The organism is Streptomyces sp. NBC_00989 (genome assembly GCF_045162655.1).
Classification (GTDB): domain Bacteria; phylum Actinomycetota; class Actinomycetes; order Streptomycetales; family Streptomycetaceae; genus Streptomyces.
In genome coordinates, this window is sequence record NZ_CP108728.1 from 11,589,322 (window position 1) to 11,703,944 (window position 114,623).

The 114,623-nt window shown below is 69.1% G+C and carries 98 protein-coding genes and 14 pseudogenes (1 of these 112 running past the window's edge); 44 read left to right on the top strand and 68 right to left on the bottom strand.

Annotated elements, in window-relative coordinates; all coding sequences use genetic code 11:
- The 4 genes and pseudogenes from OG714_RS52485 to OG714_RS52500 form a co-directional block, all read right to left on the bottom strand.
- A pseudogene (locus OG714_RS52485) lies at positions 1–157 on the bottom strand (IS630 family transposase) (it extends 965 nt beyond the left edge of the window).
- Between the two features lie 179 nt (positions 158–336).
- A complete protein-coding gene (locus tag OG714_RS52490; protein ID WP_406131545.1) occupies positions 337–957 on the bottom strand; it encodes a TetR-like C-terminal domain-containing protein in 621 nt (206 codons plus the stop codon).
- Positions 950–1,786, bottom strand: coding sequence for an alpha/beta fold hydrolase (locus OG714_RS52495; protein WP_406131546.1), 837 nt, complete (start codon positions 1,784–1,786; stop codon positions 950–952). The genes OG714_RS52490 and OG714_RS52495 overlap by 8 nt, the downstream gene beginning before the upstream one ends.
- Positions 1,787–2,030: 244 nt before the next feature.
- The gene (locus tag OG714_RS52500) at positions 2,031–2,618 is read right to left on the bottom strand and encodes an NADPH-dependent FMN reductase (RefSeq protein ID WP_406131547.1); all 588 of its coding nucleotides are present in this window, start codon (positions 2,616–2,618) and stop codon (positions 2,031–2,033) included.
- An 88-nt stretch (positions 2,619–2,706) separates the two neighbouring features.
- Here OG714_RS52500 and OG714_RS52505 point away from each other — a divergent pair, with 88 nt between their 5' ends.
- A complete protein-coding gene (locus OG714_RS52505; protein ID WP_406131548.1) occupies positions 2,707–3,195 on the top strand; it encodes a MarR family winged helix-turn-helix transcriptional regulator in 489 nt (162 codons plus the stop codon).
- Between the two features lie 520 nt (positions 3,196–3,715).
- On the opposite strand, the gene OG714_RS52510 is transcribed toward OG714_RS52505, so the two are convergent.
- The 5 genes and pseudogenes from OG714_RS52510 to OG714_RS52530 all read right to left on the bottom strand — a co-directional run bounded on the left by OG714_RS52510 (position 3,716) and on the right by OG714_RS52530 (position 10,482).
- The gene (locus tag OG714_RS52510) at positions 3,716–5,932 is read right to left on the bottom strand and encodes a 1,4-beta-glucanase (protein WP_406131549.1); all 2,217 of its coding nucleotides are present in this window, start codon (positions 5,930–5,932) and stop codon (positions 3,716–3,718) included.
- Between the two features lie 253 nt (positions 5,933–6,185).
- On the bottom strand, positions 6,186–7,316 hold the full coding sequence (locus OG714_RS52515; RefSeq protein ID WP_406131550.1) for a GH12 family glycosyl hydrolase domain-containing protein: 1,131 nt from the start codon (positions 7,314–7,316) through the stop codon (positions 6,186–6,188).
- A gap of 229 nt (positions 7,317–7,545) precedes the next feature.
- Complete coding sequence (locus OG714_RS52520; protein ID WP_406131551.1) at positions 7,546–8,568, bottom strand: LacI family DNA-binding transcriptional regulator; 1,023 nt, start codon at positions 8,566–8,568, stop codon at positions 7,546–7,548.
- Positions 8,569–8,902: 334 nt separating this feature from the next.
- Positions 8,903–9,124: pseudogene (locus tag OG714_RS52525) on the bottom strand (glycoside hydrolase family 48 protein); the annotation flags it as partial.
- A gap of 35 nt (positions 9,125–9,159) precedes the next feature.
- Positions 9,160–10,482 carry an RNA-guided endonuclease InsQ/TnpB family protein gene (locus OG714_RS52530; RefSeq protein ID WP_406131552.1) on the bottom strand — a complete coding sequence of 441 codons (1,323 nt, stop codon included), beginning with the start codon at positions 10,480–10,482 and terminating at the stop codon, positions 9,160–9,162.
- A 23-nt stretch (positions 10,483–10,505) separates the two neighbouring features.
- Between OG714_RS52530 and tnpA the strand changes: the two genes are divergently transcribed.
- Complete coding sequence (tnpA, locus tag OG714_RS52535; RefSeq protein WP_406131553.1) at positions 10,506–10,940, top strand: IS200/IS605 family transposase; 435 nt, start codon at positions 10,506–10,508, stop codon at positions 10,938–10,940.
- 102 nt (positions 10,941–11,042) lie between these two features.
- On the opposite strand, the pseudogene OG714_RS52540 reads toward tnpA, so the two are convergent.
- Positions 11,043–11,603: pseudogene (locus tag OG714_RS52540) on the bottom strand (cellulose-binding domain-containing protein); the annotation flags it as partial.
- Positions 11,604–12,399: 796 nt separating this feature from the next.
- Here OG714_RS52540 and OG714_RS52545 point away from each other — a divergent pair.
- On the top strand, positions 12,400–14,124 hold the full coding sequence (locus OG714_RS52545) for a glycoside hydrolase family 6 protein (RefSeq protein WP_406131554.1): 1,725 nt from the start codon (positions 12,400–12,402) through the stop codon (positions 14,122–14,124).
- A gap of 279 nt (positions 14,125–14,403) precedes the next feature.
- Here OG714_RS52545 and OG714_RS52550 read toward each other — a convergent pair whose 3' ends face one another.
- The 7 genes from OG714_RS52550 to OG714_RS52580 all read right to left on the bottom strand — a co-directional run bounded on the left by OG714_RS52550 (position 14,404) and on the right by OG714_RS52580 (position 21,047).
- Positions 14,404–14,727 carry a hypothetical protein gene (locus OG714_RS52550; protein WP_406131555.1) on the bottom strand — a complete coding sequence of 108 codons (324 nt, stop codon included), beginning with the start codon at positions 14,725–14,727 and terminating at the stop codon, positions 14,404–14,406.
- Between the two features lie 28 nt (positions 14,728–14,755).
- Entirely contained in the window at positions 14,756–15,727 is a 972-nt protein-coding gene (locus OG714_RS52555; protein WP_406131556.1) for a fumarylacetoacetate hydrolase family protein, read from the bottom strand.
- Between the two features lie 114 nt (positions 15,728–15,841).
- Positions 15,842–16,780, bottom strand: coding sequence for a VOC family protein (locus tag OG714_RS52560; protein ID WP_406131557.1), 939 nt, complete (start codon positions 16,778–16,780; stop codon positions 15,842–15,844).
- 11 nt (positions 16,781–16,791) lie between these two features.
- Positions 16,792–17,799 carry an amidohydrolase family protein gene (locus OG714_RS52565; protein WP_406131558.1) on the bottom strand — a complete coding sequence of 336 codons (1,008 nt, stop codon included), beginning with the start codon at positions 17,797–17,799 and terminating at the stop codon, positions 16,792–16,794.
- Positions 17,796–18,959 (bottom strand): FAD-dependent oxidoreductase, encoded by a 1,164-nt coding sequence (locus tag OG714_RS52570; RefSeq protein ID WP_406131559.1) that lies wholly within the window; start codon positions 18,957–18,959, stop codon positions 17,796–17,798. Before OG714_RS52570 ends, OG714_RS52565 begins: the two co-directional genes overlap by 4 nt.
- A 145-nt stretch (positions 18,960–19,104) precedes the next feature.
- Positions 19,105–20,088, bottom strand: coding sequence for a cyclase family protein (locus tag OG714_RS52575; protein WP_406131560.1), 984 nt, complete (start codon positions 20,086–20,088; stop codon positions 19,105–19,107).
- Complete coding sequence (locus tag OG714_RS52580) at positions 20,067–21,047, bottom strand: fumarylacetoacetate hydrolase family protein (protein ID WP_406131561.1); 981 nt, start codon at positions 21,045–21,047, stop codon at positions 20,067–20,069. Before OG714_RS52580 ends, OG714_RS52575 begins: the two co-directional genes overlap by 22 nt.
- Positions 21,048–21,168: 121 nt before the next feature.
- Here OG714_RS52580 and OG714_RS52585 point away from each other — a divergent pair, with 121 nt between their 5' ends.
- Positions 21,169–22,104: a LysR family transcriptional regulator gene (locus OG714_RS52585; protein ID WP_406131562.1), complete on the top strand. Its 936-nt coding sequence runs from the start codon at positions 21,169–21,171 to the stop codon at positions 22,102–22,104.
- A 45-nt stretch (positions 22,105–22,149) separates the two neighbouring features.
- Here the strand turns inward: OG714_RS52585 and OG714_RS52590 are convergent, their stop codons facing one another.
- Together OG714_RS52590 and OG714_RS52595 are read right to left on the bottom strand one after the other, a co-directional pair.
- Positions 22,150–23,421 carry an MFS transporter gene (locus tag OG714_RS52590; RefSeq protein WP_406131563.1) on the bottom strand — a complete coding sequence of 424 codons (1,272 nt, stop codon included), beginning with the start codon at positions 23,419–23,421 and terminating at the stop codon, positions 22,150–22,152.
- Positions 23,422–23,864: 443 nt separating this feature from the next.
- The gene (locus tag OG714_RS52595; protein ID WP_406131564.1) at positions 23,865–24,485 is read right to left on the bottom strand and encodes a MarR family winged helix-turn-helix transcriptional regulator; all 621 of its coding nucleotides are present in this window, start codon (positions 24,483–24,485) and stop codon (positions 23,865–23,867) included.
- A gap of 23 nt (positions 24,486–24,508) precedes the next feature.
- Here OG714_RS52595 and OG714_RS52600 point away from each other — a divergent pair.
- From OG714_RS52600 to OG714_RS52610, 3 genes and pseudogenes are all read left to right on the top strand, one after another.
- A pseudogene (locus tag OG714_RS52600) lies at positions 24,509–24,673 on the top strand (NADPH-dependent FMN reductase); the annotation flags it as partial.
- 27 nt (positions 24,674–24,700) lie between these two features.
- Entirely contained in the window at positions 24,701–24,880 is a 180-nt protein-coding gene (locus OG714_RS52605) for a hypothetical protein (protein ID WP_406131565.1), read from the top strand.
- 41 nt (positions 24,881–24,921) lie between these two features.
- Positions 24,922–25,134: pseudogene (locus tag OG714_RS52610) on the top strand (transposase); the annotation flags it as partial.
- 16 nt (positions 25,135–25,150) lie between these two features.
- Here OG714_RS52610 and OG714_RS52615 read toward each other — a convergent pair.
- The 12 genes from OG714_RS52615 to OG714_RS52670 form a co-directional block, all read right to left on the bottom strand.
- Positions 25,151–25,873 carry a FadR/GntR family transcriptional regulator gene (locus tag OG714_RS52615; RefSeq protein ID WP_406131566.1) on the bottom strand — a complete coding sequence of 241 codons (723 nt, stop codon included), beginning with the start codon at positions 25,871–25,873 and terminating at the stop codon, positions 25,151–25,153.
- A complete protein-coding gene (locus tag OG714_RS52620; protein WP_406131567.1) occupies positions 25,864–26,892 on the bottom strand; it encodes an aldo/keto reductase in 1,029 nt (342 codons plus the stop codon). Before OG714_RS52620 ends, OG714_RS52615 begins: the two co-directional genes overlap by 10 nt.
- Before the next feature lie 53 nt (positions 26,893–26,945).
- Positions 26,946–28,010, bottom strand: a complete 1,065-nt coding sequence (locus tag OG714_RS52625) for a sugar kinase (protein WP_406131568.1) — start codon at positions 28,008–28,010, stop codon at positions 26,946–26,948.
- Complete coding sequence (locus OG714_RS52630; protein ID WP_406131569.1) at positions 28,007–28,642, bottom strand: bifunctional 4-hydroxy-2-oxoglutarate aldolase/2-dehydro-3-deoxy-phosphogluconate aldolase; 636 nt, start codon at positions 28,640–28,642, stop codon at positions 28,007–28,009. The genes OG714_RS52625 and OG714_RS52630 overlap by 4 nt, the downstream gene beginning before the upstream one ends.
- Complete coding sequence (locus tag OG714_RS52635) at positions 28,639–29,400, bottom strand: SDR family NAD(P)-dependent oxidoreductase (RefSeq protein ID WP_406131570.1); 762 nt, start codon at positions 29,398–29,400, stop codon at positions 28,639–28,641. The genes OG714_RS52630 and OG714_RS52635 overlap by 4 nt, the downstream gene beginning before the upstream one ends.
- Complete coding sequence (locus OG714_RS52640; protein WP_406131571.1) at positions 29,397–30,443, bottom strand: zinc-binding dehydrogenase; 1,047 nt, start codon at positions 30,441–30,443, stop codon at positions 29,397–29,399. The genes OG714_RS52635 and OG714_RS52640 overlap by 4 nt, the downstream gene beginning before the upstream one ends.
- Positions 30,440–30,877 (bottom strand): RbsD/FucU domain-containing protein, encoded by a 438-nt coding sequence (locus OG714_RS52645; protein WP_406131572.1) that lies wholly within the window; start codon positions 30,875–30,877, stop codon positions 30,440–30,442. Before OG714_RS52645 ends, OG714_RS52640 begins: the two co-directional genes overlap by 4 nt.
- Complete coding sequence (locus tag OG714_RS52650; protein ID WP_406131573.1) at positions 30,868–31,785, bottom strand: amidohydrolase family protein; 918 nt, start codon at positions 31,783–31,785, stop codon at positions 30,868–30,870. The genes OG714_RS52645 and OG714_RS52650 overlap by 10 nt, the downstream gene beginning before the upstream one ends.
- A complete protein-coding gene (locus OG714_RS52655; RefSeq protein ID WP_406131574.1) occupies positions 31,778–33,112 on the bottom strand; it encodes an L-fuconate dehydratase in 1,335 nt (444 codons plus the stop codon). Before OG714_RS52655 ends, OG714_RS52650 begins: the two co-directional genes overlap by 8 nt.
- 111 nt (positions 33,113–33,223) lie before the next feature.
- On the bottom strand, positions 33,224–34,267 hold the full coding sequence (locus OG714_RS52660) for an ABC transporter permease (RefSeq protein ID WP_406131575.1): 1,044 nt from the start codon (positions 34,265–34,267) through the stop codon (positions 33,224–33,226).
- Complete coding sequence (locus tag OG714_RS52665; RefSeq protein ID WP_406131576.1) at positions 34,260–35,822, bottom strand: sugar ABC transporter ATP-binding protein; 1,563 nt, start codon at positions 35,820–35,822, stop codon at positions 34,260–34,262. Before OG714_RS52665 ends, OG714_RS52660 begins: the two co-directional genes overlap by 8 nt.
- Positions 35,823–35,867: 45 nt before the next feature.
- A complete protein-coding gene (locus OG714_RS52670; RefSeq protein WP_406131577.1) occupies positions 35,868–36,929 on the bottom strand; it encodes a sugar ABC transporter substrate-binding protein in 1,062 nt (353 codons plus the stop codon).
- A gap of 579 nt (positions 36,930–37,508) precedes the next feature.
- Between OG714_RS52670 and OG714_RS52675 the strand changes: the two genes are divergently transcribed.
- Entirely contained in the window at positions 37,509–39,446 is a 1,938-nt protein-coding gene (locus OG714_RS52675) for an alpha-L-fucosidase (protein WP_406131578.1), read from the top strand.
- A 35-nt stretch (positions 39,447–39,481) separates the two neighbouring features.
- Here OG714_RS52675 and OG714_RS52680 read toward each other — a convergent pair whose 3' ends face one another.
- The gene (locus OG714_RS52680) at positions 39,482–40,036 is read right to left on the bottom strand and encodes a winged helix-turn-helix transcriptional regulator (protein WP_406131579.1); all 555 of its coding nucleotides are present in this window, start codon (positions 40,034–40,036) and stop codon (positions 39,482–39,484) included.
- A gap of 112 nt (positions 40,037–40,148) precedes the next feature.
- Between OG714_RS52680 and OG714_RS52685 the strand changes: the two genes are divergently transcribed.
- From OG714_RS52685 to OG714_RS52700, 4 genes and pseudogenes are all read left to right on the top strand, one after another.
- The gene (locus OG714_RS52685) at positions 40,149–41,771 is read left to right on the top strand and encodes a phytoene desaturase family protein (RefSeq protein WP_406131580.1); all 1,623 of its coding nucleotides are present in this window, start codon (positions 40,149–40,151) and stop codon (positions 41,769–41,771) included.
- Positions 41,768–41,923 carry an EthD family reductase gene (locus OG714_RS52690; RefSeq protein WP_406131581.1) on the top strand — a complete coding sequence of 52 codons (156 nt, stop codon included), beginning with the start codon at positions 41,768–41,770 and terminating at the stop codon, positions 41,921–41,923. The genes OG714_RS52685 and OG714_RS52690 overlap by 4 nt, the downstream gene beginning before the upstream one ends.
- 724 nt (positions 41,924–42,647) lie before the next feature.
- Positions 42,648–43,610 carry an expansin EXLX1 family cellulose-binding protein gene (locus OG714_RS52695; protein ID WP_406131582.1) on the top strand — a complete coding sequence of 321 codons (963 nt, stop codon included), beginning with the start codon at positions 42,648–42,650 and terminating at the stop codon, positions 43,608–43,610.
- A gap of 400 nt (positions 43,611–44,010) precedes the next feature.
- Positions 44,011–44,409: pseudogene (locus OG714_RS52700) on the top strand (transposase); the annotation flags it as partial.
- A gap of 154 nt (positions 44,410–44,563) precedes the next feature.
- On the opposite strand, the pseudogene OG714_RS52705 reads toward OG714_RS52700, so the two are convergent.
- Positions 44,564–44,800, bottom strand: a pseudogene (locus OG714_RS52705) (DNA helicase); the annotation flags it as partial.
- Positions 44,801–45,216: 416 nt separating this feature from the next.
- Here OG714_RS52705 and OG714_RS52710 point away from each other — a divergent pair.
- The 3 genes from OG714_RS52710 to OG714_RS52720 all read left to right on the top strand — a co-directional run bounded on the left by OG714_RS52710 (position 45,217) and on the right by OG714_RS52720 (position 47,758).
- On the top strand, positions 45,217–45,693 hold the full coding sequence (locus tag OG714_RS52710) for a hypothetical protein (protein ID WP_406131583.1): 477 nt from the start codon (positions 45,217–45,219) through the stop codon (positions 45,691–45,693).
- A gap of 460 nt (positions 45,694–46,153) precedes the next feature.
- Entirely contained in the window at positions 46,154–47,155 is a 1,002-nt protein-coding gene (locus tag OG714_RS52715) for an ArsR/SmtB family transcription factor (protein ID WP_406131584.1), read from the top strand.
- Positions 47,156–47,356: 201 nt separating this feature from the next.
- On the top strand, positions 47,357–47,758 hold the full coding sequence (locus tag OG714_RS52720) for a hypothetical protein (protein ID WP_406131585.1): 402 nt from the start codon (positions 47,357–47,359) through the stop codon (positions 47,756–47,758).
- Positions 47,759–48,379: 621 nt separating this feature from the next.
- Here OG714_RS52720 and OG714_RS52725 read toward each other — a convergent pair.
- Positions 48,380–49,424 (bottom strand): annotated as a pseudogene (locus OG714_RS52725) (LacI family DNA-binding transcriptional regulator).
- 107 nt (positions 49,425–49,531) lie between these two features.
- On the opposite strand from OG714_RS52725, the pseudogene OG714_RS52730 reads away from it, so the two are divergent.
- From OG714_RS52730 to OG714_RS52755, 6 genes and pseudogenes are all read left to right on the top strand, one after another.
- Positions 49,532–50,383: pseudogene (locus OG714_RS52730) on the top strand (RNA-guided endonuclease InsQ/TnpB family protein); the annotation flags it as partial.
- Between the two features lie 246 nt (positions 50,384–50,629).
- Positions 50,630–51,718 (top strand): IS110 family transposase, encoded by a 1,089-nt coding sequence (locus tag OG714_RS52735; RefSeq protein WP_329557339.1) that lies wholly within the window; start codon positions 50,630–50,632, stop codon positions 51,716–51,718.
- A 24-nt stretch (positions 51,719–51,742) separates the two neighbouring features.
- A pseudogene (locus OG714_RS52740) lies at positions 51,743–52,135 on the top strand (RNA-guided endonuclease TnpB family protein); the annotation flags it as partial.
- Between the two features lie 636 nt (positions 52,136–52,771).
- A complete protein-coding gene (locus OG714_RS52745; protein ID WP_406131586.1) occupies positions 52,772–54,280 on the top strand; it encodes an FAD-dependent oxidoreductase in 1,509 nt (502 codons plus the stop codon).
- A gap of 15 nt (positions 54,281–54,295) precedes the next feature.
- Positions 54,296–55,423, top strand: a complete 1,128-nt coding sequence (locus OG714_RS52750) for a hypothetical protein (protein ID WP_406131587.1) — start codon at positions 54,296–54,298, stop codon at positions 55,421–55,423.
- A 4-nt stretch (positions 55,424–55,427) separates the two neighbouring features.
- Positions 55,428–56,051: a TetR/AcrR family transcriptional regulator gene (locus OG714_RS52755; RefSeq protein ID WP_406131588.1), complete on the top strand. Its 624-nt coding sequence runs from the start codon at positions 55,428–55,430 to the stop codon at positions 56,049–56,051.
- Positions 56,052–56,130: 79 nt separating this feature from the next.
- Here OG714_RS52755 and OG714_RS52760 read toward each other — a convergent pair whose 3' ends face one another.
- The 6 genes and pseudogenes from OG714_RS52760 to OG714_RS52785 all read right to left on the bottom strand — a co-directional run.
- The gene (locus tag OG714_RS52760) at positions 56,131–57,093 is read right to left on the bottom strand and encodes a transposase family protein (protein WP_406131589.1); all 963 of its coding nucleotides are present in this window, start codon (positions 57,091–57,093) and stop codon (positions 56,131–56,133) included.
- 37 nt (positions 57,094–57,130) lie between these two features.
- Complete coding sequence (locus OG714_RS52765; protein WP_405969370.1) at positions 57,131–57,592, bottom strand: hypothetical protein; 462 nt, start codon at positions 57,590–57,592, stop codon at positions 57,131–57,133.
- Complete coding sequence (locus OG714_RS52770; RefSeq protein ID WP_406131590.1) at positions 57,589–58,023, bottom strand: MarR family winged helix-turn-helix transcriptional regulator; 435 nt, start codon at positions 58,021–58,023, stop codon at positions 57,589–57,591. Before OG714_RS52770 ends, OG714_RS52765 begins: the two co-directional genes overlap by 4 nt.
- A gap of 24 nt (positions 58,024–58,047) precedes the next feature.
- Positions 58,048–58,719, bottom strand: a complete 672-nt coding sequence (locus tag OG714_RS52775) for a DJ-1/PfpI family protein (RefSeq protein ID WP_406131591.1) — start codon at positions 58,717–58,719, stop codon at positions 58,048–58,050.
- 387 nt (positions 58,720–59,106) lie between these two features.
- Complete coding sequence (locus tag OG714_RS52780) at positions 59,107–61,122, bottom strand: discoidin domain-containing protein (protein WP_406132238.1); 2,016 nt, start codon at positions 61,120–61,122, stop codon at positions 59,107–59,109.
- A 228-nt stretch (positions 61,123–61,350) separates the two neighbouring features.
- Positions 61,351–61,968 (bottom strand): annotated as a pseudogene (locus OG714_RS52785) (aminotransferase); the annotation flags it as partial.
- A 396-nt stretch (positions 61,969–62,364) separates the two neighbouring features.
- Here OG714_RS52785 and OG714_RS52790 point away from each other — a divergent pair.
- A complete protein-coding gene (locus OG714_RS52790) occupies positions 62,365–62,496 on the top strand; it encodes a hypothetical protein (protein WP_267953761.1) in 132 nt (43 codons plus the stop codon).
- A 141-nt stretch (positions 62,497–62,637) separates the two neighbouring features.
- Here the strand turns inward: OG714_RS52790 and OG714_RS52795 are convergent, their stop codons facing one another.
- Together OG714_RS52795 and OG714_RS52800 are read right to left on the bottom strand one after the other, a co-directional pair.
- Positions 62,638–63,003: a hypothetical protein gene (locus tag OG714_RS52795; RefSeq protein ID WP_200680278.1), complete on the bottom strand. Its 366-nt coding sequence runs from the start codon at positions 63,001–63,003 to the stop codon at positions 62,638–62,640.
- On the bottom strand, positions 63,000–63,263 hold the full coding sequence (locus tag OG714_RS52800) for a hypothetical protein (protein ID WP_234476624.1): 264 nt from the start codon (positions 63,261–63,263) through the stop codon (positions 63,000–63,002). Before OG714_RS52800 ends, OG714_RS52795 begins: the two co-directional genes overlap by 4 nt.
- Before the next feature lie 1,185 nt (positions 63,264–64,448).
- Here OG714_RS52800 and OG714_RS52805 point away from each other — a divergent pair.
- Entirely contained in the window at positions 64,449–65,021 is a 573-nt protein-coding gene (locus OG714_RS52805) for a YbhB/YbcL family Raf kinase inhibitor-like protein (protein ID WP_406131592.1), read from the top strand.
- A 198-nt stretch (positions 65,022–65,219) separates the two neighbouring features.
- Positions 65,220–66,122, top strand: a complete 903-nt coding sequence (locus OG714_RS52810) for a hypothetical protein (RefSeq protein ID WP_406131593.1) — start codon at positions 65,220–65,222, stop codon at positions 66,120–66,122.
- A gap of 1,105 nt (positions 66,123–67,227) precedes the next feature.
- Here OG714_RS52810 and OG714_RS52815 read toward each other — a convergent pair.
- A complete protein-coding gene (locus tag OG714_RS52815; RefSeq protein WP_406131594.1) occupies positions 67,228–67,563 on the bottom strand; it encodes a WhiB family transcriptional regulator in 336 nt (111 codons plus the stop codon).
- Positions 67,564–67,678: 115 nt separating this feature from the next.
- Between OG714_RS52815 and OG714_RS52820 the strand changes: the two are divergent.
- The 3 genes and pseudogenes from OG714_RS52820 to OG714_RS52830 form a co-directional block, all read left to right on the top strand.
- Positions 67,679–67,894 (top strand): annotated as a pseudogene (locus OG714_RS52820) (transcriptional regulator); the annotation flags it as partial.
- 93 nt (positions 67,895–67,987) lie between these two features.
- Positions 67,988–68,161, top strand: a complete 174-nt coding sequence (locus OG714_RS52825; RefSeq protein ID WP_406131595.1) for a hypothetical protein — start codon at positions 67,988–67,990, stop codon at positions 68,159–68,161.
- Positions 68,158–68,537: pseudogene (locus tag OG714_RS52830) on the top strand (DUF6415 family natural product biosynthesis protein). Before OG714_RS52825 ends, OG714_RS52830 begins: the two are co-directional and overlap by 4 nt.
- A 168-nt stretch (positions 68,538–68,705) precedes the next feature.
- Here the strand turns inward: OG714_RS52830 and OG714_RS52835 are convergent.
- Positions 68,706–69,299: a TetR family transcriptional regulator gene (locus OG714_RS52835; RefSeq protein WP_406131596.1), complete on the bottom strand. Its 594-nt coding sequence runs from the start codon at positions 69,297–69,299 to the stop codon at positions 68,706–68,708.
- Positions 69,300–69,460: 161 nt separating this feature from the next.
- On the opposite strand from OG714_RS52835, the gene OG714_RS52840 reads away from it, so the two are divergent.
- Together OG714_RS52840 and OG714_RS52845 are read left to right on the top strand one after the other, a co-directional pair.
- Positions 69,461–70,342 carry an SDR family oxidoreductase gene (locus tag OG714_RS52840; protein WP_406131597.1) on the top strand — a complete coding sequence of 294 codons (882 nt, stop codon included), beginning with the start codon at positions 69,461–69,463 and terminating at the stop codon, positions 70,340–70,342.
- 297 nt (positions 70,343–70,639) lie between these two features.
- Positions 70,640–71,422: an IS5 family transposase gene (locus OG714_RS52845; RefSeq protein WP_406131598.1), complete on the top strand. Its 783-nt coding sequence runs from the start codon at positions 70,640–70,642 to the stop codon at positions 71,420–71,422.
- Here OG714_RS52845 and OG714_RS52850 read toward each other — a convergent pair.
- The 6 genes from OG714_RS52850 to OG714_RS52875 all read right to left on the bottom strand — a co-directional run bounded on the left by OG714_RS52850 (position 71,388) and on the right by OG714_RS52875 (position 76,896).
- Complete coding sequence (locus OG714_RS52850) at positions 71,388–71,954, bottom strand: hypothetical protein (RefSeq protein WP_406131599.1); 567 nt, start codon at positions 71,952–71,954, stop codon at positions 71,388–71,390. The two genes, OG714_RS52845 and OG714_RS52850, sit on opposite strands and share 35 nt — an antisense overlap.
- A gap of 278 nt (positions 71,955–72,232) precedes the next feature.
- On the bottom strand, positions 72,233–72,781 hold the full coding sequence (locus OG714_RS52855) for a helicase associated domain-containing protein (RefSeq protein WP_406131600.1): 549 nt from the start codon (positions 72,779–72,781) through the stop codon (positions 72,233–72,235).
- A gap of 259 nt (positions 72,782–73,040) precedes the next feature.
- Positions 73,041–74,018, bottom strand: coding sequence for a hypothetical protein (locus tag OG714_RS52860; RefSeq protein WP_406131601.1), 978 nt, complete (start codon positions 74,016–74,018; stop codon positions 73,041–73,043).
- Entirely contained in the window at positions 74,015–74,200 is a 186-nt protein-coding gene (locus OG714_RS52865; protein ID WP_406131602.1) for a hypothetical protein, read from the bottom strand. Before OG714_RS52865 ends, OG714_RS52860 begins: the two co-directional genes overlap by 4 nt.
- A gap of 108 nt (positions 74,201–74,308) precedes the next feature.
- Positions 74,309–76,453, bottom strand: a complete 2,145-nt coding sequence (locus tag OG714_RS52870; RefSeq protein ID WP_406131603.1) for a P-loop NTPase fold protein — start codon at positions 76,451–76,453, stop codon at positions 74,309–74,311.
- Positions 76,454–76,599: 146 nt separating this feature from the next.
- Positions 76,600–76,896, bottom strand: coding sequence for a DUF664 domain-containing protein (locus tag OG714_RS52875; protein ID WP_406131604.1), 297 nt, complete (start codon positions 76,894–76,896; stop codon positions 76,600–76,602).
- A gap of 43 nt (positions 76,897–76,939) precedes the next feature.
- Here OG714_RS52875 and OG714_RS52880 point away from each other — a divergent pair, with 43 nt between their 5' ends.
- The gene (locus OG714_RS52880; protein ID WP_406131605.1) at positions 76,940–77,296 is read left to right on the top strand and encodes a hypothetical protein; all 357 of its coding nucleotides are present in this window, start codon (positions 76,940–76,942) and stop codon (positions 77,294–77,296) included.
- 122 nt (positions 77,297–77,418) lie between these two features.
- Here the strand turns inward: OG714_RS52880 and OG714_RS52885 are convergent, their stop codons facing one another.
- The 5 genes from OG714_RS52885 to OG714_RS52905 all read right to left on the bottom strand — a co-directional run bounded on the left by OG714_RS52885 (position 77,419) and on the right by OG714_RS52905 (position 83,571).
- Complete coding sequence (locus tag OG714_RS52885; RefSeq protein WP_406131606.1) at positions 77,419–78,897, bottom strand: aldehyde dehydrogenase family protein; 1,479 nt, start codon at positions 78,895–78,897, stop codon at positions 77,419–77,421.
- 44 nt (positions 78,898–78,941) lie between these two features.
- Positions 78,942–80,468, bottom strand: coding sequence for a carotenoid oxygenase family protein (locus OG714_RS52890; RefSeq protein ID WP_406131607.1), 1,527 nt, complete (start codon positions 80,466–80,468; stop codon positions 78,942–78,944).
- A 338-nt stretch (positions 80,469–80,806) separates the two neighbouring features.
- Positions 80,807–82,132, bottom strand: coding sequence for a PucR family transcriptional regulator (locus tag OG714_RS52895; RefSeq protein ID WP_406131608.1), 1,326 nt, complete (start codon positions 82,130–82,132; stop codon positions 80,807–80,809).
- Positions 82,133–82,181: 49 nt separating this feature from the next.
- Positions 82,182–82,787: a hypothetical protein gene (locus tag OG714_RS52900; protein ID WP_406131609.1), complete on the bottom strand. Its 606-nt coding sequence runs from the start codon at positions 82,785–82,787 to the stop codon at positions 82,182–82,184.
- 25 nt (positions 82,788–82,812) lie between these two features.
- Positions 82,813–83,571, bottom strand: coding sequence for an SDR family NAD(P)-dependent oxidoreductase (locus tag OG714_RS52905; protein WP_406131610.1), 759 nt, complete (start codon positions 83,569–83,571; stop codon positions 82,813–82,815).
- 138 nt (positions 83,572–83,709) lie between these two features.
- On the opposite strand from OG714_RS52905, the gene OG714_RS52910 reads away from it, so the two are divergent.
- Genes OG714_RS52910 through OG714_RS52950 form a run of 9 tightly spaced genes read left to right on the top strand, consistent with a single transcriptional unit; the run spans position 83,710 to position 93,204 of the window.
- Positions 83,710–85,338, top strand: coding sequence for an ATP-binding cassette domain-containing protein (locus OG714_RS52910; protein WP_406131611.1), 1,629 nt, complete (start codon positions 83,710–83,712; stop codon positions 85,336–85,338).
- Positions 85,335–86,534, top strand: coding sequence for an ABC transporter substrate-binding protein (locus tag OG714_RS52915; RefSeq protein WP_406131612.1), 1,200 nt, complete (start codon positions 85,335–85,337; stop codon positions 86,532–86,534). Before OG714_RS52910 ends, OG714_RS52915 begins: the two co-directional genes overlap by 4 nt.
- Before the next feature lie 34 nt (positions 86,535–86,568).
- Complete coding sequence (locus tag OG714_RS52920) at positions 86,569–87,432, top strand: branched-chain amino acid ABC transporter permease (RefSeq protein WP_406131614.1); 864 nt, start codon at positions 86,569–86,571, stop codon at positions 87,430–87,432.
- Positions 87,429–88,442: a branched-chain amino acid ABC transporter permease gene (locus tag OG714_RS52925; RefSeq protein WP_406131615.1), complete on the top strand. Its 1,014-nt coding sequence runs from the start codon at positions 87,429–87,431 to the stop codon at positions 88,440–88,442. The genes OG714_RS52920 and OG714_RS52925 overlap by 4 nt, the downstream gene beginning before the upstream one ends.
- The gene (locus OG714_RS52930; RefSeq protein WP_406131616.1) at positions 88,439–89,239 is read left to right on the top strand and encodes an SDR family NAD(P)-dependent oxidoreductase; all 801 of its coding nucleotides are present in this window, start codon (positions 88,439–88,441) and stop codon (positions 89,237–89,239) included. The genes OG714_RS52925 and OG714_RS52930 overlap by 4 nt, the downstream gene beginning before the upstream one ends.
- Positions 89,240–89,276: 37 nt before the next feature.
- The gene (locus OG714_RS52935; RefSeq protein ID WP_406131618.1) at positions 89,277–89,768 is read left to right on the top strand and encodes a VOC family protein; all 492 of its coding nucleotides are present in this window, start codon (positions 89,277–89,279) and stop codon (positions 89,766–89,768) included.
- Between the two features lie 39 nt (positions 89,769–89,807).
- Complete coding sequence (locus tag OG714_RS52940; RefSeq protein WP_406131619.1) at positions 89,808–91,523, top strand: FAD-dependent monooxygenase; 1,716 nt, start codon at positions 89,808–89,810, stop codon at positions 91,521–91,523.
- Entirely contained in the window at positions 91,520–92,362 is an 843-nt protein-coding gene (locus OG714_RS52945; RefSeq protein WP_406131620.1) for a fumarylacetoacetate hydrolase family protein, read from the top strand. Before OG714_RS52940 ends, OG714_RS52945 begins: the two co-directional genes overlap by 4 nt.
- 53 nt (positions 92,363–92,415) lie before the next feature.
- Positions 92,416–93,204, top strand: coding sequence for an IclR family transcriptional regulator (locus tag OG714_RS52950; RefSeq protein ID WP_406131621.1), 789 nt, complete (start codon positions 92,416–92,418; stop codon positions 93,202–93,204).
- 99 nt (positions 93,205–93,303) lie between these two features.
- Here OG714_RS52950 and OG714_RS52955 read toward each other — a convergent pair whose 3' ends face one another.
- The 5 genes from OG714_RS52955 to OG714_RS52975 form a co-directional block, all read right to left on the bottom strand.
- The gene (locus OG714_RS52955) at positions 93,304–94,485 is read right to left on the bottom strand and encodes an FAD-dependent monooxygenase (protein ID WP_406131622.1); all 1,182 of its coding nucleotides are present in this window, start codon (positions 94,483–94,485) and stop codon (positions 93,304–93,306) included.
- A gap of 25 nt (positions 94,486–94,510) precedes the next feature.
- Positions 94,511–95,416, bottom strand: a complete 906-nt coding sequence (locus OG714_RS52960) for a fumarylacetoacetate hydrolase family protein (RefSeq protein ID WP_406131623.1) — start codon at positions 95,414–95,416, stop codon at positions 94,511–94,513.
- Between the two features lie 22 nt (positions 95,417–95,438).
- Positions 95,439–96,536 carry a cupin domain-containing protein gene (locus OG714_RS52965; RefSeq protein WP_406131624.1) on the bottom strand — a complete coding sequence of 366 codons (1,098 nt, stop codon included), beginning with the start codon at positions 96,534–96,536 and terminating at the stop codon, positions 95,439–95,441.
- Positions 96,537–96,635: 99 nt separating this feature from the next.
- Positions 96,636–97,529 (bottom strand): MarR family winged helix-turn-helix transcriptional regulator, encoded by an 894-nt coding sequence (locus tag OG714_RS52970; RefSeq protein ID WP_406131626.1) that lies wholly within the window; start codon positions 97,527–97,529, stop codon positions 96,636–96,638.
- A gap of 1,117 nt (positions 97,530–98,646) precedes the next feature.
- Complete coding sequence (locus OG714_RS52975; RefSeq protein WP_406131628.1) at positions 98,647–99,657, bottom strand: hypothetical protein; 1,011 nt, start codon at positions 99,655–99,657, stop codon at positions 98,647–98,649.
- Between the two features lie 58 nt (positions 99,658–99,715).
- On the opposite strand from OG714_RS52975, the gene OG714_RS52980 reads away from it, so the two are divergent.
- Positions 99,716–100,996: an IS701 family transposase gene (locus OG714_RS52980; protein WP_406117848.1), complete on the top strand. Its 1,281-nt coding sequence runs from the start codon at positions 99,716–99,718 to the stop codon at positions 100,994–100,996.
- Between the two features lie 79 nt (positions 100,997–101,075).
- On the opposite strand, the gene OG714_RS52985 is transcribed toward OG714_RS52980, so the two are convergent.
- The 4 genes from OG714_RS52985 to OG714_RS53000 are packed head-to-tail and all read right to left on the bottom strand — an operon-like array spanning position 101,076 to position 106,378.
- Positions 101,076–102,026, bottom strand: coding sequence for a TniQ family protein (locus tag OG714_RS52985; protein ID WP_406131629.1), 951 nt, complete (start codon positions 102,024–102,026; stop codon positions 101,076–101,078).
- A 3-nt stretch (positions 102,027–102,029) separates the two neighbouring features.
- Complete coding sequence (locus OG714_RS52990; protein ID WP_406131631.1) at positions 102,030–103,313, bottom strand: AAA family ATPase; 1,284 nt, start codon at positions 103,311–103,313, stop codon at positions 102,030–102,032.
- On the bottom strand, positions 103,310–105,496 hold the full coding sequence (locus tag OG714_RS52995; RefSeq protein ID WP_406131632.1) for a transposase: 2,187 nt from the start codon (positions 105,494–105,496) through the stop codon (positions 103,310–103,312). Before OG714_RS52995 ends, OG714_RS52990 begins: the two co-directional genes overlap by 4 nt.
- A gap of 60 nt (positions 105,497–105,556) precedes the next feature.
- On the bottom strand, positions 105,557–106,378 hold the full coding sequence (locus OG714_RS53000) for a TnsA-like heteromeric transposase endonuclease subunit (protein WP_406131633.1): 822 nt from the start codon (positions 106,376–106,378) through the stop codon (positions 105,557–105,559).
- 268 nt (positions 106,379–106,646) lie between these two features.
- Here OG714_RS53000 and OG714_RS53005 point away from each other — a divergent pair.
- The 3 genes and pseudogenes from OG714_RS53005 to OG714_RS53015 form a co-directional block, all read left to right on the top strand.
- Positions 106,647–107,066: pseudogene (locus tag OG714_RS53005) on the top strand (PHP domain-containing protein); the annotation flags it as partial.
- Positions 107,067–107,202: 136 nt separating this feature from the next.
- Positions 107,203–107,766: a hypothetical protein gene (locus tag OG714_RS53010; protein ID WP_406132255.1), complete on the top strand. Its 564-nt coding sequence runs from the start codon at positions 107,203–107,205 to the stop codon at positions 107,764–107,766.
- Between the two features lie 195 nt (positions 107,767–107,961).
- Complete coding sequence (locus OG714_RS53015) at positions 107,962–108,315, top strand: hypothetical protein (RefSeq protein ID WP_406131634.1); 354 nt, start codon at positions 107,962–107,964, stop codon at positions 108,313–108,315.
- 90 nt (positions 108,316–108,405) lie between these two features.
- On the opposite strand, the gene OG714_RS53020 is transcribed toward OG714_RS53015, so the two are convergent.
- Positions 108,406–109,002 (bottom strand): nucleotidyltransferase family protein, encoded by a 597-nt coding sequence (locus tag OG714_RS53020; RefSeq protein WP_406131635.1) that lies wholly within the window; start codon positions 109,000–109,002, stop codon positions 108,406–108,408.
- A 780-nt stretch (positions 109,003–109,782) separates the two neighbouring features.
- Entirely contained in the window at positions 109,783–110,697 is a 915-nt protein-coding gene (locus OG714_RS53025) for an aminoglycoside phosphotransferase family protein (protein WP_406131637.1), read from the bottom strand.
- 339 nt (positions 110,698–111,036) lie between these two features.
- Here OG714_RS53025 and OG714_RS53030 point away from each other — a divergent pair, with 339 nt between their 5' ends.
- On the top strand, positions 111,037–111,792 hold the full coding sequence (locus tag OG714_RS53030) for a DUF5131 family protein (protein ID WP_406131638.1): 756 nt from the start codon (positions 111,037–111,039) through the stop codon (positions 111,790–111,792).
- Here the strand turns inward: OG714_RS53030 and OG714_RS53035 are convergent.
- Together OG714_RS53035 and OG714_RS53040 are read right to left on the bottom strand one after the other, a co-directional pair.
- Complete coding sequence (locus tag OG714_RS53035) at positions 111,764–112,897, bottom strand: three-Cys-motif partner protein TcmP (protein ID WP_406131639.1); 1,134 nt, start codon at positions 112,895–112,897, stop codon at positions 111,764–111,766. The genes OG714_RS53030 and OG714_RS53035 overlap by 29 nt on opposite strands.
- Positions 112,898–113,180: 283 nt before the next feature.
- On the bottom strand, positions 113,181–114,431 hold the full coding sequence (locus OG714_RS53040) for an IS701 family transposase (RefSeq protein WP_406131640.1): 1,251 nt from the start codon (positions 114,429–114,431) through the stop codon (positions 113,181–113,183).
- Positions 114,432–114,623 lie beyond the last annotated feature (192 nt).

Consider the following 114,623-nt stretch of genomic DNA (forward strand, 5'->3'; position numbering starts at 1 on the left):
GCTGGGCGATCACCGGCACCCGGTTCCCGCCGGCCGAGGCCAGCAGCATCATCGCCCGCCGGTTACGCACCGAACTGGTGCTGCCCCGGCGCACGATCCGCTGCAGCTTCTGCCCCTCCTGATCGGTCAGTCTGCGCACACGGACAGGCTCGGCCACCGCGCCTCCAGCGGTCGGATCGGACGTCATCCCACATCCAACCGCCACGAACACCGACCCGGCGAACCTATTCGGTCACAGCACTAGGCGCGGAAGGGAGGGGCGGGGGTTCGGCGAGCGGGTGGCCCCACCGGTACCCGGCGGGGCCGGGGACTGGCGTGGAGCGCAGTGCGCGGCGGTCAGAGCGTCACGCCCGGCGCGGCCGTGCGGGAGGGGGCGCTGTGGGTGCTGGTGGCCGTGGTCTCCTGCAGGCCGTGGTCGATGAAGTCGATCATCCAGGTGAAGCTGTCGTCGATGTCGGTGGCGAACTGGAACCCGCCGGCTGCTTCCAGGGATGCGTATCCGTGCAGGACGGTGCGGAGCATCCGCAGCGCGTGGATCTGCTGGTCGGGGTCGATGTGGTAGCCGTGGAGCATGGCGGCCCAGGAGTCGACCACCCGGTTGAGGGCGTCGATGAGGGGGTCGTCGGGTCCGGTCGGACGGGCGGCGTTGGCTGCGGCGTATCGGCCGTGGTGGTCCTTGACGAATGTCCGCATCGCCTGTGCGCCGCAGGCCAGGGCCTCGGTGCCGGACCGGCCCTGAATGGCGTCGCGGATGGCGTCGGCGCACTGGTTCATGGCCAGGATGGCGATCCGGTGGGCGAGGTCGGTCTGGCCGGTGACGTGTTTGTACAGCGAGGGGGTTTTGACTCCGAGCCGTTCGGCGACCAGGCCCATGCCGAGCTGGTCGAACCCGATCTCGTCGACCAGGGCGGCGGCGGCTTCGGTGACCGCCGCGGCGGTGAGTCCGGCCCTAGGCACGGCCGGCCGCCTTAGCCAGGAACGGCAGGGCCAGCGCGAGGACCTGGTCGGGGGTCTGGGCGTGCGGGTAGTGGCCGGCGCCGTCGATCACGGCCAGCTCGCCGAGGCCGGCGGGCAGGTCGGCGATGATCTTCGCCCCTTCGGCGCGGGGGTCGGCCCAGTCGGGGTCCAGGCTGCCTTCAATGATCAGGACCGGGCAGGTGACGTGGGCGAGCTGGGCGCCGGCGTCGGTGGGCTTGGACTTGCACATGGCCTGCAGGGCCTTCATCCGGCCGGGCTCACTCAGCGTGGCCTCTATGCGGGCCAGTTCGCTGTTCCAGTCGGCGGGCTTGGCGGGGTAGGCCACGTCGAGGTACTTCTTCCAGTCCGCCAGGCGTCCCCGGACGATGACCTGCGCCATCCGCATGTACCCGGTCCGGAAACGCTTGACCCGGATCAGCCCGCCCAGGTCGACCGGCTGCGCACGGGTGAACGGAGCCAGCTCGATCACTCCGCTGATCACGTCGGGCGCGGTGGCGGCCGCGATGGTCGCGGCGCCGCTGCTGATCGACTGCCCGATGATCACGGCCGGGCCGCCGAGGTGACGCACGACGGCGACCAGATCTCCGGCGATGTCGGTGCGGCTGTAACCGTCCCAGCCGAGGCTGGACTCACCGCACCCGCGGATGTCGACGTTCGCGACCCGGTAGCCGGCGGCCACCAGGCCGGGAACGAGGAAGCGGTAGGAGTGCCGGCTGTCGCCGATACCGTGCGCCAGCACGACCAGGGGACCTTCCCCGGTCACGTCGAAGGCGATGGTGTTCTTGCCGATTCTCAGGTGCTCGGTCATGCCGTCCTCCACCAAAATGGCTAACGTAATTAGCTATAGACTAGTCATGTTAGCCGTGAGGGTCAACGCCACACCCGGCCGCGCTCGATCGGGGGCCGGGCATCGGGAACGAAGGATCCCCGCCGAACGCCTTCGGGCCTGGCTTCCTGGCGGGACTGCTGGTTCCCCTCCTCAGTCGACGTCTCCTATGCGGTGTCCGTCAGCTCGCCGCGTGCGCGTCACGTGATCGGCCACGAATCGGGTCTCAGGCGGCTGTGGTCGTCTGCGTTCTGGCCTGGCGCACCCCGCGCAGCGCGCCGGACCAGGCGGTCACCTGGTCGAGTATGCCGCCCACGGCAGTGTCGAGACCCTCCTGGGGGACGAAGGTGCCGGTGTGGAACGAGGGGTGCGTCGAGATGGTGGGCTGGGCGCGGACCGTGGCCACCTGGAGTTCGGCGAGGACGAGCCGCAGCGCCTCGGCGGCCCGGGCCCCGGCGGCCCAGCCGCCGTAGCTGATGATCCCGGCGGCCTTGTCGTTCCACTCCCGGTAGACGTAGTCCAGGGCGTTCTTCAGGACTCCGGGAAAGGAGTGGTTGTACTCGGGGACGAGGAAGACGTAGCCGTCGAAGCTGTCGATGAGTGCGCCCCAGGCGTGGGTGTGGTCGTGCTGGTACTGCTGGAAGCTCGGGTTGCCCGGCTCGTCGAGGTTGCCGAGGTTGTGGTCGGCGAGGTCGACGAGTTCGTAGTCCGCGCCGCCGTGGGCACGGGCAGACTCCAGTGTCCAGGCGGCGATCTGGTCGCCGCGGCGACCGGGGCGGGTGCTACCGAGGATGAGTGCGATGCGGAGTGGCATGGTCTTCCTTCCGGGAGAGTTGTCACGTCAACTCTAGATTGGAGTGAGTTGACGTGACAACTCTGCTGGTCGCGGTATCCTCGGCGATATGACGGAGACTCGATCGCTGGAACCCGAGGAGTGGGAGTTCTGGGACACCTGGATGCGGGCGCAGCGCCTGCTCACCAGGGAGCTGGAGCGTGGTCTGCAGCGTGACTGCGGTATCTCGAAGGCCGAGTTCAGTGTGCTGGTGACACTCTGGCGAACCACCGGCCGCGAGATGCGTGTCGGCGAGCTCTCCGAGTCGCTCGACTGGGACAAGAGCCGCGTCTCACATCAGCTGACGCGCATGGAAAACCGCGGCTTCGTCAAACGCACCCAGTACGGGGCCGACGGCCGCCGCGCGGGGATCGGGCTGACCGTCGAGGGCCTCCGCGCCGCGCAGAGCGCCGTACTCGTACATGCTGGCAACATCCGCCGCCACTTCCTCGACTCCCTCGCTCCCGAGCAGGCATCGGTCATCCGAGCATGGAGCGAGCAAGCAGTCGACCGCCTCGAGCCGCGCACCAGCGAGACCGCCGACGACGGTGCGTCCTAGATCGTGCCCTGCGCCGCCCTGACAGGCGTTGCCGATGCAGCCCGGGCATTGTCAGACAGGCCCTAGATGTATTGGTCACGAGCGTTGTTGACTCTTGCCAGGCTTGATCGTGGCATAGGCCTCCGTGTGCCGACGCGGACGCCCGCGAACCGGCCGAGGACGAGGTCCCGTAGGACGGGAGGCGAAGACTCTGTGGGCGGACAGACGACACGAACTTCGGAGCGCGTCCGTGCACTCGCGGACCAGGCCCGACGCGGTACTCGACCCGGCGGACACGCACACACCCAAGGGCAGCCGCCCGCAGCAGTGGAGCTCACTCAAGCTGGCTGGCGACGGCCTGCTTCGGGCAGGGGTCCCGTCGGCTGAGAGGCACCGTGGATCGCTTTGCGGCCGGACGTCGTGCGGCCGACGCGGGTCCGGTCCGCCCGGCACCGACTCCGTCCACCGAGCCCCTGCGAGCGGAGCGCTTGCAGGGGCAACAGTCGGCTCATCCGGCTCCGGCCGCGGTGGTGTTCGCGTGTCAGGCCGGTTGGCCGAACTGGATGCCGCGGCCGTTGGTGGCCAGGTACACCTGGCCGTAGACCCGGGGGTCCCCGGTGATGGCCTGACCGATCCAGGCCCACTGGTGCTCGTCGTCGTTGATGCGCAGCCAGGTTTTCGCGGCGTCGTCGGAGCGATAGACGCCGGTGACGCCTCCCACGGTGGCGACCTGGTAGACCGAGAGGAAGGATGCGCCATCGGCCGCCGCGCCGAAGCCGAGAGTGTACGAGGCCTGGCAGCTCGTGATCTTCGTGAAGGATTTGCCGCCGTCGGTGGAGCGAAACAGTCCGTTGCCCTTAGTGCTGAGCCACAGGTCACCGGAGCGTCCCGGTGCCGCGGCCAGCTGGTACCCGCCGTCGCCGGAGGGGAGTCCGGTGGCCCGGGCCGCGAACGTCAGCCCCTTGTCGGTGCTGGCGAGCAGCTTTCCCGTGGCGGTGTCGAACGTGTACAGGACCTTGGGGTCGGTCGGGTCCGCCACCGGTGTGGCGCCGGCGGGGAACGAGGAGATCTCCGACCAGGTGGCGCCGTTGTCCGTGGAGCGCTGGGTCGGGTGCTTCGTGGCGTCCCAGTGGATGAAGGACCACACCAGCACGCTGCCGTCGGCGGTCGTGGCGATCGGCCCCGGTGCCTCCTTGGCGATGGAAGGCTGGGACTTGAAGGGTGTCCAGGTCTGCCCGCCGTCGTTCGAGTAGGCGCCGTTGCCGTTGTCGCCCGTGCCCGTGCGGACCACGTACGACGGCTTGTTCGCGGCCTGTGCGAGGCCCGTCGCCGTGGTGAAGAGGGGGTTGGTCGCCAGGCCGCCGGCCGGAGACGACGTGAGCCGGTCGTGGTACAGCGTCCCGATGTCCCGTGAGCCGCTGAGCAGGTGTGCCTGGCCGGTCGGGGGCGAGATCAGGAAGAGCACCGACGTCTCCTCCAGGCCACGGATCTGCGGGGCCCACTTCTTCAGGTCGCGGGTGCCGTAGAGGGTGGCGCCGGTGCCGTAGACGATGTGCTGGGAGTCGAACGGGTCGATGGCGGCCATCTGGATCCACCAGCCGAACGTCGGCGCGGCCTTGCCCCACTTGAGGTAGGGGGTCTCCGACACGTCGATGGTCGCCGAGTCCTTGAGGGAGGTCCAGGTGCGGCCCCCGTCGGTGGTGCGGAACAGGGTGTCGCCCGACGACCAGCGGTTGTTGGTGGTGACGACGACGGTGCCGCTGCGCTGGGCGTCGACGGCCGCCCCGCTGTATCCGAAGCCGTCAGCGCCGCCGGGCTTCACCGGGGTGACATCGGTCCACGTACCGGTGGTGACGGCCAGTTTGCGCACGCTGCCGTTGGACTGGCCGTTGGGGCCGGGCGCGTTGGCGTACGTCACGTACAGCTCCTTGGCGCGGCTGTCGTACGCGGCTCGCATCGGCATCTTGGCCGCGGGCCCGGATGGCTGCCCGGCGACGGGTACCCACTTGGTGCCGTCGGTGGTGCTGTACAGGGTGGTTGCGGACGAGGTGCCGTCGCCGTCACCCCAGCCTGCGTACAGGGTGCGCTTGGCGGCGACGAGGACGGTGATGCCCTGGCCGGAGGCGTTGGGCTTGGGTGGGAAGCCCGGCGCGGCGGCCCAGGTGGCGCCCCGGTCCGTCGACTTGAGGAGGCCGTCGTGCCGGGTGCCCAGCCACAGGGTGTCACTGTTGCGCGGGTCCACGAGGAGACGCTCGCCCGTGCCCCGGCCGTCCTCGTTGGAACCGAGCTTGACGCTGAGGTTGGTACGGGTCCAGGTCGCCCCGCGGTCGTCGGAGCGCAGGAACGCACCGTTGTCCGCCCACGACTGGGCGTAGGTGCCGAGAGCCAGGTAGAGGCGGTCCGGCTTGGCGGGGTCGATGGCCAGGGACTCGACGCCGAGGAGGTTCTGGTCGTCCTGGCTGAGCCAGTCCAGCAGCGGGATCCAGCGGGCCGCGCTGTCGTCCCAGCGGTAGGCGCCGCCCATGTCGGTACGGGCGTAGGCGAGCCCCCGCGCGGCGGGGTGGAACACCACGCCGGTGACGAATCCGGTGCCGCCGATGAACACGTTGCGCCAGTTGTAGGGCGACGCTGCTGTCGCCGCCCCGACCGCGGAGCCCGCTGCCTGGGCACGGCCCTGGACGGACGGGAGGCCGACCAGCGCGGCGGCCGCCGCGCTCCCGGCAAGAACGGCACGCCGACTCGGATGGGACCCATGCATGACATACCTCGATCTGTGGAGCTGGAGGTGAGGCGTGGTCACGGCGCGGATCAGTGACTGACCGGCAGGCGTGATCACTCCGGGTCATTGTGCATGTCCGTTTTGTCATTGAATGCTTGGTGGCGCCGAAGGGGTTATGCGTGTTCTTCGGCGCCCCTTGGGGGCTCAGTGTGGGAAGGGCTGGGCCCTGCGGCCTCCGGAGTCCGCCGGTCGGCGTGGTGGGATCAGGCGGACCCCGGAGGCTGAAGATGTGTCACGCGATGGTGCAGGTGTTCCCGTTCAGGTTGAAGGCAGAAGGCTTGGCGAAAGTTCCGCCAACGGTGCCCTGGAATCCGAAGGACACCTGGCCTCCGGCCGCCACGTCGCCGTTGTGAGCCGCGTTGCTGGCTGTGACGGCTCCTGACGACGAGGACAGGTTCGCGTTCCAGGCATTGGAGATCTGCTGCCCCGAGGGGAGCGTGAACCCGAGCTTCCAGCCGCTGATGGGGGAGGATCCAGTGTTGGTGATGGTGACGTCGGCGGTGAAGCCGCCAGGCCAGACGTTGGTCGCGTATGCCACCTTGCAGGACGTGGAGCCGCCGGGGTTGCCCGGGCCGCCGGAGGAACCCGTGTTGACGGTGGAGGAGAACGAGGTCACGGCGAGGCCCGCGCCGTTCTGCCAGGGTTCGAACCCGGCCTGAACACTCGTCAGATACCAGTTGTTCTGCGCGAGTCCGCGGGAAATGGCCTGCCGGGCGAAGTCCATGACGTCGAAGGACCAGCTGGTGATTGCCGACGGTGCGACGAACGACAGCACGTCGTTCGAGCCGTTGTTGCCGGACCATACCTGCCAGTCGCGCCCGCCCACGCTGGCGGTGGCGACCGGGGAGCCGATGGGCTGGATGGATCCGACCTTGTTGAACCAGATCATGATCTCGGTCCGGTTCACCCCGTCGGTGCGGGGTGTGGGGTCGAGCCAGATGTCGTACGCGGCGTCGTACACCGCGTCGTTCACGTAGTTGTAGGAGATGCTCGACGGTGCGGTGGAGACGGTGCTGAGCTGCGCGGGGAGGTTGGTTCCGGGTGAGCAGTTGGTGTAGTGGCAGCCGCTGTAGACGGACGGGTACGACTTCGGGGCGCCGTTCGTGGGGACGGATCCGTCGGCCTGGGTGATCCTGAACCCCGAGTCCGTCGCGGTGATGCACTGGGCGGCACTGGTGCCCCAGCGGTTGTTCTGGACCACGTATCGGCCCTGGATGGTCGTCGTGCCGAAGGGCTGGCAGATCGTGGTGTCGGCCTGTGCCACCGGCGCTGTGGTCAGAAGCGCGGCGAGTGAGACGAGCGAGGTGAGCAGAGCGCCGAGCAGGCCACGCGCGCTGCGGGCATGGTGCGTTGAAGGACGCATGCGGATCCTCTTCCGAGGGATGGGGGGTAGTGGGGAAGCGCTCCCGCGACTATGTGAATGGGAGCGCTCCCAAAACTTGGCTCGGCAGGACTGTAGGGACGGTCCAGGTCCATGACAAGACTGTCGGCGTGAACCCGTTGAAGCGATTTCGGACGCGCAGGTCGGACACGGGGGCGAGACGCCGTGCGCCGACCGCCGGTGCGTTCCCCGGCGGATGTGCCGACAGAGGTCAGGTCGAGTCGCGGACCACAAGCTCCGTGCGGAGGATGACGTGACGCCAGGCCACGGCGCCCTCCTCCATCTCCTCCAGGAGCAGCCGGATCATGGCCCCCCCTATCTCCTCGATCGGCTGACGCACCGTCGTCAGCCGTGGTTCGGTCTGCTGGGCCAGCGGAAAGTCGTCGAAGCCGATCACGGCGACGTCCTCGGGTACCCGGCGTCCGGCCGCGCGCAGGGCCTCCAGAGCCCCCGCGGCCGTGGTGTCCGATGCGGCGACGACACCGTCGATGTCCGGATGCCGTTCGAGGAGCTCGGCCATGGCGCGCCGTCCGCTGTCCGTAGTGAAGTCGCTTTCGGCGACAAGGGTCGGCAGGCCCTTCAGGCCCGCGAGTTTCAGGGCCTCTTCGTAGCCGCGCAGCCGGCACTGGGCGGCGTACAGGTCGAGCGGCCCGGTGATGGTGGCGATGACTCTGCGGCCCCGTTTGGCCAGGTGGGAGACAGCGCTGCGGGCGCCGCCGATGTTGTCCGCGTCGACGTAGCTGACGTACTCCTCCCCGGAACGGCGCCCCAGCAGCACAGTCGGCAGCCGGGCCTCGGCGAGCATGTCGGGCAGGGGGTCGCCGGCGTGCACGGACATCAGCAGGACGCCGTCGACCCGGCCGCCGCGCGCGTATTCGAGGAAGCGCTGCCGTTCGGTGTCCGAGCGGACCAGGGTCAGCAGCAGTTGTATTCCGGTGTCTGTCAGCGCGTTTCCGAGCGAACTGACGATCTCGGAGAAGAAGGGCTCCGCGAACTGCCGCCAGTCCGGCTCCGTCATGACCAGGGCGACGGCGTCGGCCCGTCGTCCCGCCAGGGAACGGGCCGCGAGATTGGGAACGTAACCCAGTTCCTCGATGGCTCGCTGTACGGCCCGGCGCGTCGAATCCTTCACGCCCGCCGCGTTGTTGATGACGCGGGAGACCGTGCCCCGTCCCACCCGCGCGTGGGCAGCCACCTCTTCCAGCGTCGGTGCCCCCGGGCGTCGCCTGCCCATGACCACCTCCCCCCAAGAGATCACCGATCTTACCGGCCGGAGGGGGATGAGCACACGAATTCACCAGTGGCATAGTTACAGACGGTCGCCGTGCCCCCATGGATTGGGAGCGCTCCCGTTTCGGGTGGGGAGGTGTGGGCGTTCTCCGTCATAAACGAAACGAGCTGCCAGGCCCTGGTGATCTGCGTTTGCACAGGGGAATGCCGGTCGTTGAGTGAGCGGCTCGAACTGGTCCTGGGATGGCCGGGCGGCTCCCTACGTGGGTGGGGGGCCGCCCGGCCGGGTGACCCCGTCACCTGGCGACGGGGTCCGGTACGCGGAGCGCCGGCGGGGGCTACTCAAGCAACTCCGCGTACGAGCCCATGGCCAGGGCGATGTCCGCCTGGGCCCAGAACCGGTGATAGGTGAAGACGGGCGCGGCGCCGCCCTTGAGATAGGCCTCGACCTTCGACCAGGCCGGGTCGTTCTTGTAGAAGGCCCGGATCGAGGCGAACGTAGAGGACGAGTCGATCGCTTCACCGTTCGGCATCTTGCCGGTCCAGCCGCTCGGCACTTGAAGTTCTCTCCCCCGTGAACGGGGGAGATTCCTACCTACCTTGCGGTGGTGGGTTTGACGCCACGGGTGCGCCTTGCGACTGCCCTTCCGGCAGCCGGGACGAGCGCGTGGCCCGTCCGGTACAGGTGCAAGACGTTCCGGGCCGCGTTGTGGTCGGCGTTGCCTTCCCACCCGCAGTCCGGGTTCCTGCATACGAACGTGGCCTGGTCTTCGCGGCTGCCGGGGGTGATGAACCCGCAGGCGCAGCAGCGCCGGGAGGTGTTCGGGGCCGGGACCTTGTGCAGGGTGCCGCCCTGGCGAGCGGTCTTGTACGCCAGCTGTGTCACGGTGCGGCCCCATGCTTCTTGGCTGATGGAGCGGTTCAGGCCGGACTTCTGGGCGACGTTCTTCCCGGGTTCCTCGGTGGTGCCCCTGGCGGACTTGACCATGTTCGTGATGGTGAGTGCTTCGACCACAACCGTGCCGTACCGGCGGGCGAGGCCGGTGGTGGTCTGGTGCTGCCAGTCAACGGCGCGGCGCGTGGCTCTTGCGCGGAGCTGCTTGATCTGGTCGTAGGTGCAACGCAGCCGCTTCGAGCCGCGCTCGGTGGGTTTGCGGAAGCTCTTGCGGTGCGCGGCCCGCTGTTCCAGGCGGAGGAGCTTGGCTTTCTCGTCGGGGTTCAACCACTTGTCGCGGTCGGCGGTTCCGTCCGGGAGCCGGGGCGCGCGCCCGTGGTCCTGATGGTTGCCGTCGGACAGGGCGAGGGGCAGATTCACCCCGACGTCGATGCCGACCTCGGGGCCGACGTGCGGGGCGGGCCTGGGTTGCAGGCTGTGGATACGGAAAGCGATGTGCCAGCCGAGCGCATCCTTGACGAGCCGTGCCCCGGTGACGCGGTTCTCCTTGTTCGCGGCCTTGCCGACGGGGAGATCCTTCGTCCAGCGGAACCGGACACGGCCGATCCTGGGAATGTTGACCATGCCCCATCGGCGGTGCACCCGCTTGATCTGGAGGTCGCGTCCCTGCGGGATGTCCACGGACATCACCGACCGGATACGGGCCTTGAAGTTGGGTTCCTCGGCCCGGCCCTCCCAGCAGTTTTTCCACGCCTGCAGGTACGTCTTGAGGACCGCCTGCGCAGCCTGCGCGGGAAGGACCCCGTACCAGTCGATCTCTTTACGGGCCTGCCGCAACGTCTGGTCCATGCGGGACAGCGAACGCTGACACTTCGGCGTCATCTGCCACAGGTCGTGGATCTGATTCCACATCGCACGGGCGGCGTGGGCCTGCTCATCCATGAGCAGGACCTGCGCAGGCGTCAGCGCGAGACGGGCACGATGCCCGAACTGCCGCTTCTCCCACACATGTTCGCTGCTCACGTGAGGACCGTATCATTTGGTTCATGTCACCACGATGGAACCCAAATCCCGATGTCAGAACCGGTCGTCATGTTGTCTGCAACCTGCACGTCCACTTGGTTTTCGTCACCAAATACCGACGGAAGGCGTTCACCGATGCCATGCTGACGCGCACCGAAGAGATCATGCGGGAGGTCTGCGCCGACTTCGAGGCCGAGCTGAAGCAGTTCAACGGCGAAGAGGACCACGTGCACCTGCTCGTCCACTACCCGCCCAAGGTCCAGCTTTCCAAGCTGGTCAACTCCCTCAAGGGCGTCAGCTCCCGATACCTCCGCCAGGAGTACGACACCCACGTCCGCCGCTACCTATGGGGCGGACACTTCTGGTCCGGCTCCTACTTCGCCGGATCCTGCGGCGGCGCACCCCTGACCGTCGTCCGCCAGTACATCGAGAACCAGCAGCGGCCCGCGGCCGTCTGAGCCGGGGTCCCAAGGCGCAGTGAACACCGGCGCTCCGCGCCTCCGGGCCAAGGATGCGCTTCACCCCCGCCCTGAAGGACGGAGCACTGCGCAAGATCAGAGGTAGAACTCCACCTTGCCGATTGTCGCGCCGTCCGCGGCCGCCGCCGTCGCCGCGAGCGGCACGGCGTCCCCGCGCGAGTAGACGGCGCCGGCGGCCGGGCTGGTCAGCACGGTGATCGGGGGCTGGTGGGCGCCGGTGCAACTGGTGCCGTTGACCGTGAAGTTCGTCGGAGCGGCGTTGGTTCCGCTGTAGCTGAACTGTGCTCCCGCGGAGACGGCGCCGCCCGGGGGGATGGTGCCGTTGTACGAGGCGTTCTTGACGGTGATGGTCTGACCGGTCTGGGACCAGGTGCCGTTCCACCCGTTCGCGAGCTGCTGGTTGCCCGTGTAGCCGTAGGTCAAAGTCCAGCCGTCGATGGCGGCGGTGCCGCGGTTGGTGAGGGTGAGGTCGGCGGTGAAGCCGGAACCCCAGTCGTTGGTCTTGTAGTCGACGCTGCACTGCACGGTCGCCGCGTTCGCGGTGGTCGTGCCGGTGGCGAGCATCGTCAGGGGGAGGGCGAACGCGGCGGCGACGGCGGTCCAAAGCCGTCGTACGGCTCTTCGTTTGCGTCCGGGATCCATGTGCTGTTCCTCCTTGCGTCACGCGACTCATGGAGAGATGCCAAGGCCTGAATCCAGTGGGAGCGCTCCCATCGTGGGGATGAAGGCGGGCACGGTCAAGATGCTGGGGCGTTCAAAGTTCGAACTGAACCGATGGATCGAAAAGTTTCGCAAGGACCCTATGAAACCTCGTCAGTTGACGCTAACTTCCTCCCCACCAGTGGGAGCGGTTCCATCAGTGACGCGTCCGTAGCGGCGCGCCAAGCTGTAAGGACTCGCTCATGCGACACCCCCCGCATTCGGTACTTTTAGTCAGCGACGCGCTCTCGCGCACTGTTCCACGAGGTGTTCCCGGCCCGGGCAACCACGGCCGCGTGCATTGGGCGTGCGCACTCCGAGGCGGCGCCGTCGACCGATCGGCGAGTGCCCCGCCGTACTTCGCGAGCGCCGCACATTCTCCGCACCGTGCCGGTCACCAAGCCCGGGAACGAAACCCCGAACCGCGTCGACGCTGCCGGTGTCCCGGTGGCCCACCACGAGACGCAGGGCGTGAAGTCCCGCCTCGAACCGTAGGGAACCTCAGTCGGCGGTCGGCACCTTCGCGGACGACTGAGCGCCCCTGCGCCTGACCAGGCGTCCCCTCCCAGTACGACGGAGGCCTCGAAGCGCCGGCAGGACGGCGGTGCCTTCGAGGTGATGCCGGACGTACCAGCTCACCGATCACCGGAACGCCACGCGTGCCCTGGGCAGGGGTTCGCGCGGCCGTTCGCGCGGTCTTCATCCACAAGTCCACCACGAGAGAAGGAAGCACCCGCACATGAGTCACACCAGGACATCGCTGCTCGTCGCCGTGGCGCTGGTCGCCGGGACGACGGGGTCGGCGTTCCTTGTCGGCCAAGCCGGCGCCGCCACCTCGTCCATCCCCTGCACCGTCGACTACAAGGTGCAGAGCCAGTGGGACACCGGCTTCACCGCCGCCGTGACCATCACCAACAACGCGGCCGCCAAGTCGAGTTGGTCGGTGAAGTGGTCGTATGCCGGCAACCAGAAGGTCACGAACGCCTGGAACACGAAGCTCAGCCAGAGCGGTGCCGACGTCACCGCCGCCAATGAGAGCTACAACGGCCCTCTCACGAGCGGGGGTTCGGTCAGCTTCGGGTTCAACGGCTCCTACAGCGGCACCAACAGCGTGCCCGCCACGTTCACGCTCGACGGTGTCGCCTGCAACGTCGACAACGGCGGCGGCACCGGCGGTGGTACCGGGGGCGGTGGAGGTGGCGACACCGGCAGTCGTGCCGACAACCCCTACACAGGCGCCAAGGTGTACGTGAACCCCGAGTGGTCCGCCAAAGCCGCCGCGGAACCGGGCGGCAGCCGCATCGCCGACCAGCCCACCGCCGTCTGGCTGGACCGCATCGCCGCCATCAACGGTGTGGGCGGCGGCATGGGCCTGCGCGCCCACCTCGACGAAGCCCTGAGGCAGAAGGGCTCCGGAGATCTCGTCGTCCAGCTCGTCATCTACGACCTGCCCGGCCGCGACTGCGCCGCCCTCGCCTCCAACGGGGAGCTGGGGCCGAACGACCTCGACAAGTACAAATCCCAGTACATCGACCCCATCGCGTCGATCCTCTCCGAGGCCAAGTACGCGGGCCTGCGGGTCGCCACCGTCATCGAGCCCGACTCGCTGCCCAACCTGGTCACCAACGCCGGCGGCACCCCCACCACCACCGACGCCTGCGTGACCATGAAGTCCAACGGCAACTACGAGAAGGGCGTGGGCTACGCCCTGGACAAGCTGGGTGCCATCCCGAACGTCTACAACTACATCGACGCAGCCCACCACGGCTGGCTCGGCTGGGACAGCAACCTCGATCCCGCGGTGCAGGAGTTTCACAAGGTCGCGACCTCGAACGGCGCGAGCGTGAACGACGTGGCCGGCTTCATCGTCAACACCGCGAACTACAGCCCCACCAAGGAGCCGTACCTCAAGGTCACGGACACGGTGAACGGACAGACCGTACGCCAGTCGAAGTGGGTGGACTGGAACCAGTACGTGGACGAGCAGTCCTTTGCCCAGGCGCTGCGCGACAAGCTAGTCGCGTCCGGATTCGACTCCGGACTCGGCATGCTGATCGACACCTCACGCAACGGCTGGGGCGGCTCCGCCCGGCCCACCGGACCCGGAGCGCAGACCACCGTGGACGGCTACGTCGACAGCAGTCGGATCGACCGGCGGATCCACGCCGGCAACTGGTGCAACCAGAGCGGGGCAGGCATCGGGGAACGGCCGACAGCGGCTCCGGCCGCCGGTATCGACGCCTACGTGTGGGTGAAGCCGCCGGGGGAGTCCGACGGCAACAGTGCCGCCGTCCCCAACGACGAGGGCAAGGGCTTCGACCGGATGTGCGACCCGACGTACGGCGGCAACGCGCGCAACGGCAACAACGCCACGGGCGCGCTGGCGAACTCGCCGCTGGCCGGACACTGGTTCTCCGCCCAGTTCCAGCAGCTGATCCAGAACGCGTACCCGCCGTTGTCGTGACCTGCTGACGCGGTGTGTGACTGCCGGGATCCGTTCCTCGGCCCTACCGAGGAACGGATCCCGGCGGATCCCGCGCGCCACGGTCAGGTGCGCGTCAGGCGTCCACTCCACCAGGCGTCGAGCCGGGTGAGTCTGATGACCGCTGCGGCCGTCTGGTGGATGGTGCGAGTCCTGCTCGGCTCGAACCTGTTCGAGGAGGGCGACTTGGCAGGGGGGAATACCTGTCCTTTCAGGTCCGTCGGGGTCCGGGGGACAGGGGATGGACAGTTGCACCTTGGCTCAGAAGGGCGCTTTTGAGGGTGAGCTGCCGGATGGCCTCCCTGTACAGGACCCGGGTGTGGCGCGGTCCGTCTCGGCGTTGCTGCAGCCGGGGGCCGTGGCCGACTTGACGGCGGTCGACTCCGGCAAGGGCCGGCGCCAGGAGGCTGCGCGGCCGTACGACTTCCCTGGTTCGGCGGCGAGTTCGGCCCACTCTTTGGCGCTTCCGACGTCGAGACGGCGGCAGCCAGGTGCCTCGGTCACGTCGGTGGCGCGCACCCGGGCGTCGTCGCGGGTGAGTATCTCGGCCTCCGTGGCACTGTGCCCGCCGACCGTGCCTGTCACGACGACGACCTTGCCGACAGCCGCTCGGTCATGGTCTCTCCCGGGAGCGACGCCGAGCCGCTGGAACCGGCATGGGATCAACGCCCCTCACGACGGTGTTGGAGACGGACCCGATGCCCTCCACGGTGAGCGTCACGGTGTCGCCAGGCTTGAGCGGCGCCGGGTCCTGCTCGCCACGTACACCCCACAGCTCGGCGAGGCAGCCGCCGTTGCCGCAGGTCCCAGAGCCCAGCACATCACCGGGGCGCACCCAGGTGCCGCGCGAGGCGTAGGCCACCATCTCCTCGAACGTCCAGCTCATGTTGGACAACATGTCCTTGCCGACGGCCTTGCCGTTGATCTCGGCGGTCAGCGCGAGGCGCAGGAAGCCGTCCGCGTCGCGGTACTTCTCCAGCTCGTCGGCGGTGACCAGGTACGGGCCCAGGGTGGTGGCGGTGTCCTTGCCCTTGCAGGGGCCCAGGCCCACCTTCATCTCCGCCGACTGCAGGTCACGGGCGGACCAGTCGTTGAAGACCGTGTAGCCGACGATGTGCTCGCGGGCCTGCTCGGGGGTCAGATCCCGGCCCTCCTTGCCGATCACGGCGGCCACCTCGAGCTCGAAGTCGAGGACGCCCGACCCCGGCGGCACCGGGATGTCGTCGTGCGGGCCATACACCGCGTACGGGTTGGTGAAGTAGAACGTCGGCGCCTCGTACCACCGCTCCGGCACCCCCGCCGCCTCCTCCAGGGAGCGCCGTACGCCCTCGACGTGTTCCTCGAAGGTGACGAAGTCTCGTACGGTGGGGGGCTGGAGCGGCGGCAGCAGCCGCACCTCGGAGACCTGCGGGCCAGCCGCGACGTCGAGCATCGCGGAGCCCGCCTCGAGCAGTTCGGCCAGCCCGCCGCCTGCGGCGAGCAGGCCGGTCAGCGAGCTGATCCCGGGCAGGGGATAGAGCGTGCCGTTCTCTTCGACGACGGCCACCTGGCGTCGGTTGCGGTACTCGTACGCGGCGAAACGCATGGCAGGGTCCTCTCGGGGGGAGGGCGGGAGGAGGCGGAACGGGACCGGGGGCGCGGCGGGGAGGCAGGGCATGCCAGGGCTGCCGCGCCCCCGGCGACCGGGACGCCGTGCCGGTCAGACCGGCGGGGCGACGAAGACGCCGGGGTCGACGTCGTTGAACGACTCCTTGGCGATCAGTTCGTTCATCGGATTGGCCGTGCCCCATTGGTCGGTGACCTCGGGCTGGGAGAAGTCGTAGACGTGGGGGTGCCAGGTGTCCTCGTCCAGGACCTCCAGCTCCGTCGTGTACTCGACCGTGTTGCCGTGCGGGTCGAGGAAGTAGGTGAACGTGTTGTCGCCGGCCATGTGACGGCCGGGGCCCCAGACCTTGCGGACGCCGGCCCGCATCACCCGACCCGAGCCGCGCATGTACTCGTCCAGGCCGCGCATCTCGAAGGAGACGTGGTGCAGGGCGGTGTGCGGGCCCTGCGCGATGGCCATCGAGTGGTGCTGGTTGGAGATCCGCATGAAGTGCATGACCTCGCCCATGTGCGGCGAGTGCAGCGTGTCGGAGAGGCGGAAGCCCAGGTGGCGCTCGTACCACTCCCGCGTCTTGTTCAGATCGGGGGAGTTGAGCACGACGTGCGACAGCTTGACCGGGATCGACTCCTTTTCCTCGATCCTGCGGTGCTGCCGTACCTCCACGTCGGCCAAGACCTCGATGGTGCGCCCGTCGACGTCGAAGAAGCGGAAGCCGTAACCGCCGCCGGGAGTGTCCACCTTGCCCGGCTGGGAGATCAACTGGACACCACCCGCGAGGAGTTCCTCGGCCAGGGTGTCCACGTCGGCCGCGTTCGCGGCCCCGTAGGAGACCAGGTCGAGGCGCTTCTCCTCAGCCTGGCGCAGCCGGATCACATACCGTTCGGGGGAGCCCTCGGCTGCCAGGAAGGAGATGCCGGAGTCCTCTTCGGCATTGGTCAGGCCCCACACGCCAGAGTAGAACTCGAGCTGCTTGTCGTAGTCGGGCACGGCGAGGTCGACGTGCCGCAGATGAGTGAGCAGACGGTTGCTCATGGGGTTCCTCCTCAGAAGAGGTTGAGCAGGGCCGCGGCGTTCGCGCCGCGGACGGAGTGGAAGTCGGCATCGGGCAGGTCCGCCGCGCGCAGTGCACCCAGCGGGTCCTCGGTGCCCATGTCGAAGGGGAAGTCGGAGCCGAGCAGGACCCGTTCCGGGCCGGCCGCCCGGAGCAGCTTCCGCAGGACGTGGGGGTCGTGGACGAGGGAGTCGAAGTACAGCTGCCGCAGATAGCTGCTCGGCTCCCGTGAGCAGCCCTGGGCGTCCGTGCGGGCCCGCCAGGCGTGGTCGGAGCGGCCGATGTGGGTGGGCAGGTAGCCACCGCCGTGCGCCGCGATCAGCTGCAGGCCCGGATGGCGGTCCAGGGCGCCGGAGAAGATCAGGTGGGAGAGCGCGACGGCGTTCTCGGTGGGCTGACCGACGGTGTTGGACAGATACCACTGGTCCAGGCGCTCATCCAGCGTGCAGCCGAAGGGGTGCAGGAAGACCAGGGCGCCGGTCTCCTCCGCCCGGGACCAGAAGGGTTCGTACGCGGGATCCGACAACTCGTGGCCGGGTGCGTGCGAGGAGATCTCCACACCCTTCAGTCCCTGGTCCAGTGCGTGGTCGAGCAACTCGACGGCTAGATCGGGGTGTTGGAGGGGGGTCAGGCCGAGGCCGTGCAGCCGGTCGGGTGCCTTCGCGCAGTGCGCGGCGGTGCCCTCGTTGGCCAAGCGGCAGACCTTCTGGGCCAGCTGAGGCTCGGCCCAGTAGTGGTAGTGCGACGGGGACGGGCTGACCAGCTGGATGTCCACGCCCTGCGCGTCCATGGCCGCCAGCCGCACGGCCACGTCCGTCAGCTTCGGCACCCGTGCGCCGACCATGGGGCCGCTCACGGCCAGGGCCGCCGGGCCGTTGCGCCGGGCGTCGAGGTTACGGGCCTCGGCGAGGCCGGAATGACCGGCCACGGCCTCCTCGACCTCCGGCAGCAGGAGGTGGGCGTGGACGTCGATCGTCGGTATCGACTCGGGCTCGGTCACGGGAGTTCCTTCAGCGCGTTCAGGGTGCGGTAGGTCAGCCCGGGCACGTCCGCGTCCCGCACCCCGTCGAGATGCCACTGGCCCAGTTGGCAGGAGGCGTCGACGACCATGCTGACGCGGGGGAGGCGGCGGTCGTGGTATTCGGTGAAGAGCTCGTCGTCCCAGTCGTTCCGGGCGGTGAGCAGCTCCGCGAGGACCAGGGCGTCCTCCAGGGACATCGCCGCGCCCTGGGCGAAGGTGGGCGGGCAGCAGTGGGCGGCGTCCCCGACGAGCACGACCCGGCCGCGGTGCCAGGGCCCCTCCACCAGGAGACGGTGGAACCAGGTGTAGTTGACCTGGGCCGGGTCCTCGATGTGCTTCACGATCTCGGGCCAGTAGCCGCCGTAGCCCTGGGCGAGTTCGCGCATCTCGTCGGGGAGGGACTCCGGCGGGATCGAGGCGCGCTCACGGTTGGCCTCGACGACGTAGGCGTAGATGGTGTCTTCGCTGGTGGGACAGTAGCCCGCGATGTAAGCGGGCCCGCCGGTCGCCAGGTCCGTGCGCTCCAGTCCTTCGGGGCGGGGGGCGGCGATGCGCCAGATGGCCATTCCGGTGGGCTCCGGTTTGTCTGTGATGCCGATCGCGGTGCGGGTCGCCGAGTTGAGGCCGTCGGCGGCGATGACCAGGTCGTAGTGGCCTTCGGTGCCGTCGCTGAAGAGCACCGAGACGCCGTCGGCGTCCTGCTTCAGGGTCTCGGCGGTGGTGCCGAGGCGCACGGTGGCGCCGGAGGCGCGGACCGCGTCGATGAGGATCTGCTGGAGTCGGGGGCGCTGCATGCCGAGGGTGGCGGGCAGGTCGGGGCCGCCGGTCTGGATGTCGTCGGCGACGAACAGGACGGTGCCGTCCGGGGCGGTCAGGCCCAGTGAGCCGAAGGCGAAGCCGGAAGCGCTCACCTGATCCCACACGCCCAGCTCGCGCAGCACTCTGAGGGCGTTGCCCTGGAGGGTGATGCCAGAGCCGGTGGTGGCGTTCCAGTCGGGCTTGGCCTCGATCAGGTCCACGGCGATACCGGCACGGCGCAGCAGGATGGTGACGGCGTTGCCGGAGGCGCCCCCGCCGATGACGAGGACGGTGCGGGTGCCCCCGGCCGGAGGCTGGGGGAGAGTGCGGGGTTCGGTCATCGTCGGGAATACCTCCCGGTCGGGCCGCACGGCTTCGGGCGGCGGGGGTGCGGCCAGCTCGCTGGGAGTGCGGGCCTGGGTGGGGACGGGGGCGGGCCGGATGAGCCACTCCTGTCAGGGAAGGGTGCATCCGGAGACCGGGCGGCTACTTGACCGCGATGGGGTTGACAGGTGAGCCGACGGCTCCGGTGATGGGGAGGGGAGCTGCGGTGAGCCAGAACTCGTACACGCCGTCCGCCGCGCAGTCCGCGGCGAGGGCGTCGAGGTCCCACATCTCGCCGATCAGCAGGCCCATGTTGGGGATGACGACCTGGTGCAGCGGCTGGAAGGCGTGGAGGAACTCGTTGGGCCGTACCTCGAAGCCCCAGGTATCGGTGGCGATCGCGGCGATCTCGGTGCGGTGCAGCCAGCCGGCAGTGGTGAAGGACAGGCCGGGTGCGGGGCCGCCCGCGTAGTCGCCCCAGCCGTCGCGCCGGGCGCGGGCGAGGTGCCCGGTGCGGACAAGGGCGATGTCGCCGCGTCCGACGCTCACGCCGTGGGCCTCGGCGGTCGCGGTCAGGTGCTCCGCGGTGATCGCGAAGCCGTCCGGCAGCTCCGGTTCACCGTCGTCGTCACCGATGACCCGGGCCACGTCCAGCAGCACCCCGCGTCCGGCGACGTACGGGGCCATGTGCTCGATGCCGGTGACCAGGTCGCCGTCGGAGGTGACGACCTTCTCCGCGGCGCGGCCGTTCCACGCCTTGCCGTGGTCGAAGATGTGCCCGAGCCCGTCCCACTGGGTCGAGCACTGCAGCGGCATCGCGATCACGTCGTCGGCGCCGCCGATGCCGTGGGGGAAGCCCTGGTTGCCCAGCGCCGCGTCCGTCCCCGTGTCCAGCATGGTGTGCACGGGGTTCGTCCGCCGGCGCCAGCCCTTCTGCGGCCCGTTCATGTCGAACCGCTGTGACAGGGAGAAGGTGACCCCCCGGCGGACCAGTGCGGCGCCCTCGCGCCGCTTGGCCTCGTTGAGGAAGTTCAGGGTGCCGAGCACGTCGTCCTCGCCCCAACGCCCCCAGTTGGAGTACGCCTTGGCGGCCTCGGCGATCGCGCTCTCGGGGTCGTGGCGGTTCACAAGGCTTCCCCGACGCATCGGGTGCGCTGGACACCCAGACCAGTGATGGACCCCTCCATGACGTCTCCGTCGCGCAGCAGCCGGCCCCAGTGGATGCCGTTGCCGGCCGGGCTGCCCGTCAGCACCAGGTCGCCGGGCAGGAGTCGGGCGGTCTGGGAGATGTACGACACCAGGCGTGCGACGCCGAACAGCATGTCCTTGGTGGACTCGTCCTGCATGGTTTCGCCGTTCAGCTTCAACGTGACCCGCAGGTCACCAGGGTCCCCGATCGACTCGGCCGGGACGAGCCACGGTCCGAGCGGTGTGAAGCCGGGCGCGTTCTTGCTGCGCAGCCAGTCGGTGCCGATGGCCTTCATGTCCCGGCGGAAGACGGTCGCGCGGTCGGTGAGGTCGTTGGCGATGGTGTACCCGGCGATGTACCCCAGGGCCTCCTCGACGGACACCCGGTAGGCGGGCTCGGCGATGACCGCCGCCAACTCCAGCTCCCAGTCCGGCTGTTCGGCCCAGGCGGGCAGGACGACGTCGTCGTACGGACCCGCGATGGTGGTGGGCAGCCCGATGAACACGTACGGCAGGTCCTCGGCGGCCCGTCGGTCCATGATCGCGGCGATCTCCGCACGCGCCTCCTCGACGGTGCGCGGGTCGTCGGCGGAGCGGTGGGCGACCTCAAGGTCGATCACGTGCTGTCGGTAGTTGGCGCCGGACTGGAAGATCTGGCGGGGCTCCAGCGGGGCGTGCACCCGCAGGTCTGTCAGCGGCCGCCAGTCGAGGGCGTCCTCGTCCGCCAGGACGTGCAGGACCGGGAGGGACTCCTCCCACCGCTCCACCACGGCACGCACCTCGGAGGGCGCCCAGGTCAGGGCTCTGCTCAGGTCGAGCACCCGGCCCTTGGCCAGGAGGCCGGGGAACGGCTCCCCGCCCTCGGCGGAAAACGTGCCGAGCGCGATCGGGCCGACAGGTTGCGCGAGCGTTGCCATCAGATTTCCTCCTGCGGGGTTGCGGTCTACTGTGATCCCGAACGGCTGATCACGGAAATCAATCCTGTGGATTCGCCATATCCACGTCACAGATGGCTCTGACTTCCCCAGGTGGTGCCCGGTGAACCTGTCCCGACTCGACCTCAATCTGGTCCTCGCCCTGCGCGCGCTGCTGGAGGAGCGGAACGTCACCCGGGCCGGCGAGCGCGTCGGACTGAGCCAGCCCGCGATGAGCGCGGCGCTGTCCAGGCTGCGCCGCCATTTCGACGACGAATTGCTCGCCCGTACCGGCAACGCCTATGAGCTGACGCCGCTAGGCGTCGCCCTGCGGGACCGCAGCGCGACAGCATGCGACCTGCTGGAACGAGTTTTCTCCAGCCAGGCGGACTTTGATCCGGCCGCCGAGAGCCGCGAGTTCACCCTGCTCGCCTCCGACTACGGCGCCGCCGTGTTCGGCGCCGCGCTCGCCCGCACCCTGCACCAGGAGGCGCCCGGCATCCGGCTCACCTTCCAGCACCCGGCACCCTCGATTGTGGAGAACGCGGCCACTGTGCTGAGCACCGTGGACGGGCTGATGATGCCGCACGGCATCATCGACGGCTTCCCGGCCGTCGACATCCACCGCGACCGCTGGCTCTGCATGGTTGCCGACGACAACCCCGAGGTCGGCGATGTCCTGACCCTCGATCATCTGTCGCACCTGCCCTGGGCGGTCTACCAGCGCCCCTACGACGCCCCGGCGGCCCGCCAGCTCAGCATGATCGGCATCAGCCCGAGGGTGGAGGTCTCCGTGCAGACCTTCCAGCTCCTGCCCCACATGATCGAGGGCACCCGCCGGGTCACCATGATCCAGGAGCGCCTGGCCCGCAGAGCGGTGCGCTCCGCGGCCGTACGGGTCCTGCCCTGCCCTTTTGAGGCGGTACCCGTGAAGGAGGCGATGTGGTGGCATCCGGTCCACGCCCAGGACGCGGCCCACATCTGGCTGCGCCAGAAGGCGGCGGAGGTGGGCGCGACGCTGACGGCTAACGGCAACGGCGATGCCGGACCGGCTGTGTGAACCGGTCCGGCATCGCCCTCAAGGGGCGCGGCCCTTCAGCGCGCGTCAGGTCGACGGCTCCGGCAGCGGCTGTGTGGCAACGGCCCCCGCCCGCCGCCGGGCCGCCAGCAGCCCGCCCGCGACCAGAACTGTGACGACCGACAGCACGCCCACCGCACCCGCGAGGCTCCCCACCGCCGACTCCCCGGCGAGCAGTATCAGCGGGCACACGAACTCACCGCCGAAGAAGGCCGCCATCCACAGCCCCGTACCGCGGCCGCGGTCCTCGAAGGCCAGACGGGACATGGCACTTGTCAGCAAGGCGGGCAGCAGGATGCCCGCACCCACACAGTTGATCACCGCTCCGATGACCAGCAGCGGCGCGCTGCCCGCGAAGAACATCACCCCGAAGCCGACCGCGCAGACCGCGAGCGCGGTGGGGAGCATCGGTTCGGGGGAGCGCTTGAGGCGGGAAAAGGTGATCGCGCCGCCCATGGTGGCGGCGCTGGCGAGCGCGGTGGCCAGGCCGATCACGCCGGTGTTCTTCACCCCGAGGTCGTCGAGCAGGTACGACATCTCGACCGGGACGGTGTAGAAGACCATCGCGCCGAAGAAGGTGAGGGTGCAGACACCCACCAACTGCCGCCAGGGGAAACGCCGTTGGGCCTTGGATGCCTTGACCGGGGCCTCGTCGGCGGCCGCGCGGTTTCCGGCGTCCGGCAGCGCGGACACCATCAGCGGCGCGAGCACCAGGCTCACGGCGTACACCCAGAACGGCATCCGCCAGCCCGCAGATCCGGCCGCACCGCCGACCACGAAGAAGACGGTGGCCGACGCGGAGGCGCACATGGTCTGCAGGGCGAGGTACTTCACCCGCTGCTGACCGGAGTAGTAGTCGCCGATGAGCGTGGTGCAGCAGGTCATGATCGCGGCCTCAGTGACCCCGACGAGGGCACGGCTTGCGAGGATCGCGCCGAGCGAGTCCAGCCAGAGCGGGGCGGTCCCGAACACGGAGTACAGCAGGGTGGCCACGATGAGCAGGCGCTTGCGTCCCAGCCGGTCCACGATCACCCCGGCGAACGGCGCCAGCACCGCCAGCACGAGCGCCGGAACGGTCAGCGCGAGCGGCACCAGCGCCTTGGCGCCGGGGACGGACGCGAAGTGCTCCTGCATCTTCGGCAGCACCGGGGCGATCAGCACCGCGCCCAGGATCGGCAGACAACTGCCTGCCATCAGCAGGGTCACACGCAGCAGATGGGCCGGACCTGAGACGGTCACCGGTGAAGCGGGAGCGGCGTCTGCCGTGGGAGGGGACGGCGGCAGAACGGAACCGGGCATGTCGACTCCAGGGGACGGTGTACGGGAGTGGGCATGCCTTTCACAGGCGACCGCGGTGCGGGCGCTGGTGGGCACGGCATGCTGCGGACGGCCGCACGTCGGCGGCTGGTCCGGACAGCGGCGTGCGGGGTAGGACGAATATGGGTGGTCCGGTGCTCGATTCGCCATCCTTCAAGCGATCCGAATCCCGTATAGCGGGGCATCCATATGGTGAATGCGCCTACCCGGCGGCATGCCATGGCGGTCCGTCGTCCGGTCGCGGGGGTCCCGCTTTCGGGGGCAGGGCGAACCCCACCAGGAGGCTGCCCCGAGCGTTTCCACTATCAGCGGCGGCTGCACACGATCGAGGGGCGGCCCGGGAAAGGGAGCAGGGACCGACAACCAGCCCACTGCACTCACCCAAACCGCCCCTGAACAGGGAAATCGTCAAAGTGCTGCTGGAGTTACTGGGACGCGCCGTCGCTGGCGGCCTTGCTGCGGTGTGGCTCCAGGCGGTCGACTGCTTGCTCGCTCCATGCTCGGATGACCGATGCCTGCTCGGGAGCGAGGGAGTCGAGGAAGTGGCGGCGGATGTTGCCGCCGTGCACGAGCATCGCACTCTGGGCGGCCCGGCGACCCTCGGTGGTCAGCCCGATCCCCGCGCGGCGACCGTCCGCTCCGTACTGGGTGCGTTTGACGAAGCCGCGGTTTTCCATGCGCGTCAGCTGATGTGAGACGCGGCTCTTGTCCCAGTCGAGCGACTCGGAGAGCTCACCGACACGCATCTCGCGACCGGAAGCCCTCCACAGCGTCACCAGCACACTGAACTCGGCCTTCGAGATACCGCAGTCACGCTGCAGACCACGCTCCAGCTCCCTGGTGAGCAGGCGCTGCGCCCGCATCCAGGTGTCCCAGAACTCCCACTCCTCGGGTTCCAGCGATTGAGTCTCCGTCATATCGCCGCCTGGACACTGGAGTCTGCCCGTGCCCACGGCGGCGCGGACTACGAACTCGTCGACCTCGCCGACCACAACCTCGGCAACCTCGACGAGCCCGGCAACCCGAACCTCCAGCAGTACCAGCACGACCACACGCCTGGGGCGCACTCATCGACAGCTTCGACGGCTACGTCTTCCTCGTCCCCGAGTACAACCACTCCTACCCCGGAGCCCTGAAGAACGCCCTGGACTACGTCTACCGGGAGTGGAACGACAAGGCCGCCGGGATCATCAGCTACGGCGGCTGGGCCGCCGGGGCCCGGGCCGCCGAGGCGCTGCGGCTCGTCCTCGCCGAACTCCAGGTGGCCACGGTCCGCACCCAGCCCACCATCTCGACGCACCCCTCGTTCCACACCGGCACCTTCGTGCCCCAGAAGGGTCTCGACACTGCCGCGGGCGGCATGCTCGACCAGGTGACCGCCTGGTCCGGCGCGCTGCGCGGGGTGCGCCAGGCCAGAACGCAGACGACCACAGCCGCCTGAGACCCGGTTCGTGGCCGATCACGTGACGCGCACGCGGCGAGCTGACGGACGCTGCACGGCAGGCGCTGAAGCCCCTGCTCCCGGCTACCGATGGACCCGGCCGTCCGTGGCGCGACCACCGCCAGGTGATCAACGGCGTGTTGTGGCGGTTACGAACAGGTGTTTCCTGGCGTGACCTGCCGGAACGCCACGGACCGTGGCAGACGGTTTATGAGCGGTTCGCCCCGCCGCGCAGGCGGCTTCATGCGGACGGGTGTGTGATGCCGCGCGTCACTTCTGTGTCGGCGCTGGGAAGGGGAGTGGCCCGCTTGAGCGGAGGTGCTCCTTCAGAGCCTGTTCGGTGTTGCTCACATGCAGTAGCGCGGCGGCCTGGCTGAGGGCGCAGTCGCGGGTGGCGAGGGCCGCGTAGATCGCCTCGTGCTCGGCGAGGGTGCGGCCCGCGGCCTGGTCGTCGACCAGACCGCGCCAGATCCGCGCGCGCAGCGTGCGACCGGAGACGCTCTCCAGGAGGGTGAGCAGGGTCTCGTTGCCGGTCGCGGCGACTACGGCGCGGTGGAAGGCGGCGTCGTGCGAGTTGAGCAGTTCGACGTTGTCGCGGGCTTCGCGCATGGCGTCCAGGTGGCTTTTGACTTCGGCCAGCTGGTCGTCGGAGATCCGGGCGGCGGCCAGCGCGGTGGCGACGGGTTCGAGGAGCCGGCGCACCTCCATGAGGTCCTGCAGGGCGGCCGAGTCGCTCTGCAGGAGCTCCACCGCGCCGCCGAGCCCCTCCAGGAGCAGGCTGGGCTGCAGGCTGGTGACGTAGGTGCCGTCGCCCCGGCGGACCTCCAGGACCCGGGCCACGGCCAGTGCCTTGACCGCCTCACGTGCGAGGTTGCGGGACAGACCCAGTTGGGCCGCCAGGTCGGCTTCTGGGGGGAGTTTCGATCCCGGAGGCAGTGCACCCGTGCGGACGAGCTCACGGATCCGATCGATGGCCTTGTCCGTCAGAGACACTTCGAACTCCTCGCCACGGCGCCCGCGCCGGGCACGTCCGACCTGATCAGTCCTTGGGCACGGAGATCTTCCCAGAGGTCTTCGGGAATGTGCTGCTGGTGGAGTTCCACGTTCCGCCTGACCTGTTCCGAAGTCCTCATGCCGAGAGTGACATTGATGATAGTGGGATGAGTGTGCGGGAAGGCGATCGCCGCCTTGGGCAGGCTCGTCCCGTGTGCCGCGCAGACGTCGGCGATCGCCCGGGCGAGGGAGACCAGAGGCGGCGGGGCATCCTGATAGTCGTACTTCATGCCCTCGGCAGGCCGGTCGCGGGAGAGCAGCCCCGAGTTGAACACGCCCACGGCCACCACACTCTTGCCGAGTTCCTCGGCGGCGGGCAGGACGTCGTCCAGCGCCGACTGGTCGAGGAGCGTGTAGCGCCCGGCGAGCATCACCACGTCGGCGGCGGTCTCGCGCAGGAAGCGGGCGAGCATGGCCGACTGGTTCATGCCGGCGCCGATCGCGCCGATCACTCCTTGGTCGCGCAGTTCCGCCAGGGCGGGCATGGCCTCCTCGGCGGCCTGCTGCCAGTGGTCGTCCGGGTCGTGCAGGTAGACGACGTCGAGGCGGTCGAGGCCCATCCTGTCCAACGTGGCCTCGATGGAGCGCAGCACCCCCTCCCGGCTGAAGTCCCACTGGCGGCGCAGATCGTCCCGTACGACGAAGCCCTGGCTGTCGACGCCCCGTGGATGTTCGTTGGGAACCAGCAGCCGGCCCACCTTGGAGGAGACGACGTACTCGGCACGGGGCCGCTGCCGCAGGGCGGTGCCCAGGCGCAGCTCGGACAGGCCCAGGCCGTAGTGCGGGGCGGTGTCGAAGTAGCGGATGCCGGCTTCCCAGGCGGCTTCGACCGCGGCGGTCGCGTCCTCGACCGGGGTGACCCGGTACAGGTTGCCCAGGACGGAGGCCCCGAAGCCGAGGCCGGTGAGTTCGACAGCGGTGTTCGTTATCTTTCGGCGTCCGGCGGTCCGATGTCTCAACTGTGCTCCTGGCGACTTGGGGGTACGGGTGGCGCGGGCCGCTCGGCGGCAGGTCAGCGTCTGACGGCGGCCGAGCCGTCGGCCATGAGGGCTTCGACCTCGGTGAGTGAGGCCATGGAGACGTCCCCGGGGGTGGTCATGGTGAGCGCGCCGTGCGCGGTGCCGTAGGCGAGGGCCCGCTCCAGGCAGGCGGTCGTCAACCGGCCTGGCCGGTCGTCCCCGGCCAGCAGGCCGTGGATGAGGCCGGCGGCGAAACCGTCGCCGGAGCCGATGCGGTCCAGGACGTGCAGGCCGGGCATCCGGGGCCCGTTGACGAAGCCGGTCCGGGGTGACCAGGCGGCCGACGCCCAGTCGTTGACCCCGGCTGAGGGCACTTCGCGCAGGGTCGTCGCCAGCACCCTTGCCTCGGGCAGCAGGCCCGCCACCTCGGTGAGGGCGTCCGCCACTTCGTCGCCCCCGATGTGTGCCTGTCCCGGATGCGTTCCGGCCAGGCCCAGGGCGCCGACGACGACGTCGGCGTGCCGGGCGAGGCGCAGGTCGGCCTCGCGGGCGGCGTCGGCGCCGCCCCGGCCGGCCCAGAGGCTGGGGCGGTAGTTGGGGTCGTAGGAGACCGTGACGCCGTGGCGGCGGGCCGTCGTCATGGCCTCCTCCGTGACGTCCAGGGTGGTGTCCGAAAGGCCGGCGAAGATGCCGCCTGTGTGGAGCCAGCGCACTCCGGCAGCGAAGACTGTGTCCCAGTCCACGTCACCCTTCTTCAACTGGGACACGGCCGTGTGCGCGCGATCGCTGACGCCGAGTGCGCTGCGGATGCCGTAGCCGCGTTCGACGAAATTCAGGCCGTTGCGGGCGGTGCGGCCGACGCCGTCGCCGGGCACCCAGCGGATCAGCGAGGTGTCGACGCCGCCCTGCAGGATCAGGTCCTCGACCAGCCGGCCCACCGCGTTGTCCGCCAGGGCGGTCACCACGGCCGCACGCCACCCGAAGCAGCGGCGCAGACCGCGTGCGACGTTGTACTCGCCGCCGCCCTCCCAGACCTGGAAGGTGCGGGCGGTGCGGATCCGGCCCTCGCCCGGGTCCAGGCGGAGCATCACCTCGCCGAGCGCCACCACGTCGATCATGGCGTGCTCCTCTCCGCGGCCTCGGCGGTCAGCCGGCGGATTCCCTCGTAGTCGCCCCGTTTCAGGTGCGCGGAGGTGACCATCCAGCTGCCGCCGACGGCGAGGACCGCGGGCTCGGCGAGGTAGCCGGCCATCAGATCGGCGCCGATCCCGCCGGTCGGTACGAACCGTGCCTGTGGGAACGGCGCGGCGAGCGCCCGCAGCGTCGGCAGGCCGCCAAGGGGTTCTGCGGGGAAGAGCTTGACCGTGTCGATGCCGGCCCGCAACGCCGTCATCAGCTCGGTGGCGGTGGCGACACCCGGCACCACTGGAACTCCCAGCTTCCGGCACATCGCGACGACTTCCGCGTCGAAGCCGGGACAGACCACGAAGCGGGCCCCGGCGGCCACGGCCCGTTCCGCCTGCTCGGGCGTGAGGACCGTGCCGGCGCCGACGGTGAGTCCGCCGTGCTTCGCTATCGCCCTGAGGACCTGCTCGGCCTGCGGGGTGCGGAAGGTGACCTCGGCGCAGCGGGCGCCACCCGCGACGAGCGCGTCGGCCAGCGGGCTGGCGGTCGCCGTGGACGCCACGGTCAGCACGGGCATGAGGCGGGCGCCGGCCAGTACGGAGGCCAGGTCGTCGGTGTCGTTCATCGGCCGAGCCATCCGCCGTCGACGGGCAGGACGACGCCGTGGAGGTAGGCGGCGGCGTCGGAGGCGAGGAAGACGGTGGCGCCGGTGAGGTCGTCGGCGGTGCCCCAGCGGCCTGCCGGGATGCGGTTGAGGATCGCGCGGCTGCGGATCGGATCGACCTGCAGCGCTTGCGTGTTGTCGGTGGCGATGTAGCCGGGGGCGATGGCGTTGACGTTGACGCCGTGAGGGGCCCATTCATTGGCCAGTGCCTTGGTCAGTCCGGTGATGCCGTGTTTGGCGGCGGTGTAGCCGGGGACGTTGATGCCGCCCTGGAAGCTGAGCAGCGAGGCCGTGAAGATGACCTTCCCCCGGCCGCGGGCCACCATCGCCGCGCCCACTGCGCGGGTGAGCGCGAACTGTGCGTTGAGGTTGACCTGGAGGACCAACTCCCAGTCCGCGTCGGTGTGTTCGGCCGCCGGGGCGCGGCGGATGGTCCCCGCGTTGTTGACCAGGATGTCCACCGGCCGCTCGCGTCCCGCGAGGTCGGCGCCCAGGGCCCGTACGGCTCCGGGGTCGGCGAAGTCGGTGCGGATCGCCTCGAAGGTACGCCCTGCGGCACGCACGTCCTTCTCCACCGCGCTGCCGGATTCCTCAAGGTTGGCGCTGACGCCGATGATGTCCGCGCCGGCCTCGGCGAGGGCGCGGGCCATGGCCCGGCCGATGCCGCGCCGGGCACCAGTGACGACGGCGAGCTTCCCGGTGAGGTCGAAGGCGTTCATACGGCGGCTCCCTGGGCGTTGTCGGTGGTGCAGTCCACGAGGATCTTCATCACGTCGCCGCCTGCCTCCAGCGCCTGGAAAGCGGCGGGCGCCTCGGTGAGCGGTACGGTCCTGCTGATGAGCCGCTCGGCCGGAATCGTGCCGTCGGCGACGAGGGTCACCGCCTTCTCGAAGTCCGTGCGGTCGTACAACCGGGCCCCGACGAGGGTGAGTTCGCGCCAGAAGAAGCGGTGGAGGCTGATCTCGCGGGGCCGGGGGTGGATGGCCACCAGGCACAGCCGGCCGCGTACGCCCAGCACCTCGACCGCCGTGTCGACGCCGGCGGCGGCGCCGGACACCTCGAAGGCGACGTCCGTGCCCGCGTCTGCGGTCCACTCGCGGACCAGCTCAGCCACGTTGTCGACGGCCGGATCCCAGGCGGTCAGCCCCGACTCCTCGGCGAGCGAGCGCCGGTAGGCGCTCAGTTCGGCGATGCGTACGTCGGCTCCGGCGGCTCGGGCGACCAGCGCGATGAGGATGCCGACGGGGCCGCCGCCGACCACGACGACCTTCTCGCCCTCGGCGACCTCGGCGCGGCCGACGTCGTGCACGGCGACCGCCGTGGGCTCGACCAGCGCGGCCCGGTCCAGGGGAAGGGTGTCGGGCAGCCGGATGAGTGTCGAGGCGGGCACGGTCCAGCGCTGCTGCATCGCGCCGGGGGAGTCGATGCCGATGAAGTCCAGGTGCTGGCAGATGTGCTGATGGCCTTTGAGACAGGCCGGGCAGGTGTCGTCCCAGCGCAGCGGCATCACCGTGACCGCGTCACCGGGCGCCCAGCCGTCCACACCGGGGCCGACGCGGACGATCCGGCCGGACATCTCGTGCCCCAGGACGGCGGGCGTGGATACCCGGGCGTCCATGTCGCCGTGGAAGATGTGCAGATCGGTGCCGCAGATACCGACGTAGGCGGGCGCCAGCTCCACCTCGCCGGGGCCAGGGGCGGAGGTTTCGGCGGGGGCGGTGTCCAGGGTGCGGGCGGATACGTAACGGACGGCGAGTGTCATCGCGGGGTCAGGGTCCCTTCAGCGCGGACACCGATGGTCAGCAGCAGGTTGGCGTACGTGCGGGTGTCGGCGGTGACGATCGCCAGCGCCAGGTCGGGGGAGCGGGCGGCGTCGTAGAACTCGAACCGGCCGAGCGTGTCGACCGGGACCGGCGCCAGTCGGGCGCGGTACTCCGCGATGGCGGGTGGCTCCGGTTCACCCTCGGGCGGCACCATCACCTGGGCCGACTCGACCGGCAGGGCGCTCAGCAGGACGTCGAGCACGGTGGTGACGTCCAGCAGGCCGGGCGCCAGGTTGAGGTGGATGACGTGGGCGCGTTCCCCGGTCGCGGTGCTCGCCGGGTAGTGGCCGTCGGCGAGCAGCACCCGGGCGCCGTGGCCGGCGCCGGCCAGCGCTTCGAGGATCCCCGGGTGCAGCAGACGGGTCAGGAGCATGGTGTTCCCTCCTTCCTTCCAGAGGTTTGCGGTGCAGTGCGGTTCAGGTGGTAGAAGGCGGTCGCGGTGTCGGCGAGGATCGCCGAGGTCTCGGTGGCGGAGCAGCCGGCGAGCAGCTCCTCGACGGTGGCGGCCCACTGGTTCCAGCCGCCCGCGAGGACACAGACCGGCCAGTCGGAACCGAACATCAGCCGGTCGGGTCCGAAGGCGGACAGCAGCACGTCCCACACCGGGCGGATGTCCTTGGTCGTCCACTTCTGCCGGTCGGCCTCCGTGACCAGACCCGAGACCTTGCAGCGCACCTGAGGGTGCGCGGTTAGAGTCCGCAACTGCCTCTCCCAGTTACCCAGTTCACCCCGGGCGATGGGCGGTTTGCCCGCGTGGTCGAGGACGATCGGCAGCGCGGGGAAGCGTTCCGCCAGGTGGACCGCCTGGTCGAACTGCCAGCTGCGGATCAGGACGTCGTACGCCAGTCCGCGCTCGCCCACCGCTTGCAACCCCCTTTCCACGGAAGGCCGTTGCAGCCACGCCGGGTCCGATTCGCTCTGTACGAGGTGGCGCAGGGCACGGAGGTAGGGGCCACCGGGCCCGGCGAGCAGGTTGTCGAGCATGTCCGCGACGGCCGGGGAGGCGAGGTCCACCCAGCCGACGACCGCGCCGATCAGCGGGTCGGCGCCGGCCAGGGCGAGTAGTTCCCGCGTCTCGGACACGGAGGCCACGCACTGGACGACCACCGTGCTCGCCGGCTTCCGTCCGGCGATCGGCCGGGTCGCCGCCGAGCGCAGGTCGGCCGTGCCGAAGGTGCGGCGGATGGGCTCGTGGCCGGGTTCGTCGAGCCAGGGCTGCGGTCGGCGGTCCAGGTCCCACACGTGATGGTGGGCGTCCACCAGGCGCCGGCTGTCAGACACGGGAGGCCCAGACCGGCCCGTCGGGATATGTGTACTCCTTGAGGGACTCGGGGTGCATTTCCGCGCTCAGCCCGGGAAGGGCGGGGGCGAGGTAGTGGCCATCGGTGATGCGCACGGGGTCGACGAAGTGTTCGTGCAGGTGGTCGACGTACTCGATGACGCGGTCCTCGAGCGTGCCGGAGACGGCGATGTAGTCGAACATCGACAGGTGCTGGACCATCTCGCACAGGCCGACCCCGCCGGCGTGCGGGCAGACCGGCACGCCGAACTTCGCGGCGAGCAGCAGGATGGCGATGTTCTCGTTGACGCCGCCGACCCGGGCGGAGTCGATCTGCACGATGTCCACCGCACCGGCCTGGAGGAGCTGCTTGAAGACGACCCGGTTGGCGATGTGCTCGCCGGTGGCGACCTTGATGGAGGCAAGGGCCTTGCGGACGGCCGCGTGGCCGAGGATGTCGTCGGGGGAGGTGGGCTCCTCGATCCAGTACGGGGCGTAGGGGGCCAGTTCGCGCATCCAGTCGATCGCGGGCTGGACGTCCCATCTCTGGTTGGCGTCGACAGCGATGCGGATCCCGTCCCCGACCGCCTCACGGGCGGCGCGCATCCGCCGTACGTCGTCCTCCAGGGACGCGCCGACCTTCAGCTTGATCTGGGTGAAGCCGTCCGCGACGGCCTCGCGGGCCAGACGGGACAGCTTCTCGTCGGAGTAGCCGAGCCAGCCGGGGGTGGTGGTGTAGGCGGGGTAACCGCGCTCCAGGAGGCGGGCGATGCGCTCCTCGCGGCCGGGTTCGGCACGTTGGAGGATCTCCAGGGCCTCTTCGGGGGTGAGGGCGTCGCTGAGCCAGCGGAAGTCGACCTGGGCGACCAGCTCCTCGGGTGGCATCTCGCCGAGGAAGCGCCAGACGGGCTTGCCGGCGCGCTTGGCGGCGAGGTCCCAGGCCGCGTTGACGACCGCGCCGGTGGCCATGTGGATGGCGCCCTTCTCCGGGCCGAGCCAGCGCAGTTGGGGATCGTGGACCAGGGCGCGGGAGAACGCGCCGAGGTCGGCGCAGACCTCTTCGACCGAGAGGCCGACCACGTACGGGGCGAGGGCTGCGATGGCGGCGGCCTGGACGTCGTTGCCGCGGCCGGTGGTGAAGGCCAGGGCGTGGCCCTCCAGGCCGTCGGTGGCGTCGGTGCGCAGGACGACGTAGGCGGCGGAGTAGTCGGGTTCGGGGTTCATCGCGTCCGAGCCGTCCAGGTGCTCGGACGTCGGGAAGCGCACGTCGAGGACGTCCAGGGCGATGATGCGGGCAGATGCCGGTACGGAGGACTCGGTGGAGGACATGGCAACTCCTAGGGGGCAGGGGCGTGGACCCTGCGACGAGAGGGGGCAACGACGGCGGCGGCGGAGGTCGGGGGCCGCACGGTCACGGTGGATCCGGCGGCGGCCGACCGCTCAGTCCTGGATCTTGCCGCCCGTGATGCGCGAGATCATCAGCGCGACCAGGATGATCAGGCCGTTGAGGGCGCCGATCCACTGCGCGGGCACGCCGCCCAGGGTGAGCACGTTCTGGATCATGAAAAGCAGCAGGATGCCGCTGAAGGCCCCGAACATGGTGCCCTTGCCGCCGTTGAGACTGATCCCGCCGATGACGGCGGCGGCCATGACGGTGAAGATGTAGCCGTTGCCCTGTGCGGAGGCGACGGAGGCGAGCCGCCCGGAGAGCAGGAGTCCGGCGAGACCGGCGAGCACACTGCCGGTGACGATGACGATCCACAGCACCCGGTCGGTGCGGATACCGGCCGCCTTCGCGGCGTCGACGTTGCCGCCGATGGCGTACAGGGAGCGGCCGAAGCTGGTCCAGCCGAGGACCACGATGGCGACCGCGAACAGTGCCAGACAGAGCCAGATGGAGGCGGGCATCCCGAACCACTCGGCGGTGCCCAGGTAGAGCATCGACTCCGGCAGCTGGAAGAAGGTCTGGCCGCCGGAGATGCCCGTGAGGACCCCGCGCAGGACGATCAGCATGCCGAGGGTGACGATGAAGCCGTTGAGGCCGAAGCGGATGATCAGGACTGCGTTGATCACACCGACGAGTGCGCCCACGGCGAGCGTGACGGGAATCGCCCAGGCGCCGGGCAGCAGGCCGAGGCCGTGTCCCGCACCGGCCGGCACCACCAGCCAGGCGGCCACCCCGGGCGCCAGGCCCATGGTGGACTCCAGGGAGAGGTCCATCTTCTTGACGATCAGGATCATGGTCTGGGCGAGGACCAGCAGAGCGATCTCGGACATGGTCTGCAGCACGTTGATGAGGTTGTCGGCCTGCAGGAAGACCGGGCTGACGATCTGGCCGACGACCGCGATCACCACGATCGCCGGGACGAGCGCGAGGTCACGCAGCCTGGCCAGCGGCACCCGGCCGCCGAACAGCGCGGTCGGCTTGGTTCCCGGCTCCGCGGCCTCTGAGGCGGGCTTGTCCGCGAGAACGGATTCAGACATTGAGGTCCACTCCTTCCATCGCGGCCACGAGGTCGTGGTCGTGCCAGCCGCGGGCGATCTCTGTCGTCACTCGGCCCTGGAACATCACCAGGACCCGGTCGCACATGCGCAGGTCGTCGAGCTCGTCGGATGCGATGAGCACTCCGGTGCCGGTCTGCGCGGTCTCCTCGACCTTGCCGAGGAGGAACTCCTTGGAGCGCACGTCCACACCCGCGGTCGGGTTGATCAGCACCAGCAGCCGGGGGTCGTTGGCCAGGGCGCGGGCCATGACGACCTTCTGCTGGTTGCCTCCGGACAGGGCGGAGACCGGCAGGTCCGCTGTAGGGGTCTTGATCGCCAGGTTCTCGATCATGTTCTCGGCGAGCCGGTCCCGGGTGCGGCTGCTGAGGAACCCGTTCCTGCCGATCCGGTGGGGCACGGACAGGGTGGCGTTGTCCGCGATCGACATGTCGGGCACGAAGCCCTGGTGGTGCCGGTCCTGCGGTACGAACCCGGCACCGGCGGCGAGCGCCGCGGGCACGCTGCCCGGCCGGGGCCGCTGCCCTGCTATCTCCACCGCGCCACCGTCGGCGGACCGAAGTCCTACGACGGTCTCGGCGACCTCCGTACGACCGCTCACCGTGGCCCCGGCGAGTCCCACGATCTCGCCCGCCCCCACCTGGAAGGTGACATCGCCGTAGGTTCCGCCGCTCAGCCCCTGGACGTTCAGTGCGACCCTGGCAGCGGTGTCCACCGTGCTCGCCCGTTCCCCCTGCCGGTCGGCCGCCGCCTCGCCGGTCATGGCGGCGACGAGTTCGGGGCGGGGGAGTTCGGTCACCGGCGCGGTCAGGATGTGCCGGGCGTCGCGGAACACCGTCACCATGTCGCAGATCTCGTAGATCTCCTGGATGTGGTGACTGATGAACAGGAAGGTCACGCCCTGGCGTTGCAGGTCGCGGATCCTGCCGAAGAGCCGGTTGATGGCGGCCGCGTCGAGCTGTGCGGTGGGTTCGTCCAGGATGATGAACCGGGCGCCGAAGGACAGCGCGCGGGCGATCTCGACGAACTGCCGCTGCTCCACGTCCAGTTCACCGGCAGGGGTCTGCGGATCCACGTCCACCGACCACGTCGACAAGGTCTCCTGCGCACGGCGGCGCACGCCCTGCCAGCTGATCAGCCGGCTGCGCCCGTGGTGGTGCCGGTTGAGGAAGAGGTTCTCCGCGACGGTCAGCGTCGGGATGATCGTCGACTTCTGGTAGACACAGGCGACCCGCTGCCGCCAGGCGTCGCGGTCGGTGAGCCGCGGCGCGGGGGTGCCGCCGAAGGAGACGGTTCCCTCGTCGGGGGCCTGGAGGCCGGTGAGGACGGAGACCAGGGTGGACTTGCCGGCTCCGTTGCGGCCGACGAGCGCGTGGGTCTCGCCGGGTCTGATGGTGATCCGGGCGCCGTTCAGGGCGACTGTCGGACCGAATCGTTTGGTTATGCCCGTCGCCTCGACGACGGGCGGGTCCGCCGGGGCCCGTCCGTCGTCCGCCGGGGCGGGCGCGGGGGTGACTGCTCGCTCCCCGTCGCTCATCTCAACCGCCTTGTGTTCGTGAACCGTTGATCTTCTGACGAACCCTCAGCCGAGGTTGTTGCCCCACAGGGACTTGTCGTCGCTCTTGAGGCTGGGCGCGCCCCCGTAGGTGCCGCCGTCGGCGGTGACCAGCGGGGCGGAGAGCTGGTCCTCCAGGAGGCCGTCGCGGACCTGGATGATGGTGCTGTCGTGGTCGGTCTTGCCGGGCTTGAACGTCTTTCCGTCGATCGCGGCCTTGATGTAGTACAGGGCGTACTTGGCGTACAGGTCGGCGGGCTGGGAGACGGTGGCGTCGATCTTGCCCTCGCCTATGGACTTCAGTTCCTCGGGGATGCCGTCGTTGGACACGACGAACACGTGCTTCTTGTCCGACGGCTCGACCAGCAGGCCCTTCTGCTTGAGGACCTGGAGGGTGCCGGCCAGGGCGAAACTGGACTGCATGTAGACGCCCTTGATGTCCGGATTCGCGGTCAGGTCCGTCTGCAGCTTCTGCGCGGCGACGGCGCCGTCCCAGTTGGTGGCCTCGCCGAACACCTTGATGCCGGGATAGTTCTTCTTGATGCAGTCGTTGAACGCCTCGGTGCGGTCACGGCCGTTGATGGAGTCCAGGCCGCCCTCCAGCATGACGACCTTGCCCTTGCCGCCGAGCTTGGTGCCCAGGTACTGGCACGCCTTCTCGCCGTACGCCCGGTTGTCGGCGCGGACCACCATGAAGACCTTGCCGCTGTCGGGGCGGGTGTCGACGGTGACGACCGGGATCTTCTTCGCCGCCAGCTGCGCCAGCGTCGGCGCGATGGCGGCGGTGTCCTGCGGGGCCATCGCCACGCCCTTGACGCCCTGGCTGATGAACGTCTGCGCGTTGGCGGTCAGTTTGGCGACGTCGTTCTGCGAGTTGGTGGTCTTGAGGGAGACGTCGAACTCCTTGGCGTACTCCGGCGTGTACTTGATGTACGAGTTCCAGAAGTCGGTGTCCGAGCGCGGGTAGTCGACCCCCACCAGCGGGGCACCGTCGGCAGACGTGGAGGCGGAACCTCCGCCGCAGGCGCTGATCAGCAGTAGGGCGGACGTGGCCGAGACGACGCTGCAGAGTGCGGTTCTGAGTCTCATGGCTTCTTTCCTCACGCGGAACGGCTGGACGGGCGGGCAATGTTTCGGGGGTGCGAACGTCAGATGACGTCGCCGATAGACATGGGATGTTTATAGGCGTGAATCCTTCGCCGTGTCCAGATGCTTGCGACAACTCGCCAGAAAAACCAGGTAACGAGTGAAGAACGGTGGCGGACGCGGATTTCTGCCTCGCGATCCATCCCATCTCTGCCCTCGTGGGTGCTCCGTCACGAAAACCCTTGACTCGATCACTGCGGGCTCAGACATGCCATGTCTGAGCCCAAACGAGGCATCTAATAAGGTGCAATCGATGGCAAATAGGCCATGCATCCTGTCTTTCATCCCTGCACGGGTGTTGACATCCACGAGATACATGGCCGAGGTTCATCGTTAACATCCGGAGCCCCCGGCCTGGGGCGCTGTTCGACCCGCTTCCCCGCCCGCCCTCAACCCGTCGTTCGCGGCACCTGGGAGTTCGCCGGCTGCCTGCAGGTGCGAGAACAGGGCGATGCGCATGCGGTCGTCTCTCACCGTGTACAGCCCAGTCAGGGATAGAGCGCACCAACCAGGAGTGAGATCATGTCGTCAGGAAGACTGTCCCGCCGTACGCTTCTGACTGCGGCGGGTGCTGCGGCAGCAGTGACCGCCCTGCCCGTTCTTCCCGCTTTCTCCGGCCTTCTGGCCGAGGCCTCCGCCGCTGACCTGCAGACCAATCTGGCCCATCTGGCCGACCTGCGGTTCGGGATGTTCAACCACTTCAACCTGGGCACGTTCACCAACGAGGAGTGGGCCGCGCCGAACCAGAGCCCCACGCTGTTCGCTCCCACCGCCGTCGACTGCGCGCAGTGGGCGGCTGCGGCCGCCGCCGCGAAGATGAGCTACGGGGTCCTGACGACCAAGCACCACGACGGCTTTGCCCTGTGGCCGAGCGCCTACGGCACGCAGAACGTCGCCAACAGCTCCTACAAGCACGACATCGTGCAGGCGTACGTCACCGCGTTCCGCGCTCAGGGCCTCAGGGTCGGCCTGTACTACTCGATCTGGGACCGCACCTACAACGTGCAGGCCTACAACACGCGGCAGGGAGTCGCCGCCACCGAGGAGATCCAGCCGGGGGACATCACCTTCATCCTCAACCAGATCACCGAGCTGCTGACGAACTACGGCACCATCGACATGTTCATCACCGACGGCTACGCCTGGCAGATGGGCCAGCAGGCCGTCTCCTACCAGCGGATCCGCGAACACGTGAAGTCGCTGCAGCCGAACATCGTCATGATCGACCACGGCGGGCTCTCGCAACCGTGGCTCGGCGACGCGATCTACTTCGAAGAACCGCTCGGTGTCACCTCGCCGGCCGGAAACACCTATGCCTCCATGCAGGGGCAGACGATCAGCAACGGCTGGTTCTGGCATCCGTCCACACCGTCCGAAGGCCTCATGAGCCAGGCGTCGATCCTGTCCCATCTCGCGGACCTGGAACCGAAGTACACCTCGTTCATCCTCAACTGCCCGCCCAACCGCAACGGCGTACTGGACACGAATATCGTCAACCGCCTGGCCGGTGTCGGCGACGCGTGGAGCCCGAACAGCTCCCGGGCCCCGCTGCCGACCCAGCAACTGCGCTGCGAACACCCGGTCAACCCGGTCAATGCCTACGCCACCGACTTCCACACCGGCGAGGGCCCGCTCAACGCCATCGACGGACTCAGCGACAAGTCCTTCGAGACCTGCTGGTCCACCTGGAGTCTGTCGCTGCCGCAGTCGATCACGATCGACCTGGGCGGGGTCTGGAGCAACGTCTCCACCCTGGAATACCTGCCCAAACAGTGGAACCGGTCCAACACCACCGACGGCGACATCACGTCGTACACCATCCTCACCAGCACGGACGGCGTCACCTTCACGCAAGCCGCCACCGGCACCTGGGCCGGCAACGCGACGACCAAGCTGGTGGAGTGGACGAACCGCAACGTCGGTTTCGTGCGCATCCGGGTCGATGCCGCCACCGGCGGCTACGCGAACATCGGCGGCGTCAGGATCGGCGGCCGGTCGGCCAGGCCCGCCCTGGTCTCCAGCGCGTTCCCCGGCGACTCGACCGTCTACAAGCTGGTCAACCGCAACAGCGGAGAGGTGGCCGACGTGTACAACTTCGGCACCGCCAACGGCGCCAACATCCAGCAGTGGCCCTGGCTGGACAACACGGCCCAGAAGTGGACCTTCGCGAGCACCGGCGACGGCTACTTCAAGATCCGCAACGTCAACAGCGGCAAGCTCATGGAGGTCGCAGGGCTCTCCCGCGTCGACGGCGGGAACGTCGGCATATGGGCCGATGCCGACGTTCCCCAGCAGCACTGGGCCCTGACGCCCACCGGTGACGGCTACTACTTCCTCACCAACCGGCTCAGCGGTCTTTCACTCAACGTGGACGGCGCTTCCACCGCCGACGGGGCCAACATCAACCAGTACACGTACACCAATGCCGCTCGGGAGCAGTGGCGGATCGTCAGCGTGTAGCCCGAACTGCCGCAGGCGGCGCAGCGATGCGGATGTCACGGCCCGTCAGCCCGGCCGGGGGCATCCGCTGCGCCGGGCCGGGCGGGCCGGGCTCCGGGGCCGGGCGTCGCGGTGATGTCGCGGACGGCGGCGATTTCGTGGCCGGAGGTGCAGGCGATGACCGAGTGGACCGGTGCCCCGCAGTCGCGATGGATCAGCGTGACCGTGGGCCCGGGCGCATCGACAAGCCAGTGTTCGGCCCAGGCGTTGAGAGCGACCAGGGTGGGAGCGAGGCTGAGTCCTTTGTCGGTGAGCCGGTACTCGTCCCGCTCACGGGCACCGGGCTCGCGGTAGGGACGTTTCTCAAGCACGCCGATGGCCACGAGGTCACGCAGTCGCGTCGATAGAACGGTCCGGCTCAGCTCGCACCGACGCTGGAAGTCCTCGAAACGCCGCGTGCCGTAGAAGGCTTCCTTCAAGATCTTGCCGGCCGCGCGGGGGTTGAGGACCTCCAGGGCGAGGGCGATCGAGTCGGGCTCGATGTCCCAGGAATCGCGGTTCCACGGGGTTGGACCGCCCGGCAGGTCCGGTCCTTCTGATGCGTCAGCCACGTCCCTCTCCCCACGTCGGCGCCTGCCTGCAGGCCCCTCGCACGCCTGCACTTTACACTCACCTTGAGGCTGAGTACGGTTATGCGGACTCAGCCGAGGAGGGGGGGCGCATATGAGCGTCGGACAGAGTTACCACCGGAGCAATGCCGGTACGTCATGGGACGCGATCGTCATCGGGTCCGGGATCGGCGGCCTCACCACCGCTGGCTTCCTCGCCCGGGCCGGACAACGGGTTCTGGTACTGGAGCGGCATTCGACGGCTGGCGGAGCCACCCAGACCTTCCGCCGGGCCGGTTACGAGTGGGACGCCGGATTGCACTACATGGGCGAGGTGCACCGTCCCAACAGCGGGCTGCGCCGGATCTTCGACCACATCACCGGCGGCAAGCTGGAGTGGGCCCCGATGCCCGACGTCTACAACCGGATCGTCGTCGGCGACCGCGAGTACGAGTTCCCGTCGGGCGTCGAACGGTTCAAGGAGCGCATGACCCGGTACTTCCCGGACGATGCCGAGGCGATCAGCCGCTACGTGGACCTGGTCTTCTCTGCCAACCGGACGGCCAGGAACTTCTTCGCGCAGCGCAGTCTGCCGCAGCCGGCCGCCGACGAGCTCTACGAGGCGATGTGCGCACCGTTTCGCGCCTTCTCCGACCGCACGGCGACGGCCGTCGTTTCGGAACTCACCGACAACGAGGAGCTCAAGACCGTCCTGTGCGGTCACTACGGCGACTACTCACTGACCCCGGGGCGCGCCTCGTTCGGTATGCACGCCATGCTCATCCGGCACTACATCGACGGCGCCAACTTCCCGGTCGGCGGATCGGGCCGACTGGCCGAGACCATCAGTGAGGTGATCCGGGACGCGGGCGGAGAGGTCCTCATCGCCGCCGAAGTCGCCTCCGTGCTGCTCGACGACGAGGGACGGGCCGACGGTGTCACGATGGCCGACGGCCGTGTGTTCCGCGCCCCGGTAGTGATCAGCGATGCCGGCGCCCTCAACACCCTCACCCGCCTGCTGCCCGCCGAAGCGAAACGCGACGACGGCCTCGTTCAGGCGTGCCGGGCGATCGGCCCCTCGCTCACCTGGGTCGTCCTCAACATCGGGCTCAAGGAGCCGGCCGACCAGCTCGGCCTGCAGGCGTCCAACATCTGGGCACACCAGGGACCGGGCCCCGACGCCCAGTTCGCCGCCTATGAGGCGGATCCCCTGCACCGTCCGATGCCGGCGTACTTCCTGACCGCTGCCTCGGCCAAGGATCCGCTCTGGAACGACCGCTACCCCGGGCGGAGCACGATCGACATCGCCGGGGTGACGACCTGGTCCCTTTTCGAGCCCTTCGCGGACAGCGCCTGGATGCGTCGCGGACCGGAGTACGAGCAGCTCAAGCAACGGCTGAGCCAGGAACTGCTCGACCAGGTCCTGCGGTTCTATCCCAAGGCGGAAGGCAAGATCGATCACATGGAGCTGGCCACGCCGCTCAGCTTCAATCACTTCCTCGGCCGGACCCACGGTGACTTCATGTCGCTGGCGCACACTCCCGAACGCTTTGCCCAGCGGGGTCTGAGCGCCCACACCACGGTGCCCGGCCTCTTCCTCAGCGGCCAGGACGTCGCCGCGGCCGGCGTCAGCGGCGCGGTGACGGGCGGACTCGTCGCGGCATCCGCCGTGCTCGAACGCGATCCACTCGCCGACCTCTCCGCGAGGAACCTCACGTCCGCAGGAGACAGCGCATGACCGTGAAACTGATGGTGCTGTACACGCAGCCCGTCGACGGCGACGCCTTCGACGAACATTACGTGGGTGTCCACGCACCCCTCGTGGAGGCGGTTCCAGGCCTCGAACGATGGGAGTCCGCACGCGTCGTTCGGAGCCGCCGACGGCGGTGAGCAGACGTTCCATCGAATCGCGGAACTGTATTTCACGGACATGGAGTCCCTGGAAGCCGCGCTCGGTTCCGAGCAGGGACGGGCTACGGGCCGCGACTACCGGCAGATCGCTCCACCTGGCTCCCGGATGTTCATCGCCGCGCTCGACGAGTAACTGCTGCGGTTCTCCGTCGCGGTGAGGGTGGTCCCGGGAGTGGCGTACTCCCGGGATGTGGTATTCCGATGGGGCGGCCCGACCGCGAAGCAAGTGCGGCCCGAGGCTGCGGAGTTGCTCGCTCAGGCATCTCCGTGGCCGGCGCCGGTTTCCCTGTCTCATTGCCCGGGCCCGGCATTGGAATTCAGCTGATGCGTGCGGAAGAGTCCTTGGCGGTGACAGCGCGGGATGCGAGCGGCCGACCGGTCACCAGGAGCGCGTCGACGGCGAGCCGATCCTCTTCCGGAGCCAGGGGCTGCCCGTCATGGCGCAGTCCCACCAGGTTGCCCGCTCACCCGGGCCCACCTGGCAGCGCCAGGCCGCAGAGACAGTGACCCGCGCCCGCAGCAGGCCGTGCTCCCATCTGAGGATCCAAGAGCGGGAGCACGGGAACCACAAAGACCGTGCCTGGCACTTCTGTCCAGTTGCTCATGCGTCCGTACCCGGCCGCCGAAAAGTCGGCGGCAACCTTTTCGCCGCCTGTGACCACTGAGCAGTGCAACACCGACTCGCTCTTTCGAACGGATGGACATGCACGAGACAACACGTCAGGCGGCGCGGCAGCGCAGGCGCAGACGCCGGCTGCTGGTGGGCACCACCACGGGGCTGATCGTCACAGGACTTCTCGTCGGCCTGGTCATGACGATGCAACCAGACCGTAAGGAGGATGCAGGACCAGCCGTGGCCACGGCCGTCGCCAACTCCCAGGGGTCTCTCCCGGCGGCCTCGCCAGGGCGCAAGCCGTCCTCGGCGTCCCCGTCCGCGACTTCATCGAGTTCCGTGACATCGTCGGCCGGTTCGACGACTCCGAAGGCTTCCCCGTCCAGGTCGGCGGCGTCAAAGGTCTCCCCGCGGAAGGCTCCCGTCACGACTTCGCTGGCCGGGCGGATCCGGCCCAAGGTCACCTACCCGGGGGTCGCCACGGTCTACAAGGCCGGGGTCGGGGACGGCGCCTGCTCGTACGGCCCGAGCAGCGACATGATGATCGCGGCGATGAACACCACCGACTACGAGACGTCCAGAGCGTGCGGGGCGTACATACGCGTCCGCGCGGCGAACGGCGCCTCCGTCACGGTCCGGATCACCAACGAATGCCCCCTGCCCTGCGCACCCGGCCAACTCGACCTCAGCGAACAGGCCTTCGCCGAACTGGCCCCTGTCTCGACCGGCCGGCTCGCGATCACCTGGAGCCTGCTGAGCCCCGACACGTCGGGCACGATCTCGATCCGTTACAAGAACGGATCCAGCCCCTACTGGTGCGGCATCCAGGCGATCGGTCACCGCAACCCGCTGGCTCGGCTGGAGGTCCGTACCAGCGGCGGCTGGCGCCAGCTGGCCCGCACCGACTACAACTACTTCCTCTCCCCGGACGGCAGCGGGTGCGGCGGCGCGATCAGGCTCACCGACATCTACGGAGAACAACTGACCATCAACGGGATCGCGGTGCGGCCTGACGTCGTGCAGCCCACGCAGGTCCAGTTCGCCCGACACTGACCCGGCTGCCCTGCCGGCCCCGCGCGAACGGAACGCTCCGGGGCGGCAGTTGGCGGAGACCAGGGCTCATGGCTCGATGTGGAGCGCGCGGGGCGGGGGTCAGAACATGGTGTTGTCGTTGTTGGAAGTGGGTGGGATCACCTGGAGGACGCCCCAGTGTTCGACGATCTTGCCGTCTGCGTCGAAACGGAAGATGTCGATGCCGCGCCCTGTCCGATGCGGTGCAGGCCAGCGGCTGGTGGCACCTCTGGCACAGTTTGCGTTCGGTGCCACGTGTGATGCCCAAGCCCTGTTCTCGGATCCTTGGACGGATGTGCGCGCACGCTGGTGGCGGACCGACATGCAGCGTTCCCAGGACTGCCCTGCTGTCCGGCCACCGTGGACGGCTGGTGGGCAGGCCCAGAACGGCGAGCGCCGCCGCCAGGCCACCCACCCGGCCAAGACCGTTCCGCAATTGCAGGCCGATGCCCCCTGCCAGGTCCTGACCTGGGACATCACCAAACTCCGCGGGCCGGACAAGGGCGACTGGTGCCACCTCTACGTGATCATCGACATCTTCGCCCGCTACATCTGCGGCTTCACCGTCGAGCGGGCCGAATCTGCCGGGCGCGCCGAGGAGTTGATCCGCGAGACCATCGAACGCAACGGGATCGTGCCCGAGACCGTGCACGCCGACCGCGGCACCGCGATGACCGCCAAGAAGGTCTCCCAGCTGCTGATCGACCTCGGCGTGACCGGGTCGCACTCATGCCCGAAGGTCAGCAACGACAACCCCTTCAGCGAGGCGAACTTCAAAACGAGCGCCAAGGAGTGGCTCTCACGGCAGATGCCACCGGGCGCGACGTACCAGGAGACCGCACACCAGCCGTCCTTCGCAGCACAGTTCGACCTGGACACCGCGCGCGCCGCAGCGCCCTCCTTCGACAAATTCTGCCGTGACGTGAAATTCCTCGTCACCGGAGAACGCGAACGACACGACTGACCTCGCCAGACGGGTGGGTGGTGATCCATGAGAGGCCGCCGAGGTCGAGGTGCTGTTGGGCGCGAGTGACGGCGACGTAGGCGAGGCGGGCGTCGGTGTCGTTGACGGGTTCCGGGACGGGGCGTCCCCGGTCGTCGTGCTGGTCGGTGTCTTTGGGCGGTGGGAAGGCGTTGCCGATTTGGGCGGTGGGCCATTCGCGGCCTTTGGCGGTGGCCAGAGCGTCAGGGACGTGCAGCGCAACGGTGCTGAGTTTGTCCGGGTCCCGGCTGCTTCCGGCTCCGGTGATGAACACACGGCAAGTGGCGGGTAATTGGGGCGCCACCGAGGACGGTGGCGCCCCGGGGTTGGGGAGGTCAGCGGCTGGCAGAACCTGCCGGTCGGGGGCTGCTCGCCCACGGGTCGGCCGGGTCGGGGTGGAGTCGGCCGGTGAGGAAGTCGAGTGCGCCCCACAGCCGTTCACCGGCGGACCCGTATTCGAGGGCGTGGCGGGGGTCAGCTGGAGCAGGTCCCGCAGCTGGTTCGCGAAGGCCTCGCCAGCCTTGGGGATGGTACCGGGTAGGCCCAGCCCCGAAGGGCCGGGCGGACACCCTCGTCGCCCTGTGCTGCCAGGGACTTCCCGGCCCGGTGCTGCTTCGGCGGGGCGACCACCGGGTGCTCACCGAGATGGACCCCGAGCGGCTTTCCTGGGATGCCGCACACCCGAGCTGGCCGATCAGCAGGCCGGTGTTCGTCGGCGGTCAGGCCCCGGAGGAAGTCCACTGGAGCCGCGGCGACCTCGCCGGACCGGTCGCAGTCGCTCCTCAGGAGGCCGGTGTGCCGCCGACCCGCCGGGCGGTCTCCTTCCCCAAGCCTGCCAGCGCCCTGCGTATCGGGGACTACCTGCAGACGCACGTGCGGTTCCCGGAGCACGACAGGGGGATCGACGAGGGCTACCAGCGTGTCGAGTGGATCGGCCATCTCATCGGCGAACCGATCGCCGGGCTGCTCGCCGATCCTGCGTGGGGCAACGGCCTCATCACCCTGGTCACCGTCCATGGGCTGAGCGGCATGCTCGTCCTCCCGGAGAAAGAGGTCCTGGTCCTGGTCCAGCCCAACGTCTAACGCGTCCGTGCGGACGGCCGGTACCGCCGCGATCGGGTCGGTTGTGCATCTGCCGACCACAGTCATCAAGGAGGGCCCGGGACCTGTCCTCGATGAGCGGCCTCCTGGCCGACACCGTCTGCAGCCGACCTGGCGGCCCGGCCTCTCTTCGGGTGCTGGCCGAAGAAGCGGTTCCCGTCCTTCACCTCGAACCACGGGGGTACTGATGCGCCCGCCCACAGACCGTTGTTCGAGCCGCGGTCGGGCCCGGTGACGAAGCCGCCGAAGAAGACCAAGCTGTCAGCGGATTATCCGAGTCATGCCGGGGCAGACCCGATCCGTCGTACGAACCGGTCTACGGGCGCGCATGCGCAGTCAGCAAGCGGGCGCTGCCTACGCCTTAATGCCCGATCGGGCGCGGTGAGTTGGGGCATGCTGGGGTGCGCTCACGCGCTCTACTTCGGTGGCAGGGGGCCGGTCGGTGTTACGCATTCACTTCACGACGGAAGACCTCGCCCGGACACGGGTGGCCGCAACGATCGGCGTCGCGGCGGAGGTCTACTACAGCCTGGAGCTGCTGAGAGAGAACCGGGAGCCTCCTCACTTCCGCACGTGGCGGTCAGCGGTCGCGGGCCGGATGGGAGCCGACACGCGCCCCCTGACGTCTCTGGTTCCGGTGCGAGGCCCCGGGCTTGATCTGCTGGCCCTGATGGGCGATGTGCCCTCTCTGGACCACGCCGTTGACAACCTGCTGCACGCCCCGGTGTCCCGGCTGCGACGCGAGTTCGAGGGTCTCGACTTCCACCCCGGACACCTGCCATGGGCCAGACGGGTGTCCGAGGGCGGCCTTGACGCGCGGCGGGAGCTCGCCGAGGCCGTGCGCGCCTGCCATCGGCTGGCCGTGGAGCCCTACTGGCATCGAGGGCGGTCCGAACTGGTCGCGCTGTCCACCCGTTGCGCAAACCTGGTGCTGGAGGGAGGCATCGATCTGTTGCTGCGTTCGATCTGCGCACCACTGGTCCGCTGGCGTCCGCCGGTGCTCGAAGCTCCCTACCCGCGCCGAGTTGATGTACGTCTCCAGGGAAGGGGACTGATCATCACGCCCACGGTCTTCTCGAAGCGCCCGGTGAGCTTTCTGTGGGACCCGCTCGATACCGCCCAGCCACCCCGGCTGACCGTGCCGGCTCTCCGTCGGCCGCTGACCGGTACCGGACCGGCAGAAGCGGACGGCTCCGCCGTGCGGAACCTGGAGTCTCTGCTCGGCCGCACGCGAGCTGCCGCCCTGCAGGTGACAGCAGAAGGCTGCACGACGAGCGAACTGGCCCGCCGCCTCAACGTCACCGCCGCAGCGGCCAGTCAGCACGCGACCGTGCTGCGGAACACGGACCTCATCACCACCAGCCGCCGAGGCGGGTCCGTGCTGCACCTCATCACCCCCCTCGGGCTGGCCCTGCTGCGGACCGGTGCCCTGACGAAACCGTGAGGCCCGAGGACACCGCGGCGTCAGACCGCTGAGCGCAGTGCCGCCCTGCTCGGGTGCCATCGGACACTCGTGCCGAGGTGCGTGAGGCGCCGCGCCTGCCGTCCCAGCCCCCTTTAAGCCGTGACTTAAGAGGTAGGCCGCAGGTGGCCGACCTGCCCAGGATGTGAAGCCGCAACCGGCTCATCCCATTCTGGAGATCGTATGAAGACTCATCTCGCTGCCGCCGTCGGTTCCGTCGTGCTGACCGCGGGCACCTTGCTGGGCGCTCCCGCCGCCGGCGCGCAGACCGCCGCCTACCCGACCACCACTTTCGACGTCACATACGGGGCCAGTTACGCCCGCGGCACCCTGACTTGGTACAACCGGTCGGTCGGGGTCGATGGAACACTCCGTGCCGTGGGCTGCCGAAGGGCGTGGATCGGCACGTACACTGCCTCGGCCAGCGAGCTCGACGCCAGAAGCACCAGTACCCAGTGCGACGCGACATATCCGATCGTGACCACAGTCCCTGCGGATGTGCCTGGTGGGGCCGGGATTGTCGTCGTCTGCGTCGCCGACGCGAACGCCAACCCACTCAAGTGCATGGGGTACAGCCGGCCCTGACCCATCCGTCCGGTCGGAAGGTGACCTGCCACACCAGCCCCGGGGCGGAACAACACGCGACGCCCCGGGAGCCCATCTCGCCACCCACGGGCAGCCAGCGATACCAACCCTCGACGGCCAGGCCCCCAAAGCACAGCACGGAGTTCCGCTTCGCCAAGTCGCGTACTCAAGGCGAGCCGGACGCAGCACCTGCCAGGTGACCGACCGCCACCGGTCCCCTCATGAGCCGATGCACCAGCCGCTACCGCATACGGCAGCGCAGAACTGACGTGGGCACAGGAGCAAAGCCGCTGTCCGTCAATGTGCCCTGGCCAGCCGTGTGACGGCTGGCCAGGGCACGGGCGTACCCGGACCTCTCGGAGGGCAAACTGTGAGTGCACCGGGCACACCAGCACCGCAGACGCCGGCCGGACACGTGAACCGTTATCAGACCACTCCTGGCCAAGCGGGCTCGACACGGGTGATCCGCGGCATTCACACCGAGGCGACACGCGTCAGCTGCGGACGGTCGCGCGCAGTGGGGACAGGCGCTCGGCCGGGGTTTCCCGGTCGAGCGTTCTGCGTGGCCGGCGGTGGAGTTCGTGCGCGACGGTCTGCAGGGGTCTGCCGTAGCCGCCCGGCTCAGCGCGCCGTGCCGTTGACGCGCGTCTGGCGGCCGGTGGGCGCGGCGGTTGTGCTGGAGCGCAGCGAGACCGGGGGTGCCAGCAGGATGTGCTGAGGCGGGGTGTCCGGCGCGGTGATGCGCTCCACCAGCAGGGACACGGCCTTCTCGCCCATCTCCAGGGCCGGTACGTCCGCCGCCGTGAGCGGTGGACGGAAGTCCTCGGCCCAGGTCCTGGCCGCCACTCCGGTGATGGAGAAGTCGTACGGCACTTCCAGGCCGGTGTCCGACAGTGCCCTCTGGATGCCGGGCAGGGCGGCCTCGTTGATGGTGGCGACAGCTGTGAGGTCCGGATGGCTCTGCAGAAGCGCCGTCATGCATTCCTGGCCGGAACGGGCATCGTCCCCACAAGGCACTTCGATGCCGTCGAGGCCGCGTTCCGCCAGGGCCCTCTTGAAGCCCTCCCTGGCCCTGCGGGCGGGGCCGTAACCCGCCGCGATGAGTTCCGGGGAACCGGGTTACCAGAGCAACCCGGCGGTGCCCCAGATCGGCGAGGTGGCGCACGCAGTGCTGGATCAAGCCGGCGTAGTCGACGTCGATCCAGGACATCTGCTGGTCGCCAGCCGTGTGCCCGATGCCGACGAAGGGCAGCCCGGCGTCATGCAGCCGACCGGCACGAGGGTCCTCCAGGCGGATCTCCATGAGAATCACACCGTCCACGCGGCTCTTCGAAACCAACCGCTCGAAGGAACGGTCGTGATCCCCGCCGGAAGGGGACAGCAGCACATCCAGGTCGACCCGGGCGGCGGCGTCGACCACGCTGGTGACGAAGTCCAACTGCATGTGCGTGAGCCGGTTGCCGGCGGGCGGGATGACGAGACCGATCGTCCGGGTCCGCCCCTCCTTGAGGGCCCGCGCGGGCGCATTGGGCCGGTATCCCAACTCGTCGATCATGTCTTGGATACGTCTGCGGGTGCTGGTCGAGACGGGACGTTTGCCGCTCAGCGCGTACGACACCGTGCTCCGTGACACGCCCGCACGCCGGGCGATCTCCCCGATGTTCATCGGGGCTCTCCTTCGTGGATGCCCCCGGCTTCAGCCGGGGGAGGAAACGAAGCTCCTGCGGAGCAGGGCAGGGAAAGTCGGTTCGCCGTCAGGGCGGACCGGGGTCCATCGGCTGCCGGCCGACACCCGCCACTCACACGGGAGCTGATAGAACGTGCGGTAGGGCGCGTCAGGTCAAGCGGGCGTTCAAATACCGCTGTTACCCCACGGACGGGCAGGCGGCGGAGTTGTCGCGCACGTTCGGCTGCGTCCGCCTCGTCTACAACAAGGCGCTGGAAGAGCGCACCCGGGCCTGGTACAGCGAGCAGCGCCGCATCTCCTACGTGCAGTCGTTGGCCGCGCTGACCCAGTGGAAGAAGACCGGGGAGTCCGCGTTCCTGACGGAGGTGTCCTCGGTCCCGCTCCAGCAGGCGCTGCGTCATCTTCAGGCGGCGTTCGGGAACTTCTTCGCCCAGCGGGCGAAGTATCCGCGTTTCAAGTCGAGGAAGAAGTCCCGTTCGTCGGCCGAGTACACCCGCTCGGCCTTCACGTGGCGCGAGGGACAGCTGACGCTGGCGAAGATGGCCGGTCCGCTGGACATCCACTGGTCGCGTCCGCTGCCCGAGGGCAGCGAGCCGACGACGGTGACGGTGTCCCGCGACGCGGCGGGCCGCTGGTTCGTGTCGCTGCTGTGCGAGGACACCATCGCCCCGGGCGCCGCCACCACAGCGGCCGTCGGCCTGGACGCCGGGATCACCTCCCTCGTGACGCTGTCCACCGGGGAAAAAGTCGCCAACCCAAAGCATGAGAAGCGTGACCGCGCGCGGCTGGCCCGAGCGCAGCGGGAGCTGTCGCGCAAGGCGACGGGCTCGGCGAACCGGGAGAAGGCCCGCCGCAAGGTCGCCCGCGTGCATGCGCGGATCGCCGACCGGCGCCGCGACCACCTGCACAAGCTGTCTACTCGACTCGTCCGTGAGAACTGTGAGAATCGGCGGGTGCTGTCCCGGGCTGCGGCTTGACCCGCGTGAGAACGGACCGTGGTGTCCTGGTTTGGATCTGTCGGTCGTTGGTCCGGGGTGGTGCTTGCTGTCACCGGGCCGGCGGGGTGTGTCCCGATAGGGGCCTTGCCGTGAACAGGGCGCCGTCACAGTTTTGACCGCCCCGACCGGTCCGGTGTCGGCCAACCGACACTCCAACAGACCGGGAGCGGATTGACCGTGGCCAGTATGCCCAACCGTGTGCACGCCAGCCAGCGACAGCCCGACGGCGAGGTCGTTCTGGGGGTCGATACCCACAGGGACACACACGTCGCCGCCGTGGTTACTCCTCTCGGCGGAGTCCTGGCCACCGAGGCGTTCCCGGCCACCTCGGTCGGCTATCGCGAACTGCTGGACTGGGCCCGGTCTTTCGGGACACTCACGCGTGCCGGAGTCGAGGGCACGGGCTCCTACGGAGCAGCCCTGACACGCCACCTCCTGGCCCGAGACGTCCAGGTCTTCGACGTCAACCGGCCCGACAGGACGGCCCAGCGGCAGCAGGGCAAGACCGACACCGTCGACGCCCAGGCGGCCGCGCGGGCCGTCATCTCCGGCAGAGCCACTGCCCAGGCCAAGACCGGCAATGGGCCGGTGCAGATCGCGCGCATGTTCAAACTCGCCAAGGACTCCGCCATCAAGGCCCGCACCCAGGCCATCAACCAGCTCAAGGCCGTCCTGGTGTCCGCCGACCCAGCCCTGCGGGAGCAACTGACCCCTCTGACCAACCCGGCGCTGATCCGCACCTGCGCGAACCTGACCTCGGATCCCGGCTACCTCGGCAGGGACGACGTCCTGGACGCCACAGTGGTCACGCTCCAGCTGCTGGCCGAGCGCATCCAGCAACTGACCGCGCAGATCGACGAGCTGAAGCGACGCCTGGCAGGCCTTGTCCAGTCCCACGCTCCGCAACTGCTGGAGCGCGTCGGCGTCGGCCCGGACAGCGCCATCACGCTCCTGATCACCGCCGGTGACAACCCAGAACGCCTGGCCGACGAGGCGTCCTTCGCCGCGCTGTGCGGAGCCAGCCCGGTCGAGCGCTCCTCCGGCAAACAGCAGCGAAGACGCCTCAATCGCGGCGGCGATCGACAGGCCAACGCTGCGCTCTACCGCATCGTGCAGAGCCGCCTGCGCTGGGATCCACGCACCCAGGACTACCTCAAGCGGCGGACCAGCGAGGGAAAGACCCGGCGCGAAGTGATCAGATGCCTCAAGCGTTACGTCGCCCGCGAGATCTTCTCCCTCCTCCCACGTGCCGGGCTCACGCCCGTCCTGGCATGACTGCTTGACAGTCATAGGGGCGTCCAAACGGTCGTGATCGAGGACCTCACCGTCCGCAACCTGCTGAAGAACCACACGCTCGCACGCGCCATCAGTGACGCGTCGTGGACGCAACTCCGGTCCATGCTGGAGTACAAGTGCGCCTGGTACGGGCGCGAACTCGTCGTGATCGACCGCTGGTTCCCCAGCAGCAAGCTGTGCGGGGCCTGCGGCACCCTCGCGGCGATGATGCCGCTGAACGTCCGCGCGTGGACGTGCGCCTGCGGTGCCGTACATGACCGCGACATCAACGCGGACTGCAACATCCTGGCGGCCGGGCTGGCCGTCTCGGCCTGTGGAGCTGGTGTAAGACCTCAAGGGAGTTCTCCTGGCGGGCAGTCGGCGTTGAAGCAGGAACCCCTACAGCGCGAGCCGTAGGAATCCCCCTCCTTCAGAAGGGGGAGGAAGTCAAGCAGAAGGGGGAGGAAGTCAAGCCGTTGACCAGAGAATGCAGGGCGGGCAGGTCGTCTGCGAGGTCGCCCCCGGCGCCCGAAGCGGCCCCGCATCCATCGAACGCGCAGGCTCACACCGCGCCCGGCCGCGCGCGCCGCGCGTGCCAGGCCTGTTTGCGGCAGGCGGGAGAGCAGTACACCGCCGATACCAGGCGGTCGACCCCGACCGTCCACACCGCCCCACACTGCGGACACGAGGCCGTCACGCCGCCCTTCACCGCCTCGGTCCGAGCCCTCGCCCGACGCATGCGCCGCCAGTGCCTCGAACGGCACGCCGCCTCACAGAACAGCGCCGTCGACTTCGCCGACGGCCGTGCAACTTCAGGTTGAAACACGCTCGATGAGAACTGACACCGGTCATGGGCATCGACCGGAAGCGGAGCGGTGGTACTCCCTACACCACTACGTGGGCGTCCCAGCCGGCCGTTGCCCCGGCTGGACCGTGGGAGGTCACTCCGCCGGACCTGACGTCTCGCGGGAAGGGTGTGGAATGTTCAGACCGTACCTGTTACGGTCCCGTCCGCCCATACATTCAGTCATGACGTGTATGAATGGAGGCGGCATGCGGGGAAAGACGGCTGTGGTGCTCGGCGGTAGCGTGGCGGGGCTGTGCGCCGCGGGAGTGCTTGCGAGGCATTTCGACGAGGTGATCGTCCTGGAGCGGGACCGGCTCCCGCCGGACGCTCAGCATCGGCGGGGCGTGCCGCAGAGCAAGCACCCGCACTTCCTCCTCAACTCCGGGCGTCGTGCGATCGGCGAGATCCTTCCTGGGTTCGAGGAGGCGCTGATCGCCGCGGGCGGGATGCGCCTGATGCCGGCGATGGACGCGGCGTACTGCGAGCACGCCGGCTGGGCCCCGCGCAAGGCCGGGTCGATGACGATGGTCTACAGCTCCCGCGTGCTCATCGAGCGGGTCCTGCGCGACAAGGTCCGCGAGCTCCCGGCCATCGAGATCCGCGAGGGCGTGACCGTCACCGGACTTCGTTCCACCGGGGGCGGCACCGAGCGCGGGCGCGTCGAGGGAGTCGAGTACCGCGCGGGCGACGACTCGGGCCACCTGTCCGCCGACCTGGTCGTCGACGCGCTGGGGCGCGGCTCCTCCGTCGCCGACTGGCTGAGCACGGCGGGATGGCCGACGCCGCCGGAGAAGACTCTAGACGCCAAGGTCACCTACACGTCGCGGTGGTACGACCTGCCGCCCGCCGACCTGCGTCCACCGTCGTGGTGGTGGAAGCACCTGGTCATCACCCCGACCCAGGGCACCGGCGACCATCCTGAGGAACACGAGTTCCTCAGCAACTTCTTCCCGATCGAGGGGAACCGCGCCATCGTGTGCATGGGAGCGTGGGGCATCCGGATGCCGCGCGAGGTCGATACCTTCGAGGCCGCGGTGGACCGCGTGCGGGCCAGGTCCTTCGGGCAGGCGACGCGTGCCTGCACTCCGACCTCCGAGGTGCACCTCACTCGTGCGACCGGCAACAAGTGGCGCCGCTTCGACCTGCTCGACCAGCCCCCGCTCGGGTTGGTCTGCGTCGGTGACTCGATCTGCGCGTTCAACCCGTTCTACGCCCAGGGGATGAGCTCGGCGGCCCGCTCCGCGCTCATCCTCGCCGAAATGCTGCACGGGCACGACGTCCTCGACCTCGCCTTCTTCCGTGAATTCCTCGCCCGTCAGAAGAAGTCACTCGACGTGCCCTGGATGCTCGCGATGGCACGTGACCAGGCATACGACTTCGCGACCGGCAGTGAGGTCGTCGCTCCGTGGCGCCGCAAGGTGGCCGCGCGCCTCAGCTGGCCGGTCTTCAACGCCATCAACGCCACGAGCCGCGAGGACGCCTACGTCGAGCGGACGTTCGCCCAGGTCTTCAACCTCGACATGTCACTCAGGGAGATGACCACCGACGTGCGGTTCTGGTTCGGCGTCGCGCGCTACAAGCTGCGTCAGCTGCTCGGACGCACGGTCGTGCCCGGCGGATTCGACGACCAGCAGGATCCGCCCGGCACCGACTTCACCGGCCACACCCGCGCCGGCAGCTCGCCGTACGCCGAGACCGACCTCGTCAATGACTGACCCGAGGGGCAAGGAATGAGCTCTTCATGCGATGCAGCGGCCGAGCGCCTCGCTGGAAAGCTCGGCTTCTCCTGCCACGGGGCCGATCCCATCGTCACCTTCCGCGATCCGTTCGGTCTCGAGAACGGCACCATGCCGTTCCTCGAACTGCTCATCATCGGCGGTGCGGTGTTCGCGCTCGTCCATGCGTGGCGGCGGTGGCGGCGCGACAACGACCCGGTCAACATCTCTCTGTGGTTCGCCTCGCTCGTCTACCTGGCGGTGATCGAGCCGCCGCTCTACTTCCCGGGCTGGTTCGGCCTGGAGGAGCACGTTGGGTTCATTTTCTCCCACAACGTGTTCACCGTGCAGTTCATGTACGACCGGCTGCCGCTCTACATCGTGGCCTTCTATCCGGCGCTGTCGCAGCTCGCCTACGAGGTGGTCCGCGCTCTCGGCGTCTTCGCGCGACGTGGGCTCCTTCTCGGTTCGCTGGCGGTCGCGTTCACCTGCCAGGCGTTCTACGAGATCTTCGATCAGCTCGGACCTCAGCTGAAGTGGTGGGCCTGGAACCCCGGCAACGAGATGATCAACGAGCCGGCGCTCGCCTCGGTCCCGATGAACAGCATGTTCCTGTTCGCCTCCGTGTCCTTCGGCGCGATGACCTACCTCGTCATCCGGCTGGTCGGCGCGAAGGACGGCCGGGGCACGCTCACCGGCCGGCAGACCAGCCTGCGCACCGTGGCCGCCGGCGCCCTGACCCCGTTGGCGATGGCGGTCGCCGGCGTCCCCAGCAACATCTTCCGTGGTGGGGACCACCTTGGGATCCAGCAGGCCATCCTTGGTGCCGAGCTAGCCCTGGTCTGGATCGTCGGCCTCTACCTTCTCGCGGACGCCTGGCGCGCGCGGCGAACAGGTCCGGCTCCGGTGGCATCGCCGCTGTTCGCACAGATCTATCCGGCGCTGTACCTCGGCGTCCACATCGTCCTCTGGCTGCTCGCATTGCCGGCCTACTTCGCAGCGACCAACGGCATCACCGAGCAGGGCACACCGATCGGCAGCCTCTGGTACACCATGCTGTGCACCGTAGCCGCAACTGGGCTCATCGTGGCCGTACTCCGCGCGACCACGTCCCGGCAGACCACAGAGTCTGTGCGATCCTAAGCCCATGGGGCATCACGGCTGGGGAGGCCGGCCTCCCGCATCGGACGCGGAGGCCCGGCAGCGCATCATCGACGCGACCGCCCGCTGCATCGACAGGCACGGCGTCACGAAGACGACCCTGTCCGACGTCGCCGGCGAGCTCGGCGTCACCCGCCAGACCGTCTACCGCCACTTCGGCCGCATCAGCGTCATCATCGGCGAGGTGGCGGCCCAGGGCGCCGAGTCGTTCGTCGACCTGATGATCGCGCACCTGCAAGGGACCACCGACCCGGCCGAAGCCGTGGTCGAAGGCATGGTCTTCTGCGTACGGACCATCCCCACCGAGCCACGCCTGAGCCTTCTGCTGCAACTCGGAGACACCACCGCCTTCGGCCGCGGCGCCACCACCAGGGACACCATCGCCTACGGCGCCAAGATGCTGCAGCGCTTCCCCGTCGACTGGGCCGCCGCAGACATCGATGAGGACGAACTCAACGGCCTCGCCGAGATCATCATGCGACTCCTGACGTCGCTGCTGCAGCACCCCAGCGAGCCATCACAGGACGAAACCCGGCTCCGCACCTTCCTCAACCGCTGGCTGGCCCCGGCGCTGTCCCGGACATCGGCATCCGCGCACCCACGTTCTTGAACACTCACCCGGTGACGTAACGACGTGGGGAGCGATTGAGGCCGGGGAGTGTCGGCCTGGCGGTCCGGCTGGTGGGTGATCAGCAGGAGGTGCGCCGGGCGAGCACCAGTTCAGTGCTCGGCTTGTGACGAGTTGCCCTCCGGGCGGAGCGGTCGGAGACCAGTCCCGCAATCGCGAGGTGGGTCTCGGCGTAGGCCTCGCGGCGGCCTGTGAACCGCTGCAGCGGCCGCCACTGCTTGTGCTCCACGCAGATCCGGGCGGAGGACTGGCAGCGGCGCCGTTCGCGCCAGGCATTGTGCTCGCCGAGCGGCGCGTCGTTCTTTGGCTTCTTCGGCGGCGCGCTGACCTGGCCGGGGAACTCGTTGGCCAGTCCCCGGTAGCCCTCGTCGACCTCAGCCTCCACCGTAGGGTGTTGATGGAACTGCTCGGCCATGCCCTCGGTGCGTACTGCGGTCTGGTCGTGCATCCGGCCCGGCCGCACGACTCCGCTGAACAGGGTGCGACCCTGGCCGTCGCTGAAGGTGGTGGTCTTGATGGTGTTCTGCTTCTTCTTGCCAGAGACGAACGCCTTGCGGCCGGGGCGCCCCGCGCGGGGGCGGCGGACCTGCACCTCGGTGCCGTCGATCCGCAGCTTGACACCCTCAGCGTCAGCGTAGGCGAACAGGTCCTCCAGCGAGCGCAACCGAACTCCGGGACGGTCCGGGACGGCGAAGCCGCGGGCCGCCAGCAGCGGGCGGACCTGGCGGATCGCCCCGGAGACAGTGGAGCGGTCCACCGAGTACAGCTCCGCCAGCGCCGCGTGCGGCAGCCCCAGCCGGAGGTGAACCAGGGTGACCAGCAGCCGGTCGGTGAACACCATGCGCTGCTTGGGACCCGCACCAGCGGCCCGGCGCCGGGCCCCGCCGCGTCGTTCGCGCAGCGCCGACTGCCGGACGGCCTGCCACTTGGCGGCGAGTTCTTCGATCAACTCGCCGAGATGTGCGCGGGAGAGGCCCGTCAGGACAGGATGGGAACAGGCCGCACGGGTCCAGCCAGTCTTCACAACCGGCTGAACCCGTGCGGCCGTTGCCCGGTTACGGTCACCGTTCCTCTTCCTCCCGGGGCTGCCCCCGGCCGGCGTCCTGCCACGGGAAGGGAGCGAGGTCGGGCTCGATCCAGCCTGTCTTCGCCTGCAAGGAGGCCAGCGTCGACGGACGGTAGAAACGGGCTGTCAGGAGTCGCTTGTCGAGCAGGGCGGAGTGGTGGTCGGCGAACGCGGTGAAGTCGTCTTCGCCGTGTTCGGCCGCGTGGTGACCGACCAACTCCACCCAGGCCCGGCTGACGGTCGCGTGGTACTTCTGGGGCGCCCCCGCATAGCGGGCGGTGCGCTGGATGCCGTCGCTGACCAGGCCGACCGCCGCGCGCACACCGACCCGCCGCACGGCCAGCCACGTCAGATGAACATGTTCCCGGTGGCCGAACCGCTCGGTGGTCGCCGTCACTTCGGCCATCAAGGCTTCGAAGTCGGGCGCGTTGGCAGCGTGCGGGGGATGAGCGGTCATGAGGGCACCTCCGTCATGGCTTGCAGGGCAGCGCGCAGGCCTGCAATCGCGTCCGTCGGCAGGCCGTCGAGCGCGCGATGCTCCAGGCCGGTGATGGCCTGTCGGATCGTGGTGGCGGTCAGTTGTCCGGAGGAGGTGAGTTGGATGAGCACCGCGCGGCGGTCTCCCGGGCTGGCGCCACGGGTGATGTGGCCGCGTCGTTCCAGGCGGTCCAGGACGCTGGTCAGCGTGGTGGGGCGGGTGCCCACGGCCGCGCCGAGTTCGGACACAGTCCGGCCTCGGCCGTCGGCCAGGTTGGCCAGTGCGTTGATCTCGGAAGCGGTCAGGTCCAGGTCGACGAGCTCTGCGGCGAGCACTTGCAGGGTGGCGTGGGTGGCCCGCTGCAGAGCAAGCAGGGCCGACCACTCAGATGGAACGGATTCGGACTTCACGATTTCGGACTATACGATTTCGTATTACCTGCCGCAAGCGGGACCGGAGCCGTGTCCGGCCTCAATCGCTCCCCACGTCGTAAGAGGCAGGAACGCCGGGCCAAGACCTGCGCAGAGGCCCTGACGGCGCAGCGGGGGAACCTCGACCGCCGACCACCCGGACACCGTGATCGCCCGGGCTAGCAGAGCCATGTCGATGCCGGCCGACACCCCGGCGCTGGTGACGATGTCGCCGTCGTCCACATACCGCTCCCGCGTCCGTACATCGACCGACGGGTCGATCTTCGCGAGCCTGTTGAGGTAGTCCCGGTGGGTGGTCGCCGGGCGGCCCGCCAGCAGACCGGCGGCGGCGAGCACCAGCGAACCGGTGCACGCGCTCGCCAGCACGGTGCCCTGCGTATGAAGGTGCCGCAGCCACTCCAGGTGCGCCGAATCCTTGACCAGAGCGCGCGTGCCGTTGCCGCCGGGGTGGACGAGGACATTGAACGCCGGCACATCGGTCGCGGCGTGGTCGGCGACGAGCCCCAGCCCCTTCGAAGCGCGCACCACTCCGGCCTCCGGCCCAACGGCCAGTACGTGCAAGGGAGTTGACGCGATGTGGGACGCCCAGAATCCGAGAACCTCCCACCGGCCGACCACGTCGAGTTCCTCGACATCGTCGAACAGCAGCACACCGATGGTCAGAGTGTCGCTCATGCCACCACCCTGGCCCGCACCGCGACGGCCGACCGGGGTTCCCTCGCGGTGGCTTCGGGGCAGCCTCAACACGTCCGGGCTCTTCGGCCACCAGGAGGCGCTGCACCGGGCCGGAGAGGTTCTCGCGGCCTGCACCAGGTGACCGAGGGCCCTCGTGACGGCTCGGCGCCCCGCCACCTTGCCGTCGAAGGGGCTGGCCGGCCGCGGATCGTTGTGGATCTCCGCGGTGGAGATCGCCGGGGTCCGCCGGACCGGCTCGGGGGTGCGGCGCGACCGCTCCGCAAGGCGTGCCAGGAGAGGGCCGTGACGGACCGCCCGTGCGGAGACGGAGCTCGTCGGGGCGGTCGCGCGTGGGGGACGGCGTGCGTGCCTTCCGTCGGCCCCGGCTCAGGCGCTGTGGACCCCGACCTCGTACAGCGAGTACCCCCAGTCTGTTCCGCGATCGAGGCCGTGGACCCGGACGTAGCGGGCCGGAGTCCCGGTGAACCGGGCCGTGTCCAGGCCGCCGTCGCCGCTCGTGGTGGACCAGGCGGTCTGCCAGTTCGTGCCGTCGGTGGAGAGCTCGATGCGATACGACTTCCCGTACGCGCGCTCCCAGTCCAAGGTCACCCGGGAGACCAGGTGGGTGGAGCCCAGGTCGACCTGCCACCACTGGTCGTCGCTCCAGTCGCTGGCCCAGCGGGTGGCGTCGTCGCCGTCGACGGCTCGGCCCGGCTGGTAGCTGGTGAACGGGTTCGACTCGGACGAACTGGCCGTCGACGGCTGCCCCTTGGCAAGGTTCACCGAGGCCTGGTGCTGTTCGGTGGCCCGCCAGGTGTCCAGGTAGGACTCGGCGCCCCGGAACAGGTCGTTCACCACGTCCTGGCCGCCGACCTGCCGGATGTCCTCGATCCAGTCGGGGATCATCCCGGCGTGGGCCGCGCCGTCGGTGTTGATGTCGAAGGTGCGCTCGCCGGAGGTCTGCCTGTCGATGACGGAGCCGCCATCGACGCTCTTGAAGGGGTACGTCACCTTGTTCGCGGCGTCCGCGCCCCGCGGGGCGGGATGGTCGCCGATGCCGTTGAAGTCGGTGCCGTAGCCGTAGCCCACACCGTACTTGTCGCGCAGTGCCTTGGTCCGGGCGGCTTCCGCGACGAAGCCCTCGGAGCCGTGCATGTACTGGGCGACGAAGCCGCCGAGGGCGTAGACCCGTTCGGTCCAGTTCAGATCCATCCAGCTGTGCGAGGAGATCACGCCGGGGTAGGACGCCGACTCCAGGATGTCCAGCGCCTGGCCGACGGCCTTGACACCCATGTGGTCGATCTCCAGCATCATCTTGCGTTTCATCATGCCGCGCACGGCATACTCGCCGAGTTCGGTGAGGCCGCGCTTGTTGCACTGCGCGTTCGAGTCGTACGAGGGGACGTCCACGCCGGCCGGCAGGTCCGACTCCGCCTCGGACGTGGCGCTCCCGATGGGGTTGTCGTGCTGCGGGCCGGTGCACTTCTCGGTCTGCCAGAAGGTGCCGGTGGACAGGAACTGGCCGACGTTGATGGCCGTTCCTAGGCCCCCGGAGTCGAAGCGGACGCCGCACAGCGCGTTGTCGAACTTGTGGCAGAGGAACATGGAGCGGACGCCGAGGGCGTAGAGCTCGTCGAGTCCCTTGTCGATGTCCTGCTTGCTGCACTGCGGGATGTCGAGGATCTGCTTGCAGCCGAAGGGTTCTGAGGTCTCGACCCCGAGGACGACGGCGAGTTTGCCCTCCTCGATGACCTGCCGCGCCTGCGCGCTGTCGGTGACGATCCGGAACCAGCCCTTGCCGGTGCCGCCGTACATCTTGTCGATGTACGCCTGGAGCGCGTAGGTCATCTTCGCCTGCAGCCGGATCGAGGTCATCTCGTCACAACTGCGGTCCTTGAAGGGGTAGATGGAGCAGATCATGCCGTTGGTGACGAGGTCGTTGACGAGCACGCGCTGTCCGCCGCGCCAGGCCCGCTCCACCCAGGCGTAGTAGTCGGCCTGGTGGGTCATCGAGTCGTACGCGGGCCAGTCCTTGAAGGTCGGCCAGCCGACCGGGTCGTGATTGCCGTCGCCCCCGTGGGTGATGTAGTCGAAGATCGCGAGGGTGCCGTCGGGGTAGTGCTCGGGGCAGTCCTTCAGGGCGTCGGCGACACCGTCATCGGAGAAGACCTTGCCGCAGATCAGCCGGCCGCCGAAGGCCTCGTTGCCGAAGAGGTGGTTGTGCGCGTCGACGAACCCCTGTACCTCTCCTGCCGAGTTGGTGCCGGTGAAGGGCTCGCCGGTGACGTTGATCTGAACGTCCGGGGCGGGGCGGGCGGTCGGGATCCACCAGTCGTTGCCGGCCGCCGAACTCGGGGTGGGCCCGAGGGCCATGGCCAGCACCAGGAGCAGCAGCGACAGCATGGTGGCGTGTCTGCGTCTGCGGTACGAGCGTCGAAGCGGCGTCAAGGCCCACATCCCTCGGTCGGCGGGAAGACGCGGTTGACCGACCGTTGAGGTTGTCATGGCCCGCGCAATATCTGGGACGAGGATCGGGCCGCATGCCCGCCGAGTCAAGCGTACGGAACGCCTTGGCTGATCTTTCCGCGGCGGAACTCCCGAACTGCCGTCTCAGCGGCAGGACTCCCGGGCTCAGACACCCAGTACGGGGACGCATTGCTCGGCGAAGTACTCGTAGGCGGCAGGGGTGTTGTAGACGTGGGCGGACACGCGCAGGTGACCGATGCCGTCGAAGGTGGTGAAGGCCGCCTCGACGGCGAGTTCGCGGGCCATCCGGTCGCGCAGCGCGTCGGTGTCTATCCGGGTGCACCCGAGGCCGTCGGGCAGCCGCACCAGGCGTATGCCGGGGACGGGCGTACCGGCGTCGGCTCGGCTGCTCTCACCGGTCAGCCGTTCGAAGGCGGCACCGATGACATGGGCGACATGGTCCGCCAGCCGGTCCATGTAGAGGCGGGCCGCGGTCCAGCCCCAGGTGTGCTCGACGAAGGCGAGGGACGTCGGCGCGGCCAGGTAGGAGGTGGCGTCGAGCGTGCCTTGCTGGTCGAAGCGGTCGGGGTACGGGTCCTGGGCGCCCCAGGAGTCGATCAGCGGGTGGAGCAGGTCCCGCAGGGGCCCGTGGGCGACCAGGGCCGCGGTGCCGCGCGGGGCACAACCCCACTTGTGGAGGTTGCCGGTCCAGAAATCGAGCGTCGCGTCGACGAGCATCGGCACGCCTCGGCGGCGCGCCTCCGCGCCTGACGCTTGGCGGGGGGCTTGTTGGTGCATGAGGAGGCTGTTGGCCTGGTGTGTTGTTGGTTTGTTGAGAGGTGGGGTGGATGGCTTCGGTGGGGAGGCCGGGGTGTGTGAGCTGGGATTGTGTGGTGAGCTTGATCTTTAACCTCGCACGTCACCCGACCTGCTGAGATCCGCTGCTTTCGGGGACACACGACGGCACGTACGTACATGGAATGATCGTTGGCCAGATAAGTCCATCCCAGGACGCACGTGGCGACGGGCAGGGCGAGAAGCAACTCGGCGTGATGAGCCTGAGCCGCACCAAAGAGCACCGTGACCATCGCAGCCAGGGTCACGTAGAGCAGGTTGTCCCGGAAACTTATCCGTGTCTTCTGTTCCTCCTACACTCTGTCGTACTCGGCCATCAACAACTTGCCGATCGTGATGTCGCTGGACGGTGCCATGCTCCTCGGTGCCCTCACCGTGCAGATGCTGCTCGTCCTGGTGGACCATCTGGGCCCCGATGCAGACAGCCCCGGGCACGACGACGTCCCGCAAGCCTGAACCGTTTCGCCCCCCGCGCGGCGGGGGTGAAGGCCCCTTGGCGCGTGACCGATCTTGCGCGGTGCGTCGACCGCAGGAACTCCGGTCCATGACCAGAGGCGTGTTGATGGCCGGGCGACGTTCGTCCACGGCCATGCCCGATCAGCTCGTCCAGGTCTTGATCTGAGCGGCGACCTCACGCACCGGGAGCCCGTCCCGGGCAGCGCGGGCCAAGGGAATCACGGTGTCCAGGCCGGGACTCACCGGGAGGCCGCATGCGGACAGGTAGGCCGCCGTCACCGTGGCTGCGAACAAGAGGTTGCGCACCTCAAGGCTGGGGTTCCTCGACAGTTCACACAGCAAGGCCGCAGCCTTGTGATGGGGCTCGGGATAGACCTCGTGGTCCAGGACCTCCGCCCGATGACGTGCTTCGGCCGCTACCGGCACGCCGTAGTCGACGACCTGGGGATCCCCTGGGATCTGCTGCGCCACTGCCAAGATCCAGGCGAGATCGATGCGGAGATTCACGCGGCGTCCCTCGGCGCGCGCTCGGCCAGCCCTTCGGGAAGGCCGGGGTACCGGTCTTCGCCGGCCTCCGCCTCGAACGCGTCCGCATACTGGGCCAGGAACGTCGCGGCGCCGGCCATGAAGGCGGCCCGCGCCTGATTCACATCGGCCTCGATCAGGTCAGCCACGTACCCCTGCAGGGTCAGACCGCGGCGCTTGGCCCGGTCCTCGGCTGCCGCCTTTACGGCGTCATCCAGTCGGATATTCGTCTGCTTTGCCATACCCACCACCATAGCTAGCAACTGATACCGTCGGCTAGCAGCCGGGCCCCGCAGGTTCTCGCCACCCACACGCGAGCGGAGATCATCAATCGGGCGCCCTGGCAGACCGCCGGACGCTAGGAAAACCGACCACCGGCATGGGTGGCCCGGGAATGATGAATCACCACATCGCACCAGATCGCCAAGGGGACGAATGCCCAGGGCATGGGGGCGGCCATGGCCTGGGGGCGATGGCGGTGAAGGCCGCGGTGGTCACGAACACGGCGGCAACCGCACGCTTGCGCAGACGCATCTGGACTCCTCGATCGACGATCGGCCAGTGGGATTCGGCGGCCGGCACGCTGCTCGGACAGGCCGCCACGGCTGGTTGCCAGTCTCACTGTGCGCGAAGCCCCAAGCCGGGTTCGTCGGAGTAGTCCGGCAGTTCTCCATGCGATCACCGCGAATGGCGGACTGCGTTCCGGACAGGCCCGACAGGGAGCGCACTTTCTCCTGCGTCATCCGTTGCGTCTTCTCCTGCGCACGCCGGATTCCGCAGCCTGTTGTTGCCGCTGGTCAGCTGCCGTGATCGGGGCTTCCGGTTCGGCTGACACCCCCTCTACGCCACCCACGCCCGCCCAAGCCACAGGGAGGAAAGGGAGGTGGCGCGGGAGCGCGGGCGGTGGGCGAGGGGATCGGGGCGCCGGGTTGATGTTCCGCACGGCTCGCGCCGCGCGGTTTCGCCGGCACCCGAGTGCCGGTCGGAAGTCGTCCCGGCGAAGGACATCATCCAGTGGCCCGATCCTCGTGACGTGGCCTATGGGGGTGCTCGATCGAGGATGTAACGAGCAGGTTCTGTACGGCCGCAACGGCCGGGCCCCGGTCCGTTGCGGCGTCAACTGCCACAACTCTGCAATATTTAGGGTGATTTGCCCGTAATCTTTCTGTGCGAACGGCAGGGGCCCCGATGTATAAGGAACGAGTTCCGTCCCCGCGGCGCCCCGGGAAGCACCGCCGCCCCGACCCGTCGGACCTGCGCCGGGCGCACCCGTCGGCGACGACTGGGGCGAACCAACCACGCAGGAATTCGGCGGAGCCGAGGAGATCTGCCGCTTCGCCGTACCCCTGCTCTCCTGCGGACACCCGGCGCCTGTGACGCACCCGAAGACGGCACGGACCCGACAACAGCACCATAAGGAGTAACTCATGGCAGCGATGGGCAAGTTGCTGAAGAACAAGCGAGCAGGGGACGAAGGACTCGCCTGGAACGCGCCGAACCTCGCAGGCGCGAGCACGCTGCAGCTGAGCAGCCCCGACTTCGCGCACGAGGCGACGATCCCGACCCTGCATGCCGGCAAGCGCCTGGGCGGGCAGGACCTCTCACCTGCCCTGGACTGGGACGCGGCACCCCCGGAGACGGCGCAGCTGTTGCTGGTCATCGAGGATCCCGACGCTCCGACGGCCCTTCCGTACAACCACGGCATCGCACTGCTCGACGCGACCCTGACCGGTGTCCCGCAGGGTGGCCTCGACGCAGAGACCCCCGCGGACGGCGTGTGGCTGCTCAGCTCGGGCTCGCGCCGCGGATACCTGGGCCCCGCCCCGATCAAGGGTCACGGCCCGCACCGCTACGTCTTCCAGCTGTTCGCCCTGGGCAAGCCGCTGACCGTCGGCAAGAGCGACACCGTGCCCGCCTCCGCCAGGCCGCGGGCCGTCCTGGCCGCCGCGGGTGACGTGCTCGCACGCGGCCGACTGGACGGCTTCTACGAACGCGTCTGACGGGAGGACAGGTGCGACCCCGGCCGCCGTACTCGCGTACGTCACCGCCGTCCGTTCGAGGAGCCGTCGGCGTCCGGGCCCCCTACCGAGGCATGCATACCTGAAGAAGGCCCCTGGGCCGGTCGCGGCTATGATCCGCATCTTCGAGCGATTGGGGACCTGGTGGGGATATTTCGGCGCGGAGAGCGTCGTGATGGGGTGGACCTGCCGCGCGACGGGGAGTTCGCGTTCCTGTCCGAGGCGGAGGCTGCCCGGTTGCGTACTTTCGTCCGCGAGGCATTCGCGGAGCGCGGCATCGAGGTAACGGTCGAACCGGGACGCGTGACCACTGGCTCGGGTTGGCGCTTCGGCCTCTCCAATCTTGCGGCCCTGTGCCACAACGACAGCCGCGGCCCCCGGTGCTGGCGGGCGCTCGTAGACGAACATGTTGACCGGGTCATCCGGTCGATGGATGGACCTCAGGCTCTCAAGGCCCTGCCGCGCGAACAGCTCCTGGCCCAGCTCTACCCCCGCTTCATTCCCAGCGATCCCGCGCTCCTGAAGGCTTTCGGGTACGGTTCCCAATCGGTCCCGGGACTGCTGGAGGTGCTGGCGCTCGACCTCCCGGAAACCGTCGACATGCTGACCGCGGACTCCCTCCCCAACCTGGGTGACATCACGACCCTTCGGGACCGTGCGTTCCAGAACCTACGAGCCGTCCGCGTCGACAAACACAAGGTGGTCAGGGACAAGGACGGCTCCCACTTCGACGTGCTGATGGGCGGCTCGTACTTCATTGCGAGCCTCGCCCTGGTTCTGGACGAGGTCGTACTCCGCTACACCAAGGACGCACCGGCGCCGGACGGAATCCTGGTCGCGCTGCCGCACCGGCACCAACTCGCCTTCCACGTCGTCCGCGACAGGAACGTGGCCTCCTCGCTGCACGCCATGGCCCGGTTCGCCGCCATGGGCTTCGAGCAGTCACCGGGCGCGCTGAGCCCCTCGGTGTTCTGGTGGCACGAGGGCAGCTTTACCCAGGTCGCCACCCAGGACGACGCCGGCCTGCACATCAAACTCACCCAGGAGGCCATGAACCTGGCAGCGCGTTTCGCGGGCGGGTAGCCAGACCTGGCTCGACATGCAGTCTTGCAGTCACTTCGAGACGCCGCCGGCGGACCACAACGGTTGAGACGACGAACACCATCTGCGCTTGCCTCCGGGTAGAGGCCGAATCGCCGATATCGACTGGGATCGGGGCGCCGGGTTGATGTTCCGCACGGCTCGCGCCGCGCGGCTTCGTCGGCTGCACGCCTCCGCGACCTCAACGCGGCGGGTGCCCGGCGGCCTCCGCTTTTGCCGCTTTGGCCGCCCAGCCGCACGAGCGGTCGGCGACGTCGCGATGCGCGCTGGCACCACTGCCCGCACGCTGATCTCACGGCAGAGATCGGAGGCACCATGTCCCGAGGAATCCCAGCCTGGATCGGCCACCGGCACTACCTCTCGAAGAAAGACGCCAAGCAGGCGTGCCGAGACCTCGTCGCCAAGTACCCCGGCAACGGCCAAGCGGTCGGCCCCGTGAAGGCGCAGGGCTCTCCCCAGTTGGTCGACGGCCCTCACCGTGGCGCAGTTCTTCCTGCCGGGCACGGCCATGTCCGGGCACGGCCATGTACCGAGCGGATGGCAGCTACGTGGACCCGGCCCGACTCCACTTCGTTCACCACGTTCTGGAACAGAGCGCCGAAATCTGTGTCACCGGCACCGGCACCGGCACCGGCACCGGCACCGGATCCGGAACCCTGACCAGCCAGCACGGCTTCACTGCGTACCTGTACCACCTCGCAGCCGGCGGGGGACGCCGGACCGCATGTGCTCGCCGAACCGCGGACACCGCTACGAAATCACCGTTGAGCTGAAGACCCCGGTCAGGCTCACCAGCGAGGAACAGAGTGCCGCGCTGCGCATCGTCGTCGCCGAACTGGAGCGGGATCTGCAGTACCGGGAGCTCGAACGCCTCGGAGCCGACGACAGCGCCGCCATGGCGGTGACCGACCGATTCGGCCTGGCCCGATGGGTGCGCGCCACCATCGCACGCCGCCTGGCCGACGGCATGGACCAAAACACCTTCGCGTACGGGTCGAGGCCCACGCCGAAGGCCCCGGCACCGCCGTCTTCCTCCCGACCTGAGCAGAGACCAACTCCCCGGGACCGGGGAGGCCCTGACCCTCGATCAGCAGGCGTCGTCCAGCACCTGGACCAGCCCGCTCGCCGGGGCAACGGAACGGGTTTGCTGATCGTGCTCCGAGCGGGCGGTCTCCAGCAGGCGCTGCCACGAAGTCACGGTCGGCCGACGGCGCAAAAGTGCCCTTCGATCACGTTCCGTCATCCCGCCCCAGATGCCGTGCTCGATGCGCTCGTCCAGGGCGTAGGCCAGGCATTCGGTGCGCACGGGGCAGCCGGTACACACGGCCTTCGCCCGATTTTGGGCGGCTCCCACGACGAACAGTTCGTCCGGGTCGGCACTCTTGCACAGCCCGCGTTCGCCCCAGTCGGAATCCGTTATCACCTCGGCACCGTCCCCTCCCCGATTCGGCCAGCAGCAACGCCCGGCTACATGCGGCAGTCACGTGACAGTACGTGAGCCCGGTGCTGCGCGTTCAGCAGCGCAAGAGAGCCCAACTCCTTCGAGTGACCAGCGCACCGTGCGGCCGCTGGAAGCGTTCTACCTCCACGACGACGTCCAGGCCGTGGTGGAGACGCTCACCGCAGAGATCAACGTGACGCAGCCACGCGAACTGGCCGACTACGCCAAGGCATTCGCCGGGCTCGCAGAGATGGCCGTGTACGGCGACGCGGCCCGCGACCTCATCCAGGCCGCGATCGACGCCCTGGAGTGAACTTCCGCAATTACCCGCAATTTCGTTGAGGAACCAGCAGCGGCCTCCGTGGCGTCGAACGCCACCGACGCACCAGCAACGGAGGCGGTACCCATGAGCGCACCCACACCCGACGGCCCCGTACCGCAAGGACGCGGACTCCAGCCGCCCGCCTTCGGCCGGCCCACCCCGGCACTGATTGCCCGAGCCGACCGCGGCTACGCACGCTTCCTCGCCCCGGCCGCCCTGAGCGACGGCCACCAGGGCGACGCGGCGAGGCAGCGATGAGCGGAGCGCACACCGTGCTCCACGACCCCCACGGCCTGGTCGAGGCCGAACTCCCCCTGGACCGCGCCCCGCACGAGGCACTCGTCACCGCCGTCCTCGCGTGGAAGAACCCGGACGTCGAACCCCGCGACTACGAGCAGATCGCCCTCCAGCTCACCGGGCACGCCCGCGCCGTGGCCTCCGACGTCCGCAGCCACGCCGCCGCCCTGCCCAAGAACGACGGCCGCGGCGCCCTTGCCGAGGTCATCCTCCGCGAAGCAGACAGACGCCTGTCCACACCGCTCACGGGCACCGCCCAGTGCTCCACGCCCGCCTCGTACGGGCCCTCTACACCCGGCTGGACCGCCTCACAGGACCCCTCCCGGCCGCCATGTAGCCGCCGGGTCGGCTCCACGAAGTCCTTAGAAGCCGTTGTCGTACCGATCTTGTTGGACGCGAGTTCGAGCGTGGTGACTCGGTCGCGTGATCTTTGGCTCCGGCGTGCATGAAGGCAGGGTCTGCTGTCCGTTGTGATGCGCGGGACGGTGTGCGCCAGATTCTCGCGTCAGGTGGAGGGGCGGGGTCGGGTGTCGAGCTCGGCGGCGCGCACCTGAAGGTCGCTCAGGGCTGCTTGGGCGAGGGGCGGGAACGGTTCGTCGTCGTCCGCCTTCATCCAGCGCTCGGCGGCGATGGCGAAGGCGAGCATCGCCACTTCCGCGCCCAGTCGGGAGGTCAGCTCGTCCGTGCCGCGTTCGCGCAGCGCGGTACTGATCGACGTGGCGATCCGGGCGTGCTTGAGCAGTCCCCGCTCCTGCAGGTCGCTGTTGGCCGCGACCACCCGCCTGCGCTGGACGGCCTTGGCCCGCCGCTGCGGGGTCATGACCGGGTCGGTGGCCGCGAACGCCGCCCGCAGGCACTGCGCGAGCGTCGCGTCCGCAGCGGCGGCGCGGATGCCGTCGGCGAACAGGCCGGCCAGTACGTCCTCGCCGCCGAACAGGACCTCGCGTTTGTCGGTGAAGTGGCGGAAGAACGTGGCGCGGTTCAAGCCGGCGCGATCCGCGATCTGCGCGACGGTCGTCTCGTCGAACCCGTTTTCCACGAACAGGTCCAACGCTGCGCTCTCCAGGCGTTCACGTGCGTCCGGTGCCCATCTGCTCACCGTCGCAGTCTATGCGAAGCGACCAGGTCGCATCATCTCGCAAATGATGCGACCTAGTCGCATCGCTGCGCTACTGTTGATGCAACAGGGTCGCATCAGTCTCCCGCGAGCGAATCTGAGCTGCGCGTCCTCGGCCCCGCCGTCACTAAGGAGTCCCTCTCATGCATATCTTCGTCACCGGTGCTTCCGGCTGGATCGGCTCAGCCGTCGTCCCCGAACTCATCAACACCGGGCACCAGGTCCTCGGGCTGGCCCGCTCGGACGCCTCCGCACACGCGGTCGCCGCGATGGGAGCGGAGGTGCTGCGCGGCGACCTGAACGACACCGACGTGCTGCGCGCCGGCGCCCTGGGCAGCGACGGCGTCATCCACCTGGCCTTCGTCATTCCCAGCATGAGCGAGGCCGCGACGGGGACGGACGCCAAGGCCATCGAGACGTTCGCCGCCGCCCTCGCCGGCTCCGGCAGGCCCCTTGTGATCTCCGGCGCCACACTCGTGACACCCGGCCGGCCCGCGACCGAGCACGACGAACTCGTCGCGGCAGGACCCGTCGCCGCCCGCATCGCCAACATGAAGGCAGCGCTCGCAGCAGCAGAAACGGGCGTGCGCACCTCCCTGGTCATGCTGCCCCGCTCGGTCCACGGCGAGGGGGAGCGTCACGGCTTCATCCCTCAGCTCATCGCCACGGCCCGAGCCAAGGGCGTCTGCGGCTACATCGGCGACGGCACCAGCCGCTGGCCCGCCGTCCACGTCAAGGACGCCGCGGCCCTCTACCGCCTTGCCGTCGAGCAGGCACCCGCCGGCTCCGTCCTCAACGCCGTCGGCGACGACGGCGTGCCGGTCCGCGAGATCGCCGGGGCCATCGGCCGACACCTTGACCTACCCGCACACTCCCTGCCCGCCGAGGAGTTCAACGGAATGCTCGTGCGCCTCCTCAGCACCGACATGCCCGCCTCCAGCAGCATCACCCAGCAACTCCTGGGATGGAAGCCCACCCACCCCGGCCTCATCGAGGACATCGAACAAGGCCACTACTTCCTGTGACCAACTACAGACAGCAGGCGCGAGAAGCCGTCTTCCGCAGCGATCCATTTGGGCGCCAGTTCGAGTGCGGTGACTCGGTTGCGTGATCTCCGGCTCCGACGTGCATGAAGGCGGGGCCTCCTGTCCAGCTCGGGATTGTCGAAGTCCGAACGAGCCGGCCGGGAGGCCCTTGTGTCGCCGTCTTGCGGTTCAGTGCTTGTGGAGTCCAACGCGGCTCCCCGGTCGTGCGATTGCCTCGCCCACCGGTTCGGCAATGCGGGCGACCATCCGGACCGCGAGCCTCGGTACCCCTCGGACATGTCGGACGCGGAGTGGGCGGTCGTGCGGGAGGCGCTGCCGGTCCCGTCGTGGATGAACGGCAAGGGCGGTCAGCCGGAGGGCTACTGCCACCGGCAGATGCTGGACGCCGTGCGCTACGTGGTCGCGGGCGGCATCACGTGGCGGGCGATGCCGGGCGACTTTCCCGTGTGGGACCGCGTCTACGCCTTCGCACGGCGCTGGGGCACGCAGGGACTGCTGGCCGAGTTGCACGACCGGCTGCGCGGCCTGGTGCGTGAGGACGCCGGCCGTGATCCGGAGCCGACCGCCGCCATCGTCGACTCACAGTCGGTGCGGGCCGCCGCCACGGTCCCCGCGTCCTCGCGCGGCTACGACGCGGGCAAGAAGGTGCCCGGGCGCAAGCGCCATATCGTGGTGGACTGCCTCGGCCTGCTCCTGGTGGTTATGGTGACCACCGCGAGCGTCCACGACAGCAACGCGGCCGTGGACCTGCTGGAGCGTCTGCGGCGCCGCTTCAAGAAGATCACCCTGGTGTGGGCCGACGGCGGCTACGCGGGCCGCCTAGTCACCTGGGCCATGGAGAGGCCCCAGCTCACCCTGCAGATCGTCAAGCGCAGCGACGACGCCGCGGGGTTCGTGGTGCTACCGAGGCGCTGGTGCGTGGAACGCACCTTCGCCTGGCTGTTCCGCTCGCGTCGGCTGGTGCGCGACTGCGAGACGCTGCCCGCCGTCCACGAGCAGATGGTGCTGTGGTCGATGACGATGCTCATGAGCCGCAGGCTGGCCCGTCGGCGAGCGTGAACCGGCCCGGGGCCGACTCCGTCGCCCAGCCGCGGTCCGCCAGCCGCTTCATCTTCGACCGCACGCCCTCCACGCTGGTCGGGCACAACTCCAGCCCGAGCACGACGGCGATCTCCTGGCATGTCATCACCCCGCCACCACCCGACCGGCGTTCCACCAGAGCGGAAAGGATGCGCTGGTAGTCCACGGCGAGCGCGTCCGCCGTGAGCGCGGGCCGCCACACCGGGACGATCGAACCCGACCGTGCAGCCCCAGGGACAGACACCGCAGCGGGCGCGTCCGCCAGCGGCTCGGGTTCCAGCTCGGGCATGGAGGGCTCCTCCGCCGGCACCGGGTCGGCCGCGCCGGCCTCGCGGATTCGCGGCACGGACAGGACCTCGCCCACACGCTGCCGGGCGATCAGCCACTCCTGCCAGTCCGTTTCCGCCTCCGCGAGCTCGGCCAGCACCCGGTCCGCCTCCTCCCGCAGCCCCTCCACGCGCTCCCGCGCGGCCAACGCCCGCTCCTCCAGCAGACCCACGACCGACGCCATCCCCGCACCTCCACCGACGAGCCAACCCGACGGCCACAGCCTGCCTCGCCAGCCCCGGCATCACGCCTGAGCTGCGAGAACATGCCGATCAAGTTCGGTACGACAACGGCTTCTCATGGCAGCGAAGCATGACCAAGCTGTCTGGCCTTGTCTAGATCACGCTGCCGCCCAATCGAGTCCGAGCGCGGCCAGTGCGGTGAGCCGGTCGGTGGTGAGTGACCTCCTGCGCACCTTCTGGTTCATGACCCACACCCCGAGCTTGACCTCCGTCCCGTCCTTCAGCCGCTCGACGTGGGCCCTGGGGACCGTCGCAGAGCTGTGCGAGTCTTGTACTGCGCCAGGGCCGCCACGCCCCGCTCGAAGGCCCCCACGGGCGCCGCGGCGGGTTCTGCGGGTGTCTCCGGTTTCGCGGGCGGGGCGAGCGGTGTGATGCCGAGCTGCTCCAGGCGCTCGCGCTGCCCAACCGTCAGGCTCGCCCAAGTGGCGTGCTGGCGCTGCTTGTTGAGCCATCGTCCGACGTCCTGGCCGTGGATGGTCATGCCGGGCAGGACGTCGGTCTGGTCCTCATCGCGCAGCAGCTCACGCACGGCCGCGAAGTGCCGCTGCCAGTCGGCCGGCCACTCCGGATTCCAGTCCGGGTCGACCTCCTGGAGCGCGGTCTCCCACTCCGGGTGTCCGTCCAGGACGCCGGGCCTGCGCAGGTTGGACAGCCACTGCCCCACCGGCCGGTCCAGCATGCTCGCGGTACGGGGAGCGCACAGCGTCCAGTGCTCCTCGTAGTACGCCTTCGCGGCCTCCAGGTTCTCCTGGAACTTCTCATGGGCCACCGACCACACCATGCCCAGCTGCTGCAGCCGCCGGGCGCAGGTGTCGGCGCCTAGTTTTTCTGGGTTGTTGTTGTGGCTTCGAGCTGGGGTTTCTCAGTTCTTCTGAGTGTTGTTCGCGGGGCCCGGGGTGCCCGGGGTGCCCGGGGTGCTCGGGGTGTGGTTCTGGGTGGGGCCATGGTGGCTGACCTGCACGGTTGTGGCCTGTGCAGGTTGATTGATCGTGGTGCAGTTCCAGTGGGCCGCTACTTGATGAGACGGATCAAGTGGTGTCGGGGTTGGTGAGGTCGTCGTGGGTGAGGGTGACGCGGGTGGCTTTGCCGGCTTTGCTGGCGGTGGTGGTAGGTGGCAGGACGCGGACGTGGATGAAGTAGACGCGGACGCCGGAGAGTTCGGCGTACGGGGGCCATGCGCTGGGGGTGCCGTCGGTGGGCAGTTCGAGGAGCTTGTCGGTGATGTTGTAGATGACGAGGTAGGCGGTGTGCTGCCCGTAGTCGTGGGCGTATTTGACGATCTGGTGCAGCCCTTTGATGAGGTAGTGCTTGCCCCGTCCGTTGCCGTCGAAGATCTTGCCGTCGCAGACGAGGGGGTCGCGGCCGTCGAGGTCGCCGACGAGGTCGGCTTCGCCGGAGGCTGAGCGAGGCTTGGCGTGGGTGATGTGGTCGCCTTCGAGGAAGAGGAAGCGCTGCAGGTCGAGGTTGTAGACCTCTTCACCATTGGCGCGATCGGCGTCGAAGCGCGCGTACAACTCTTCGCGGTCGAACCACTCGGTGCGGGTTCGGTAGCGCTCGAGGGTGTGCAAGGTGCTGCTTTCGGCGCCGACGCGCTCGCTGAGGAAGTCGAACAGGGGTTGCAGGATGTCTTCGGCGAACTTACGCCATCGGTTCTGATGGGGTTTTTCCATGCTGTAGCCGATCGCGGTGCGCAGTCCGACTTTGGGGTCCCTCGCTGCCTTGGAAGCGATGTCCTGCATCAGTTCCCAGATGAGTGTGGCTCGCCCTTGTTCGGTTCGGCTGGGCCAGACGAACCGGCCACTGCGGGTCAGTGCGGTGCGGAACTGCTCCCGGTCGACGCCTGGTTCTGTCCGGGACGCCTCTTCGAGGAGTCCCGTGAGGGCGGGTTGGCTGTTGATCCAGGTGACGGCGAGGTGGACTTCGTGGCCGGCGCTTGAGTAGGGCACGGTCATGAGCTTGCGCAGGCGTTCGCGTACGGCGACCTGGAGGCGCTGCTGGTACTTCACCGGAGGATGCCTTTCAGTGCTTGTGCGATCTGCTGCTGGACGATGTCGCCCGCGTTCTGCGCGCTTCCGGTGTCGTCGACCAGCCAGATGCGGGTGTAGCAGCAGGGGCAGGTCACGGCAGTCCGGGCCGCGGCCTCCGAGTAGCGGGCCCACATCAGGTATTCGCAGGTGGGGCAGGCCATCTAGAGGACCGCCCTGAGGAGCCGCGTTGCGAGGGATGCACCGATGGCGGGATTGTTCGGTTCGGGCCGTTGCCTGTCGAGTCGGCGGAGATGTTTCGGGGGCTGAGGTTAAGAGGCAGCGGCGTTGTCGTCGGGGGTGTGGGCGGTGGTGGGGCGGTGCTCGCGGAGTGCTTGGAGGATGTTGGCGTGGTGTTCGTCGGCAGGACTGTTGCCGGTCTCGGACTGGAGGAGGGGATCCAGGCGTGTGTAGAGGTCGTCGAGACCGAACATCGCGTCGAGGCCCGCCAGGACACTCTCGTCGATTAGGTGGTGCGGGCGTGACGTGGGTTGGATGAGTTTGCCCAGGAGGGGGAGGGGTTCCCATCCGTTGTCGAGACGTTGGCGTAGCCAAGGGCGCAGGCTGTCGGGGTGGGTGTGGCGCCACATCCAGATCAGGTCGGTGTCGGACTCGGTGAGTTCCTCAGCAGGTCTGCCCGTAGCGGGTACGAGGTGCTGGGCGATCCGCTCGGTTACGGCGTCGCGGGCCTGAAGAGACCAGTCTTCGGTGGTCTGTACTTCCTCGGAGTCGTTGCTGTCAGGGTTGGTGGCGCGGTGCAGGGTCCGGGTGGCCAGGACCGTTCCGTCGGGGGTGGCGGCCATGGCGGCCAGTACTGGGGCTCTTTGTTCCGGCGGGAGGTCGGTGAGGAGGTCCCGGGCCAGGAACTGCAGGCTCATGCCGCTGTTGACCAGGCCCATCATTTCCGGCTCGGCGGTCAGTTGCCCGTAGCTGTCTGCCATGGCCTTGAGCAGCGCAGCGGCGGGGAGGCGGATGCCGGCGCTGCGGCGCTGCTCGATCCGGCGGGTGATGCGGTGGGTGTCGTCACGGAGGCGGAGCAGGAGTTCGGCTGCTTCCTCTCCAGGGGCGTCGGCGGTCAGCTGGGCCAGGGCTTGGTCGAAGGCGGCTTCGGGGAGATCGTCGTCGGGAATGCCGAAGACCATGTACCGGTCGAAGTAGTCGGTGCTGCCGATCCCGCGGCGTTGGGCGGCTGCTTTCGTGTCGCTGCCGTTGCCGAGGTCTTGCTGGACTGTCGGGAACAGCAGGGCCAGCAGGTTGAGTACGCCTTTGATGTGTTCTTCGGCCACGCCGGCTTCGCGTAGGCGGCGGCGCCAGCGTTCGGCTCGTTCGCCGGGTTGTTGCGTGCTGTGTCGCTGTGCTGGGTCGATGCTGGTGCCAGTCAGCTCGGCGCGGTGCCGTCCCAGGAGCCGGTAGACGCCGGGCTCGTTGGTGCGGAGGAAGGTGACGATGAGGAAGTCGACCAGGTCCACGTTTCCGGCGAGGGAGCTGAGAGTGGCATCGGCCTGCCCGAAGTAGCGTTTGACGGCCCGTGGCGTCTGCAGCCTGTCTTGCAGGTGCCGGAAGTAGGCCTCGGAGAAGCGTCGTTCCTCGCCTGGCGTCATGGACAGGCTGTGGGAGTCCAGCAGGGTATTGAGGGCGCGGACGCTCATGGCGGCGGCGTCGCGTTCGCGGAACGCGGGGAGGTCGAGCCGCACCTGGATGATCTTTTCCAGGAACTCGCGGGCTCTGCCCTCGCTGTTTCCTACGAGGTCGCTGCGCTGCAGGACGTCCAGCAGCGTCTGCTCGTCGAAGCTGATCAGGTAGTAGACGTTCGGTAGATGGCCCACCAGGCGCACCAGCTTGAAGACAAGGAGCAACTCGTCGGGGGTGAGGCGGTCCAGATCGTCCATGACGACCAGGACGGGCTGCCCTGCCCGCCGCAGGGCCTCTTCGGCCTTCCGCTTGGCCGCCGAGGCGCTGGTGTCTCCGCTGATGCGGTCGCTGAAAGCCTTGATCAGGCCTTCTGAGTCGAGGCCGGCCAGCGCGGTGAGTTTGCCCAAGGGGCTAATGGCCTGCCCGAAGCCCCCGAGCGTTTTACGGACTTCTGACCAGCGCCTTCCTTTGGGGAGGGCGGCACGGATCTCGCTGAACAGGGCGGCGGTCAGCGTCTCCAGGCCGGAGTACAGCCATGGGTTGAGCTCCGCGATCAGCCAGTCATCGCTGCCATCCTGCCGCTGTAGGAGGCGTATCACTTTGCCCAGGACCGTCGACTTTCCGGAACCCCAGGAACCGATCAAAGCCAGGACGCCGGTTTCGGTCTGAGCCCGGACGCGCCCCAGCAATTCCACCGCGTGCCGCGCGTACTGTTCACGCCCCAGCAGGTCGGACCCCTCGTCGTCGAGGAATGGTTCGTCGTTGAAGAAGCGCGCGTCGCTCATCGGCATAGCGTGCCTGTGACCGTTCTCGCTAGTTGGCGAGTGAAGCGGGGTGGCTTCCCTGCTCGTACGGTTTCTGTTCATGCGGGTTGGCGGGTCTTGTTCGCGATAGCTGGCGGGAGAAGGGGCCGCTGGATCTCACGCCTGCTCTATGAATTTCCCCAACTGTTTTCGGCAGGATCAATGAGGTTCTGTGCGTCAGCCCCAGTTGTGATCTCCTGTGAAACCGTCGATGGATTCGCGCAGGATGTCCGCGTGACCCGCGTGCCGAGCGACTTCCTCGACATGTGAATCAGTGCCCAGCGCAGTGAAACGGTGACGCCGTCGAAGAACGCGAATGCGGTGCCGGTGGCGTCGATGTCGAGGCTCTCGATCGCTTCGTCCGCGGCGGCCCGGGCGCGGGTGTAGAAGTCCAGGATGTCCTTGGTCCGCTCGTCAGCGGCCACGTGCCAGTCGGACGCCTCGCAGCCTTCGCAGGTGGTACTGACGGTGAATCTGGGCGATCAGCTCCCCTTCTACCTCGTGCCGACCGACACCGCCGACGGGGTGGCCGACGCCCGACGGATCACCCTCCACGGCACCACGGACGCCGCCGACGGTCTGCAGCTGATCGGGCGGACCCTGTACGTGGCCAACCCCCAGGGCGTGGCCGAGATCAAGCTCTCACGGTCACTGACCGCCGGACAGGTCCTCGGCACCACCCAGGTGCCGGGCGCCGCATTGCCGAGCGCGGCCAAGGCGTTCGGCTGCCGCCTCTACGTGGTCGACGCCAACTTCGGCGAGAACTTCTCCAACGTCGGCAACCCGGCCGCCGAATTCAAGGTGACGGCCATCCCCCTTCCCTGAGTTCAAGCTAAGACAGTAGAACTCAACCCCGTGCTGGACGCGGAAGAGGCCGAGCCTGCCGCGCCGGCAACCCGGCACCACGTACTGCCCGGCGGCCGGGTATCCATGGACTGCGGCAGTGTTCAGAACGGGTACCGCTCGATCTTCGCCTGCGCGGTCACCCACTGCACCTCGGTGAAGGTGTCGAGGTTGGCTCCGCCTCCGAAGCGGCCGCCGGCCGCGGAGGCCTTGGCGCCGCCGAAGGGGGCCACGGCCTCGTCGTCGACGGTCTGGTCGTTGATGTGGACGGCGCCGGACTCGATGCGCTCGGCGAGTTCCAGAGCGCCGAACACATCCTGGGTGAGGATGGCGACCGACAGGCCGTACTCGGAGGAGTTGATGATCTCTATGGCCTCCTCGACGGTCTCGTAGGTGGTCACGGGGGCTACGGGGCCGAAGATCTCCTCGGTGAATGCGGGCGCGTCGTGAGGAATGCCGGCGAGGACGGTGGGCCGGTAGAACAGCCCGTCGTAGGTTCCGCCCGCGGCCAGGCGCGCGCCCTGGGACACGCTGCGGGTGACGATGTCGTGGACCCTGTCACGCTGGCGTTCGTCGATGAGCGGGCCCAGGGCGTTGTGCGGGTCGGCCGGGTCGCCGACGGTGATCGCCGCGGCCTTCTCCGCGAGCTTGGCCACGTACTGCTCGGCGACGGAGGCGTGCACCAGGTGCCGTCCCGTGGTCATACAGATCTGGCCCTGGTGCAGGAACGACCCCCATGCCCCGGCCGACGCGGCCGCATCGAGGTCGGCGCCGGGCAGGACGAGGAGGGCGTTGTTCCCGCCGAGTTCCAGGTGCACCTTCTTAAGCAGGGGCCCGGCCGCCGCGCCGATCGCCCGGCCGGCGGCGGTGGAGCCGGTGAAGGAGATGCACGGCACGGCCGGGTGGGTCACCAGCGCCTCACCGACATCGGCCCCGCCGGGCAGGACGTGCAGCACTCCCTCCGGCAGGCCTGCCTCGGCCAGCAGTTCGGCGAGAGCCAGTCCGCCCGAGACCGGGGTGCGCGGGTCGGGTTTGAGGACGACGGCGTTGCCGAGGGCGAGCGCGGGCGCCACCGAGCGCATGGAGAGGATGGCGGGGAAGTTGAAGGGCGAGATGACCCCGACCACCCCGAGGGGGACCCGGCGTGCGAACGACATCCGCGGCCGGGTGCTGCGCAGCAGCTCGCCGTAGGGCTCCGCGGCGAGCGCGGCGGCCTGGAAGAGCTCGGAGACCACCAGACCGGTCTCGAAGGCGGCCTTGCCCATCCCGGACCCGGCCTCGGGAACGAGCCAGCGCACCAGCCGGGCCGGGTCGGCCTCCAGCAGGGCCCCCGCCTTGCGGAACACCTCCGCCCGCCGGTCGTAGGGCAGCCGGGCCCAGTCCCGCTGGGCCTTCGCCGCGAGGCCGGCGGCCCGGTCGACGTCGGCCGGGGAGGCGGCGCCGACCGTGGCGAGCACCTTGCCGGTGGCCGGTGCGGTCACGTCGACGGTCCCGCCGTGGCCCTGAGCCCAGGTGCCGTCGAAGATCTTGCCGTCCCATGGCGGACGGGCGTGGGCGGATGGCGGTTCAACTGTCGTGGTCAAGGTGGTCTCCGGGGTTCGTGTGCGGCTCATGGGTGCGCGGGGGATCAGTGCGCGTCGCGGAGGGCGGACACGCTCTTGTCGAGTACGGTCTGGTCGGCCCAGCTGCCGTGGAAGCCGAACGGCACGCGTACGGGCAGCCCGACCCGGGCCAGGGGCTGGGCGACGAGGTCGGACGCGTCGTGGATCAGCAGCTCGCTCAGACCCGTCTCGGGGTTCCACCACAGGGCCAGCAGATAGCCGTCGTCCTCGCCGCGCGGGTCGGTCCGGGGGACGAACACCGGCTCGCTGGGGCTGGTGAGCGGGTGCGGTCCCTCGATGACGACCGTGGAGTCCTTGAGGTAGTCGTGGCGGGCCAGGCCGTCGGTCATGGTGGCGGGGGCCAGGTCACGGGTGGTCACGAAGTAGCCGTACCGGTGCTGCCGGCCGGCGTAGCCGTCGTTGATCTTCGGGAACTCGCCGGCGATACCGGAGACGCGGCGGTCGGTGACCTTCCCGGTCTCCGTGTCGATCCGCCACTGCCAGGAATATCCCGGGGGAAACCACTCGTGGGAGCTGAGCGGAGTGAGGCTGTCGGCGGGGCTGCCGATGCGGGAGATCCGGTGCATGTCGATGACGACCTCGTCACCGGTCTCGTAGGCGTTGTAGAAGTGTGTGGGCGCGAACATGCCACCGGCCTCGTACCACTTCACTTCGTGGGTGCGGCGGTCCATGAGCACGATCTGTGTGCCGTGCGGCAGTGCCGCCTCGTCCCAGACCACGCCGGGCCGGCCCTGGGCGGCCAGGTCGGGGCGGAGCAGGTTGGGTGCGACGAAGAAGATCGCGTAGTTCTCGCTCACGGCGAAGTCGTGCATGAGGACCGGGATGCCGATGTCGATGGTGTGGGAGTCGATGACCTGTCCGGTCCGGACATCGGCGCGGTACCAGGTGATGACGGGGCCGGTGGCGGCGAAGAAGAGCAGGTCGCCGGTGGCCGGGTCGGTCTTGTAGTGGGCGGTGCACAGGATGTCGATGCCGCGGTGGAAGTCGTAGGTGCCGTACGTCTCCAGGGTCCGCGGGTGCATCGCCGTCGGCAGGCCGCCCTCGAAGTAGACGAGCAGGTGGTCGTCGAAGATGCCGACGTTGGTGTTGGCCACGTTCTTGGCGGGCGGGGCGCCCTTGGGCAGCCGCCCGGGCGTGCCGCCGTTGACGAAGCCGCTGTAGACGGCCTCGCCCTGCTCGACCTCGAACTTCATCGAGTCCGTCGCCACCCAGCCGGTACGGAAGGCCGCCTTGCCCTCACGCAGGTAGAGCGCGGCCACCATGCCGTCGCCCTCCCACCAGTGGTAGCGGTCCATGTTGCGGGGCTGGAAACGGGGGTTGGAGGAGACCCGGAACAGGGCGCCGGCGAGATCGTCCGGGATCTGGCCCTGTACCGGGAGGTCGTAGCTGTGGCTCTCCTGCGTCCACGGGGCGAACGGGCCACGCAGCCACTTGTTGTCCGTCGGCCAGTTCTGGTCGGCACCGACGCGCTGGGCCTGCGGCGCGACGGACATCGGCGTGGTCGCGATGACGGGGACGGGCGGGGTGTTCATAAGGTCCCTTTCACGGGGAACAGGCTCTGCGAAGAGGCTCGAAGGCCACGCCGCTGCGGGTACGGCAGCTGCGTCGCGACCGGGCGAAGGACCGGTACGCGCCGGGCCCACAGCCACCGCGCTCTGGAGTGACGAGGCAGGCCCCGGGAGTCTGCGGCTCATGCATCGCTCCGTAACCCGGTGGGCACCTCCTCGTGCCCGGCCCGGTCATCTTCCGGCGCCGCACGCCGGTCGTCCTCGGTGCCGGACGACAGAATCGTGGTTCGGTTTTGTCGCCGCAGCGCAGTCAGCGGCGGTACGGGGTGCGACAGCTGTGGCGAGGCCCGTGCGGTCTGCGATCAGGGAGTGATGACCCGGCTGATCTCCAGCGCCAGCCGCAGCGGCAGATGGTCCTGCGGCAGGGGCCGCCCCATCAGCTCTTCGGCACGCTTGACCCGGTAGGCGACGGTGTTGGGCGCCACGAACAGTTCCTCGGCGGCGAGGGTGCGGCTGCGGCCGTGCGCCAGATACCGACGGAGTGTCTCGCGGATCTCGGCAGCCTTGGGGCCGGGGCCGGCCAGCGGCCCCAGGACGTCGCGCATGTAGCGCTCGGCGTGCTCGGTGTCGGCGGTCAGCAGCGACAGCTCGGCGACGTCGGCGTAGGCGTATGTACCCGGGGTGCCGAGGGCCTGTGCCACCCGCTGGGTCTCCCGGGCGGCGACGTGGCTGCCTCGGAACCCCTCGTCGCCCCGGGCCGGTGGTCCCAGAGCGACGTAGACCCCGCCGGGGTAGTGGGCTGTCCTCGCCCTCGTCTCTTTACGGACCAGGGAGACGAGATCCGTCGGCGGTGGGTGTGGCCAGCTCAGCCATGCCCACAGTTCGGACGTTCCCGTCGGCAGGACGAGGGAGCGCACGGCCTGCGAGACGCCGACGAGATCGGCGGCGAGCCGGTGCAGCGGCACGGAAGCGCTCTGCCCGTCCCCCTCGTCGTCCGTCCACACAACGGCGGCCATGTGGTGGTGGCCGAGGTCGAGACCCAGGGTGTTCACCACTGTCGCCGGGTCGGCGTGGAGGCCGGCGAGAAGGTCGTCCACGAGCTTGCGGCGGGCGGCCATGAGACTGCCCGCCCAGTGCTCCCGCTCCGCCGCGTACTGCGTGGCGAACGCCGCGGTCAGTTCTTCGACGTAGGCGAAGGACAGCCGGGCGACGCGCTCGCTCTCGTCGGGCCACCGTTCCGCTTCGACGAGGAGCCGCAGAGCGGACAGCAGCCGTCCGTAGGTGTGGACGTGAGAGGTCCACACGGCCCGCAGGATACGGTCCAGCGGCACGCCCCGGTGCACCAGATCGCGATTGCCGTCGACTGCCTCGGGCGGGGCGTCGATGCGGTCGGCCGGCGTGTCGTGGAGCAGCCCCCGCAGGATCGCGATGCAGCACGCCTCCACCGATCGGCGTGCCGTCCGCAGGCCCACTGGTCCATCGGCGATTTCGGGAGACTGCCGGGCGCACTTCTCGGCGGCCCCGGCAGCCGTCTCCACCACCCAGGCCACGGGACCGGGGCCCAGGTCGGTTTCGGCCTCCGCGACCGTCGCGGGGGATGAGGCCGGTGCCGGGTGGTCCGTGTCGCTGTCCGGTCGCAGTCGCAGGAGCCATTCGCCGGCGCCCGTCATGACTCTCACCTCGCTCATCTGCGGCCCATCATCCTCCCGATCACGGCACACGGTGCGATGTAAGTGCTCACTCATGCGGGGCCGGACCGGGTCCGGGCGGGGCACTGTCGAAGAGGGGGGCCAGCAGCTCGCGCGCCTTCTCGGGGGTGATGACGTTCGCCGGGTCCATCTTCTCGAGGCGGCGGCTGCCGGTGTCCTCGTAGATGTGCTCGCCGATCAGGCGGCAATCCGCGTCGTACGGCCAGAACGACGCCATGTAGTGAGTGAGCTGGTAGTAGGCGTCCGGGTCGTCGATGTCCTCGCCCTGCTCGGCCAGGACCCGGCCGGGGAGGTGGTGGCCGAAGAAGGATTCGATGGCAAGGCCCCAGTCCGCGACGGCCACGTGTTCGGTGATCGGGCCGAAGACGTTTGCGCGGGCTTCGGTGATGCCCGCGTAGAAGGCGCCGATCTCGGCCGTGCCGCGCAGGCGGAGCGAGGTGCCGTTCTCGTTGATGCGGTAGCAGGGCACGTCGACGATCATGTCCGGCCGGAGAATCTCCTGCCAGCGCCCGGAGACCTCCAGCAGCGCGTGCCGGCGGAAGTTCAGCAGGATCGCCCGGTGCCGCGGGTTCTCGGTGACCGCGAGCAGGGCGTCGGGCTGTCTGACGACGTTGCGTACGTCGAACACGTTCATGTGCTGGCCTTTCTGGCCGAGTGGTTCACAGGCGGATCTGCATGGGGTCGCTGGCATCGACGCCGCCGTCGATGACATGGACGGCGCCGGTGATGTACGGCGCCTCCTCGCTCAGCAGGAAGGCGACCAGGGCGGCGACCTCGTCGGCCGTGCCCATGCGCCCGAGCGGGCTGTGCGTGCGCAGTGCGGTGGCGGCTGCCTCACCACCCAGTGCTTCGGCCAGGGGCTGCTGCAGTGGCGTCTCGATCAGGCCCGGCGCGACGACGTTCACCCGCACCCCCAGGGGTGCTCCCTCGAGCGCGGCGCTTCGGGCCAGGCCGATCACGGCATGTTTGCTCGCCGTGTAGGGCACGACCGCGGCGCTCGCCCGCAGCCCCGCGAGAGAGCTGGTGACGACGACGGCGCCGGGGCGGGCGGTGGCGCGGAAGTGGCGCAGGGCGTCGCGCAGACCGAGGAAGACACTGCGCTGGTTGACCGCGACGACCCGGTCGTAGTCCCCCACGTCGAGGTCGGCGAACGAGCCGAAGGGGCCGGGGATTCCCGCGTTGAGGTGGAGCAGATCGACGCGGCCGAAGTGGGCGACGGCGGCCTGGAGGTACTCCGCGGCGCCGGCCTCTGCCGACACGTCGGCTGCGATGGCCAGCGCACGCCGGCCGCACTGTGCGGTCATGGCGGACGCGGCGTCACCGTCGCGGTCGACGAGAGCGACCGAGCAGCCCTCGGCGGCGAGGCGCCGCGCGGTGGCCGCCCCGATGCCGCTGCCGGCGCCGGTCACCACCGCCACACGTCCGGTAAGCCCAGCGAAGGACATATCAACCCCCCAGACCTCTCATGTGTCCTGCTTGTTAGGACTAGTATTTTGTTTAGCGGGACACTAGCCTGCGGCCACACGTCGGTCAACGACATGGAAGGAGCCGCGACAGTGAACATTTCGGACACCGCCCTGACCGTGCAGGAATTGGGAAAACACTTCGGCGGCGTGACGGCGCTGGAGGGCGTGGACCTCACAGTGCGCCGTGGCGAGGCGGTGGCGGTCATCGGCCCGAACGGGGCCGGGAAGAGCACCTTGCTCAAACTGATCGCCGGGGTGCACCGCCCGGACTCGGGCAGCGTCCATCTGGGCGCGCGCCGACTGGACCGGCTGGCGCCGCACCGCATCACCAGACTGGGGGTGGCCCTGGCCCACCAGGTCCCAAGGCCCTTCCACGGCCTGACCGTCCGTGACAACGTGCGGATCGGGGCCATGGCCGCCGGTCCGCCCATGCGCGCACCCGAGCTCGCCGACCTGCTCGCCCTGTGCCGGCTGGACACCAAAGCCTCCCGCGCCGCGGACTCGCTGCGCGTCCTGGACCTCAAGCGGCTGGAGGTCGCCCGTGCGCTGGCCACCCGGCCGCAGGTGCTCATGCTCGACGAGGTGGCCGCCGGGCTGGTGGGCCGCGAACTCGACGAGGCGATCGACCTGATCCGCCGGGTGCACCAGCGCGGCACCACCGTGATCCTCGTCGAGCACATCGAACGGGTCGTACGCGAGCTCGTCGACCGCGTCCTGGTGCTCAACTGGGGGCGTCCGATAGCGGAGGGCACTCCGGCGCAGATCGCCCTCGACAAGCAGGTGCGCGCGGTCTACCTCGGTGACAGCGGCTCCTCAGAAGGAACCGGCCCCACTCCCCGAGCCGCCGTCCCTTCCCCCGCCGCACCTCAGGACACACCGGGCGTACAACAGGACACCGCGGCAACCGCCGCACAGGGCGACACGGACGACGCGCTGGTCCTGGACGGCGTCACCTCCGGATACGGCGACATGCTGGCCCTGCGGGACTTCTCACTGCGCCTGAGGCGCGGGCAGATCGTCGGCGTGCTGGGGGCGAACGGCGCCGGGAAGTCCACGCTCTGTGGCACCCTCATGGGCACCGTCGGCACCCGTACGGGCCGCATCACGGCATTCGGCCAGGACATCACCCGCCTGCCGGTGCACGAGCGGGCCCGCCTGGGCATCGCCTACTGCCAGGAGGGCCGCCGCGTCTTCGGCGACCTCACCGTCGCTGAGAACCTGCAGCTCGGCGCTCCACTCTCGCTCGCCAGGGGTGAGGTACACGCCCGGATGGAGCGGGTGCACGCCGTGTTCCCCGTGCTCACCGAACGCGCCGGGCAGCGCGCGGGCACGATGTCCGGCGGGCAGCAGCAGATGCTCGCCGTGGGACGCGCCCTCATGGCGAACCCGTCCGTACTGATCTGCGACGAGATCTCGCTGGGCCTGGCCCCGGTCGCCATCGACGCGCTGTACCAGGCACTCACCGAGATCAACGCCCAGGGCGTGGCGATCCTGCTAGTCGAGCAGAACGTCAAGCGCGCCCTCGGCATCTGCGACCACGCGGTCGTCCTATCCCGGGGGCGCGTCTCCTACCGCGGCGGCCCGGCCGGCTTGCTCGACGACGCCGACCTGGATGCCGCGTACTTCGGCACCTCCGCCACAGATCCTGCTTCCTCCACCGTCCCCCCGACGCACCCCGGCGTACCCACCGGCACCCGCACCACTGGAGAACCCTCATGAGAACGCTCAGACCCTCCCTGCGTCTGGCCTGCACCACCGTCTGCGCCGCGTTGCTCGTCGCCGGCTGCGCCGGCAACCACACATCGAGCGCGGGCAGCGCGAGCAGCACCGGCCCCATCGTGATCGGCACCAGCATCTCCCTGTCCGGCAACACGGTGCTGACCTCCATCAAGGACGGCTACCAACTCGCCGTCGACAAGGCGAACGCCGCCGGCGGCGTCACGGTGGGCGGCACCAAGCGCAAGATCAAGCTGGTCGTGCTGGACAACCGCAGCGACACCAACACGATGGTGCAGCAGGTCCGCTCCCTGGTGCTCAGCAGCCACGCGATCGCCCTGCTGGGGTCCTGCTGCCAGCAGAACATCGACATGCAGGGCCAGGCCGACGCGCTGAAGACCCCCCTGATGATGGGCGCCCTCCCAGTGGAGCTGCTGCCCGAGGGCAACGGCTACACCTGGGACTCCTTCCAGTCCCTGGCCGACGGCGCCGACAAGTTCTACGAACTCGCCGACACCACGTCCACCAACAAGAAGATCCTGGTGGTCACCAGCAACGACGCCGAGGGCAAGTCCACCGGGCAGCTGTGGGCCGGGCTGGGCAGGAAGAGCGGCTACACCATCGCCTCCACCAAGGCGGTGCCCACCGGCACCACCGACTTCTCCGACGTCATCCAGTCCGGCAAGTCCACCGGCGCGCAGGTCCTCATCGCCTCCATGGCACCGCAGGACTGCTTCGCGATGTGGAAGCAGATGAAGGCGCTGGCGTACAAGCCGAAGCTCGCCATCGGCCTGCAGTGCGCCCAGACCCCCGGCTGGAGCTCGCTGGGCACACTCGGCGACGGCACGCTCGTCCAGCTGAACTGGACGGACTCCGCAGGACTCCCGGAAACGCAGATGATCGTCGACAAGTTCGCCAAGAAGTACCCGGCCCTCAACGACCTCGGCTCGGTCGCGCTCGGCTACCACGAGGCCCAGGTCCTGATGAACGCCATCTCCCGCGCCGGCGACACCACAGCAGCCTCCGTCAACAAGGCCCTCGCCGCCACCGACATGTCGTCCGCTCTGGGCCCCGTGAAGTTCACGGCCAACAAGAGCACCACCCCGTCCTTCATCGGGCAGTGGGAGAACGGCAGGATCCAGCAGGTCTGGCCCGCCGAGGGCGCCGTCCCCCTGAAGTCCCTGGCCGGCCTGCGCTGAGCCGTCCGCCGAAACGACAGAAGGGAGCCGAGACATGAGCCTCGACGTGCTGGCCGCCGGCATTCTGGCCGGCGGTTTGTACGCCCTGATCGGCCTGGGAATCTCCCTGGTCTTCGGGGTGCTCGGACTGATGAACCTGGCACACGGCGAAGTCGTCATCGGCGGCGCCTACCTGGCCTCGCTGCTCGTCGTGGACGCCGGCTGGGACCCGCTGGCCGCGCTGCCGCTCGCCATGGCCGCCATGGCACTGATCGCCTACCCCCTGCAGCGCTACCTGCTCACACCACTACTGAGAGGCAGCAAGAGCGCCCCGCTGGTGGCCACCTTCGGCCTCTCGCTGCTGGCGCAGGCGCTCTTCCAGGCCGCCTTCGGCACCCACCCCAAGGCGCTGCCCGCCTCCTACGCCGACACCGGCCTGTCCGTACTCGGCGTGCGGGTCCAGACCGTCTACGTGATCGCCTTCGGGCTCACCATCGTGCTGTGCGCCGCGACCCACCTGGTGCTCACCAGGACGCGGGCAGGCAGCGCGGTGCGGGCGGCCTCGGCCGACCCCGACACCGCGGCCGTACTCGGCATCGACGTCAACCGCGTCTACGCCTTGACCTTCGCTGGTGCGGCGGCGCTCGCCGCGGCCGGCGGAGTGCTCACCGGCGTGGCTCAGAGCTTCACCCCCAGCAGCGGCCTGCCGCTGCTGCTCACCGGCTTCGCAGTGATGGCCCTGGCAGGCATCGGCAGCGTGGGCGGCGTGCTGATGGCGGGCGTGGTACTGGGTGTTCTGCAGTCCGTCAGCGTCGGCCTCTTCGGCGGCGGCTGGCGGGACGTGGTCGTCTACCTGGCCTTCTTCCTCGTGCTCGCGGTCCGCCCGCAGGGCCTGTTCCGAAAGGCGCATGCCGGATGACACTCAGCCCAACTCTGCGGCGCTGGTGGCCGGCGGCCGCACTGCTGCTGTCCACCACGGTCTGTTTCGCCCTCGGGGGCGTGCTCGACAACGGCACCCTCGACCTCGGCGTCACTCTGCTGTGCTACCTGGCCATCGCCCAGGCATGGAACATCCTCGCCGGCTTCGGCGGCCTGGTCTCGCTGGGCTCCGCGGCCTTCGTCGCCACCGGCGGCTACGCCGCCGCGCTGCTGCTCGTCCACACCGGCCTGAGCTGGCCCCTCGCCGTGGCGGCGGCGCCGGTCGCCGCCATGCTGCTCGCCCTCCTGCTGTCCGCCGCGCTGCTGCGGCTGCGCGGCGACTACTTCTCCATCGGAACCCTGGCCATCTCCATCGCCCTGCAGGCCCTGATCCGCAACTGGGACTGGGCGGGCGGCGCCAGCGGTATCACCCTACCGGTCGACGCCGTGCCCAGCGGCGGCAACCTCTTCCAACTCGCCGTACTCGTCGCGGCGCTGGCCTTGGCACTCACCCTCTACACGCGCCACAGCGACTTCGGGCTCCGGCTGGCCGCGATCCGCGACAACGAACCGGCCGCCGTCGGGCTCGGTGTCGCCGTCCGCCGCCACCAGCTCGCCGCGCTGCTGCCCGCCAGCGCGGTCACCGGGCTGGCCGGGGCGGTGATCGCCTTCCAGTTCGTCGTCATCTCCCCGGACAGCGTGGCCAGCGTCTCCTGGAGCCTCAACGCCGTGCTGATGGCCGTGGTCGGGGGAATGGGCACCGTGCTGGGCCCGCTCCTGGGCGTGGCCGTCGTCTACTACGGCCTCACCCGCGAACTGCAGAGCCAGCAGACGCTCTCACTGGTGATCGAGGGCATCCTCCTCATCGCCATCGTCCGTTTCGCCCCGCAAGGCGTGTGGCCACTGCTGTGCCGGGCCACCCGCCGCCTGCTCGGCCCACGCCCCGGCAGCGGCAAGGAGACCGAAACCGCCCCCTCAGGGACCGAGTCTCTCGCCGTGGACCTCGCATGAGTACGCGGGAGTTCGCCGGCCGCACCGTTCTGATCACCGGGGGCGGCGGCGGCATCGGCTACGCCACCGCGGAGCTGCTGGCCGAGCGCGGAGCCACCGTGGTGGCCCTCGGACCCGACGACCCGGGCCTGGACAAGGTCGCCCAACTGCCCCGGTCGGCCGCCGTTCCCGGTGACGCCGCCGACGAGAACGACGTACACCGCGCGGTCGGCGTCGCACTCCGCAACGGGGGCCGGCTCGACGCGGTGGTGTGCTGCGCCGGCATCGGTACCTTCGGCACCGTCCTGGACCCGGAACCCGTCTGGCGGGACACGCTGCGGGCCAACCTGGACACCGCCTATGTGACAACGCGCCGCGCACTGCCCGCGCTGATCGACACCGGTGGGGCCATCGTGTTCGTCTCCTCGCTGGCAGGGACGCTCGCCGTGCCCGGCTCCGCCGCCTACACCACCTCCAAACACGCCCTCATCGGCCTCACCCGGTCGTTGGCCGCCGACTTCGGCCCGCTCGGGGTACGCGCGAACGTGGTCTGCCCCGGTGCCGTGCGCACCGCGATGCTCGACCGCGTGATGGACGAGGCCGGCTCCCGGTCCGGCCTGGACCGGGATGCCGCCTACCGGCGTGCCGGCTCACTGGTGCCCCTGCGCCGGGCCGCGGAGCCGTCGGAGATCGCCGAGGTCATCGCGTTCCTCGCGGGCCCGCGCTCGGCGGTCGTCACGGGGGCCGTACTCATGGCGGACTGCGGTGCCTCCGCGGTCGACCTGAGCCTGTCGGCACTCGACCCGAACATGTCCTAGTAACGGAGACAGCAGTCCTGGAAAGGAGATGTCAGCAATGATTACCGGTCTGGGACACACCGGCTTCTGGGTGCACGACCTGGAGAGGATGCGCGACTTCTACAGCCGCGTGATGGGGCTGACCGTCACCGACGAGGACGAGGAACGGGGGATCGTCTTCCTGTCCGCCCGCCCCGACGAGGAGCATCACGAGTTCGTGCTCCAGCGCGGCCGCACGGCACCCGACGGAGCCAGGCTCACGCACCAGGTCTCCTGGCGGGTCGACTCCCTGGAGTCGGTCATCGCCTTCCACCACCGCTTCCGCGCCGAGGGCATCGAGGTCCAGCAGGAGGTCACCCACGGCAACGCCATCGGGATCTACTTCTTCGATCCCGAGGGCAACCGCAACGAGGTCTATCTGCGGCTGGAGCGCGACGTCCGGCAGCCCTTCCGCAAAACCATCGACCTCGACCAGTCACCCGATGAGGTCCTCGCCGAGGCCGAGCGGCTGCTGGCCGAAGGGGGCCCCGCGTACCAGCCCGTCCAGTGAGCCCGCCGCCCGTCCCGACGACCCCACGGAGCCCACTTCATGACCGAACCGACACCGGCAACCGGCCCTGCTCCGGCCCAGGCCCAGACTCCGGCCGCTGCCGCCCCTGCCGTACTGATCGTCGGCGCGGGCCCCGTCGGCCTGACTGCCGCCCACCTCCTGGGCTCGCTGGGCGTACAAGTCCTGCTGGTCGAGCGCAACTCCACCACCAGCGACGACGCCAAGGCGATCAGCCTGGACGACGAGTCGCTGCGAACCCTGCAGGCCGCAGACCTGGCCGGCGCCGTGTACCCGATCATCGTGCCCGGCACCGGCACCAAGTACTTCGGTGTCGGCGGCCGCCCCCTGGTACACGCCCGAGGCAGCGGCGACCGCCGCTTCGGGCACCCCTTCAAGAATCCCTTCGCCCAGCCGGACCTGGAGCGCGTGCTGCGCACCGAACTCGCCCGGCACCCGAACATCGAGGTCCGGTTCGCCACCGGCCTGAGCGGACTCACCCAACTCCCGCACGGGGTCCAGGTGACGCTCCACCGGGGCGACGGTCGACATACCGAGGAACTCACTGCGGGCTACGTGCTCGGCTGTGACGGCGGACGGAGCACGGTGCGTCGGCTGCTGTCCGTCCCGATGCGGGGCCGCAGCTTCCCTGACGACGTGTGGCTCGTGCTGGACACCCTGGAGGACCCGCACCAGGAGCGATTCGGCATGCACATCGGCGACCCGTCCCGCCCGACGGTGATCGTGCCCGGCCGCGACGGCCGCTGCCGTTACGAGTTCCTGCTCCGGCCCGGCGAGGGCGCCGTCTGGCAGGAGCCGCCGTTCGAACTCGTGCGACGTCTCCTCCAGCCGTACCGGGAGATCACTCCGGCGCAGGTGGAGCGCGCGGTTGCGTACAGCTTCCACGCGCTGCTCGCCGAGCGGCTGCGGGTGGGCCGCTGCTTCCTGCTCGGCGACGCCGCGCACATGATGCCCCCGTTCGCCGGCCAGGGACTCAACTCCGGTGTCCGGGACGCGGCCAACCTCTCCTGGAAACTCGCGGAGGTACTGGCCGGGCGGGCCGGCGATGCCCTCCTGGACACCTATGACGTGGAACGCCGACCGCACGCCCAAGCCGTGATCGACCTGTCCGTCCAGCTCGGCCGGACCATCATGACCACCAGCCGCCCGCGAGCGTACCTGCGGGACCTGCTGGTACGCGCCGCGTTGCTGACCGGCCCCGGACGCCGCTACCTCACCGAGATGCGCTACCGCCCCGACACCCGGGTACGGACCGGAGCCGTCGTCCGGCCGGGGCGCCGAGCCAACCCGCTCGTCGGCGCGCTGCTTCCGCAACCGAGGGTCCTGCACGGGCCCGGCTACCGACTCGCCCTGCTCGACGACGTCCTGGGCACCGGCTGGAGTCTGCTGGGGGTGGGCCTCACCGAAGCCGACTGGACCTGCGCGAGAGGGGCCGGCCTCCCGTACGGCACCGAGGTGGACGTGCTCATCGACGACCGGGCACTCGGCCGCGTCACCGACCGGCCCGAGATCACGGACGCCGACGGCGGGCCGGGGGCATTCCTCCAGGACCTGGCAGGGCACTTCGTCCTGGTGCGGCCCGACCGCCTGGTCGCCGCCGTCTTCCCGCCCCACCGAGCCGCGCGGGTCGGCCAGGAGCTTCGCCGCTTCGTGTCCGCCCCCGCGGCGGACCCCACTGCCAAGGTCTTAGCCCCTGGCAGTCACACCGACACCGGTATCGAAGGAGCCACCCTGTGAAGCTGAGCACCGTCCGTCTCTCCGGCGACCGTGAGATCACCACTGCCGCCCGGCAGGAGGGCGACGCACTCGTCCTACTGCCGTACTCCGACGTCGGCGCCCTGCTGGCCGCCGGTGACAACTGGCCGCAGCTGGCCGCCGGGGACGGCGAACGCGTCCCGCTCGACGGGGCGTCCTTCACCGCCGTCGTGCCCCACCCCAACAAGATCGTCTGCCTGGGCCTCAACTACGCCAGCCACATCGAGGAGATGGGCCGCCCAACCCCCGCGCACCCCACCCTGTTCGCCAAGTACGACGGCTCGCTGATCGGCCCCCACGACGACATCCACATGCCACCGGTCAGCGACGACCTCGACTGGGAGGCCGAACTCGGTGTCGTCATCGGGCGCCGCGGCCGGCACATCCCGCGCGAGAACGCCCTGGAGCACGTCGCCGGGTACACGGTCGTCAACGACGTCACAGTACGGGACTGGCAGCACCGCACCCGGGAGTTCCTCTCCGGCAAGACCTTCGAGGCCACCACCCCCCTCGGGCCCGCACTCGTCACCCCCGACGAACTCCCGCCCGGCGCCTCGGGACTGACCATCTCCTGCAGGGTGGACGGCCACACCATGCAGAAGTCCAACACCGCCGACCTGCTCTTCGACGCCGCCGACGTCATCGCCTACGTCAGCACCATCATCACGCTGCTGCCGGGCGACCTGATCTGCACCGGCACCCCCGCAGGAGTCGGTGCCGGCCGCGACCCCCAGGTGTTCCTGCGGCCCGGGCAGGAACTCGTCACGACCGTGGAGGGCATAGGCGAACTGCGCAACACCGTAGTCAGGGACCGGCTGTGACCGCGACGGACATGCCCCCCACCGGACCGCGCCCGGCCGGTAAAGTGTCCGGCATGTCAGGAACAGCGTCCCCCAGTTACCGCGACCGTAACGCCACTGCCGACCGCGCACTCGACATCCTGACCATGTTCGACGACACCCACCTCGTCATCTCGGGAACCGAAGTGGCCGAGCGACTCGGAGTCGCCCGCTCCACCGCGTACCGCTACCTGCAGAGCCTGGTCGCCGGACGATTCCTGGAAGAAGCGCCCGGCGGCGGCTTCCGGCTCGGCCTGCGGGTCCTGGAGATCTCCCGGCTGGCACGCCGCAGCTACGGCCTCTCGGAGGTCGCCCTCCCCTCGATGCGGAAACTCGCCGAAGAGGTGCAGGAGACCGTTCTGCTCACCCGCCGCGCAGGGGACCTGGTCGTGTGCGTGGACCTCGCGGAGAACGAGACCCGGGCGGTACGCATCTCCTACGAGCGAGGCAGCGCACTGCCCCTCAACGCCGGAGCGGCAGCCCTGGTCCTGCTCGCCTGGAGCGCCGAGGACGAGGCACGCCGAGTGCTGGAGGCCGCCGAACTGCACCGCTTCACCCCGGCCACCCTCACCGACGTCGACGCACTGGTCGAACGCCTGGGCCGCATCCGCCGGCTCGGCTACTCCATTACCCGCGGCGAACTCGACCCCGACGTCGTGGGCATCTCCGCGCCGATCCGCAACCAGGACGGGCAGGTCGTGGCAGCACTGAGCGTGGCCGCCCTCGCCTCCCGCCTGCATCCGGAGGCGGAGGCGGAGGTCGCCCAGAAATTGCTGGCCATGGCAGGCGAGATCAGCGAACGCCTGGCCCTTGCCGCTGCCTGACGCCCTTTCCTCACAGCGTCGGAGGCTTCGGGATCGCCCTCGTCGAACGGGTCGGACTGCCCAGCGGCCGCGGTGAGTGGCGCAGGACGTCCCACGGTGTCAGACCGCACTGGGCAGGTACAGCCAGTCCGTATGGGTGTAGTCATCCACAGCCCGGCCGGTGAAGATGTGGTCGCGCAGTGTTTTGCCGATCCCGTCCGTGTGCCAGATCTCGCCCCAGCTGCGGGCGGTGCGCTGGACGCCGGTGGCGCGGGGCACGCGCTCCTGCTCGTAGGCGGCCAGCACCCTGCCGTAGTCGCCGCAGTGACGACCGAGCAGACGGCCCAGGGTTTCGGCGTCCTCCAGGGCCTGACAGGCACCTTGACCCAGGTACTGCAGCATGGGGTGCGCGGCATCGCCGAGCAGTGCCACCCGGCCGGCGGTGAAGCGGTCGGCGGGGTCGCGGTCGTACGTCTTCCAGTGCCGGCTGCGGTCGACGAGCTGGACGCCGCGACGCACCTGGTTGCAGGTGCCGGCGAACCGTGCGTCGAGTTCGTCCGGACCGCCCCAGTCGTCCTCGCCACGGGCGAAGGCGTCGCTGCGGAACACGGCGACGGTGTTGCGGAGCTCGCCGCGACGGATGGGGTACTGGATCATGTGCAGGCCGGGACCGATCCACAGCACGACGCTGCTTCCGTCGATGTGCTCGGCGGCGTCCCCCACCGGGATGGTGCCGCGGTAGGCGGCGTAGCCGGAGCACACCAGCTCGTCCTGGACGACGAGCGGCCGGACGGCGGAGTTGAGGCCGTCGGCGCCGATCAGGAACTCTGTCTCGTACGCGCTGCCGTCGGCGCAGTTGACGTGGACGGCTCCGGAGGCGGGGTCGCTGACCTCGGTGACCTCCTTGCCGTTCTCCAGCGTCACCAGGTCGCTGTCGCGGCACGCCTGGAGCAGGATGTCGAGCAGGTCGCTGCGGTGCATCACCACGTACGGCGCTCCGTAACGCTCTCGGAAGCCGGAGCCCAGGTCGAGGGCTGTCAGGTGTCTCCCGGTCACGGCGTCCATGAACACCCCGCGCTCGGGGAAGACCGCGACCTTCTCGATCTGCGGGTAGAGGCCGAGGCCGGCCAGGACCCGGATGGCGTTGGGCCCGACCTGGAGGCCGGCGCCGATCTCGGTGAACGCGGGGGCGCGTTCCAGCAGCCGCACCTGCTGTCCTGCGCGGGCCGCGGCGAGGGCGGCTGCCATGCCGCCGATGCCGCCGCCGACGATGAGCAGCGGGACGCGTGTCGCGTTCGTCATGATGTCGTCCTCGTGGGCTCGTCGGTTACTTGTGGCTGGGGGCGGGCGGTGGAACGGGGCCGCGGGAGGCTCCCGAGGTGGGGCAGGGCACGGCGCCCTCGGCCGACACCGCCACACGCAGGCGGCCGATGCGGGCGACGGTCAGTTCGACGACATCGCCGTCCTCGACGGGGGCGACGCCGGCGGGGGTGCCGGTGGTGACCACGTCACCGGGCTCCAGCACGGTGACCGTGGAGGCGTAGGACAGGAAGCGGGCGGCCGACCAGATGAGTTCGCTGGTGTTGGCCTTCTGCCTCGGTTCGCCGTTGACGGTCAGTTCCAGGTCGACGTCCTCGGGGGAGCCGAGCTCGTCAGGGGTGACAAGCCACGGCCCGAGCGGGGTGAAGGTGTCGAAGGACTTGCGGGTGGAGCGGTCCTCGCCGCCGCGCATGGTGATGTCCATCAGGCCCGTGTAGCCGAAGACGTGGTCCAGTGCCTGCTCGGGCGTGACATGGCTGGCCCGGCGTCCGACGACGAGCGCGAACTCGGCTTCGTGGTCGAAGCGCCGGTCGGTGTAGGGCAGGCGCACAGTCCCCTCGGGGTCGAGGATCGAGGACGGCGACTTCAGGAAGAAGCCGAGCGAGCTGATGTGGTACGCCTCGTTCATCTCCGACTGGTGATCCCGGTAATTGACCGGTGCCGCGACGATCTTCGCCGGGTCGGGGACGGGGGCCAGCAGCCGCGCCTGGGCGAGCGGAAGGCCGTCTCCGGGCCCGGCGACGGACGCTGTCTGTTCCAGCAGCGGGCGGACGGCGGCGAATTCGGTGATCAGGCGGCGGGCCAGGCTGTAGGGGGCCGGGGAGAGGCGCTCGGTGAGCTGGTCGGTGACGTCCAGGACGCGGTTGTCACGGACGATGCCGATGCGATCCTCGTTGAAGCGGGCGATGCGCATGGGGTCTCCCAAGGGTGAACGGTCAGTTGTCGGCGACGTTTTGGGCGTCTTCCGTGACCTCTTCGGTCCGGTACAGGGCGAGGGCTTCCAGGACGGGGGCGTCGTTGACGGTGAACAGGTCGAGGGTTTCGTGCGCGAGCACGCGCACCGCCGTCCAGGACGGGACGGCGATCAGGTCGCCTGGTTCGATGTCGTGGTGCGTACCGTCGAGGGCGACCGTGCCCGAGCCCCGGAACACGGCGACGAGGGACGAGCCCGTGCGCCTCACGGCGGGCGCGGTGTGGCCGGGCAGATAGCGGTCCATCTCGCAGCGCATGGTCGGCATCACGTCGCGGCCGCTGGTCGGGTCGGCGTAGCGAATGTGCGCGTGGCCGGAGCGGGCGGCCTGGGAGGTGGGTTCGGAGAGTTGGCCGGCCAGGGCGCGGTCGGTGTCGGCCCATCGGTAGCGCAGCAGGGGGGAGTGCGCGGTCGGTGGGGCGGTGGTGCCGTCGGGCAGCAGGCCGGGACCGCCTCCGAAGCGGCGCTCGGACGCGGAGTGCCCGGCCGGTGAGGTGGTGGCAGCCGTTCTGCCGTCGCCGGGTTCGAAGAACACCGCGCCCAGTCCTTCCACGAGCGGCAGGTCGAGGGCGTCGAACCAGGTCATCGACGTGTCGCCGGGGTTGTGGTGCTCGTGCCAGGTCCAGCTGGGGGTGAGGATCAGGTCTCCGGCGGACATGGCCAGCGGGTCGCCGTTCACCGCGGTCCATACTCCTCCGCCCTCCAGGACGAAGCGCAGGGCGGCGGGGGTGTGGCGGTGGGCCGGCGCCGTCTCGCCCGGTCCCAGGTACTGCACCGCACCCCAGAGGGTCGAGGTGGCGTACGGCAGTCCGCCCAGGCCGGGGTTGCTCAGTGACAGCACCCGCCGGTCGCCGCCGCGGTCCACGGGCACCAGACGTCCGGCCCGCTCGCCGAGGTCGCGCAGGTCCCTGCCCCGCCAGAGGTGGGGGACGGCCTTGACGGCAGGGGTGGGGGTCAGCAGCCCGTGCAGTCGCCACAGCGGCTGGAGATCCTTTTCCGCGAGGTCGCCGTAGAGAGCGTGCAGCAGCGGATCGGCAGGTGCGTCAAAGCGTTGAGTCGTCATTTCGCGTCTCCATCTCATGTCTCCCCGGCTTGCCTCGTGGTGGTCTTCTCCCGCAGATCAGTTCGTACAGTTACTAAATGCGGAAGAAAAAGCCCGCGGCTACGGCCGGGTGATCCTCCTGAGCAGTGTGAGCAGTTCCCTGCGCTCGTCCGCGGTGAGTTCCGCGGTCAGCTCCTCCTGGACGCGCAGCACCGCGGGCGTGACGTCCCGCAGAACCTGACGTCCCTGCGAGCTGAGCGTGAGCAGCCTGCGGCGGGCGTCGCCCGGGTCGACGTCGCGCAGGACTTCACCCCGTGCGACGAGCCGCTTCACGATCTCGCCAGTGGGCGCCTTGGCCAGGGCGATACGGTCGGCCAGCGTGGTCTGGTCGATGCCCGGTTCCCGCGCCAGGCGGTAGAGCACGCCGTACTGGGGTGAGGTCGGCCTTTCGCCCACGGCGGCCGTCCAGAATTGGGTGTGTCGCTGATGGGCCACTCGGACCAGGTGGCCGGGGATACGGGACGGATCCGCGGGCAGGCCGACGATTTCGGGCAGCTCCTGCCCAACCGGCTGACCGGTCGCCACCTCGGCGACCGTCCTCAGCAGCCGCAGAATCCGCCCGGTCCCGGCATCGCCCAGCGGGGCGGTCAGTCGCAGTTGCACCTGGGCCACCCAGGGCGCACAGGCCCGCAGGGCGGTGTCGCCGGCCACGGTGAGCCGAAGGCTGTTGCGGCGCGCGTCCGCCGCGGCGCGCTCTCGTCTGATCAGCCCCGACTGTTCGAGCCGGGCCACGAGCTCGGCGCCGGTGGCCCTGTCGAGGCCGGCGGCCTCGCCCAGGGTGCGCTGGTCGATGCCCGGCCGCAGCGCCAGCCGGTGGAGCACCGCGAACTGCGGCGAGGTGCAGCCGCCGGGCACCAGCTCCTGCCACAGGCGATCGTGCACCTGCTGCGCTGTGCGCAGCAGGCTGCCCGGAGCGAAGGCCTCCTCATCGGGGACGAGCGGCCAGTCCGCCATCGCCGCACGTCCTTTCGGTGGGACCACCGCGACCGTCGCGGCGCGGAGGATTTAGTTCGTGTCATTACTAATATTGGCATGAAGGTTCCGCGCTCTGTCAACTCGCGGAACGGGCCACTCGTGCGGTGGGCGGAATGTCGTACGTGGCCGGTGCCGGACATGCACCTCGCTGCGTCGTGCGCTTACCAGGAGTTCCTGGGGCGCCACGGATTCAGTATTCCCGTCCGATGTGACCAGCAGGATGCTCGCCATCGTGGGTTCGAGGTCGAACAGGCTGGTCGTGCCCGCGCTCAACAGTTCGGCCAGGGTCGTCCCGCGCGGCGCGATCATCACGCCGGGCAGCGCTGCACGTGGATCCTGGCCCCGGCTGATGAAGACAGGCAGGTCGCTGGATCGCAACACGCTGACCAGCCCGGCGGCTCCGTCCCGGACGACCAGGTAGCCGTGCGCCGAGGCCGGCGAAAGGGACGCGGTCAGGTCGATCAGGTCGATTACCCGAAGGTCGGTCGCGGCGAGGCGGCGCAGCAGGGTCGGCGCGTCGAGGCCGTCGGGGGTGTGCGGTGGTAGGCATCTCAGTCCTTCCGCGCTGGCAGAGGCAGTTCCCGATCGCTACAACACCGGGCCCAAGCAGGGCTAATGAGACCTCGGAACCTCAGAAGGACGCAGGCTATGTCGCGCATACCGAAGGCAACGCTCACCCGGCCCTGGCAGCCCCTTGCGGGCGCGCCGAGTCGGTGCCCATGCGAAGTGTCTCGAACGGGCCTTCACCGCCGCCGAGTTCGGGGATCTCGGAGATGATGGCCGATGCGAGGTCGCGCCCCACGTCGACGGCCCAGTTCACCGGGCCGGGACTGGCTGCCGCAGTCGCCTCGGCCAGGAGGGCGGGGCCGCTGGCGGGCCGCAGTTCCGGATGCCGGCCGCTCGGCCCCAGCTTCCTGAGGCAGCCCCGGAGCACAGTGTTCCGGTTCGGATCACTTCCCCGCCGGGGGCGGGGCCGGCTCGCCCGTGCCGACGCGGCCATGCTTGCCGGGTGGTGCCCCGCTCATGCGTACTCCGCAGGGTGCTCGGCGGCCTGCATTCATTCTCCTACGCAATCATCGGTACCGGACGGCGTGAATCATGACCCCGCCCGTGTGATTGATGTGGCGGCCGGGGGATTCGCGCAATCGCGGCCAGAGCCGATTCCAGAGATCGTCATCAACGGAGAGTGCTTGGTCGGGTTGCCTTCCGTGGCTGCGAGTCCGGCCGTGTACTCATCCAGGAGCGCTCTGAGGGACCGGATGTAGGGGTCCCGCAGGGCACGGAGCCTTGCCATCGCCTCGCCCGCTGGGCTGCGACGGTCGAGCACTCCGCCGGTGCCGACCGCGAGCGGGTCGATGGTGGGGGCCAGTCGCCACTCGCTGCCGGTGAGTTTCGACCAGATGAGCGCAGACGCGCACTTCTCCAGCCAGTTTGGGGTCTCGATGGGCTGTCGGCGGGGTTTCGCCCCAGGCAGACCTCTGATCAGGTCCTCCCAGTCTTCGCGGGGCAGGGACCAGGACGCGAACCGTTCGCGGCGCTGTCGGTAGTCGATCGGATCAGGGGTCTGACCGATGTGCGAGGCGAGGGCTTCAAATGCCTCGGTCAGGTTGAAGGGGCCGTTGCGGATGTGTGCGTGCAGCGGAGGTAGTTGTTGACGTGGTTGGCGGTTGAACCAGGAGCCGGGGATCTGCAGGAAGTTGGCAGCTTCGGCCATCGACTGGCCGGTGGCGATTTGGATTAGTTGGACCGCGACGATGCGGCGGAGCTTGAGACTTCGCGGGAGAGGGTGAGGAGTGGAGGCTTCGAGGAGGACGGTGAACCACTCCTCGGGCAGGTGTTGCGGGATGTGTCCTGGAAGGTAGCCGCGTGGCCGGGGATCAAGGACTGGCTCGGCGGGAGCAAGCCTCCGTGGCTGCTGGGATTGGAATGCCTGTTTGATCTCGTATTCGATGATCGGCGAGTGCTTGCAGGGCAGTAGGTTCCAGGTCCTGCCCCAGGCCGGGTCCAGATTGGAGGGTGCGTGCTTGGCCAGGTCCTGGAGTTCTTTCCGCAGCTCTCTCAGGGGGAGGTTCAGTAGCTGCATGGCGATGCTCAGCACTGCTGCCATTGCTAGTAGGACTCCGTTAGGTCTTCCTGTTGGCGCTGATCAAGAGCATGTTGGGTTGGTGGACTTACATGAAGTGAGGCGTGTTCGGGCGACGTTGGCGTTGTTTGTGGCCGATGTGTTCGCTTCGGTTCCGCGGAAGGATCAGCGGGCCAAGGGCGACTGCTATCTGCGCGGACTCATGCTGGACGGCCGCCGCAAGTCGATCCAGGCGATGGCTGCGCGACTGCCGGACGGCAACGAACAAAACCTGCAGCAGTTCGTGAACCAGTCGACCTGGGATCCGGAGCCTGTGCAGCTGCGGGTCAACGAACGGCTGCTGCCCCTGGTCGACCCGGTGGCCTGGGTGATCGACGATGTGTCGATGCCCAAGGACGGCCGGATGTCGGTCGGTGTGGCTCCGCAGTACTGCGGAGCCCTGGGCAAACGCGCGAACTGCCAGGTCGCGGTCAGTGTCCACGCTGCCAGTGACACTGCCTCCTGCCCCCTGCAGTGGAGACTGTTCCTGCCCCAGGAGTGGGCCGCGGACAGCCACCGCCGCACCAGGACCCTGATTCCGGCCGAGGTCACACACCGGGAAAAATGGCGCCTGGCACTCGACATGCTCGACAAGCTCGCGGACTGGGGGATGACACCGCCAGCGGTGGTGGCCGACGCCGCCTACGGCACCAATGCACACCTGCGGGCCGCCCTGTCGAAACGAGGACTCACCTATGTCCTGTCCATCCGGTCGGACGTGAGCGCCCACCCCTTCGACGCACAACCCATGGCCCCGGACCGCAAAGGAGATGTCGGCTGCTGGCCGCAGCCTCGCTACCGCCAGAAGGCACCGTCCGTGGCAGTCCTTGCCACAAGCCTTGGACCGGAAGCGTTCACCCCGCTCACATGGCGCCAGGGCTCGAAAGGGGAGTTACGTTCCCGCTTCGCAGCCGTGCGTGTGCGTCCGGCCGGAAAAGCCGTCGAACAACCGGTCAAAGCAGCGGCCTCGGCCGAGCAAGGCTGGTGGGACGGGGTCCTGCCCGACTGCTGGCTACTGGCCGAATGGCCCGCCGGCGCCGAAGCTCCGAGCGAATACTGGCTGTCCAACCTCCCGCCCGATGCCCCGATCACCGATCTGGTCCGCCTGGCCAAGGTCCGCTGGCGCATCGAGCACGACTACCGGGAGCTCAAACACGGCCTGGGCCTGGACCACTTCGAGGGCCGTTCCTGGCCGGGCTGGCACCACCACGTCACCCTCGTGACAGCCGCCCACGCCTTCCTCACCGAACGGCGCCTGGCCCCAAAAGCACAGGAAGCAGCTTCACCCTCTACCAGATCCTCGACGCTCTCCAAGACACCCTGAGGTGCTGGACCGGGATCTGCACCAGCTGCCAGCAACCCCTCCCCACCAGAACCCGCACGACAACAAGATCAAGAAAGACCTAACGGAGTCCTACTAGGGCAGAGGGTGGGGCGGAGTCCCAGCGGTGCTGGTCGGTCCTGCTGTCGGACCCGGGCTGGGCCGGACGGCGAAGGTCCGTGGAGAGTGTTCTGGTCACGGCTGGCGGGAGGTCGCCGCGCCGGCTGTGGGGCCAGGTCGCGCAGATGATCGCTGACAGGTGACGCAGGTCCGACAGCCGGCCCAGGCTTCGTCTCGGGTCGGCGGTGTCCTCCAGGAGGGCAAGAAGTTCGAGCTGGAGGCGTTCCAGCTCGGGCGGGAGTTCTACGCGCGGCGGGTCGAAGGAGTCGAGCCGGTGCGGGCAGAGCGAAGCGTGGTGCGCTTCGGTGGTCTTTCTTCTGCACTGGGCCGGGTGGAGTCCGGAGGCGCCGGGGCTGGCGATGAGCCGCGTGGTGATGCGGCGGTCGAGGCTGTCGCCGCGCTGGCGGCAGCCCGGGCAGCGGTGCTGCAGGAAGACCGTGTGTTCCAGGCAAGCGAACACGATCGGCAGGTGCCATTGGAGTTTCCAGGCACCGCCGTGTCGCCGCTGGATCTCGCTGCCGTCTCCGGCCAGGCACTCTGGGCAGTGGCGCGGGTTGGCGAACAGCAGCCATGTCGGCGGGATGAACCGTTGGCGTGGGCTCTGGCCGGGGCGGGCCATGGCCTTCGCGAGGGAAGGGTGGGTGGCGAAGTAGCGCCGGAGGGTGAGCTGGTCGACGGTCTCGGGGTCCAGGCGGGTGGCGGCGGCGAATCTCTGCTGTTCGCTGGCATCGAGCATGAGCAGTAACCGCTTCGGGGCGAGACTGGTCGATCGTGTGTCCGAAGTCAGGCCGGTGCGCCAGAGGATGTGGCCCGGCGCTTGGTCCAGGCGATGAGACAGCCGCAGGATCAGCCCGTGCAGGCTCTCGCCGGCCAGCGGGGTCAGGCTCCTGGGCAGCGGCTCGATCGGGGGCATCATTCAACTCGCGGCTTCATTGGAGTGCTGCGGGCCGTGGTCGTCGAAGACGGTGTTCCTGCCCGCCTTGCGGGGCCTTGTCCGGTTGGTCGTCGGCTTGCAGGCTTCGGGTTCACCAGCGTCGTCCGGGGCTTGGCCGATCCCGTGGGCGGGATTCTCACGGCCGATGATGATCCCTTCGAGGAGTGCCTCGTCGATCTTCTCCTTTCCGCTCTGCATGGCGGCGATGGCGGCGTCCCTGACCAGGCGGCCGAGGATGCCGACGACGCCCGCGCAGCGGCCGTAGAGGTACTCGGGCATGCCGCCTGAGGTGAGCATGCCGGGTTTGGCCTTCATCAGCCGCAGGTGGTCTTCGATCCCCTTGAGGTGGCCGACGAAGTGCCGCATTTCTGCGGGAGTGCCGTAGGGGAAGCGGTCCAGTTCGACCAGATCGAAGCGGCGCTCGGTCTGGGTGACCTCCAGTCCGTGGACGCGGTGGGTCTCCAGCGGCGGAAGGACCCACTGCTTGGTCTTGCGGTCGTAGGTGGCCTCGCGCAGCAGGCCGGTGCCCGGGATGTTGACGCCGGACAGGATCAGGGTGATCCCGCAGCCCATCAGGGCCCGGATCATGTCCAGGACGTCCTGGTCGTCCGAGCGGTGCATGCGGAGCCGGTTGATGTCGTCGAGGATCAGAACCATGACGCCGTGGTCCCTCAACGAGTCGGCAACCTGCCGCAGCAGTTGCGGCAGCGTCATCTTGCGGATGTCGGGACCGAAGAAGTTCAGGATCGACTCGCAGAGGCTCTTGGGGGTCGCGGTGACCGGCGTCGAAACGTAGGCGACGGGCGCGTGCAGATCCCAGGTGCCCTCGACCGACGTGGGATCGAGGTGGCCGTGCAGGTCCAGCCAGTAGTCCTCGAACTCGGCGGCGAGCGCGCAGACGGCGGCGGTCTTGCCGTGGTTTCCGAAGCCGCTGACCATGACCCCAGGCAGGGTGGCGTCGTCCTGGACGAAGGGGTTGCTCAGCAAGCGCCGGTCGATCACCTCGTTGACCTTGGTCAGCATCGGTGTCTGCTGGAGCGGCAGGTTCACGTTCGTCACCTGCCGGTAGAGGTCGTAATCGGAGCGGCGGGCCAGGGGGACCGACTTCAACTGGGCCGCCGTCAGCATCGGCGCGGGCACCAGCAGGCCGCGGGTGCGGCGGTAGTGCTCCCAGCCGGCAAACGTGTTGCGGTGCGGATGCTTCCGCAGGACGAGCTCGGCGATCCGGCTCCGCGACGGCAGTCCGGCCAGGGGGTCCTTGCTCATCCGTACTCCTCCGACGTGTCGTCGCCGTCCTCGTCGGGCCCGTCCGGCAGCAGGAACAGGCGGCGGTGCCGCAGCGAGTCCACCAGCAGCGGCGGCGCGACGGGCTCGCCGAGCTGGGCCGCCTCCCGCCGCTGACGCCGTGAGGAATCGACGGCCTTCGCGATCGTCCGGGACTGCTCACTCCAGGACGCGGGCTCGGCGGCCCGATGTCCAACCCGGTCCGCGGCGGCAGTCTGCGCGCGGCTGCTTTCGCGTGACCGCGCGGCACGCTCCCGCTTCTGCGGCTGGGTCGGCCACTGGGACACCGGCGTTGCGGAATTGAGGATCTCCAGCAGCACCGGCAGCAGGTCCTTGTCCGAGCGCGGCCCGAGCTTGTGCTCCTTGACATGGGCCAGCAGGTTCGCGGCAGTCGTGTCCGAGAAGGCCGGGATCTCGCCCTCGGGCGGCAGACCGTTCCAGCGCAGGACATGCCAGGTGTCGTGGACGAGGGGATCTTGGAAGAAGACCTGGCGCCGGTCCCTTCGGTCGCTGCGGACCACCCACTTGCCCGCGTGCTTTCCGCCCCGGTCGGACGGGAGCCGATAACGGGGCTCATCGAGTACCTCGGCGTGATACCAGAGCCCGAGGATCTTGACCCCGCGACGCGGATGGATCTTCACGTGATGCTTGCGCAGCACCTGGTAGTAGAGCTCCGGCTCGGGGATCTGCAGGGAGAAGCCGCCCTGGAGCATCGCCGCGGCGAACAACGAGTTGGGACTGTGGTCTTCACCCGGCCCCCAGGCCGGCGCGTACTCCCCGAGTTTGCGGTTTTGCCAGACCTGGACGATCCAGCTCGCGATCAGGTGTTCCATCCGGGCCAGGGTGAAGACCGCGTCGCCCTCCGGGTCGGCCCCGCGGTCGGCGACGTCGGTGCCGGTAAACCCGAGCAGGTGCTCGAACAGCAGCGTCTTGATCGAGGAGAATGCGCGCTCGACGGCGAATTTGTCGCTGGCGCGAAGGGTGCGGGCTGGCAGGATGTTGCAGCCCAGCGCGCGTTCCGCGTCCACCAGGTCGTGGTTCTTGTAGGGGCTTCCGTGGTCGGTGGTCACGGTCTCCGGCGCGAAGAACGGCAGGGCTGCGACCCCGCAGCCGGTGAACTCGGCGATGACGTCGGCCGGGACCCCGGGGTAGGGCCATTGCATCTCCTCGCCCCAGCCCTCACGCATGGGCAGGGGCAGCATCACGTCCCGCAGCAGCATCGCGATGTCCACCGAGGTATCCGACTGCAGCGTCAGACGAAAGGCCGGCAGGGAGTGCGAATAGAGGTCCAAAGCCAGGGGCAGCGTCCCAGTGACCGCGTCCCCGAATACCGTTTCGCGTAGTTTCACCGGCATCGGAGTCGAGTCGAGCGCCAGCACCTGGCCCGGCCGGTGTACCACCACCCGCCCGGCGACGCCGGCCTCCTCGGCCTCGTCCGCGGACCGCTCGTAGCGCTGCCGGCTGCCTCCGGGACCGAACCACTCGTGCCAGACCCGCCACAAAGTCGTCCGTGACGGGATCTTCTCGGTCGGGAACTGCGGGAACTTCTCCTTCATGTACTGGTGCAGAAGGCGATGCTTGGCCGCCATGCCGATGCGGGCGCGGTCCTTGCACTCCTTCTTCACCGCGAAGATCGCCTCGCGGACCTCTTCGGTGATGCTCCGGTGGCCTCCGCTCCGGCGGGTCCACCGTCCGTCCGCGCAGGCCAGCAGCAGGCTCTCGCCGGTCGCGGACGACAAGCGCTCCAGAGTCCGCAGGCTCATGAAGCGCAGTCCCAGCATTTCCGCCTCCTGCGGAGGCATCGCCTTCAGCTCGGAGACCTTCACCAGCCGGCGCTCGGTCAGCGTCGTCCGGTCGGGGTCATAGGCTGGTCTCGGCTCGCCGGGCTGGGCCCGCGAGGGGTGGCCGCTGCGGAATCCTGTCATTGCTTCCAGGACGTGTTCAGCCCGGATCCGGGCGCGACTGCGCTGTTCCGGGGTGAGATCGGCCACGGCGCGAGGCTGGGTGCCATGCCCTGAACCGTCGTGCGCCTTCACCTCCTTCGCCATCCGGGCGTCGGGATGATTGATCAGCCAGCGGATCGAGCGCGACTCGACCTGTCCGTCAGCGTGAGACAGAACGAAGCGTCCGAGCTGTGGCTCGACCGACTCGACGGTCCACTCCACTGCGTTCAGCAGGATCCGGCGGCCTGGCGCCAGGCCCAGGAGCCCCCGTCCGGCTCCCAACTACCCGCACCCCATCGCGGCAGAGCCTGGCCAGACCAGCGAACGGTCTCCCAGCGGACAACCCAGGTCAGTTGCGAGCCGGCGATGCCAGAGCATGTGTGTGACATGCGCGCGTGCCACCACCGGAAGGCTGGTCGACGCTGCCAGCTCCGCGAACGGCACCGGACCCGAGCCGACCGCCACCTCCACCTGCTGCTGCAGCCCGAGCGGGTCCTTCAAGGGCCGGCGCTGGGACGACAGATGATCCAGAACGCTGTGGACATGCTGGCGCCACTCGGTCACGACTGAGTAATGCCAGCCGCAGGCTGCCGCCGCCTCCCTGGCGGCCGCGAACTTCAGCGCGTCAGATTCCTTGATCAGATTTCCCGGACGGACGTCGAACAGCCACAGGCTGCCGTCGGGCAGTACCGCCAGGAAGTCCGGGATGTGCTGGCTGCGGCCCTGCCTGTGCTCGAAGTCCAGGCAGAACGGCTGCGGCAGCACATCCGATACCCCCAGGAAGTCCAATGCGAGCAGCAGCCGCTGTTCCTCCAGGGACTCGAACCCGTGATGCCGCCCCGTGCAGACCATGAACTGCAGCCCCGGACGGTGCCCCTGCCGAGCCCGCCACGTGAACTGCCGCACCGGCTTCGACGAAGACACCGGCACGGACCCCATGTCGCGGACCGGCCAGGACACCTCGCCCGCACCAACCAGCCATGTCCCACTCCATCGGCGCGGCCACCCATCCGTGAGCACCAGCTGGTCACGGATGCGGCCTTCGTCATAGGCCGCGATCAACTGCTCCAGTCCGCATGAGTCCGATCGAATCTCCGCCTTCATCGCTCCGTGCATAGGTCAACAGGAGCACTGCCGTACCCGACGCCGGTACAGATCACCACATCTGCTCGTTACTCAGCGCGACGTGATCGCTTGCGGCGAGAACTCGCCAACTCCGATGAACAACCGCCAACAAGCCTGAACGGTCACAGACGATAATGTGCAGGCGTGGCACGCTCGAGCGTTTATATCGAACATCTGAGCGAATTTAGCGTTATGGTGGTGTCCTGAAGAGGCACAGGTCGGCCAGGGGGTACGCGAGCGACGGGAGGTGCGGGGCGATGGATTTACTCATCTGCACACCGCGTCCGGCTACTCCGCCCGCTACGGCGCCTCCCTGCCCGGCGCCCTCGTGCAGCGCGCCGTGGAGCGGGGGATGACGACGCTCGCGCTGACCGACCGGGACACCATCGCCGGCACGGTCCGCTTCGCCCAAACCGCTGCGGCCGCCGGACTACGGCCGGTCTTCGGCGTGGACATTGCGGTCGCCCCGCTCGAAACGTCGGCACCACAGGGTGCCCGGGTCCGTACCCCGGTCCGCGGCGGCGCACACGTCGTGGAGGCGCCGCTGCGCGTCACGCTGCTCGCGCAGAACGCGGCGGGGCGGGCGAGGCTGTGCCGTCTGGTGTCCGCCGCGCACGCCCAGACCGACGGCGGGGCACGACTCGTTCTGGTGCGGGCTGCTGCTCGGAGGTTGCGGCCTGCAGCTGACCACCAAGCTGTACACCGACCGGGTCTGCCATTTCGCCCATCACCCGGGCCCCGACGGGCACGCGCACCTGTGTGGCCGCCGTGCTCGCGGGGTCAACAGCGCCGACCACCTCTACGTGAAGTCGGCGGTCTCCGCCTGGCTCCGTGGCCGGGACATACGGGCCGACTTCGAGTTCGGCCAGCCGGAGGGGGCCTCGATCGGCTCGGTGGTCGACATCCGGTTCCAGCACGGCGGGCTGCGCGTGCGCCTGGACCAGGCGGTGGAGCCGTCGTGGGACCCCCAGGGCCGTGAGCTGGTGCTCGGGGTGCCGGTGGACCGCGACACCCTGATCCGCAGCTGGTACGTCCACCGCATCCGGCTGGACAGCGACGGCACGGCCCGAAAGATCAGCATCGGCACCGAGGCGTTCGCGCGGGACACAGAGTGGTTCACGCTGGACGACTGCGAGATGACGGAGCGAGGGCTGTCGACGCCGGCGGTGGAGCAGATCGTGCGCTCTCGCAGCACCCGGCCCGGCACCCCGTGGGGCGTGGCCAAGGCCAGGAAGGCCCCGACCCCACGTGCCCAGGCACAGGTACTCCTGCGCAAGCTGGCCGACGTCATCAAGGTGGAAGCCGTCCTGGTGGTGAGCCGGGTGTGCGGCGACATCGCCGATCTGACCGGTGTGGAGGGGGAGTAGCAGGACCAGCTGGCGGCCGCCGTCGCGGATGCGGAGCGCTGGCTGGAGGACCAGACCCGCGTGCGGCAGGAACTGTTCTCCCACCTGGAGGAAGCGCTCGCCGCGCGCGACACCGCGTAGGTTCGCCGACTGCTGGCCCGCGTCAACACGGTCGCCAGCCACAAGCGCACCGTCGGTGAGATCACCATTGCGGACGTGGCGGCCGAATACGTTGCGGAGCAACAGCAGGCCTATGTGCAGCGCTTGCGGGCCCATGCAGAGGCCCAAGGGGCCGAACAGCAGGAGGCCCGGGCACGTCGTGCAGCCGGCCGGGTGCAGTCGCTTCTGGCGACACTTCAGCAGCGCGGGAACAAGGGGGCCCCGAAGACGACACGCAAGCTGGTGCGAGAGCTCGTCCACGCGGCATCCGACGCCGGCGATCACAGCGACGCCGACCAGCAGGAGCAGATCAACGCGTGGGAGACACGAGCGGAGATCGACAGTCCACCGGCACAGACCGCCCGCCCCGCCCAGACCAAAGCTCGAGCCGAACAAGCCGCCACAGGCTGACGCCACCAACATCGACCCGAGCCGGACGGACAGCGCTTGGTCGGCCCGCCGACTCTGACGCTCCGCCGGAGTGGGCTCATCGACCGGACATCAGCTCGGCCACGGCAGCACGGAGAGCTCAGGCCACTGGCTTCTCCACCGCAGTGCCTTGGCCTCATAGACGGTCTGCGGGGCAAGCGCCGGATTGGGCCGGACAACGAGGTTGAACACGTCGGAGAGTCCATGGGGGGCATAGACGCGCCATCGTCCGTCCGGCTCCAGCCGCACCCCCAAGCAGCACGTCGTCGCGGCGAAGGAATCGATCGCCGACTCGGTGGACTCGTGCGGGGCGCAGGGCACGCCGAACTTCTCCTCGTACCAGAGGTGCACGCGTGCTTCGTTGCGGATCTCCACCTCGGCCGGCACCCCGTCGAACACCTCCTGCCCAGCTTTGATCACCGCGTCTTCCGCTTCCCAGGACAGATCGGAGCTGTCGAAGTAGAAGACGTCGTAGTCCTTGATGCCGCTGGTCGGCGGCTTGTCGGTGACGACGTTCCACACCGTCTGGAACAGACAGCCCGCGGTCACGTACCAACCGGGCAAGTTCAGCGTCGCAGTTCTGGCCAGCACATCCGTCAAGACCTCGTTGCGGGAGAGGACCGTCTGCAAGACGTCCAGCTGCTCATCAAGGGGAAGTCGACCGATCACTGGTTCTGACTATCACGACGAGTTCGCCCAAAGCGATGAGCTGGCGATCGCGACCGCGCGGACACGCTCTCGGGTCTGTACCCCTCCTCGCACGCCCGAGTGACACTCAAACTCATCGAGGCCGGCCAACGCGTCGGCCGGCCGTACGGTCGTGCGCGGTCTGCGGTTCCTCCCGCCCGGCTCCGTCGGACAACGGATGCCTCCAAGCCCTGTAGGCATCCAAGGGGGCCAGTAAGGACAAGCGAGTTGGCCAGCTTGGCCAGCGAGGACTACCACCGTGCTCTCGCCGCCCACCGGCCGGCCGCACCAGCCCGCCCGGCAGACCGGGACATCGCGGAGGCGGCCGAACGACAGACCAGAGCGATGCGCGAGCTCAGCCAACGTGTATTCCCTAAACCGGAGTTGGAACCAGAGCCGATCAGGACGGCTCGCGCTCGAAGCCGTCGTGAAGCAGAGAAGAGCCAGACTGCTGCCCTGCGCCGTGCGTGGAAGGAACGGGCGGACCGTACCGGAGTACCGACGGCCGGTACGCAGGTCGGGAGTGCGCCGCAGTCGGCGTGAAACGGGACGGGGTGTGACGGAGCAGCGTTGTTTGCGAGTGATCGCTGGGAAGGGCCTATCCGGGGGCCTGGTGGTGCGCGTTAGTTTGCGAGTTTGGCGGGCCGAAGTTCGCGAGCCTGCAGTCGCGTTGGTCACCGACGTGACGGCTGGGCGGCCCGGTAGGGCATTCGGTCAGGGTGTCGTGCAAGGCCAGGCGAAGTTGTATCGAGCAGCGTTGGACTACGGTCGCTTTCCAGGTGCCGCCCTCCAGCTCTGAAGAACACGATCGAGTGCCCCCTGGCCTACGGGTCCCCAGTTCAGCTTGCCGCCGGGAAGGCCCCGATCTCCGTTCTGTCCCATGAGCATCAGGAAGAGGCTCTTCATAGCGGCCAGCCCGCGGGCGCGCCGGATCGCCGCCTCGTCCGCGTACGCGTACATGTCGAAGAACCGTGAAGCCGTGCCTGCGGGCAGCAGTACCCATGCGGCGGCCAGGTCCCACGCCGGATCGCCGGCGCACATGGCACCGAAGTCGACGATGCCCGAGAGCGTTCCGTCCGAGACGACGACGTTCGCGGGATGAAGGTCGCCATGCACCCAGAGCGGCGGGCCCTCCCACTCTGGCGCCGCGACAGCGTCGTCCCAGACGGCCCGGACATCGTCGGCAGTGCCGCCGGGGACAACGGCTTCAAAGAAGTAGTCGAAGCCGTCCGTGCACTTCTTGGGGTGAGCGCCGAAGTCCGAGCTGATCGGCGCCTCGGCGGGCGCCTCCACGTGGAGTGCCCGGAGGAAGCCCGCCAGTGTGTCGGCCGCGTGGTCGCCGCGGCTGATCGAGCCGTGGTCCAGCGGCTCGCCGGGAACCCACGTCATCACGGTCCAGTGCTTGGGGAAGCGCTCGGACGGTTCGCCGAACCGCACCGGGGTCGGCAGCGGCAGGCGCGGAGCGAGCACGGGTAGCCACCGCCGCTCCTTGAGCTGGAGCTCCGGGGTGGGGTCCATGCGCTGCATACGCACGGCCAACTCATCCCCGAGGCGCCACATCTGGTTGCCCCAGCCGCCCGCCACCTCGCGGATGGTCAGCCCTGCAAGGTCTGGATGTTGCTCCTGCAGCAGGTCACGGACCAGGTCTACGGTGATCTCGATCTCGGAGTTGGTCATGCGAAGTCACAGTATCGGGGCAGGCGGGGCAGCTCTCACTCTCCGGAAGATCTCGCCACTCAACCTTCCAGGCGAGAAATCAGTCGCTGGCCACACGTTCGCAAGCTGTCGGGCCCCTCGCAAACTGTCGGGCTCCGTCACACGGGGATGGCTGGTTTGAAGCGTGCAGACCAGCACAGAAAGGGAACATGTGTTTCATTTATGAGGTAGTGGATACGGGGCGGGCGTCGGATGGTTGGATGCCGGTATCCGGTGGTGCGACGGTTCGTTGGGCTTACAGCGGGCCTCGGTTGTGCCGCCGGTGCAAGGGCTCGGTTCGAGGGGATGGAGGGCCGGCCGGTGAGTGACCGCAGTGCGATCGAGTGGACCGAGGCGACATGGAACCCGACCACGGGGTGCGACCGGGTCTCCGAGGGGTGCGACAACTGCTACGCGTTGACGCTGGCGAAGCGGCTGAAGGCGATGGGCTCGCCGAAATACCAGGCCGACGGTGACCCGCGCACGTCCGGGCCCGGCTTCGGACTTACGGTGCACCCGGAGGCGTTGCGGGTGCCGTACGGGTGGAAGAGCCCTCGCACTGTGTTCGTGAATTCGATGTCGGACTTGTTCCATGCGCGTGTGCCGCTGGACTACGTGCGCCAGGTCTTCGAGGTGATTGAGCAGACCCCGCAGCACACCTATCAGGTGCTCACGAAGCGGGCTCGGAGGCTGAGGCAGATCGCTGACCGTCTTAGGTGGCCCACGAATCTGTGGATGGGTGTGTCCGTGGAGAGCGCGAAGGAACTTTCCCGTGTCGGCGACCTGCGGCAGGTTCCGGCGGCGGTCCGGTTCCTTTCCTGTGAGCCGCTGCTCGGGCCTTTGGACGGCCTGGACCTGACGGGTATTCACTGGCTGATCGCGGGCGGAGAGTCCGGTCCCCGGTTCCGTCCTGTGGACGAGGAGTGGATCACCGGTATCCGGGACGCTTGCATACAGGCTGACGTGGCCTTCTTCTTCAAGCAGTGGGGTGGCCGCACTCCGAAGGCGTCCGGCCGGACTCTTCAGGGCCGCACCTGGGATCAGATGCCTATGCGCGGACCTGTGCCTGCAGGCTGACGCGGCTCTTCGTAGTGAGTTTGCCCGGAGACTGGACGACCATGAGACCGTCCTGGCGCATCTGCCGGGCCGCCTTGAGCGCGTGTTTCGGCATCCAGCGGCTGGTCTCGGTGAGCAGCCACTCGCCGATCGTCTCCACGGTGGCGGCTCCGGCGACCAGGCGTTGGGTGACAAGTTCGACCAGCTCGTCGTCGACGAGTCCTGCGGCCTGGAACAAGTCAAGCTGACCGTCTGCTTTGGCTCCACGGGTGCGGGGGTCGCGGAAGCTCTCTCCATCGAGGTCGTCGACGTTCCACATGGCGTCTTTCATTGCGTTCAGGCCGGCGGGGCTGCCGGTGCCGAAGACGAGGTAGAGGGGCTGCCCGGTGCGGGGGACGAGTTCGAACTGGAGCTGGTAGCCGAAGCCGGCCCGGCGTAGTGCATCGCGGTAGGTACGCAGCCAGACGCGCCATCGTTCGTCGGAACGTAACTCTTCGGCGGCCGCGGACCAGTGGTCGCGGCCGCCGAAGACCGTGTCGAGGATGTCCGCGTTGAGCTCCTCGCGTCGGCTGAACCAGTTGGGTCCGAAGGTGGTGATGACCTCGCTGGAGCGGTTGCGGGCGATTCGCCTCATCACGTCCAGAGGTACGTTGACGCTGCCCCAGCTGTCGAAGATGCCCAGGACCGGGTTCCCCCAGGAGCCGAGTTCGCTGAGGATCGCGAGACTGTCGCGGCCGGCTTCCCCGCGCCGTATCTCCACCCGTACGGGCAGGTCCTTCAACGGGCCGAAGCGGGAGTTGAGTTCTGCCCGGAGGTGCTCGTGGCGGGCGCGGTCCTTCTCGATGAAGATCAGGTGGACTCGTTGGGGGCTGAGGTGCATGCGGTCGACCGCGTTGTGGTGGAGGAGGCGATCGAGGATGAAGACGGGTGATCCTGGTTCGCCGTCCTCGTAGCGTCCGGGGCCGGCGAAGGCATCCAGGAGGGTGACCCGGGGCCGGGAGTAGCCGGTGCGCTGGGATGTCTGGAGCAGGATCGGCCACCAAGCGTCCAGATACCGCTGGTACAGCCGGTGCGGTCGCCGGTTCCAGCTTCCACAGGACGTCCATCCCTGCCCCCTGTCTGCCATGGGTGGCTGGCACGTGCCAACTGCACCCCCTGGTAGCAGATGGTGAGCGCTGGCGTGTCGAGCGTAAAGACCGCCTCTCGGCCGTCCATGGCCGTGGGGGAGAGGGCACGCCTCCGGTGTCGTGGCGGGTAGGTCCCTGCGCGGGCCCCTGGACGGCGACAACCATCACTAGTAGGGCTTGGTCAGGTTCGTAGTGGTGTGGGTATGTCGCGGTGGCAGGTGGGGCAGGCTCCGGCCCAGGTGGCAAGGAGTGTCTGTAGTTCCCGGACGACCTGGTAGAGGCTCAGACCTGCGCCGCGTCTTTTGGGTCTCGTGCCAGCCGTTGCAGCGTGCAGAAGGCGTGGGCGGCGGAGACGAGGCTGACATGGTGGTGCCAGCCGCCCCAGGTGCGGCCTTCGAAGTGGGCCAGGCCCAGGGCCTGTTTCATCTCGCGGTAGTCGTGCTCGATACGCCAACGCAGCTTCGCCAGCCGCACCAGCGTGGCCAGCGGCATCCCCGAGGGCAGGTTCGACAGCCAGAACTGCACCGGTTCGCTCTCGGTGGCGGGCCATTCGGCCAGCAGCCACCGCTCGGGCAGTTCAGGATCGTCGCCGGCCTTGCGGATGCCGCGTCCGGCCGGGCGGATCCGCAGGGCGACGAACCGCGAGTACATGCGCTTGAGGCCGCTTTGGCCCTTGCCCGGCCGGGAGCCTTCCCTCCAGGACACCGGCCGCGCGGCCGCCCGGCCTGCTTCGATGACCAGGTCCTTCATGGTCTGCGCAGGCTCGGGGTACTGAATTTTCGGCGGCCGGCCGGTGCCCGCATAGTCGGGCTGGACGGGCCGGGCATCCGCGAGCTGGGCGGTATGGCGAGAGGAAATCCCCACCGCGTAGGGCAAGTTGCGCTCCTCCAGGCCCAGGCGGAAGGCGGCGGCATCACCGTATCCGGCGTCCGCGACCACCAGGGGAACGTCGACGCCCCATGACCGGGCCTCGTCGATCATGTCCAGGGCCAGCTGCCACTTCTCCACATGCCCCACCCGGGCGGGAATCCCGCAACGGCCGCGGCGGGCGATCTTGTCCGCATCGGCCTCCGGCGAGGCGGGATCCCAGGATGCGGGCAGGAACAGCCGCCAGTTGACGGCCGCGGAGGCACGGTCACTGGCCAGGTGCAGGGAGACGCCCACCTGGCATTTGGTGACCTTGCCCGCGGTCCCGGTGTATTGCCGCGACACACACGCCGAGGCATCCCCGTCCTTCAAAAAGCCGGTGTCATCCACGATCAACGCTTCCACGCCGATCGCGTCCTGCATCTGCCAGGCCAGCCGGGCCTGCACATGCGCGGGATCCCACGGACTCGAGGTGATGAAGTGAGCCAGTGCCTGCCGGTTGCCGTCCTCGCCCAGACGGGCCGCCATCGGCTCCACCGACTTGCGCCGCCCGTCCAGCAGCAGCCCGCGCACATACGCCTGCCCCCACCGCCGCTGATCCGCACGGAAGAACCCGTCGAACAACTTCACCGCGAACGCCTCCAAGTCCTCCCGGACCGAGGCCATCTCCTCAGGTGTCACACCATTCCAACGACACTCATGGAACAGGAGACACGCACCCACAAGTGAAGATGACCAAGCCCTACTAGTGCTGGGTTCCTCTTTGGCTGGGTATAAGTCCTGGTGGCGGGGTAGTTGACGGTGCTCGGGGGCGGGTGCTGGACGATGGTTTTACGGGCACGACCGGGGCTTGACGAG

Coding starts and splice junctions, on each gene's coding strand:
- OG714_RS52570 (WP_406131559.1), bottom strand. CDS start 18,959: ATGACCGAACCCCGCACTCTCCCCCAGCCTCCGGCCGGGGGCACCCGC.
- OG714_RS52580 (WP_406131561.1), bottom strand. CDS start 21,047: ATGGCAACGCTCGCGCAACCTGTCGGCCCGATCGCGCTCGGCACGTTT.
- OG714_RS52750 (WP_406131587.1), top strand. CDS start 54,296: ATGAGCTCTTCATGCGATGCAGCGGCCGAGCGCCTCGCTGGAAAGCTC.
- OG714_RS52555 (WP_406131556.1), bottom strand. CDS start 15,727: ATGCGTTTCGCCGCGTACGAGTACCGCAACCGACGCCAGGTGGCCGTC.
- OG714_RS52745 (WP_406131586.1), top strand. CDS start 52,772: ATGCGGGGAAAGACGGCTGTGGTGCTCGGCGGTAGCGTGGCGGGGCTG.
- OG714_RS52765 (WP_405969370.1), bottom strand. CDS start 57,592: ATGACCGCTCATCCCCCGCACGCTGCCAACGCGCCCGACTTCGAAGCC.
- OG714_RS52805 (WP_406131592.1), top strand. CDS start 64,449: ATGGCAGCGATGGGCAAGTTGCTGAAGAACAAGCGAGCAGGGGACGAA.
- OG714_RS52895 (WP_406131608.1), bottom strand. CDS start 82,132: ATGAGCGAGGTGAGAGTCATGACGGGCGCCGGCGAATGGCTCCTGCGA.
- OG714_RS52720 (WP_406131585.1), top strand. CDS start 47,357: ATGAAGACTCATCTCGCTGCCGCCGTCGGTTCCGTCGTGCTGACCGCG.
- OG714_RS52865 (WP_406131602.1), bottom strand. CDS start 74,200: ATGGCCTGCCCCACCTGCGAATACCTGATGTGGGCCCGCTACTCGGAG.
- OG714_RS53035 (WP_406131639.1), bottom strand. CDS start 112,897: ATGGCAGACAGGGGGCAGGGATGGACGTCCTGTGGAAGCTGGAACCGG.
- OG714_RS52965 (WP_406131624.1), bottom strand. CDS start 96,536: ATGACGACTCAACGCTTTGACGCACCTGCCGATCCGCTGCTGCACGCT.
- OG714_RS52645 (WP_406131572.1), bottom strand. CDS start 30,877: ATGCTCCTGACCCGTCTGCTGCACCCGGGGATCCTCGAAGCGCTGGCC.
- OG714_RS52780 (WP_406132238.1), bottom strand. CDS start 61,122: ATGCTGTCGCTGCTGCTCCTGGTGCTGGCCATGGCCCTCGGGCCCACC.
- OG714_RS52850 (WP_406131599.1), bottom strand. CDS start 71,954: ATGGCGTCGGTCGTGGGTCTGCTGGAGGAGCGGGCGTTGGCCGCGCGG.
- OG714_RS52825 (WP_406131595.1), top strand. CDS start 67,988: ATGAGCGCACCCACACCCGACGGCCCCGTACCGCAAGGACGCGGACTC.
- OG714_RS53000 (WP_406131633.1), bottom strand. CDS start 106,378: ATGAAGGCGGAGATTCGATCGGACTCATGCGGACTGGAGCAGTTGATC.
- OG714_RS52915 (WP_406131612.1), top strand. CDS start 85,335: ATGAGAACGCTCAGACCCTCCCTGCGTCTGGCCTGCACCACCGTCTGC.
- OG714_RS52950 (WP_406131621.1), top strand. CDS start 92,416: ATGTCAGGAACAGCGTCCCCCAGTTACCGCGACCGTAACGCCACTGCC.
- OG714_RS52545 (WP_406131554.1), top strand. CDS start 12,400: ATGAGTCACACCAGGACATCGCTGCTCGTCGCCGTGGCGCTGGTCGCC.
- OG714_RS52920 (WP_406131614.1), top strand. CDS start 86,569: ATGAGCCTCGACGTGCTGGCCGCCGGCATTCTGGCCGGCGGTTTGTAC.
- OG714_RS52655 (WP_406131574.1), bottom strand. CDS start 33,112: ATGTCCTCCACCGAGTCCTCCGTACCGGCATCTGCCCGCATCATCGCC.
- OG714_RS52870 (WP_406131603.1), bottom strand. CDS start 76,453: ATGAGCGACGCGCGCTTCTTCAACGACGAACCATTCCTCGACGACGAG.
- OG714_RS52955 (WP_406131622.1), bottom strand. CDS start 94,485: ATGACGAACGCGACACGCGTCCCGCTGCTCATCGTCGGCGGCGGCATC.
- OG714_RS52660 (WP_406131575.1), bottom strand. CDS start 34,267: ATGTCTGAATCCGTTCTCGCGGACAAGCCCGCCTCAGAGGCCGCGGAG.
- OG714_RS52520 (WP_406131551.1), bottom strand. CDS start 8,568: ATGGGCAGGCGACGCCCGGGGGCACCGACGCTGGAAGAGGTGGCTGCC.
- OG714_RS52900 (WP_406131609.1), bottom strand. CDS start 82,787: ATGAACGTGTTCGACGTACGCAACGTCGTCAGACAGCCCGACGCCCTG.
- OG714_RS52935 (WP_406131618.1), top strand. CDS start 89,277: ATGATTACCGGTCTGGGACACACCGGCTTCTGGGTGCACGACCTGGAG.
- OG714_RS52690 (WP_406131581.1), top strand. CDS start 41,768: ATGACCGTGAAACTGATGGTGCTGTACACGCAGCCCGTCGACGGCGAC.
- OG714_RS52675 (WP_406131578.1), top strand. CDS start 37,509: ATGTCGTCAGGAAGACTGTCCCGCCGTACGCTTCTGACTGCGGCGGGT.
- OG714_RS52685 (WP_406131580.1), top strand. CDS start 40,149: ATGAGCGTCGGACAGAGTTACCACCGGAGCAATGCCGGTACGTCATGG.
- OG714_RS52500 (WP_406131547.1), bottom strand. CDS start 2,618: ATGCCACTCCGCATCGCACTCATCCTCGGTAGCACCCGCCCCGGTCGC.
- OG714_RS52975 (WP_406131628.1), bottom strand. CDS start 99,657: ATGGCAGCAGTGCTGAGCATCGCCATGCAGCTACTGAACCTCCCCCTG.
- OG714_RS52845 (WP_406131598.1), top strand. CDS start 70,640: ATGTCGGACGCGGAGTGGGCGGTCGTGCGGGAGGCGCTGCCGGTCCCG.
- OG714_RS52560 (WP_406131557.1), bottom strand. CDS start 16,780: ATGAGCAACCGTCTGCTCACTCATCTGCGGCACGTCGACCTCGCCGTG.
- OG714_RS52515 (WP_406131550.1), bottom strand. CDS start 7,316: ATGCGTCCTTCAACGCACCATGCCCGCAGCGCGCGTGGCCTGCTCGGC.
- OG714_RS52755 (WP_406131588.1), top strand. CDS start 55,428: ATGGGGCATCACGGCTGGGGAGGCCGGCCTCCCGCATCGGACGCGGAG.
- OG714_RS53040 (WP_406131640.1), bottom strand. CDS start 114,431: ATGGCCTCGGTCCGGGAGGACTTGGAGGCGTTCGCGGTGAAGTTGTTC.
- OG714_RS52735 (WP_329557339.1), top strand. CDS start 50,630: ATGCCCAACCGTGTGCACGCCAGCCAGCGACAGCCCGACGGCGAGGTC.
- OG714_RS52930 (WP_406131616.1), top strand. CDS start 88,439: ATGAGTACGCGGGAGTTCGCCGGCCGCACCGTTCTGATCACCGGGGGC.
- OG714_RS52495 (WP_406131546.1), bottom strand. CDS start 1,786: ATGACCGAGCACCTGAGAATCGGCAAGAACACCATCGCCTTCGACGTG.
- OG714_RS52940 (WP_406131619.1), top strand. CDS start 89,808: ATGACCGAACCGACACCGGCAACCGGCCCTGCTCCGGCCCAGGCCCAG.
- OG714_RS52990 (WP_406131631.1), bottom strand. CDS start 103,313: ATGAGCAAGGACCCCCTGGCCGGACTGCCGTCGCGGAGCCGGATCGCC.
- OG714_RS52985 (WP_406131629.1), bottom strand. CDS start 102,026: ATGCCCCCGATCGAGCCGCTGCCCAGGAGCCTGACCCCGCTGGCCGGC.
- OG714_RS52970 (WP_406131626.1), bottom strand. CDS start 97,529: ATGGCGGACTGGCCGCTCGTCCCCGATGAGGAGGCCTTCGCTCCGGGC.
- OG714_RS52625 (WP_406131568.1), bottom strand. CDS start 28,010: ATGATCGACGTGGTGGCGCTCGGCGAGGTGATGCTCCGCCTGGACCCG.
- OG714_RS52640 (WP_406131571.1), bottom strand. CDS start 30,443: ATGACACTCGCCGTCCGTTACGTATCCGCCCGCACCCTGGACACCGCC.
- OG714_RS53025 (WP_406131637.1), bottom strand. CDS start 110,697: ATGACCAACTCCGAGATCGAGATCACCGTAGACCTGGTCCGTGACCTG.
- OG714_RS52665 (WP_406131576.1), bottom strand. CDS start 35,822: ATGAGCGACGGGGAGCGAGCAGTCACCCCCGCGCCCGCCCCGGCGGAC.
- OG714_RS52695 (WP_406131582.1), top strand. CDS start 42,648: ATGCACGAGACAACACGTCAGGCGGCGCGGCAGCGCAGGCGCAGACGC.
- OG714_RS52510 (WP_406131549.1), bottom strand. CDS start 5,932: ATGCATGGGTCCCATCCGAGTCGGCGTGCCGTTCTTGCCGGGAGCGCG.
- OG714_RS52575 (WP_406131560.1), bottom strand. CDS start 20,088: ATGCGTCGGGGAAGCCTTGTGAACCGCCACGACCCCGAGAGCGCGATC.
- OG714_RS52505 (WP_406131548.1), top strand. CDS start 2,707: ATGACGGAGACTCGATCGCTGGAACCCGAGGAGTGGGAGTTCTGGGAC.
- OG714_RS52590 (WP_406131563.1), bottom strand. CDS start 23,421: ATGCCCGGTTCCGTTCTGCCGCCGTCCCCTCCCACGGCAGACGCCGCT.
- OG714_RS52635 (WP_406131570.1), bottom strand. CDS start 29,400: ATGAACGCCTTCGACCTCACCGGGAAGCTCGCCGTCGTCACTGGTGCC.
- OG714_RS52800 (WP_234476624.1), bottom strand. CDS start 63,263: ATGGCAAAGCAGACGAATATCCGACTGGATGACGCCGTAAAGGCGGCA.
- OG714_RS52960 (WP_406131623.1), bottom strand. CDS start 95,416: ATGCGCATCGCCCGCTTCAACGAGGATCGCATCGGCATCGTCCGTGAC.
- OG714_RS52670 (WP_406131577.1), bottom strand. CDS start 36,929: ATGAGACTCAGAACCGCACTCTGCAGCGTCGTCTCGGCCACGTCCGCC.
- OG714_RS52925 (WP_406131615.1), top strand. CDS start 87,429: ATGACACTCAGCCCAACTCTGCGGCGCTGGTGGCCGGCGGCCGCACTG.
- OG714_RS52775 (WP_406131591.1), bottom strand. CDS start 58,719: ATGAGCGACACTCTGACCATCGGTGTGCTGCTGTTCGACGATGTCGAG.
- tnpA (WP_406131553.1), top strand. CDS start 10,506: ATGTCACCACGATGGAACCCAAATCCCGATGTCAGAACCGGTCGTCAT.
- OG714_RS52890 (WP_406131607.1), bottom strand. CDS start 80,468: ATGAACACCCCGCCCGTCCCCGTCATCGCGACCACGCCGATGTCCGTC.
- OG714_RS52840 (WP_406131597.1), top strand. CDS start 69,461: ATGCATATCTTCGTCACCGGTGCTTCCGGCTGGATCGGCTCAGCCGTC.
- OG714_RS52630 (WP_406131569.1), bottom strand. CDS start 28,642: ATGAACGACACCGACGACCTGGCCTCCGTACTGGCCGGCGCCCGCCTC.